We start from the raw sequence: 115,343 nt of genomic DNA on the forward strand, positions 1-115,343 counted from the left end.
ATCACATTCAAGTTCTCCAGTGACATTCCCTTCCCCCATGACTCTAACTTTAGAATAATGTCCACCTGTTGAACGTCCTGACCCTGTCATTTTCAAACGCTTAATGACGTCCATACCCATCCACTCCCCCTTTTTTTGGTATGTTTATAAGATCTTTTTCTCAGTTCTCACCGTACCATCTCCCGAGCGTGTCAATTTCTCCTTATATTCAACGAGATCAATGTGACAGCCTGCACCTATATGAACCGTATTGCCTCGAACTACCTTAGCTGTTGTATTCTCCAAGAAAATCGTATCTCCCTCTATAAGATCTGCTGTGAGTTCCGTTCTCACAAGAGGACTAAAAAGCTTACTGAGCCCAAAGGCCGTTTTTCCGATACGGACCTTAATGGTCTCCCCTCCAATTTCTTTCACACTACTCCGGTGATATAAATGAACATCGACAGTATCAGCATTCAACAATCCACCAATTTTAAATTTACCGTTCATATTAAAAACTTCAGTGGAACAACTTTCATCAATCGTTACCCCGCCCTTGATTTCGATGAACTCAGCCGCTAAGTGCCGTTCAATATGAGCGGAGCCACTAATAGACACTGTTTTCGCTCCAACATGTCCATCAATGTGAACATTTCCACTCACATGGATATCTTCTGAATCTACATTTCCATATATATGTGAAGAACCGCTCACTTTAAACGCATTTGTCGAAATATCCCCATTAACCTTAGAGGAGCCTGATGTCCGAAACTTATGACAGTCGATATTGCCATTGATCTTCCCAGAGCCACTGATATCAACATCCTCAAAGACACCACCAGCAGCACTCCCGCTTCCAGAAATTTTTAAATCACCATTTTTTACCTTATTCATGTTCATCGCTCCTCTAATAGCTTTGTTTTTAATTGTTCAATCATTGTTGCGACGGATAAGCGTAATATCACTTTCGTCTCTTTATCGATATAAAGTTCACTTGGCAATGACCGGAGTAAACAACAGCCCATCCCATATTTGCGAATGAAAATGATTTCAACGTTTTTTCCTTGCATCTCATCATAATAAGTAAAAAGAGTGTCCAAAATCATTTTGGCTTCATCGCTACTGACACGGCCAGTTTCCAACACCTGATCAATGAGATACGTGAATAACAAAGGTTGAAATTCAAAGCTCTCCAACGGCCCCTTCTGTTGTAAATATAAAGATAAAGCGACTTTAGAAACAATGTTGCTGTCGAGTATCTCTTGCTGACTTAGCTGTATTTCTGTTGGGAAAATGGATACTTGACCAGCAATTTCATCTAAAGACATATCGCCCTTCATATTTTTTATTTTTTCAACTCTCTCAAGCATTCTCTCCTTTGGAAAAAAGGTTTCTTGTCCTGTGAACGTTGATTTTCTAATAAACCATTCATCAGGGACTAATTTCTTTCTTTTCCATCTATAGAGTTGCCCATAAGATATCCCTGTCAACTCCAGTAATTGTTTTTTGGAAATCAATTCTTCTTCTGTCAACACGCTCACCTCACTTCACAATATAACATAACACTGTTACGTTATAAAACAGTTAAATCCTCATTGACGTTTCCTTATCCCATAGTTTAAGTGAATGTTTAGCTTCACAAAACACACCTAAGAGGTATTCCCTCTCAGTCTTAGGACTGAATGATGTCATTCAATTCGAATTTATTGTGTATAAGCTTGATTCAGACTACATGAAACTTATGACTTTGGTATACGTTATTAAGAGAGATTTGAATAAGTAAGGGGAAATTTAGCATGAATTATGAAGAGTATGCCAGATATGAATGCCTGAAGTGGCAGCGAAAAGTCCTAAAGCCCTCCTCCTTTTTAGGGAAGAAGGCGAAGGCCATCCAAGATAAAATTAACCAAAAAATCCCTCAATCCATCCATACCATCGTGACAGAGAGTATCAAAAAAATGGTCCAAGGCGTCTTGTATGGCTCTAAATGGACTTCCAAAAAACAACCGTTAACCAATGTTCCTTTTCATGAAAGAGAAGATAGGGTCCGAAAAAAAATAAAAAACTATAAGCGCCTCGCTGCAGCTGAAGGCGCTGGAACAGGAGCCGGGGGTTTTTGGCTAGGTGTCGCTGATTTCCCCGCGCTTCTCTCCATAAAAATTAAATTTCTATTTGAAGTGGCTTCCCTTTACGGGTTCGATGTTAAAGACTATCGTGAACGTCTGTTTATCCTGTATATTTTCCAGGTCGCCTTTTCCAGCGACGCTAGACGCATAGAGGTGTTCAGACAAATGAAGGATTGGGAGAAGACTCTCGAAGCTTTTCCTTCCGAAGCAACCCATCTCAATCAATTGGATTGGCAGGCCCTTCAACAGGAATATCGCGATTACATCGATCTACCTAAATTGTTACAAATGGTGCCGGGCTTTGGCGCTCTCGTTGGCTTTGTTGCCAACTATCGTTTTCTCGATGTGCTTGGAGAAGCGGCTATGAATGCTTATCGCATGCGGATTTTGAAGGTCTAAAGAGTCGGTTTATTAATATAGTCCACAACAGGGAACAGAGCGGGATACTATCCGTTGTCCTTATAACTTCGGATAACGAGCATTAATGAGAACTCATCGTGACCCTTTTCTATTGGAATCCGGATTTCGGGCACTCATGAATTGTAACAATGCCCGATTTCCAAGTGAATCTGGAAATCGGGCACCATTACATTTTCCAAAGCGCATGCAAGCGCGGAGACTTATTTATGTTTATACTTTTTAAGAAAGATATTAAAGGTTGTGCCTTGCCCTGGCTCGCTTTCAACTTCAATTCGACCTTCGTGCGCCTCCGTTAAGTGTTTGACAATCGCGAGGCCTAAGCCTGTTCCACCTGAATTTCGACTGCGCGCTTTATCCACACGATAAAAGCGCTCAAAAACTCTTGGAATTTCACTTTTTTCTATCCCAATACCATTATCACTGACACGAAATAAAACTTCACTCGCTTGTTCCATCACTAAGACTTTGATATGACTTCCTTCCGGAGAGTAAGCTATGGCATTATTAATAATGTTTACAAACATTTGCTTCAGCCTTGTGGGATCTCCTAAGACGACCCCCAGCCCCTGTTTATTATAATCAATGTCTATTTTCTTACGCCGCGCTTTTTCCGCAAGTAAATCAATGGTTTCTTCGGTTATGACTCCGAGATCCGTCTTTTCGACATCTAAACGGAAGTGTTCGTTTTCAATCTTTGAAAGTTCAAGAAGATCTTGAATTAATAATTGCAAGCGATCACTCTCTTTTAAGATAATCGTTAAAAATTTATTTCTTTCGGATTCATCAATGGTCGGATCTTCTAACAAAGTTTCCGCAAATCCCTTTAGAGAGGTCACAGGCGTCCGTAATTCGTGTGAGACGTTCGCCACAAAATCTTTTCTAATTTTCTCAAGTTTTTTTAAACGAGTTATATCATGGAAGATAACAACGAGGCCCTTAGAATGTCCATGGCCTCGCCGAATCGGAATACAGTACACATCATAATGATAGCGTTGTATCCCTATCGGCACGACGAGAGAATGATGAACCTCTGTCTTTAAAGTGAGGGCATCCTTTATCAAGCGAATAAGAATGGGATCCGTCAGATGCTCGTCATATTTTCTTTCCTGTTTTGGATCCACCTTTAATTCAAAGGTCTGCTGAAACAACTCATTAGCGAGACGGATTGTCCCATGACGATCAATAAAGAGAAAAGGACTTCCGAGGTTTTCGATCAAGGCCCCTAATTGATCTTGTTGAAATTCGAAAGAACGCTTCGTATGCTGTAAATACTCAGAAAGCCTATAAAGTTCATCATTTAAAGGATTAGAGCTATTGTTCCAACGTTCTGCTGTATTTAATGTAAAGCGCCCCTCTGTAAACCTTTTAATAGTGGCTAAGGCTTCATCTGTGCTTCTAAACAGCACCGACAAGAAATAATAGCCGATTAGCACCATGAGAAGATAGAGACAGATGGTAGCAACAAGTAAAATACCCCAATGGCCTATTAAAATCCCTAAGACAATCCAAAAAAGTAAACAGCAAACAAATACAGTTACTAAAAGCGGAAGGCCTAACCATTGTTTAAAGGAAGAGTGTTTCACTTTGGTGTCTCCATTTTGTAGCCAAACCCTCGGATGGTTTTGATATAAATGGGCTTTTTCGTATTATCCTCTATCTTTTCCCGTAAATGACTAATATGAACATCAACAATCCGCGTATCACCCGCAAAATCATAATCCCATACAGCACTTAAAAGCTGGTCTCGGGACATCACCCGTTTTTTATTTCGTGACAAGAATAGGAGTAATTCGAATTCCTTAGGTGTGAGCTCCATTTCCTCGCCTCTAAAAAAGGCTTTATACTCTTCTGGAAGGACTTCAAGCTCTCCGATTTTAATGATTTCTTCCTCATCCTCTTGCCCTACTTGTTCATTGGCACCTGTTCGTCTTAAGACAGCTTTCACTCTAGCGACTAGTTCTCTGGGACTAAATGGTTTTGTTAAATAATCGTCTGCCCCTAATTCTAATCCGAGCACTTTATCGAACTCATCATCTTTAGCGGTTAGCATCACAATAGGGATATTCAACTGCTTCTGCCTTAAATGACGGCAAACATCCAGACCATCCATTCCAGGTAACATGAGATCTAAAATGATCAAATCCGGACGCTCCTCTTGTGCTAAATGAAGGGCAATCGTACCATCTGAAGCTGCTAAAACATCAAATCCCTCTTTTTTTAAATGAAACTGAACCAGTGTTACAATTGATTCTTCGTCATCGACGACTAAGATTTTCTTCGCCACAACAAATCCCTCCGCCATTCAATCACTATCTCTTTTGATTTCTATTTTAACAGAATTTCACCCTTCGTCTATTTAATGCATAAAAAAATCTACAGTATATTGAAACTATTAAAGCCATAAGAGGAAGGATTAACCAAATTTCCCCATAATATAATCTTCTGTTCTTTTATCCACTGGCGAGGTAAATACTTGTTCTGTTAAACGATACTCAACAAGCTCACCTTCGAGGAAAAAGGCTGTTCTATCAGAGATTCGTTGGGCTTGCTCCATATTATGAGTCACCATAATAATGCTATACGATTGTTTTAATTCTTCTATCAGCTCTTCTATTTTTAAAGTGGAAATAGGATCAAGAGCGGATGTTGGCTCATCCATGAGAATGACATCAGGCTGAATGGCTAAGCAGCGGGCAATACATAATCGTTGCTGTTGTCCGCCTGAAAGACTCAGGGCCTCTTTATGAAGAATATCCTTCACTTCCTCCCAGAGCGCTGCTTGTTTAAGGCTTTTCTCAACGATTTCATTTAAGACTCTTCTGTTCTTAATGCCACGAAGTCTTGGGCCATAAGCGATGTTATTATAAATTGTTTTTGGAAAGGGATTTGCCTTCTGAAAGACCATCCCCACACTGTCTCTTAATTTTTCGACAGGATAGGTCCTATCGTATATGCCTGTGCCACGATAACGGACACTGCCTTCAATCCTTACTTTCGGCTCCAACTCTACCATTCGATTTAAAGTTTTTAGGAAAGTCGATTTCCCACAGCCAGAGGGACCAATAATGGCTGTGACTTGCTTTTCAAGGAGTGTTAATTGGATGCTTTTAAGTGCCTGCTTTTTGTCATACCAAAGATTTAAATCCTCTATACTATAAACTTCCTTTACTGCTATCGCTTGCTCCAAGGTCATCACTCCTTCAGTAAAATCAGCTGAATTGCCCAGAAATATAGGACGCTGTCCGCTTTTCAGTGGGATGGTTAAACATTTGTTCTGTTTTCCCTTGTTCTACAAGTTCTCCTTGATAGAAAAAGGCAATATGATCAGCGATACGCGCAGCTTGCTGCATATTATGCGTGACCACCACAATGGTATACTCCTTCTTTAATTTCATTAAAAGACTCTCAATCTTGCCCGTTGAAATGGGATCAAGGGCAGAGGTCGGCTCATCTAACAAAATCACTTTTGGCCTTAAGGCTAATGTTCGGGCTAAACACAACCGCTGTTGTTGTCCCCCTGAAAGCGATAAGGCTGAGGCATCTAAGCGATCCGAAACTTCATCCCATAATGCTGCTTGTTGTAAACTTTCTTTCACTCTTTCCTTTAGCCGCTTCTTATTTTTAGTGATCCCATGAAATTTGAGAGCATGCGTAATATTGTCCTTGATCGATTTTGGAAAAGGATTTGGCTTCTGAAACACCATGCCTATTTCTTTCCGTAATGCTGAAATGTCAATCTCCTTATCTAGCAAGGAAACCCCATCATATAGTATACTTCCTTCACATCTTGCTCCCGGAATGCGATCATTCATACGATTGATCGCTCTTAAAAACGTTGACTTTCCACATCCTGATGGCCCAATCAGTGCAGTAATTGCATTTTTTTCAATATCTAGTGAGATATCTTTGACCGCGTGATCGTTTCCATAGTATATATCCAATTGCTTTATATTAAGAATATGTTCCTTAGGTTCTAGTTCCCGAAGTTCCTTCCCCTCTTGTTGTTCTAAAACAAAGACCATAAGATTCCCCTCCTTATCATTTTCCTGTCATCCGCTTCTGAATCAGTGCACCTAAACCACGAGCAGCAAGATTAAATAATAGGATAATGATGACTAGCAATGCTGCTGATCCACTTGCTACCGCAACTTTATCCTTAATGATGCCCACAGAATTCACTGCCCAGATGTGGACTGATAATGTCTCCGCTGAACGGAAAATATTCAGCGGTGAGTTCTCGGAAAAGGGAGACCAATGCGTAAAATCGAGATCAGGTGATGTTAAACCAGCAGTAAATAAGAGTGCTGCTGATTCCCCGAAAACACGTCCCGCCGATAAGATTATGCCTGTTAATATCCCTGGAAATGCTGCAGGTAAAAGCACCTTTTTCATCGTGTACCATTGTCCAACCCCTAAACCCATACTTGCTTCTTTAATTTCCTGAGGCACCGCTCTTAAGGCATCCTCTGTTACACGGACAATGACTGGAAGATTAAAAATTGTTAAAGCAATGGCTCCTGAGAGAATCGAGTAGCCCCAGTGGAACGTATTGACAAACACAAGCATTCCAAAGAGACCTACAACGATAGAGGGCAGAGAAGCTAATATTTCGACACACGAACGAATAAAGGCCGTGATCCGATTATCCGGGGCATATTCTGCTAAATAAACACCGCCAGCTACCCCTAAAGGGATAGTGAACACCATGGTGATCACAAGGAGATAAAATGAGTTCCAAAGCTGATCCTTAATACCACCGCCTACATTAAATGTTGACGCTACAGTCGTAATAAAATGCCAGTCGACAAAGCGAATCCCTTTAAAGAGCACATATCCTAATATAGTCAGCATGATCGTAACCATGATGCCCGCACATAATATGATGATAGAAGTCGCAATGCGATTAACCGTCTGTATTCTCATGATAATGTTCTCCTTCTTGAGAGATAGCGAATGATAAGGATGAAGATATAAGACATAGTGAGTAAAACAAGGCCTAATGCCCATAGCGCGTGATTAAAAGGACTTCCGGTTGTGGTATTCCCCATATGCAAGGTAATAATAGTTGTGAGTGTTGATGCTGGCTCCAGTAAAGAATGGGGAATGGTTGTGACATTCCCAATCACCATTTGTACTGCTAAGGCTTCACCAAAAGCACGCGCCATCCCTAGAACAACAGCAGTTAATAAAGAAGGAAGAGCTGCTGGGAGAATGACTTTGGCTATCGTTTGCCACCGCGTTGCACCTAAAGCGTAAGAAGCATTCTTTAATTCATTGGGGATAGAATGTAATGCATCTGCCGCAATACTCGTAATAGTGGGTAAGATCATCATCCCTACGACAATCATGCCCGGAAGTAACCCATAGCCTATACTGTCGCTATGGTTAGCAATAAAGGGAACAATTAAGGTCAAGCCGATCAATCCATAAACAACAGAGGGAATCCCCACAAGGATCTCGATAACCGGTCTTAACGCCTTGTCTCCCCATTTCTTCGCAATTTCCGTCATAAAGAGCGCTGTTCCTATACTTATCGGTGTCGCAACAATCGCGGCCAAAGCCGTTACTGCAAAGGAACCAAAAATGATAGGAAACGCCCCATAAGTCGGATGCTTGGCATCTCCGGGATTCCAATCGCTACGGAATAAAAAGTGAATCGGATTCACCCCATCAAATAGGAACACTCTTAAGCCTTGCCAGACTAAGAAAAGGGTTAAACTCACTGTGGCTATAATAATAATGAGTGCACCGCAATAAATCAGCCACTTCCCCCGGAGTTCACTCTCTCTCTTAAAAAAACCTTTCACTGAAGGGCTCTTTTTTATCAGTCTTTCACGTGTTGAGGACTGTTCGATGGGCAACGGAGTCATTCCTTCTTTATTGAGTGTCATATCGATAACCTCCACTTGCTCTATTCTCTAAACCATTTTTAAAATAATGACAGTAAACCATCACAGTTTATGATGGTTCACCCTTTGTATAGTGTTAATTGACTTGTTTTTATTTTTGGGTTTCTTTCCCAGAAGCATCCCGCTCGACTTGCATCTCTTTGACCGGAATGTACCCTTGGCTTTCGAGGATCGACCCTTGAACATCATCACTAAGCATGTAATCGATAAAGGCTTTAGCCACACCGTCCGCTTCCCCTTTGGTGTACATGTGCTCATAAGCCCAAACTGGGAATTTTCCTGATTCAACATTTTCTACTGTTGCCTCTACACCATCAATACTTAAAGGAACAACACTTTTATCGGAATCATCAAAGTAGGAAAGCGCGAGATAGCCTATAGCCCCTTTTGTTTTCGAGACAATGTCTTTAACCGTACCACTTGCATCTTGTTCAATGCCCTTTGCCGGAGTGGCACCATCGAGTGCAAACTGGTCAAATGTTGCGCGAGTCCCTGAACCATCTGGACGATTGACTAATGTAATTTTCACATCGTTACCGCCAACGTCTTTCCAATTGGTCACTTTTCCTGTGAACACTTTAATGAGATCTTCTTTTGAAAGATTCGTAACGCCTGCATCTTTATTCACAGCTGCTGTCATTGCAACAACAGCGACTTTATAATCGACAAGTTGATCAGCAGGAATATCAGCACTAGATTCTGCAAATATATCAGACATCCCGATGTTAAAGCTCCCGCTCGCGACTGAACTTAATCCTGTACCACTGCCACCGCCCTGAATCTGAACTTGGGCATCTGGATACTTTTGTTTAAAACCTTCGTTAGCTGCCTCAGCAAGAGGTTGTAATGCGGTAGATCCTCCGACAATAATTTGTCCTGATACATCTTCCGAAGAAGAAGCGCTTTTTGCTGCTTTTGTATTCTCTGAACCACTATTACTGCTTGAACTTGTTTTTTCATTTGAATTTCCACAAGCAGCACTAAAAATAAGTAGAATCGCCATTGCTGTAAATGCTAACCATTTCTTCATTCTTTTCATTGCCCCCTTGTAGGCCTGTTTTTTATTTTCTACATTTACAAGCATAAGGGCACGACATTAATGCGATATAAAGAGAATGTAAAGGGTCCATGAAGAAAATATTAACGATTGTAAAGGAAAAAGAGGATCGAAATAGCACACCAAGGATAGATTGAGAGAAATGGAGGGATAAGAAAAACTGGGCGAAGCATGCCCGTTCCTCAGTCAGTTGGTATTAAAATGTTTTTCACCAGACTGCACCGGCAGCAATAAATGGAGTGGAGATCCGTACCGTCCTAATAAAAAAGATGGGCTTTTAGAAAGACAGCTAAACGCTGACGTAACTAAAAAAAACCTCATCCAATGAGGCTAGAAGGAGAAAGGCCGATCTGATTCACTTCCTCTGCGACTCGAATCCCGGATTCCACTGCACCTTCAATCCAACACGGAAAATGGGAGGTCTGTTCTCCAGCAAAATAGAGTCTTCCTTCAGGGCTGGCTATGGCTGAAGCTAGCTCTGCCTTTTGCCCCGGTTTAAATGCGGCAAAAGCGCCACCGGCGTATGGATCCTGCATCCAGCTATGACTAGACCCAGTCACAAAGGCTTTATAAATGTGTTTGCCATGGAGAATCGCTAGGTTTTCTAAAGCTTCAATCACGCGTTGTTCATTGGAAAACCCTTCCCAAACAAAGGCATCTCTTTCTAATGTATAACTAGCTAAAATGACCGCATGCTGTTGATCGCGCTCAGGATGCGGATAGTAAGTAAAACGGATCGGTAAATCAGTGACTGCCTTACAGCCTGCTAAACCCTCCGCCTCCCAGAATTTATGTTTAAATTCAATTCCTACTTTAACTGCCGCTCCCGAATGAATGGTGCGGATCGATTTCCATTTTTCATAGGACAAGGCGTCATAGGGTGTAATTTTCATAAAACGAAAAAGCGGATAAGGCAATGTTGTAATCACGATATCAGAAGTTAGGTGAATCGACCTTCCTGATTCAGAAGATAAAGCTTCAATCACAACCTTATTGCCTTGGAGATCTATTTTCTTGCATACTTTCTCTAATAATATATCGCCCTGGAGTTCAGAAAGGAAAGCAGTCGGCAACTGATCATTTCCCCCGGCAATTTCATAAAAGTGTTCCCCTTCCAAACAAAGCTCAAGCATATACTGTTTGAGAATTTCAGCAAAGGAAAGCGTCGAAAAGGCCTTAATCCCTAGGAGGACTTCAATCATATCAATAGCCCCTTGGGACAGTTCAAGATTAAAAGGGTTATATTTTAGAAAGTCATTGACTGAATAATGATCATAAAAGGAAAGCTTGTCTTGAAAAGCTTTAGGGTCTTGATTTTGGAGTTGAATCAGTGGCTTTAAGAGTGTATTCAGCAACTCAGTCGCTGTCTTATCTTCTTCCTCAGTATTAAGCGGGAAACGTAAGAGACTCGGGGTGCGTTTATATTTCTTATAATTAGTGAGGATCCCGTTGGTATAAATAAGGTCATCGGTCGTCGCATTATAAAAAGGTCTCACTTTTAATTTGAATTTTTTGATGAGCTGAAGTGTAAGCTTGTGATTCTGAGAAATCCGCATCGCTCCCATGTCTAAGTAAAGACCCTCAGAAAACGGTGAACGCATCGTAAAAACCCTACCTCCAACTCGATTATTAGCCTCAAGTATAGTAACCTCATGACCAGCAGCTTTCAGTAGTGACCCTGCCACTAATCCGGCCATTCCTGCCCCCAAAATAATGACACTTAGCGGCCTTGTTGTGCTTTCGAGTCCCTTATCAAGGATTTCTAGCTGTCTTTTTTGTAACATTGCATCTTGAACAGCTTGCATCTTAAAAAAATCCTCCCTCGTCATTAAATTAAGAGAACTTGAAGGATCTGATGGCTTCAGACAAACACGCTCACAAAGCGCCTCTTTTCTTTAGCCATTTTGGATCAGAAGCTCACAAGTTATCTTTCTAAATATGGAAATTTACCACCTTCCCCATCTTATGCTTTATATTTGTATGGGTAACTAATTAAGGAAATTTTGTTTATGGTAATTGTTCGGCTAACCATTGTTCATTTACAGGTCCCAAGTGTCTCGATTTAATCTGCCCATCGGGATTAAGTACAACCGTTGTAGGTATCGTTGCGATGGCAAATTGCTTTTGAAACGCTTTGGTCTTATCCAGTAAAATGGGGTACGGAATATCATAGGACGCTTGAAAAGCTTGAACGTCACGTTTACCTGAAAACTCATAATAAAAAGCGTCAATGAATAACACCTCCGTATTTTTAGGCGGATGGGCCTTTAAATAACTTAGAATAACAGGGATTTCCTCTTTACATGGTGCACACCAAGATCCAAAGTAATTAAGGAAAACCGTCTTCCCACTAACATCAGACAAATTCACTTTTTTACCTTCTAAAGTTTCCATAACTAAAGGGCTTGTCTTTCCGCTTGTCGCTGAAGTTGCCGAAGCCGCTTGGGTCTCCGCGTTTGATTGATGACTTATGGATTTTTTGTTTAATATCGTATTCTGATCTGAGGCTTGGCTATGTAAGGATTTAAAATCAATAGGGCTACTCGATATCATCTCTTGAAATATAGCCACTTTTAATAATCCAAGCAAGCACAATGCCAAAAGAGAAGCTCCACCTGTTTTTTTTAGCATACTCATCGACCTCCATTCCATTTTCGATATAGTGTACGGCCCCAGCAAATATTCAACTCATTCTAAGGAAAGATTAAGCTAGCTTTCATTGGGATACCGGGACTTCATCTAAATATTCCTCGAGGGTGATGCCTTTGGCTGCGATCTCTTGGGATGCCTTGGTTCCAACATAGCGAAGATGCCAGGGTTCGTATTGGTAACCTGTAATCGCTTCTTTCCCTTTCGGATAGCGAATAATAAACCCATAGTCATCTGCATGCTCTGCTAACCAATTAGCTTCTGGAGTCCCAGCAAAACAATCTTGAGCGGCACATTTTCCAGTACTACTCGATACATCAATCGCCAGACCGGTCTCATGTTCACTTGTGCCTGGAAACGCACTATACATCTTCGCCTTTTCTAAACCATCTTTTCTGACATAGGCTTCAAACAAGGCCTTTTGTGTTTGATAAGAGCGGTAGGCAGACACTCCCGCTATATATATTCCATCCTGTTTTGCCCCCTCTACTAAATGTTTTAATGCCTGAGCAGCCTCTTTTCTCATCATCCTTTTTTCAATTTTTTCATTAAAAATAAACGGCACGTCAGGATAGACGAGATCCTTGGGATCATACTCTTCAGGTAAAGCAAAATATTTATTAACAAGCACATCTGTACTTGTCGGATTAGAAACCACTGTGACGGAGTCCTTTTTCTTTTGTTGTGATGATTGCGAGTGACTTTTTGTTTCTGTTTGGTGCTGCTTATCCATTTCATGAGAATGAGAAGAAGCTTCGTTCATATTCTTATTGACTTCTTGCTGCTCTTGCATGGAATCATGAGAACATCCTGAGATGATGAATCCCAATAAAAGACTGGTAAACATGATGCTTCGGTAATGTTTCAAATGAGTGTCCTCCTTTATCTACTTCTTCAGCACAATGACATTTTATAACAAATCTTTCTGTATAAATAATGAGTGATAAAACATAATAATTGTAGTTTCCCCATAAATGAAGGATGTCAACATGAAAAAAGAGAATGAAAAAAATTTGTCCCATGATGATGGAACTTCTGTCACAGGAAAAGGGGGTCCAAAGGATAACCGTTTAACTGAGAATGAAGCATCTAATACTTTAACCACTCGTCAAGGACATCCCATAAAAAATAATCAAAGCACACGTACTGTAGGAAATCGGGGACCAGCAACCCTCGAAAATTATCAATTCATTGAAAAAGTCTCTCACTTTGATCGTGAGCGTATTCCCGAACGTGTCGTTCATGCTCGTGGTGCTGGTGCTCATGGCTATTTTGAGACTTACGGCAAAGTGGGGGATGAGCCTGTATCCAAATACACCCGCGCAAAGGTTTTTCAAGATGCGGGTAAGAAGACCCCCGTCTTTGTACGTTTTTCAACAGTAATGCATGGTAACCATTCACCAGAGACACTTAGGGATCCTCGTGGCTTCGCAGTAAAGTTCTATACTGAAGAAGGAAACTGGGATTTGGTTGGGAATAACCTTAAAGTCTTTTTTATTCGTGACGCCATCAAGTTCCCGGATTTTGTTCATGCATTTAAACCTGATCCTGTAACAAACATACAAGATAGTGAGCGTCAGTTTGACTTTCTTAGCAACACACCCGAAGCCCTTCACATGATAACACTGACCTGGTCACCTTGGGGCATCCCTGCCAATTATAGACAGATGCAAGGTTCGGGCGTAAATACTTATAAATGGGTCAATAAAGAGGGTAAAGCGGTACTTATCAAATATCATTGGGAACCTAAACAAGGCATTAAAAACCTGACCCAGAAAGAAGCCGATGAAATCCAGAAAGTAAATTTCAATCATGCAACCCAAGATTTATATGAGGCCATTGAACGCGGAGATTATCCTGAATGGGAACTATACGTGCAAATGATGAGTGATGACGAACATCCTGAACTCAACTTTGATCCACTAGATGACACAAAGATCTGGCCAAAAGAACAATTCCCTTGGTTGCCTGTAGGAAAAATGGTGCTTAATAAAAATCCTGAGAATTATTTTGCTGAGGTTGAACAAGCTGCCTTTGGAACGGGTGTGTTAGTTGACGGTCTGGATTTTTCAGATGATAAAATGCTTCAAGGACGTACGTTTTCCTACTCCGATACCCAGCGTTATCGTGTGGGGGCTAACTACTTGCAACTTCCCATTAATGCACCCAAAAAGCATGTAGCCACTAATCAACAAGGTGGGATGATGGAGTATGAGGTGGATACCTCGGGCCAAGAAAACCCTCACATCAATTACGAACCTTCGAACATTGGCGGTCTAAAGGAGTATGCTGATGACGATAAAGCATACACCCCTCATATTGAAGGGAACCTTGTTCGTGAAACCATTGATAGAGAAAATAATTACGAACAAGCGGGCAATGCTTATCGCGAGTTTGATGATGTCGAACGTGATGATTTAATTTCAAACCTCGTGAATGCTTTATCTCACTGTCGCAGTGACATTCAAGAAAAAATGATTGAGCATTTTACAAAATGTGATGAGGACTACGGACGCCGTGTTAAAGAAGGGCTTGAGAAACACAAAAACATGACATCAAAAGGTGACCAAGCAGTTAAGGAAGCTGAACAAAAGGGTCACAAAACTGATTCTTATTAAGACTAAAACTAAAAGAATGAGACAGAAGTCTTTCACTCAAAAAAAATCCGGACATTCATTCACTGAATGACGGATTTTTCTTAATCCTCAGCATAAGACGCATTGTCAAAGCACGGCCTCAGCTGTTTGGAGTAGTCCTTCAGTACTCTAAAGAAAAAGTTTTGAATACCAAAAGACACCGTCCTGATGAACCAGAAATTTTTTGTGAAAAAAAGTGCCGCAAAAGACCTAGTGGCCTTTTGCGACACTTCACTTTCTCTTACTTTATCAATCTATTACGCTTTTACAGCCATACCAAGCGCTTTAGCGACACGCTCGCCATAGTCATGGTCAGCTTTATAGAAATGCCCTATTTGGCGTTGTTGGATTTCTTCTGGCACTTGTTTTAAACCTCCAACAATGTTTTGAACGAGACGTTCTTTTTCATCCTCAGACATCAAGCGGTAAAGAGCCCCTGCTTGTGAATAGTGATCATCTGAATCATAAGGAACACTTGCAGCCACACCTGAAACTTCAAAGGGTGACGGGCTATTTGCTGGAGATTCTTTTGGACCACCAAAGCTATTAGGTTCATAGTTTACTGAGCCACCACCATTGCTGTCAAACCGCATGACGCCATCACGTTGGTAGTTATGAACTTCATTTTTTGCACGATTAATAGGAAGGAGTTGATAATTTCCAGTCAAACGATAACGATGGGCATCATTGTATGCAAACAAACGTCCTTGAAGCATTTTGTCAGGTGATGCTTCTATACCAGGTACAAAGTTACCCGGTGAGAACGCAGCTTGCTCTACTTCTGCAAAATAGTTTTCAGGATTCTTATTAAGTACCATCTTTCCTACTTCAATAAGTGGGTAATCAGCATGTGGCCAAACCTTTGTGACATCAAATGGATCAATATGATAAGAATAGGCTTCTGCTTCAGGCATGATTTGAACATAAAGTGTCCAAGATGGGAAGTCACCATCCTCAATAGCCGCATAAAGATCACGAGTATGGTAATCAGGATCAATACCTGCAATTTTAGCAGCTTCTTCTGAAGTCATGTTTTTAATCCCTTGATCAGTCTTAAAATGATACTTCACAAAAAAGACTTCGCCTTTAGCATTAACCCATTTAAAGGTATGGCTCCCATATCCGTTCATATTTCTCCAAGTCGCTGGAATACCACGGTCACCCATTAAGTAAGTCACTTGGTGTAAGGATTCAGGAGATAAAGACCAGAAATCCCAAACAGCTACTGGATCTTTAAGGTTCGTAGCTGGATTGCGCTTTTGTGTATGAATGAAGTCTGGGAATTTAATTGCATCTCTAATGAAGAAAATAGGTGTATTATTCCCTACGATGTCATAATTCCCTTCTTCAGTATAAAATTTAACAGCAAACCCACGTGGGTCGCGCTCAGTATCAGCGGACCCCTTTTCACCCGCTACCGTTGAGAAACGAATGAATAGCGGAGTGCGAAGACCACGATCTGATAAAAACTTCGCTTTAGTATATTGAGTCATGTCGTTAGTCACTTCAAAGTAACCGTGTGCACCAGAGCCTTTAGCGTGAACCACACGCTCAGGAATACGTTCACGGTTAAAGTGAGCAAGTTTTTCAACCAAATGGATATCTTGTAATAATGTAGGTCCTCTAGAACCAGCAGTCATTGAGTTTTGGTTGTCATGCACTGGAGTACCAGTAGCCGTTGTCAACTTCTTGTTTTCTACCATTATTACATCTCCTCCTTGAAATATTTTCCTTTTTAATAAAGGCTAATATATCATCAACATCCCTCATCCACCCAAACTATGTCACTTTATGGATAAGAGATTATTGATTTTGACAAGTCGGACATACCCCTTTTAAAATCACTTGATGTGACTTTACGGTATAACCTGTTTCTTTATCAATCTCTTCCAGCCATTCTCCGTTAATCTCAGTGAAAACCTCATCTACTCGGCCACAGATTTCACATTGGATATGCTGGTGTTCATCTATATTTCCATCGTAACGACTGGAGCCTTCGCCCAACTTCAGCTCATGAATGAGCCCAGCTTCCGTTAAATAATGAAGTGAATTATACACCGTACCATAGGCAAATCTAAAGCCATTTTCCTTAAGATTTTCGATAATCTCTGCAGCGGTAGGATGATTGTTTGACTCACAAATAACATCATAGATGGCCTTCCGTTGGGGTGTTAAGTTGACTTTACTGTCCAAGAATATTCCCCCTTGCCTATTATTTTAGACTTAGTCTAAATATAGGTCAATTAAGACGCTTTTTACTCCAAATGCATTCTAAAAGATACCCAAAGGGGCATCTATCGCAAACAAAAGAAGGGCCGCCTGAGTATGACCTCATGCATGCCCTTCGTTTCTTAATTAATCTCGTATCTTAGAAAGTACTGTATCAGCAGCAAACGCTTGTTCAAAATCCTTAATCAGGTCCTTGGGATCTTCTAAACCAACAGATAAACGCAAGAGACTATCGGATATGCCCCTTCTCTCACGCTCTTCCTTAGGCATGGCAGCATGCGACATCTTCGCAGGATAAGATAATATCGATTCGACAGCGCCTAGACTAACAGAAAAGACCGGAAGTTGAAGGTTCGCAGTTAAGTGACGAACAGCAGCTTCATCTTTTAATGCAAAGGATAACACCGCACCACCATTTTCTGCCTGGGAAAAATGGTGCTCATAGCCCGGATGAGTTTTGAGTCCTGGATAATAAACAGCCTCAACAGCAGGATGGGACTCAAGGTACTCTGCAATGATTTGGGCTGATTGGGCCGATTGCTTCATACGCACTTGTAAAGTTTTTATCCCTCTTAATACAAGCCAAGCATCCTGTACCCCAAGGATTGCGCCTAGTGCATTCTGTAAAAAGGCAAGTCGGTTGCCTAAAGCCTCACTGTTAACTACAGCTAAACCCGCAACAACATCACTATGACCGCCAATAAATTTTGTCGCACTATGCAGCACGATATCTGCCCCTAATTCAAGTGGCCGTTGCAGGGCTGGGGATAGGAAAGTATTATCCACAAATGTAAGAATCCCATGGGATTTTGCAATCTTGACAATCGCTTTAATGTCAGTAATCTTAAGTAGCGGATTTGACGGTGTTTCAATATAAATCACTTGAGTATTCGGTTGAACGGCTTTCTCAACTTCTTCCAGATTGGCTGTATCCACAAAAGTATGTTCAATACCCAATCGTGTTAAAACCTCGGTCACTACTCTATAAGTCCCACCATAAACATCCTCCGAAATGACAACATGGTCGCCTTGGGAAAGCAACATAAAAGCAGTAGAAATAGCTGCCATACCAGAAGCAAAGGCGAAGCCTCTACTCCCACCTTCAAGATCGGCGATAACTTCCTCTAATGCCTCACGCGTGGGATTGCCTGAACGGCTATAGTCATATTTTCCAAAGTGATCAAAATCTGCTTGATGAAATGTTGAGGCATGATGAATGGGAACACTTACCGCCCCCGTATGCCGATCATACTTGTGATTATTGTGTAGCAATCTCGTTTGAAATCCAAATGTTTCTTCACCCATCTTTAATGACCTCCTAAACCCAAGAGCGAGCGAGAATCCTAGTACGTGAATGTCCAAGCGCGAACTTTTCTAAAAAAGCCAATGAAAAAAATTTGCCGTATGCCCTGCCTTATGAGTCATGGGCCATTGAACAAGAAGTTCAACAAATGCAAAAAATACAGACCTTATGATCAAGTGGCCTGCATTCGTGATTGACTTTCTTATCTATCAAAGCACTCCGCTTTGCAGGATTTGGCACCTTACATTACCATGCAGGTTGCCGGGCGTCACTGGGCCAGTCCCTCAGCCTCTCTTGATAAGTTATACTTTTTAAATTTTTAATGATAGGTTAAAGTTAGCATTTTTCTGAATAAATGTCAACGGAGGGCAACACCCGCTATTCCCTTTTCTGTAAATCTCTATTTTCCTTTAGAGCAGAATTTATAATTAAAATCATGGTGGTAAGGAGTGTCTCAATCCTCCAATTCAGTGTCAACCCTGCTATAAAATGATCAACATCATGAACGATCAATAACATTAAAAGACCGTAAAAAAGGATGCCCGTCCCTCGGCCAATGGGGTTTGTGGCTTTTGTCTTTAAGAACAGTGGCTTTATATATCGCTTAATGAAAAGATTACTGATAAAAATGAAGCTAAAGCATAAAACGATAAACAAAAGAAGTGCTGAGGAGGAGGCATAAGGCACACTTGCAATTGTAAAGAAACCCATTAATCCGAAGAAAAGTCCACTAAAAAGTAAAAGGAGTAAAGAACTGATAATCAGTCCAATGCCAAAAATGATGACTAATTTATCACGAAATCTTAGATTAGCAAACTTTCCGTAATCTTGTCCCATGTCTATTATCTTTTTCCTTTCTCAAAATATAAGAATGTTATAAACTGACGCAGAAATTAAAGGGTGCCATCATCAGACCTTGAATGAGGCTATCTCAAACTATTCAATCATTTCGTGCGTTTTCCACCTTTTTAGTCTGTATCTTGGCGATTCTTTTAAGCTTTTAAGCAAGTAAAATTCTTATCTTTTTTTAGTTGTACCTGAGTTAGAACTCCTAAGCTCATCAATAAATAAAGAGGGTAGCCTTTACCTGATCCCTCATCCACTCTCCTTCTTTAGAAAGAGCTTATGGGGTCAAGCAAGCGTCTACCCTCATGCTTACTGCTTGGTGTTCTCTCCAATATCGTTTAACACGGTTTTTTCAATATGTTGGTCTAATCCCTCATAATCATAGTGCTTGATTGTTTGATAAAGTTCTTCCCTTGTTTGCATATCTTGGAGACACCCTTCTTGTGTATCCCTTTGAAAAATCTCAGTAAACACACGTTCATAAGCTTTGGCTGCGACCCGTAAGGACGTTACCGGATAGATGACCATCTGATAACCAAACGCTTCAAATTCTCGAGCCTTATAATAAGGAGTCTTACCAAACTCTGTCATATTAGCAAGCAATGGAGCCTTAACCTCGCGACGCACTTTTTTAAACTCCTCTTCGGTGATAAAAGCCTCCGGAAAGATGGCATCTGCCCCCGCCTCTACGTACTGATTGACACGTTCGATGGCGCGATCGACACCTTCAATAGCCTTGGCATCTGTCCGGGCAACCACTATTAAAGAAGGAGCGATTTCCTTTATTGTTCTAATTTTTTCCATCATCTCTTGGGCTGGAATAAGCTTTTTTCCGTTAAGATGACCACATTTTTTAGGAAGAGATTGATCTTCAATTTGTACGGCTGCCACCTTCGCCTCGACCATCTCTTTGGCAGCACGAGAGACATTTAATATCCCACCATACCCTGTATCAATATCCACTAGAAGGGGGAGATTGGCTGCTCGAACTAATTCACGCGCTTTCTCAGCCACTTCATTTGAATAAATCATCCCAAGATCAGGTAATCCTTGACTTGCTGTATAAGCAGCACCTGATAAATATAGCGCTTTAAAGCCTACTTTTTTAGCAATCAGTGCCGACATCCCATCATGGGCACCAGGTATTTTTAATATGTCCCTCTCCAACATCAATTGTTTAAATTGCTCAGCAAGTTGTTCTTGGGTTGACTCTTTTTCAACGATCCATGACATAACGTCGCGCCTCCTTTCAAGGGGTAGTGACAAGAGTCATGAAGGTATTCACATCAGTGGAAAGAAGCTCTTGTTTTGATTGGCATAAATTCAAAATTTGCTTAACTTGTTTATTTGGAAAACGCGTTTTTAAATTGGACTCAAATTTCTTAAGTAAAAGTGGAATGCCCTCTTCGCGTCGTCTGCGATGCCCAATGGGATACTCTACCGCCACTTGTTCGGTTTGTGTCCCATCTTTAAAAAAGACTTGAACAGCATTCGCGATGGAGCGTTTATTTTCATCTAGGTAGTCGACGGTGTACTGCGTGTTTTCTACCACTTCCATCTTATCCCGGAGTGCATCGATGAGTGGATTTTCAGCGGCTTCATCTTCATAATCATCGGCCGTTAAGCCTCCTTTAATTAAACCGACTGCCGTAATGTATTGAATACAGTGATCACGATCTGCCGGATTTTCTAGCGGTCCCGTCTTATCAATGATCCGAATAGCCGATTCATGGGTTGTAATTGTTATCTTATCTATATCCTCCCACCTTGAGGCAACTTGGGGATGAAGTTTAATGGCAGCCTCAAGAGCCGTCTGGGCATGAAATTCAGCCGGAAAAGAGATTTTAAAGAGGACATTCTCGATGACATAAGCATCCAGTTCCCGACCCAATGTGAGCGCATTGCCGCCAAATAAAACGTCCTGAAACCCCCATTTAGGTGCACTTAAAGCCGTCTTATAGCCCATTTCACCTTTTAACGTCATCAGGGCCAGTCGCACTGCCCGACTGGCCGCATCCCCTGCAGCCCAGGATTTTCTTGACCCTGTATTCGGTGCATGACGATAGGTGCGCAGACTTGAGTTATCAATCCAAGCCTGAGACACGGCATTAATGACTTCTTCTTTTGTGCCCCCTAACATGGCCGTAACGACAGCTGTTGAAGCGACTTTAACATACAACACATGGTCCAAACCTTGACGATTCAAACTATTTTCAAGCGCTAAAATCCCTTGAATCTCATGAGCCTTCACAATACTTTCCAATACCTTCTCCATTTTTAATGGAGCACGCCCTTCTGAGATGTTCTTTCTACTGATGTAATCTGCCACTGCCAGTATACTTGCTAAATTATCCGATGGATGTCCCCATTCTGCTGCAAGCCAGGTGTCATTATAATCAAGCCACCGAATCATACAGCCAATATTAAAGGCTGCTTGCACGGGATCAAGTTCAAACGCTGTTCCAGGGACACGCACACCATTAGGAACCACTGTCCCAGGAACAATGGGTCCAAGATGCTTAGCACACTCTGGATAACGCAACGCCAGAAAACCACACCCCAAGGTATCCATCAATACATACCTTGCCGTTTCTAGGGCTTCCTCACTTTTAATTTCATAATTGACAACATAGTCTGCAATTTTATCTAATAATTCATCTACCTTTGGTTGATCTGTGACTTCTACCATTTAAAATCAAGCCCTTTCTTTACAATAAGTACATAATTAAAGTGAATCACTTAACCGCACCGCGCGATCAAAAGCGAGAGTTTTAAACTCCCCCTTTCTTCTTGTTTAAAAAGATCGGTTTTCAGCGCCAAGAAGGTTGCATGAAGCTAGAAAATGAAGCGCGGAACGTAGAACCAACCTACGTGAGCACTAGAATTTTCGCTGAATTCAAGATTCGCTGCCGTCATCCTTCTCGAATAGCCGCGCGATCAAAAGCGAGAGTTTTAAACTCCCCCTTTCTCTTAAGGGTGGAGATGACGAGGACCCGTATAATTCACCCTCGGTCTAAACAAACGATTATGACTATGCTGCTCCATCACATGAGCCGCAAGCCCAACCGTTCTTGCCGCAAAAAAGACAGGGGTGAAAAGATCAATTGGAATCCCTAACATATAGTAAACAGGCGCTGCATAATAATCGAGATTGGGATAGAGGCCTTTCTCCTCTTTCATCACTTGTTCTCCAGCTTCACACATATCGTACAAAGTAAAATTGTCTTTCTCTTTTGCAAGTGATCGGAGTGCTTTTTTCATCAAAGTGGCTCTAGGATCCATTTTCTTCATATAAACTCTATGACCAAATCCCATGATTCTTTCTTTGTTTTGTAATTTATCGTAGATCAGTTTCTTAAACCCCTCAATTGTATCCGCTTCCAATAACATGCGCATCACCGCTTCATTCGCCCCGCCATGTAAATGACCTTTAAGAGAAGATACCGCACCTGTAAGTGCACCATAGATGTCAGCATGTGTGGAGGCAATGACTCGAGCAGCGAAAGTGGAATTGGGCATTTCGTGTTCACTATAAGCCACAAGAGATTGATCAAAGACGTCTACCTCTAACGCACTCGCCTCTCGCCCTGTCATCATATATAAAAAGTTGGCACTAAAAGACAATTCCGTTCTTGGATCAATAACATCTTCTTCATTTAAAAGATGATAACTGCTCGCCACAAGCGTTGGAATCTTGCCCAACAAACGCATCGCCTTTTCACGATTACCACTTTCTGTGCGGTCATCAATCGTGTGATCATACCCACTGAGTATAGAAATTCCCGTCCGAAGCGCATCCATAGGATGGGTCTCCTTCGGAAGCAAGCGTAAAATTTCCAGAATTTCATCTTGGAGCTGATATTCCTTCTGTAATATCCACTCTATTTCCTTTTTACGCTGGTTACTAGGGAGTTCACCTTCTAAAAGCAATCCCACTAAATCAAGGTATTGTCTTTTTTCCGCAAGTTCAATAAGATCATAACCTTTAATGACGATTTCTTCAGCCTCAACATCTAAATATGACACCTCTGTTTCAGCCGCTACAACGCCTTCAAGCCCCGGCTTATAAGATCCTTGTGCTTCCATATGTCTTCCTCCCTTTTAGATAGCGCTTACATAATAATTAAAACATGAATACAACTTTTTAAAAGACTATGTTAATTTTAGCACTTTTTATGGAAACTGAACAAGTGCTCAGTTCTTTTTTATCGTTTTCCGCTTAAGTACAGCCTGATGTTCAGGCATACCTTTCACACATTAAGGGTGTCGTCAAGCTTAATGGCGAAAGACTAATTTTCCATTATAGGGTCGGTCCTCCACTACAATAATTTCTGGCATTTTAGGAAAACGAACATCAGAAAGGTGTCTTGGTGACCGTTTTTCATAAAAATATTGAAAACGGGCATCAGAAGGGCCTCTTGGTGACCGTTTTTCATAAAAATATTGAAAACGGGCATCAGCGTGGCCTCTTGGTGACCGTTTTCTATAAGAATCTTGAAAACGGGCATCAGCGTGGCCTCTTGGTGACCGTTTTTCGTAAAAATATTGAAAACGGGCATCAGCGTGGCCTCTTGGTGACCGTTTTCTATAAGAATCTTGAAAACGGGCATCAGCGTGGCCTCTTGGTGACCGTTTTCTATAAGAATCTTGAAAACGGGCATCAGAAGGGCCTCTTGGTGACCGTTTTTCATAAAAATATTGAAAACGGGCATCAGCGTGGCCTCTTGGTGACCGTTTTCTATAAGAATCTTGAAAACGGGCATCAGAAGGGCCTCTTGGTGACCGTTTTTCGTAAGAATCTTGAAAACGGGCATCAGAAGGGTGTCTTGGTGACCGTTTTCTATAAGAATCTTGAAAACGGGCATCAGCAGCTAAGGCAAGTAGCATTAGCAACGAGCGTGACTTCTCGAGTAGACGTAGAAACAGGGGGCTTTTATTCATAAATACTTTGGAACACACATCATCCTTCCCAAGTTAGCTGAGGCCACTAAGGATGATCGGCTAAAAGCGTCACGTCCTGGTGACACCGCCGAAGCTAGCACCTCAACCACCCCAAAAAGTAAAGAACACTTTTCGGGGACCCCGATTACCACCCCAAAAAGTAAAGAATACTTTTTGGGGACCCCGATTACCACCCCAAAAAGTAAAGAACACTTTTCGGGGACCCCGACTACCACCCCAAAAAGCAAAAAGCGCTTTTTGGGGACCCCGATTGTGCGTCGAACACCGATTTTACCCACGTCAAAAATCGTAAAAAACACGATTTTTCTGCAAGGATTATTCTCTTAGTTGCTTTCCTTAGCCTGTGGGTTATAAGGAAAGCAAGCAACCTGGAGTGGAAATAAACAACAGCTACTCATAGGACTTCAACTTAAAAATTCGCTGATATTATAAAAAAAGGGGCCTTTCATAGTTAATATGAAAAGCCCTTTAGCTGAAACGAGATCATTTACTTCACTCGATCGTTAAATAGATATTGCTGGGCCAAAGAATTCAAAATGAATATTGTCTTCTTTAACGCCCCATGTTTGCAAAGCCTTATTTACAGTCTCCATAAAGGGAACTGGTCCACAAAAGTAAAAATCGGATTCTTTATCTTCTATTACGGAGTGTAACCAATCAAGATCAATATGACCTTCTTTATCATAAAGCTGCCTTTTTCGATCTTCCTCCGTTGGAGAATCATAAATGAAGAATGAACGCACATTGTTCTTTTCTTGTGTTAATTTCACGACATGCTCTCTCATAGCATGAATTTGGCTATTTTTAGCCGCCTGAATAAAGGTGACAGGGCGATGTGGATACTGCTCTGAAAGATGATTGAGCATGCTGATCATTGGTGTTAACCCAACACCACCAGCAATGAGTACAACAGGGATATCTTTATTGGTATCAAGAGTAAAATCACCTGCTGGTGCACTTAAAGGTAATAAGTCACCTTCATTTAAAAAGTCATGGAGGTAATTAGAAATAATCCCATCTGGCTTCACTTCTGTTCCGACTTCTTTCTTCACACTCATTCTATAATAGTCTTTATTTGGGCTATCGGACAAACTATATTGACGAATTTGCGTATATTCGGCACCAGGAATCGCGACTTTTACACTAATGTATTGACCGGGTTCGTAAGCAGCAATAGGTTTTCGGTCTTCTGCCTGTAAGTAGAAAGAGGTGATCACATCGCTTTCCTTCACTTTTTTCGCTACAACAAAATTGCGGAACCCTTTCCAACCCCCGGGTTGCTCTTCAGCCGCTTGATACATTTCTTTTTCTACATTAATAAATACATCTGCAATCACACCATAAGCTTCAGCCCATGCTTGAATAATAGGATCATCCGCTTGCAATCCAACAACTTGCTGAATCGCGAGCAATAAATTTTCACCGACTATAGGGTATTGTTCTGGTTTAATACCTAAACTTCTGTGCTTATGAGCAATTTGTTTCACGGCGGGCAAAATGTTCTCTAAATGATCGATATGCTTTGCCGCTTGATAAACAGCATTTGCTAACGCCGTTTGTTGACGGCCTTGCTTTTGGTTGGCATGATTAAATATATTTAAAAGCTCCGGATGGTTTTCAAAAAGAAGTTTGTAAAAACGTTTAGTAATCTCAACACCCTTGTCTTCTAAGACAGGAACAGTGGATTTAATCGTTTCAATGGTTTTAGAATCTAACACGTGTATCAACTCCCCAGTTATTTGCTTCACTTTATATTTTAAAAGGACCCCATTTCTATGAATGTGATATAAATCACATTTTCAGTGACTGTTATGTGACATTTTTCACAAACACTTCACTTTCAAGGCTAAAACAATGCTCGATTATTTTTTATTTCATTAAAGTTTCTGATTGATTTTGCATGTATTTTTTTAAGAAAAGTGGTATTCTATATTATGAAATAGAAGCGGATATTTTAATGAAAGCTTTAATAGCCCTTTGTGCACTTTTTCACTAATCTTTATCATCTTTTTAACAGAACTTATTTGTATTTATGTTATCAAACTCTCCCTTTAGTCCCTTGAAGCAACCCAAGCATAAAATAGGATTGGAGGAGGGTAAAGTAACAAAGAAACATATGGGTGCTATGACGGAGAATAGGAAAAGAAACGGATCATCCAGGGTTGAGCAAAGCGTGTTATAACTTAAGTTTCATTAAAAGTATCCTTTAGATTTTGACCTACATATTAGAGGTCGAGGAATAAGAATGACCCGCCAAACGGGAATCGTTTAAGAAAAGGAGAATCGGCATGTCAGAAATCGAAAACCAAAACGGAACTCCGGCTGCTAAAGCTGAACAGCTCGATGTACTTGAACAACTACTTAAGCCTGAAGTTCAAGAATCATTAACTTCTCTTGTCGAAAGTTTACCTAAATTAACAGAAATGGTGAATGTCATGACAAAGTCTTATGACTTCTTCCAATCTGTTGCAACCGATGAGGTTCTTATTAATGATTTCAGAGGTGGATTCAAAGAGTTCCTAAAGCCTATCGAAGGCAAAGCCAAAGAAGTTGCAGCAACGGCTATGGAAGCCAAAGAACTTGCAGAAAGAAACGAAGAAACCATCGGCCTTTTCGGCTTATTGCGTTTGCTTAAAGATCCCCAAGCACAAAAGCTCTTTCGTTTCGTACAAGCTTATCTAAAACTCACGTCTGAAAACGAAAAAAAGTAAAATAATTTTCAGGTTTCAATTCAAAAAATGGAAAAACAACGCTAACACTCTCTTAACAGCAATGTTTTCCTTATATTTTTGAAGAACTTCTTTAAGAACTATGGATGGAGGATGATTATGTCAAAACATATTGTTATTTTGGGCGCAGGTTATGGCGGCTTATTAAGTGCATTGACTGTCCGCAAATATTTAACAGTTGATGATGCTTATGTCACTGTTATCAATCGTGACTCTACTCACCAAATTATTACCGAACTGCACCGTCTTGCTGCAGGAAATGTTGCAGAAAAGGCTGTTGCTTTACCATTAGAAAAACTTCTTCGTGGTAAAGACATCGAATTAAAAATTGCAACTGTAAATGAAATTTCACCTGATAATAAAGAAGTTTCACTTTCAGATGGCTCTAAGATTACTTACGATGCTCTCGTTGTTGCACTTGGTAGTGAAACAGCTTTCTTCGGCATCCCAGGTCTTCAAGAGAACGGCTTCACATTAAAATCTGTTGATGAAGCGAAACACATTCGTGATTATGTTGAAGCACGTGTGCGTGACTATGCAACAAGTAAAGATAAAGCTGATGCAACCTTCGTTGTTGGTGGCGGTGGTTTGACAGGTATTGAATTAGTTGGTGAATTTGCTGATAGAATGCCTGAACTCACTAAAAAATACGGTGTCGATCCTAAAGACATTTCTCTTTATGTGGCAGAAGCTGCGCCAACGATTCTTCCAGGTTTCCCTGAAGAGCTTATCGAGCGTGCAACAACAAGTCTTGAAAAACGCGGCGTCACTTTTGTAACAGGTGTTCCTGTTTCCAAATACGAAGATAATGTTGTTGAATTAAAGGATGGTCGCAAAATCGAAACCAAAACAATGGTTTGGACAGGTGGCGTACAAGGAAATTCTGTTGTAGCCAATTCAGGTATTGAAGTCAACCGTGGCCGTGCAACGGTTAATGAATATCTACAGTCTACTTCTCATGAAAATATTTTCATTGCGGGTGATAGTGCTGTTGTGTTTGCTCCTGGAGCAGAACGTCCTTATCCACCAACGGCTCAGATCTCATGGCAAATGGGCGAGCAAATTGGTTATAACCTTTTTGCTTATCTTAAAAATGGTGCACTTGAGGCCTTCAACCCTGTATTCTCTGGTACACTTGGAAGCCTTGGACGTAAAGACGCGATTGCGACAATCGGTGGCAATAAAACACAGTTAAAAGGATTACCAGCCTCCTTGATGAAGGAAGCAAGTAACCTTCGTTACCTCGCACATATTAACGGTCTTTTTACTTTAGCTTATTAATTCAACACCAAGCACTGGACATTGCTCGTGCTAAAAAGTGTGGAGAACCTTTAAAGGGTGACCCACACTTTTTTTATTTAAGCGTAGTCATCTATAAGAATTGAGCACAAAACAGGGGACCTGAGAAATTCCCAGGTCCCCTGTTTTTCCTATTTACTTTACAAAATCTTAGCAAGAAAACTTTTGGTCCGTTCTTCTTGTGCATTGGAAAAGATGTCTTGTGGGCTACCTTCTTCAACGATCATCCCATCGTCCATGAAGATAACACGATCTCCGACTTCGCGGGCAAAGCCCATTTCATGGGTGACAACGACCATCGTCATCCCTTCACGTGCTAAGTCCTTCATGACCTGTAAAACCTCACCGACCATTTCTGGGTCTAAAGCTGATGTCGGTTCATCAAAGAGCATGACTTCAGGCTGCATAGCTAAAGCACGGGCAATCGCGACCCTTTGCTGCTGTCCACCTGATAGTTCATCCGGATAGCTATCTTCTTTTCCAGAGAGACCTACCTTTTTTAGTAATTCACGGGCCAGTGCATTACTCTCTTCCTTTGTTCGCTTCAGAACCTTACGTGGACCAATCGTAATATTTTCTAAAATCGTAAGGTGTTTAAAGAGATTAAATTGTTGAAACACCATGCCCACCTTTTGTTGTAGCATATGTAGCTTTGTTTTAGAATGAGTAAGTTCCATTCCGGCTATTTCGATATGACCACTTGTCGCAGTCTCTAGACCATTCAAGCAGCGTAAAAAAGTACTCTTACCACTTCCAGATGGCCCAATGACAACAACGACCTCTTTTTCATCAATATGGTTCGAAATCCCCTTTAAAACCTCAAGCTTACCAAATGACTTATAAAGATCTTTAACGTTTATCAACCTGGAACCTCCTCTCTAAATAAGAAGCGGTTTTTGAAACAGCAAAAATGATAATAAAATAAAGAATGGCACATACCCCGTAAAACTTAAATGAAGCAAACGTTGATGAAACCACAATTTCAGTTTTATAAAGTAATTCAACAACACCTACTGGCGCCAACAGTGATGTATCTTTAATCGTTTGTGCTGCCTGGTTGACCATGGGTGGTATCATGCGCTTAAAGGCTTGGGGTAATACGATATAACGCATCGTTTGAAATTTAGTCATTCCAATACTTGCGGCGGCTTCCTTTTGCCCACGATCAATACCAAGGATTCCTGCGCGAATGATTTCAGTTACATAAGCGCCTTCATTTAAGGCTAAAGTCAAAGCCGTTGCAATCACTGGATAGTTTCTCTGACCAAACCAATCGTTTACCGGTAAAATAGCCGGTAAACCAAGTACAATGAAGAACAATTGAACCAACAGCGGTGTTGAACGGAACAGTTCAACATAAACCGTTGCAATCCAACGAAAAAGAAAAAAATTAGATAATCGCATCAAAGCCGCAATTAACCCAATAATGACCATAAGTATAATAGCAATAATGGAAAATTCCACTGTATATTTAAGACCACTTAACAAAACGTCCATGTTATCCCAAATGATTTGCAGAACCTATCGCTCCCTTCTTAAGTTGCCTTTTAGTCACTTTTCCGCGAATGTAGAAAAAGGGATCAAAGAGGAAAACGATGTAGCATAGCTAAAGATGCTACATCGCCAAATTACAGAGAAGCGTCTTAATCCTCAACCGCGACATCCTCAGGTGACTTCTCATCACTGACAACCCCACTTGTATCGTCACCAAAATACTTTTTGAACAACTTATCATAAGTGCCATCTTCTTTAATCTTAGCTAAACCATCATTAATTTTATCGAGAAGCTCTGGTTTCTTTTTGCTGACAGCAATCCCATAATATTCACCTGTTAGCAACCCACCGACCACTTTCACGTCTTTATGTTCAGATGTAAAGCTTGCATTGACGGGATTATCAAATAAAACCGCATCTACCCCACCTGTCTCTAAGGTTTGGTAAGCTTCATCAATATTTTTGAATTGTTTAATGTCACTGTCCTTTATTCCGTGATCTTTCAAATAATCAACAGAAGACGTTGCTTTTTTCGTGGCGACAAGATGCCCTTTTAAATCATCGACACTTTTGATTTTAGAATCATTCTTAACAAGAATCGATAATCCTGATTTATAGTAGGCATTAGAGAAATCGACACTTTCCATCCGACTCGTTTTAATGGTGATACCTGCAACAGCAGCATCAATCGAATTGGTTGTCAAACTAGGAATAAGACCGTCAAAAGGCATGGTTTTCGTCTCAACCTCTAACCCTTCTTCTTTGGCAATGGCTTTAATCATATCAATATCAAAACCAGTCACCTCACCATTGGTTTCGGTTTCAAATGGTGGAAAAGTCGTGTCTGCTCCAACAAGGATTTTGGTGCTACTATCCCCACTACTGCTAGCTTTGTCAGAGCTGTCTTTCGCCGCAGTGTCCTTATCATTACTCGATCCACATCCGACGAGTAGTAAACTCAAGGCCACTAACATGATCATCGAAAGTAACATTTTTCGCTTCAAAAATGAATCCCCCTTTTTATATTCTTTTTGACCTCATATAAAAAAATAGATCTATAATAATCTATTTTTTACAAATAAACATATGAAGGTAATTATTAAGTCTATTTAAAATATACAAAAATATTGGAAGTTAGTCAACAACTTTGGTATAAAAAGCTAACTTCAAAAGAAAAGGTCTTTAAAGTTTATGAGTGAACTTCCAATAAAGAACCTTTTCTATTCACTAAATCTAATAAACTTCACACATCCTTTTATTTTTTATAGAGAGGTCATAAACGTTGACCTTATAGATCTTCCTTAATGCTATATTCTTATAAGAAAAACCTGGCGTAAAAGCATGCGCGGTCCTCATTCAGTTGGGTATTAAAAAGTTTTTTACCAAAATGCTTCTTCAGTATCAAGTGGATTAGAGCGGAAGGCGCGAGATTCGGAACATTTATACCGAGTGTGTTCCTCAGCGCGCTGACTCACGGATGCCTAAACTAGAGTCCTGCGGGAACGGGGCCAGCGTGACTTTACGAGTAAACGTCGAGTTGATCCGAGAAAGCTGGCGACGAAGCAATACGCGTCGACGCAGGGACAGGGGACTTTTAATCATAAATACTTTGGAACACACAGATTAACCATCCCAAAATGAGCTGAGGCCACTAAGGACGATCCGTTAAAATCGTCGCGTCATCAAGGAACTTCGGCTAAACCCGTCACGCCCGTGTGACACCACCGAAGCTAGCACCTCAACCACCCCAAAAAGTAAAGGGCACTTTTCGGGGACCCCGATTACCACCCCAAAAAGTAAAGGGCACTTTTCGGGGACCCCGATGGCGTCGCACACCGATCCTACCCACATCAAAAAATCGTAAGAACACGATTTTTCTGCGAGGACTAATCTCTTAGACGCTTTCCTCGTTGGCATGAGGAAAGCGAGCGTTCTGAAGCGGAAATCCACACCGTCCACCGTCCTAATGACTAAACTTTTTGCTTGCTTATTCCTCAAAAAAAAAAAAAACGGCAGCAAGTCCGCAAAAGGACTTTGACTGCCGTCCCCTCTCAGAAGCCTATGTATGGAAGCAGGCTCCTACAATTTTAAAACTCTATTTTATTATTCTGGTTTTGCTTCAATTTCAAGAGAAAGTTTCACGTCATCCCCAACGAGAACGCCGCCAGTTTCCAAAGTGGTATTCCAGGTTAATCCAAAGTCACTGCGACTTATTTTTCCTGTCGCGCTAAAGCCTGCCACTTGGTTCCCCCAAGGATCTTGCCCTTGACCTTCAAAAGTAACCGCAAAAGTGACGGGTTTCGTGACGCCATGAAGGGAAACGTCACCTGTAACATCATATTCATCATCAGAAGTCTTTACAATTTTGGTTGACTTGAAGGTAATTTTAGGATACTTTTCAACATCAAAGAAATCAGCAGATTTTAAATGATTATCTCGATCTTGATTACGTGTATCAATACTTTCTAAATCGATGTTAAATGTGATATCAGCGGTCGTAAGATCGGTTGGATCCGCTTCGATAGTTGCATCGAAATTATGGAAAGTTCCTTTGACCTTAGAGACCATCATATGTTTTACTGAAAAATCAACGCTTGAATGTGTTTCATCAATAACCCATTTTGTTTTCGCCATGTTTATTAGCCTCCACAACACTTTATTATTTTATGTCATCTTGTTACTTTTCGTAACTTAATATATAATGATAACAGAAGGATGTCAAGACATTTATTAAAAAGATTTTTATTTGCTCTTATAATGCCTTAAATTCTAAAAAAAGTGTTATAATGAATAGAGATGAGGTGATCATATGAAGCATTCTGAACTTTGTCCGCGTTTTGAAAAAGGCATGGGTCTACTAAGTAAACGTTGGACGGGTTTAATCATTAATCAGCTACTTTTAGGACCTCAGCGATTTTGTGAAATAGAATCGTCTCTCCCTATAAGCGGAAGACTGCTTTCAGAACGGCTGAAGGATTTAGAACGCGAGGGCATCGCAAATAGGGTTGTCTTTCCTGAAACGCCAGTCCGTGTAGAATATTCCTTAACTCAAAAAGGCCAGGCTTTACAGCCGGTAATTGAAAGTATCCAAGAATGGTCACATGATTGGATCGAATTAGAGGATGAAACTCAATCTCATACTGAATCTCTATAACATTCAGAGTATAGAAAAGGCTTACTGTTTACAGATGACAGTAAGCCTTTTTAAGCACCAAAATCGGAAAAAGGCGACTCATAAATTCAATTAATGAATGTCGAGTCGCCTTGTAGAAATCAATGGCTAAGTTTACAGAGACTCCCCATTAAAAGGGGCTTTATCAGTGTTCTCTTTATGATCACACTCTCTACTTCACAATAAGAACAGGACAAGTGGCATGTTGTGCGACATAATGGCTCACGCTACCTAAGAAAACTTCTTGTAGTTTGTTAAGTCCTCTATTTCCTAAAATAATTAAATCAAATTCTTTCTCTTTCGCATACCGAACAATTTCCTCACCAGGATCTCCTTCAAGAAGTAACGTTGTCACTTTATTGGGGAGGCTAATCGTTTTTTTCACTTCATCTAATTGATTCAGCACTTCATTTTTTATGGTCTCATTAAGTTCGGTATAATCGATATACACACTTTCTGGGAAAAAGCGGGGGTGAATCTCCTTCTTATTAACCGACAAGATCTCTAATTCAATGGCTTCATTCAAACGTGCAATAGTTTCCGCCTTTTTGAGCGCATGCTCACTCATTTCGGAACCATCATAAGCGACTAAGATTTTTGTTGCAAGTGGACTCATTGTCATGACTTCCTTTCAATGGACATTCACATTTTTTAAGATCTCACTTCGACCATTCTCCTCTTTCAGGGCGATATCACTCCATACGTGACATCCAAGGGTAGAGAGGGCCTTCTTGTTCTTCCATTTTTATTATAGAACTGGCATTTAAATTTCTTTGTGACTTATATCACATAGAGGATTAAATAAAGTGAAGATCTGACCAATATTTGAGATTTACTGCCCATCATGTAAAATAAGGAAAGACAGGTCTAGTGAATGAAAATCAGGGAGTTTGAACATATGACAGAGGAAAAGCAAAAGCTATCACAAAATGAACAAATTGCCCAGCTTGTTCTGGATAACGTTTTAGATGGGATTATTACGATCAATCATCACGGGATTATCCAATCCTTCAACCCTGCAGCGGAACACATTTTTGGATATAAGGCCTCTGAGGCGATTGGCCAAAACGTGAGTATCCTTATGCCCGAGCCGTATCACAGCCACCATAATCATTATATTGAGAATTATTTACGGACGGGTGAGGCTAAAATCATAGGCATTGGTCGCGAAGTTATGGGCCAGCGCCAGGATGGAAGTCTTTTCCCTATGGATCTCGCTGTGACACAATTTATTGTAAATGGAACCCCTCAATTTGTCGGTATAATCCAAGATATTACCCAGCGAAAAGAAACAGAGGCCGCCCTTAAGAATGCACTACAAAACAGCTTCCGAACCACTGTGAAAAATTTACAGAATATCGTTTTTAAATATGAAAAAAATGATAACAATCAATTCATCTTTACCTTATCAGAGGGAAAATTAGGCCAGGCACTGGGCCTTGTGACTGAGGAAGTCAAAGGGCTGCCTTTGGAGCGTGTTTTCCCAGAAAAACTAGCGGATAAACTGAAGGTCCATTTTCAAAAAGCTCTCGACGGTGAAAATGTTCAATATGAAATGGTCTATAAAAATAAAACAATCCACGTGTCACTGTCACCCATTATTGAGAATGGAAAAGTGAGTGAAGTGGCGGGTTCTGGTACAGATATCACATATTTAAAAAGAATAGAAAGAGAGCTTTCAACTGCCCGGGATCAAGCTCTCGAGGCTTCCGAACTTAAAAGTGAATTTCTTGCCAATATGAGTCATGAAATCCGAACACCAATGAACGGCATTATCGGAGTGACCGACCTCTTATTAGAAACACCACTGAGCGAGGAACAACAGGAGTTTGTTAACATCATTCACCACTCCTCGCAAGCTTTGCTCACCATTATTAATGATATCTTGGATTTTTCAAAAATGGAGGCTGGAAAGCTCAAGATTGAGTCGATTAGCTTTGACCTCCCGGCTATTGTAGAAGGTATTGCCGAAATATTGCTTTCTAAGGCTCACGCAAAAGGACTGACTTTGCTGACATATATTGACCCCAGCATCCCTAAACTCGTCTGTGGTGACGCCATACGTTTACGTCAAATTTTATTAAATTTAGTAGATAATGCCATCAAGTTCACCCCTGAAGGCCAAGTGGTGATCAAAGCACAGTTAAGGGCCACCCAAAAACACCGCATTCATGTTCACTTTACAGTCAGCGATACTGGGATAGGGATCACTGAAGAAGAAAAGGGACGGCTCTTTCATCCTTTTGTCCAAGCTGACGGATCAACGACTCGTAAATATGGGGGGACTGGACTCGGCCTGGCGATCTCTAAACGACTCGTGGAGTTAATGGGTGGAGAAATTGGACTTGATAGCATAAAAGGAAAAGGAACAACCTTTTGGTTCACCCTACCTTTAAAGCTGGATACTCAAACAAGTCCAGTGGATCTCCTAAACTTAGAAAAACAATATCAATCTTTACGGATACTTATTATCGATGACTCTCCAACAGAAGCAACCATCATAAAACAATATTTGGATTCATGGGGCATGACGAGTGAACATGTCGATAATGGCATCGACGCTCTCACATTATTAAAACAAGGGATCACTCATCATCAGCCTTATGACATTGCTATCGTTAATATTAAGGCATCAGGATTGGATAGTTTCTCATTTGCTCATATCGTACAAACAGATCCCTATTTATCTCGAACACGCTTAATTTATTTAAATAAGATTGACGAGAAGAATATTAAACAAGAAGCCTTAAATAATGGTTTTGCAGCGCTCATAAACCAACCCATTAAGCAATCGCAATTATTGGATTGTCTTGTCACATTAGTAAATGAAAAGTCTGTAAACCAGCCAGCCGAGTCGGTGCCGAACCCCGCCAAGGAGCATGAAGCGATAGTAGTGAATAAAGCTGAGATCCTACTTGTTGAGGATCATCCTGTTAACCAAAAGGTGGCTCAATTCCAACTCAAAAAACTTGGGTTTCATGTGGAAACAGCCTCAAATGGAAGAGAAGCTATTCAAAAGCTTGAAGAAAATCATTACGCGATGATCCTTATGGATATCCAAATGCCTGAAATGGATGGTATAGAAGCGACCCAGAAGATACGATCGATGGATCCAAGCATAGCAAAAACCCCTATTATCGCTATGACTGCAAACGCCTTACCTACTGATAAAGAGAAATACCTATTAGCAGGTATGGATGATTATATTAGCAAACCCGTGAAACTCGCGGAGCTTCATGGGGTATTAGAAAAATGGTTAAATCATTCTAAGGCGCGAATCCCTAAAAAGAATAGTGAGGCGACATCTGAAAGCACCGAGGATCAGGTTCCCCCTATTGATCTTGAGCAACTCAAAAACACATATGGTGAGGATCCTGAGATCTTAAAAGAATTTCTAAGTGTCTTTCTGGAATCCACCCCTGACTATTTGGACCAACTCGCTGACGCGATCAGAAACCAGGATGATTCAGCCATTAGAGACATTGCCCATGGCTTAAAAGGATCGGGAAGCGTGATAGAGGCTAAAAAGTTTACAATGCTTTGTGAACGCATTGAAAAAAAGACTATCGCCTTACAATTGGACTCTCTATCACATGATTATCAAGCGCTGTTACAAGCCTTTGATAACATTAAAAAATTTGTAGAGGAAATAAGCCTAAACAAATAAGCAGGCTAAAAAGCCTGCTTCAATCAAGAGCATCAGGGATTTCCCTGATACTCTTCTTATTCATAAGAATCCAATAATCCCCTTTTTAGTGCGAAGTTAACAATTTCATGGCGCTTCGTCAAACCTAACTTTTCCATAATATGCCGTTTATGCGTCTCCACTGTTTTCACACTAATAAACAATTGATCCGCTATTTCTTTGTTCGAAAAGCCTTTGGCAATAAGCACTAAAATTTCTCGTTCTCTTGCTGAAAGCTGCTCTAAAGATTCAAATCCATCCGTTTCATCAGAGGTTTGGATAAGACCTGTGACCAATTGCTTTGCCGCCGTTGGATATAAATACACCTGATCCTTGGCGACGGCCCGAACAGCAGAGATCAATTCTGTATCAAGTGCATTTTTTAAAATGTAACCTGAAGCCCCTATCTTTAAAACACGAAATAAGTACTCCGGCTCATCGTGCATCGTCAAGATAAGCACCTTGACTTCAGGACGCATTTTTTTAATCTCAAGAGTAGCCTCTAAACCGTCTTTTCCCCCGGGCATCGTTAGATCCATAATTACCACATCGGGTTGTAGTGCCATCGTTTTCGTAATGGCTTCGTCCCCGTCACCGGCTTCACCAATGACTTCAATTGCCGCTTCTTTTTTTAATAAAAGTTTAACGCCACTTCTCACAATCGCGTGGTCATCCACGACAATGATGCGTATGGTTTCATTCATATAGGAATTCGCTCCAATAATAACGATAAAAGTCCATCATTATTATAACACTACTACAACAAGGTGTTCAAAAGCATTCCTATATCAATCCCTTATTAAAGCCGGCAAATTCCTAAAGGACAGTCCTCACAATGGCAGATTTTCTTAAGTTCATTTAACTTTAAAATCGTAATGTGACCATTAGAATAATTAATCCAGCCCGCTTTATCAAATTGGATTAACATACGATTTACTGTTTCTCTAGTGGCTCCGATCATATTGGCAATCTCATAATTCGTAAACCGCTTAGAAATAAAGATGGTATCACCTTTGTGAACGCCATAAGTATTGGCGGCCCTGATGATTGTTGAAGCTAATGCCCCATTCTTTCCATAAAATAAAATATCCCGAAGCTTTAATTGCGTGTAGTGCTGCATTTGGCTCATCCAACTTGAGAATTCAACAGCAAAATTTCCGTCGAGCATCAAAAGTGTATTGATTTCACTTTGTTCAATATACGCAATTTTACAATCTGTTACCGCCATAGCACAGAAGTCAGCATGCTTTTTTTCATCCGCCCGATCAAATTCTCCAAATAAGTCTCCTGGATAGAAATATTGCATAATAAAGTCTTTACCGTCTTCACTGAGGCTCGAAAGCTTGACTGTACCTTCAAGAACATAATAGAGATAGTCACAACGATCCCCTTCGCAATAAATGATCTCCTTTTTTGCAAATGTTTTTGTCATACTATTTCTTTCCATTATATTTAAGCTTTTAAAGGCTAGAGTGTTAGACTCCACTGAAAGCTTCCCTTCAAGTTCCATCGTTTGTACCATTGCAACATCCATCCTTCCGTTCGATTGCTTAACTTCATGATAAAGGATGCATGCATCTTTGAATATCGGGGGAATCCCTTATTTTCTCAGAATCCTCTTCAAAATGTTTATTCTATTTGTATTTTTAACTTCCTATTATATTGACAATAGAATAGGAAGAAAGAAGTGATCGATATCACGCCCTCATTTTTTTCCCAATGGGACTTTGGACATTCTCTTTGATAAAGAGGAAGCTTTCATTTATGAGCAAAAGTAAAACAATCCAAGGGAGAACCTTTAAAATAAAAAATTGGACATGAGTGAATACGATCAAGTCAGGTAACTTCAATTTACTCGTAAATGCATAGAACATACCAAAGGTAAAGATTCGAGACCATTGGGAGACATGGTATTTCCCTATTGCTTTTGAAACACCCAATCTCTTAAAACGTAAAACCACTCTCGAAATCTCTAACCCTTCTACAAGACTAAACCAGAACAAGACCCATCCCCACATAAATAAGATAAGGTTAGACGGAATCGCTCCAGTTGTCACAGCTGCCAGTCCAGTAATAGATATGGCTCCATGAATGATACAGTTTGTTGCTGACCAATCTTTCAATAATTCCCATTGGTGAAGATAAAGATAATGACTGAACAATAAAAACAGACTCATCACATAGAATAATATCCCTAAACCAATGAGCGTTGTTTTTACCCATAAAGGCAAAAAATGTCCACCTGATGCATCATAAAAGAGAATGACTATGGATTGTGTACTAACCGTCGGAAGAAGAATGGTACCATTTACACTTTTCTTTAATTGAGTACTAAACCAATACCCATAAGATCTCGTTACATGGAAAATATAGTAGATCCAAAGCAATGCATTGAATCCAACCAAGCCCCACTTCAATACATACCAATCAGAGAAATCACGAGCAATAAGATTTCCGAGTATTGAGGTCCCTGCTATCCAGGTACCTATCGCAAAGATATTTAATGAGTGCTGTTCGACATGTCTCTTTTTAAAGGTATGATCCATGAGGGTCTTGGCAATCGACAGCGCGATGAAAAGCCAAACCACTAATAATTCTAACGTTAACACTCCCCGATGCTTAAAGAGCCAATGGAAAGCATGAAGAGCGGCAAACAAAAAAATTCCAAAAGCCATCACAATTGCCCCCGATGCTGTTGGAACCGCCTCTTTTTTTATAAATACCAGCCAAACTCCCATGCTAATAATCAGTAAAACGAGTAACCATAAAACATTTACCATCGCAGCACCTTCTTCATAACGCGTAAGCTCATCCTTCAAAAGAGAAAGGATAAAAAAATAAGCCTTGGAACCAAGGTTTTAGTTGTACGAATCTCGTACTCAAAACAATTGTATCATATAAAGACATCTAATTAAGAGGGAGATCTAAAGACCCTCGTTTAGATTCCCTCCTAAATTTCGCACATTTTAAGAAACCAACGTGTTTCATGGAGCACTAAAGCACTTGATCCTCTAGCGGTACCCCTCAACAGATATTCTATTTCAGGAAATTAACCTTTATTATAAATTTCTTCATGAGCACTAAAGTGAGATGAGATCCTTTTTAAAACATCCTCTGGTACAGATTCTTGAATGAGCGGAAAAATGACACGCTCCTCTGTCCGAATATGCTTTTTTAACAGTGTGCCCACCGCATGCATCAACGGGATATCCTCTTGTCCTTCATGATTGATCAACTGGGAAAACATCGCGCGTAATTGTACATGTTCAAGAAGGATCTGACTCATTTCCGGTAGCTCCTCTATCCGGGAGTAACGAGAAAAGGTCGGATAGAGGACCTCTTCTTCTTCACGAAAATGCGCGGCTCCACCATTTTCCCAAAACCGCTGAGTATCTTGCTTAATTTCTTCTAGTGTCCAGCGTCCTTTTTCTTTGCTCGCATTTTGCAGCTTTAATGCGATTACCAGTCCATGATAATGGTGATGTGATAAGGGTATAAGTGCCTCATGCCTTCTTTTCATTCTAAATCCCCTTTCTCTGACCGATAGGATCAAATGATCAGACAAATGCCATCCACAATATTAGCTTACCCTATAGTCCTTTAGTGAATGGCTTTAATCATTTTCTTATCTTTTATGTCCATAAAAACACAATGCATCACTCTGCACCTTTCGAATTTCCCACTATATAGGAAGCAAGTTGGAGAACCTCTCTCCTCTTATTGTTCTTTATCCTTGCAGCGTTGGGCATCTTCCGACCGCTTTTCAACACAACAACAGGCTTCTAATCGATAAAGCCTTTCTTCTATTTTATTGAGTTTATCTAGAAGAGGAGTCATCGCTTGTTCAAGCACCATTTGTAATCTTTCTTGACGTTCATCTTGCATGTCAATCTCCCCCTGATATCTTATTTAATTCATTTTCAGTGTAATCCCATTTATTCTTTGGCACTGTGAACTTCATCACTTTTCTCTAAAAAAAATTGAATGAAATGTGAACAGCTTCGGCACGAAAATATGAACGCTCTGTGAACTTACGCCTAACTGTGATTTTCGTCACACGTTTCTTTTGTTGAACTTCTTACAATGGTGTTGGAAATGAAACGGTCGCTCATGTTCAAGGGCTATCGATAAAAAAGTAAATAGAAAGAAAGGGGCGTCAGTGATGAAATCATTGTGGCGTAAAGGATTTTTCATCCTTATTATCGGCCTGCTTTTCTTAACAGGCTGTAGCGATAAGTATCCCGTTTTAAATCCAGTTGGACCAGCAGGGGAAAGAGAAAAAAATCTCATCGTTTTATCCGCTGTCCTCATGGGTATTGTCGTAGCTGTGGTTATAGCACTCTTAGCATTTATTGTCTATCGTTATCGCGACAAGCCAAATAACAAAGCGGCTTATAAACCCAATTGGGATGATAGTAAAATTTTAGAGGTTGTTTGGTGGGCCATTCCCATCATCATTATCGGTGTCTTAAGCTTCTATACCGTTAGAGATACTTTTGCTCTAACTAAACCACCGAAAAACAGTGGTGAGCCGATTACCATTGAAGTCACTTCATTAGATTGGAAATGGATGTTCTTCTATCCAGATCAAGATGTGGCTACAGTCAATTACATTGATGTCCCCGCCGGGCGTCCCATTCAATTTGTTTTAACCTCTGATGCACCGATTAACTCATTTTGGATACCAGCTTTAGGCGGGCAAGAGTATACGATGCCAGGTATGGCGATGCGCTTATGGCTACAAGCCAATGAAGTCGGCACCTACACAGGTAAAGGCGCAAACTTCTCAGGAAAACACTTTGAGGACATGACATTTGATGTCAACGTTGTAAAAGAAACGGACTTTAATAAGTGGGTAGACAAGGTGAAAGATACTTCACATGCACTCACGAAACAGGAATATCAAAAACTAGCAAAACCAGGCGTTATTGGTGAAAAGTCCTTTTCTTCATATCCAAAGAGCATTTTCATGGATACTGTGAATAAAAACGGTGGTCTTTATATGAATAATGACTGGATGATGAAAGACATGAATAAATCAGATGAAATGGAAGGAAAGTAGGTGTTTCTATGTTTGATCGTATAAAATCGTTTGCTTCAGATTTCTTTGTGACTGGCGAACCTATGATTTATGCCTCTGATGTCGCGATTGTCCTTGTGCTTGCTGCCATTATATTCACGCTTACCTTTTTAAAGAAATGGAAATGGCTCTGGCGCGAGTGGATCACTACAGTTGATCATAAAAAAATTGGGATCATGTATCTCGTTTCTGCCTTACTCATGATGTTTAGGGGCGGTGTTGATGCACTATTAATGAGAACTCAACTCGCTTTACCGGATCAAAACCTATTAGATCCCGAACACTATAATCAAATTTTCACGACGCACGGGACCATCATGATTCTTTTCATGGCGATGCCATTCTTATTTGCCATGTTTAACATCGCTGTTCCCCTTCAACTTGGCGCACGTGATGTGGCTTTTCCGTTTTTAAACGCTGTGAGCTTTTGGCTATTCTTCTTCGGCGCGCTATTATTCAACCTTTCCTTTGTCATCGGAGGATCACCTGATGCGGGTTGGACCAGTTACGCACCGCTTACAGAACTCGGTTTCGATAAGGGTCCTGGAGAAAACTTCTATCTCTTAGGTGTGCAAATATCAGGGATTGGCAGTATGGCAACAGGCATCAACTTCTTGGTCACCATTTTAAAAATGCGTGCACCCGGTATGAAAATGATGCGTTTACCACTCTTTTGTTGGTCTGTTGTCGCTTCCTGTGTCGTTATTATTTTTGCTTTTCCCGCTTTAACAGTGGCCTTGGCTCTTCTGATGATTGATAGAATTGCTGGCGCACACTTCTTTACCATGCTGCACGGGGGTAATCCGATGATGTTTCTCAACCTCTTCTGGGTATGGGGACATCCTGAAGTTTATATTGTAGTGCTACCCGCCTACGGGATTTATTCTGAGATCGTCAGTACCTTCTCTAAAAAGAAAATTTTCGGTTATAAAACCATGGTTATCTCACTCATGATTATTAGTGTGGTCAGTTACTTTGTTTGGGCTCACCACTACTTCACAATGGGTGCAAGTGCAGGGGTTAATAGCTTCTTCGCTGTGGCTTCCATGCTTATTGGTATCCCAACCGGCGTTAAAATTTTCAACTGGCTGTTTACGATGTTTCGAGGCCGGATCAGCATGAAGCTACCGATGCTTTGGACCTTAGCCTTCATTCCATGTTTTGCAATGGGTGGAGCAACGGGGATTATGCTAGCCATGGCGCCTGCTGATTATCAATATCACAATAGTTATTTCTTGATTGCTCACTTCCACCAAGTGCTCATCGGTGGCGTAGCCTTTGGATTACTTGCTGGTATGTATTATTGGTGGCCAAAAATGTTTGGTTTCAGACTTAACGAGGCCCTTGGTAAATGGGGATTCTGGTTCTTTAACATTGGCTTCTATGTCTGCTTTATGCCTCAGTATCTACTCGGTTTCATGGGGATGACGCGACGCGTATCCACTTACTCTGCAGATACAGGCTGGACAGATTTCAATTTTATTTCAAGTATCGGGGCCTATCTCATGGGTATCGGATTCTTATTCATCGTCGTTCAGGTTCTCTACAGCATTAAATACGGTGAACGCGATCTTACAGGTGATCCATGGAATGGCCGTACACTTGAATGGGCAATTCCATCTCCAGCTCCACACTACAACTTTGCACACATTCCTGAAGTGAAGGAAGTGGATGCGTGGTGGGGAATGAAGGAACGCGGAGAATCTCTTGTTCAATTAAATCGCAAGAAGAAATTCACGCCGATTCATATGCCTAAGAACTCTGGCATTCCGTTTATTATGGCTGTATTCTTCTTTATCAGTGGTTTCGGTTTTGTCTTTGGTTGGTATTGGATCGCTGCTCTTGGATTACTTGGCGTTGCCATTTGCATGATTGCGCGTTCTAACAACCGTAACACTGATTATCATATTCCAGCAGAAGAAGTTGAAGAGACTGAAGCTGCCTATGGGAGGGTGTAATCATGGCGCTTTCTAATAATGAAGCAAAGCAAAGATCGTCAAAGCATGATACAAGTAGGTTGCTAGAATATCAGCGCCACGATGGACCGTTAAATATCCTCGGCTTCTGGATTTTCCTAGCGACTGACCTTATCCTGTTCGCTTGTTTATTTGCAACATACCTCGTCATCCGCACTCATGTGGATGGCGGGCCTACAGATAAAGATTTGTTTGAAATACCTGGCTTTACCATTGAAACACTCTTACTCTTAACCAGTAGCTTTACAGGTAGCCTTGCCGTCTATGAAATGCGTAACTTTAATAAAAAACGACTCATTGGTTGGTTAATTGTGACTGTTTTATTAGGGATTGGCTTTGTTGGCTTTGAAATTAGTGAGTTTGTTCAATACGTTGGAGATGGCGCGACCATGCAGCGCAGTGCATTTTTATCCGCCTTCTTCACCTTAGTCGGTACCCACGGAGCTCACGTGAGTCTCGGTATTATCTGGATGATTTCCATCATCCGCCAAGTTGTAAAATTTGGAATCGAGCCTATTAATGCACGTAAAGTGTTTATCGTTGGCCTTTATTGGCACTTCTTAGACATTGTTTGGATCTTTATCTTCTCAGTAGTCTATATGACAGGGGTGGTATCATGAGTCAAAGTCATGTAAAAGCAAATGAAAAACATCCATTGTTTCCGATAAAAAATGTGATTGGCTTCGTTCTCTCTCTTATCCTAACTTTTGTAGCACTAGGCTTGGGAGCAGCACACATCTTACCCTTTGGACCGATCATGCTCATCATCATGGGGCTTGCCGTCTTACAAATTGCCGTTCAGCTCTTCTTCTTCATGCACTTTATGGAGTCAGACGGACCGGCCTACCATGTCATCGGTTTAACCATTGGGATTATCAATGCCGTAGCCGTCATCGGCGGAACTATTTGGGTCATGACCTTTAATTCACAGGTGCATTAGAAAATCGCTTATTAAAATCAACATCTATGAGGTGAATGCAGATCGCTTGTATTCACCTCTATTTTTAAAAAGGAGATGTTTTTATGGCCATTACAAACACGAAAACGACAGTATTGTCTAAAACCTCCATTAAGGAGTTTATTAAAAACTATACGATTTTAACAAAGCCGCGCATTAATGCATTACTCTTATTCACAGCTTATGTTGCTGCCATTGTGGCAACAGATGGTTTTCCTGATCCAAAAACGACTTTAGTTCTCATTTTCGGACTTGGACTATCAGCTGCCGGCGCTGCTGTCATTAATATGTGGTATGACCAAGATATTGACGCCATCATGGGTCGCACTCAAGAGCGCCCTCTGCCACAAGGGAACGTCGCGTCTACACATGCGCTTGTTTTTGGTTTACTACTCCAAGCACTCTCTCTCATCATCTTTCTCACTTTAGCCAATCCTATAAGCGCCCTGTTATCCTTTGGTGGCTTTATATATTACGCGGTGATTTATACGATGTGGCTTAAAAGAAGAACCCCACAGAATATCGTCATTGGTGGTGGTGCTGGCGCTATTCCTCCACTTGTGGGCTGGGCCGTTGTTACAGGCAGTGTGAGTTTATCCGCTGTTTTAATGTTTCTGATTATCTTTTTCTGGACCCCCTCTCATTTCTGGGCACTCGCTCTCTATAAAAATGAGGATTATAGACGCGCTAAGGTTCCGATGATGCCTGTTGTAAAAGGCGCAAGAATCACGAAGGTGCAATGCCTGATTTATGCGATAATCTTAGCCGGTGTCTCTATGAGCCTTGCTTTTCTTAATACCTTAGGAAGCTTATACTTTAGCGTCACACTGCTCTTAAACCTGTGGTATATAGGCATCCACATTAAGCTCTTCTTTGAAGCTGATAACCAAATGAAGTGGGCAAAAAAGACCTTTATGGCCTCACTGATTTATCTTCCTGTTTTATTTACTCTCATGGTCGTCTGCGTGCTTATTTAATCGCTCAGCTTTAGTTTAAATAAGGAGATGTTAGAAGTGATTCAAAAACGTCGATCTATCGTGTGGCTAGGCCTTTGTGCCTCTATCGGACTGTTCATTGTCAATACTATGGGATTTATTGATACGTATACGGGCTCTATTCTGGGCTGTGGCCAGCACTGGCCATTATGTAACGGAGAAGTTGTTCCGGGAAAATGGAATGCAGCCACCATTATCGAGTATGTGCATCGTCTCATTTCATTTACAGCAATCATGCTGCTCTTTGTCTTCACAGCACTCGCTGGCTGGCGGCATTATGCCTCTCGAAAGGTGAGAGCCTTGATTAGTTTCTCGATTATTGCCGTCATTATGGAAGCAGGATTAGGCGCTATTAGTGTTTTATTTTCAAGCCCTCCTTGGGTCTTAGCATTTCATATGGGCATTGCCTTTACCTCTTTTAGCGCTTGTATTATGCTCACACTTGCTGTCAAACGGATCGAAAATAAGAAAAGACGGCAAATGTTAAATTTACCAGTGGCTGCTTACAGTGTTAAGAGCTTTTTCGTAAAATCCTGTCTGACCTTTCTCACCGTCTTCTTGGCTATTTATTATGGGGCCTTTGTCACACATTCGGGATATGGAGCAAGCTTCTTTGGCTGGCCTTTTCCTCAAGAGACAGGAACCGGATGGGGTTTTTGGATTGATGCCGTTCACCGACTCGTCGCTCTGCTCCTTCTTATTCTGGATATTTATCTCGTTAAGCATGCTTATCAACTTCGTAAAATTAAACGTGATCTCTTTATCGGTAGTTTGTTCACCTTAGGTTTTACCGTGTTACAAATGTTTAGTGGCGCCTATATGATTCTCTCGCATATGAGTCTCCTTTCCTTTATGATTCATGTGTCCTTTGCCTCATTCCTATTTGCCTCTGCCGCCTTTGTGATGCTACAAGCCTATTCTGTCTTTTATGTCACAAAAAAAGATAAACCCATAAAACCATTTCAAATGAAAGTGACAAGACTCTAAGATCATAAAAAGCATCCATTGATACATGATGGATATGGATTTAGATTGCGACGTAACTGCAAAAAGAGTAATGACGGTTAACAGTATGGATTTCCGCTCCAGGTCGCTCGCTTTCCTCATGCCCACACGATGTGGGTAGGATCGGCGTTCGACGCACAGGATGTGCTAGCTTCGACGCTGTCACACGGATGTGACGGTTTTAGTCGAAGTTCCTTAATGACGTGACGATTTTAGCCGATCGTCCTTAGTGGCCTCAGCTAACTTGGGAATGGACTATTTGTTCCCAAGTATTTATGAATAAAAATCTCCTGTTCCTGCGTCTACTCGTACCGCTTCGCAGTCAGCTTTCTCGGAACAACTCGAAGTTTATTCGAGAAGTAACGCTAGTTGCTGTTCCCGAAGGACTCTAGTTTATGCACCCGTGAGTCAGCGGCGCTGAGGCACACACTTTTCCTGAGGTGTTCCGAATCTCCCGCCTTTCGCTCCAATCCACTTCCATGTTGTCGATGCTTTTTGCAGAAAAAATTAGGCATCTTTGCTTTTTTTAAAGGTAATTTTAACTTTAGGTGCATGAAAATCAGATCAGCTTAACTAGCGGAGGAAATCCACGTAGACTCAAAAAATCGTAAACACCACGATTTTTCTGCGATGATTATTCTCCTAGCAGCCTTCCTTAGTCCTGCGGGAGCAGAGGCCTAGGTGAGACCCCCTAGCTCACCCCAAAAAACATCGGGGACCCCGGTATTTTCCGTAGCATGAGGAGGCTCACCAGCCGCCCGCGGAAAGCGTAGTGTATTTCCGTAGCGGTGATTATCTGTTACGTCGGAATATCCTTCAACTCTATAGTTGCTGACCTTAAGTAAAGGAGCACTCTCTTCTAAAAAGACGTGGCATTTAATAATAGTGCCACTAATATAAGCGTTTGCTTTTTGAAAGCTAAAAAAGCAAAAAAAGACCCTAAGGACAATTTCGTCATCTTAGGGTCTTCTCTTGTCTTATTTCTTATTTAGTTTTTTCCTGTTCCTTCTTCTCATAAATAACTCATAAACAAGTGGAACAATGATTAAGGTTAACAGTGTCGAACTTGTTAAGCCGCCGATAACAGATATTCCTAAATCCTTCGAAATTAATCCTCCACTTCCTTCTAGCCCAATCGCAAGAGGGAGAAGAGCACAGATTGTCGCAATAGCTGTCATCAGAATGGGACGTAGTCGAATGGCACCGGCTTCTAAAATCGCGTCTCTTGTTGATAATCCTTCTTTTTCCTTGCGGATGACGCGGTCAATCAGCACAATCGCATTCGTGATTACAATTCCAATCAGCATGAGCGCACCAATCATAACAGAAATACTAATGGTTTCACCGGTGACAAAGAGTCCAAGGAATGCCCCGATAATCACAAACGGTAGCGAGAATAAGATGGCCAGTGGTGCTAGCGCACTACCAAAGGTGATGACTAAGATCAAGTAGACGATCGCAATAGCGGCTAACATTGCTAGGCCTAGCTGAGTGAAGGAGCTATTAATATCCTCAGTAACACCGCCCATAGAGGCCTTTACGCCACTCGGTAGATCTATTTTATCCAACTGTTTTTGAACAGCTGCACTCACTTTAGACACATCATCAGACGTGATCTCACCACTTACACTTGCGTAAATATCGCCATCCTTACGCGAAATGGAATCAGAGGTTTGCCCCTTTTTCACGTGAGTCACATCAGAGATCTTTACGGCTTGACCTGTTGGTGATTGAATCGTGTTTTTCGTTAAATCATTAATACTATTATAACTTTCATTATCACTTTGAAGATAGACGTTGACATCTTCATTCCCTTTTTTGATCGTCGTTATGACTTTTTGCTGGTTCTTTTGACCAAGCGAAGCTCCAATTTGTGCGGTTGTTAAACCTAACTGCGCTAGCTTTTCTTGATCGACGTCAAGCGTGTATTCAACATAGTTTTTAGATAAAGTGGAATCAACATTTTTCAGATCACTATTGTCCTTCATAATCCCTTGAATTTTATTAATAACAGGCTTAATCTGATCAATGTTATCGCCAAAGACGTTCACAGTCAAGTTGTTGGAGCTTCCCGAAGTTGAAAGGTTAATCGTTCCCCATTCGCCTTTATTCGTCATTTTCTTTAGGTGCGCCATGACTTTATCTTGTTCAGTCGAGAAGTTCGGCGTATCTTCATCATATTGCACATAGAACAGGGCACTGTTGTCCTGGCCTTGGCCCATTGACATCGGGTTTCCCCCACCAACGGAATATTGAATGGTATCCACGTTTTTTCGATGGCTAAAGTAATCTTCTACTTTTGACCCTACCTTTTTGACATCATCAAGGGTCTGGCCTGGATCAGGAGAATAAGTCGCAACGACCATTTTCTGTTCGTCCGAACCAATGAAGCTGACCCCTATGAATGGCACCAAACCTAAGGATCCCACAAGTAAAACGATAGCAATAATAGACGTCATCCATTTATGGTTTAATGTCCAATTCAGAACGGTTTTATAGAAGTTAGCCAATTTTCCTGGCTTATTGTCATTATGCTTTGCTTTTTCTTTTAAGCCCTTCTTAAAAAAGCTATGGGCAAGCATAGGCACAATTGTAATCGCGACGAGTAACGAAGCGAGTAGAGAAAAGACAATGGTTAAAGCAAAAGGTAAGAAAAGCTCACCAATCATCCCTGTGACGAAGCCCATTGGTAAGAAAACAGCAATTGTGACAATGGTTGAACTCATAATCGGCATAAACATTTCTCGAGTCGCCGAAGTGATCAACTCTCGACCGGTTAATTTTTCAGTAGAAAGCGACATCCGCCGGTATATATTCTCGATAACTACAATCGAATCATCGACGACCCGCCCAATCGCAATCGTCATTGCTCCAAGTGTCATAATGTTTAACGTGATATCCATTTCTTTCAAAATGATAATCCCAATTAACAATGACAAAGGAATAGAAACAACAGAAATTAATGTTGATTTGAAGTTCCTTAAGAATAAAAGAATAATGATCATCGCGAAAATGGCACCAAGAACAGCCTTTTCAACCATTGATTTAACCGAATCTTTAATAGGCTGCGCTTGATCTAAGGTTGTGACAGCATGTAAACCCGGTATATCCTTTTTCACCTTATCGATTTCGTCATTAACTGCATCGCCGACTTCCACAGTATTAGCATCTGAGGATTTGACCACTTGAACAGCTATTGAAGGTTCTCCATTGGTACGACTGATGGAATCAGACTTTCCGACCATTTTAATCGTCGCCAAATCCCCAAGTTTCACTATCGAGCCTGTCGCTTGTGAAGGAATAGAGAGTTTCTTTAAATCATCGAGAGAAGTGAATTTCTTTCCTACAACTACAGACTTTTGTGAGTCATTAAAATTATAAAGTCCCAGTGGGTAAGAAACATTATCGCCTTGGATAATATTTTCTACGGTCTGTTCATCAAGCCCATACTTCTTTAATTGATCCTGTTTAAAAGAGAGATCAACTTCATTGACTGTTTGTCCAGAAACATCAACTGAGGAGACGCCGTCAATCCCTTGAAGATTAGGAACCACTTTGTTATTGATTGTGTCTGTAAGCTCAGAAAGGGATTGATCTGGATTTGACAGACTCAGAGTAATGATTGGGAATGCATCTATAGATATCCTGGTGACACTTGGATCCTCTACGTTTTCAGGAAAGCTCACTTTACTAATGGCTTCCTTTATTTTCGTTTCAGCTTTGTCTAAATCTGTTTCATAATTAAATTCAACTTGCACTGAGGAGAAATTCGAATTTGAATTTGACGACACCGTCTTAACACCTTGGATATTTTGAACAGCTTGTTCAATAGGCTGAGTGACCTGCTCGTCCACTTCTTCAGGGGTTGCTCCTGGATCTGTGGTGGAGACTGTCATGACCGGGGTTGTTATATTCGGTAATGTTTCCATTTTCATATTCACGGCTGAATATATACCGGCAACAACAACAATAAGTGTCAAAAGCCATAAGGCAAATTTGTTGTTCAAAGAAAATTGGATAATCCGTCGCATTGTTTTCCACCTTTCAAATAATCTTGTTTCAAAATGATATTGCGATCTCACTGACCCATTGGTCAAAATTTAATTATGGTGATAATGATCAATTAACCTTTTTATCATAACTCTCTTTGTTCAAAAAAGAAAATGAATGAAGTGAATAATTGATGACAATAGAACTGAGTAGTCATCACTCGTAGGGTTCCGTAACAAAGCGAAAAGAAGCAGACCAGTACTTTTCTCATTGTTTCGTTTAATAAAAAGGCTAAAAGTATTCCTTAATAACAATAAATAGGGTCATCCAGGATGGCTCAATTAGCCTATGGATCATCACTTCTGATGATCCTATCGTTTTAACCAAGTCATTCGCTTCTATCACCATTTGTTTAAAGCGCTCTTTCTTTTCTGGCCTCTACTATGGTAAAAATCCCCTCATCACAGTATATCTGACCAGTCAGTCAAACGTCAAATAACTACTTCTGACTTGCCTATTAAACAATAACATAGAAACCATTGTATCTTTAGAAATTTATAAGCTATAATAATACTGACTGGTCATTTTCAATATGCGGGTTGTGAAAGGATTTTGTTTATGAAGGAAAAAAAGAAAAAAATCATTGAATCAGCCATTAAGCTATTCGCCGAACACGGCTTTCATAGTACAAGTGTACAAGAAATTGCCAAACAAGCTGACATGTCTAAGGGATCCGTCTATTTGTATTTTGAATCCAAAGAAGACATTTTATTAAATATTTTCTACTATTATTCTGATAAAATTCGCGACAAAATTTTATCAGCTCAACATTTAAACTTAGAACCTAAGGAAAAACTGATTCGACAACTAAAAATCCAAATGGAAGAACTCTATAAACATCACGATTTCTTTATCATGCTTGTCCGAGAACAAGCGTTGTCCTTTAACACTACCCTTGAAGAATTGGTCAAAAAAATCCGTCTAGAATCCTTTGAATGGTTAAAAGAAAGTATTCTTTCCACTTATGGGGATAGAATCGCGCCTTATATCATCGATCTATGTATCCTATTAGACGGTCTCACTGAGACCTATTTTAAACTGCTCATTATCGATCATATTTATGTCAATATCGATGTTCTATCCCGATACATTATTCTCCGCTTTGATGATATTGTAGAGGGACTCGTCCACTCTGGGGAAACACCTATTTTAACAGAGGAAATGTTTCTAGAAAAAGTCCATCACGTGAATCCCTCTGGTGAAATTACCTTTGATGATGTTACCCAATCCCTTAAAAGGCTAAAAAAAATTGTTCAATTAACAGATGACGAAGAACTGATAGAATCCCTCGAAATTATTGAGAGAGAAGTTAAGAAAGATCAGCCTAAAAGCTTTCTCATTCAAGGCATGCTTGCCAACATCCAAGGGATCCCTTCTGCTCAAAAAGAAAAGAAAGTGATCGCTAATTATTTCAATATTAAGTGCATATAATGCTTTTAGAGGCTTGGTCAAAACAAGATAATGAAAACCAATGCCAAACAATGCAAGTTCAAAGAGTGAGTAGGAAACGGAAGCATAGTCAAAATGCTAAGGCTCCCGCAGGAACAGTAAACAGCGTGACTTAACGAGTCAACTTCGAGTTGTTCCGAGAAAGCGACGTCGAAGCAATCTCCTAGACGCAGGAACAGGGACTCTCTTTCATAAATACGACAGAACACCATATAGCTTACTCCAACGCGAGCTGAAGCCGTGCCCGTGGAAGCGAAGTATTTTGACGGAGTGATTCGCTTGATGCGAAGTATATAGAAAAATCCGTTCATTCCAATAGAATGTTCGGGTTTTTCTGTGAATGAAAGACTTCTGTCCCAACCTTTTTCAATGTCATGCTAAAAAGGAGGAACATCTATGAACATGCTCAAGACATCAGGGCTTTTTTGTGTAGCGCTTGTGTTATTTAGCTTTGCCTTTTTCCTCATTGGGCTCCACTATTATGATCCGCTATTTTTGCACTTTAACGCTGCGATTCAGTCAAGGGTTTATAATGCCCTTGGGAAGGTCGGTTTATATATTTTTACTGTTATTACCTACATAGGTTCAATTGACGTTTCCTTACCACTGACACTCTTATTGAGCTTTTATTATGCACTGCGAAAGCACTATGGAATGATCCTATTACTCTTTTATAATCTTGAAAGTGTTCGTATTGTGAATGGCCTTTTAAAAAACTACTACAAAGTCCCTCGTCCAACGCTGACGCACCTTGTTCATGCTGGATCTTATAGTTTTCCAAGCGGACATTCCATGAATTCGTTGGCCTTCTTTGGCTTTTTAACCTTTCTACTTAGTGTTAATCTTAAAAGAAAAGGGAGAAGAACAGGGGTCATATGGACAAGTAGCTGCCTTCTCATCTTTTTGATCGGTCTTAGTCGCGTTTATTTAGGCGTCCACTTTCCAATGGATATTATTGGCGGCTATCTCGCAGGTCTCGCCTGTCTAATGATGACGCTTCTCCTTTATACTGTTTTCTCTAGTGCAAAGGCTTCGGCGAGCAATTCATAGGAGTGCTGCTTCGCTTTAAAATCATAAAGATTGCTGATCACCATAAATTCATCGGTTCTATAACGTTTTTGCAGGTCGATTAATTGTTCCTTCACTTTTTCCGGGGTACCGATTACCATTCTTTTTCTATTTTCACTGATTTTTTTTAATTCATTCACTGTATAGGTCCTGGCTTTCACCTCTTCCGGCGAAGGGATGCGGGTATCCCCGTTCTTTTTGCCGACATTAAGGAGCCAACCATCCTGACTGAGGGCAAGTCTTTCGGCTTCCCCTTGGGTATCGGCGCACACGACAAAGATACAGGTAATCGCTTGAGGTTCCCTGAGCCATTTTGATGGCCGGAAAGCCTCTCTATAATGTTTTAGCGCTTGTTCGCCATTATGTGGATTAATAAAATGGCCATATATAAAGCCCGTGCCCATCTCCGCGGCGAGTTTTGACCCTTCACTTCTAATCCCTAAAATCCAAGGATCAGGCAAACGCTGAGAAAACGGGGTCGCCTTCACCTCATAAAAGGGTTGGTCCGCTGGTAAATCACCTTGAAGAAAGCCCAATAAATCAAAGACTTGCCTTGGAAAGTCATTTAAGCTTTTCCTCAGATTATCGGTTAAAGCAAGCCGAGTGGCTAAAGAACCACCAGGGGAATTTCCCACACCAAGATCAATGCGCCCAGGATAAAGGGCTGAGAGCACCTTGAAGTTTTCCGCCACTTTATAGGGACTATATTGAGGGAGCAGGACACCTCCTGACCCTACTTTAAGAAATCGCGTTTTTGCGGCAATAGAGGCGATCAACACTTCAGGCGAGGCCCCAGCTAAACCATTAGTATTATGATGCTCAGCAACCCAATATCGGGTATAACCTAAACGATCGGCTAGATCTGCTATTGTGAGTGTATTATTTAAGGCTTCTTCTGGAGTCGCCCCTTTGGCAATCGGTGATTGGTCTAAAATACTGAGTTTCATGCTTACCACTTCTTTCTATATGGAAAAAGGAAGCCCTAATGATCAAAGGGGCTCCCTACCCTGTGCTCTACAACTTGACAAGGGTTCTGCCTTTCACTTGTCCTTGTAAAATTCGATTTGAGACGTTTGATATATTATCCAATGGTATTTCATTGACAATCTCTTCGTTTAAATGTTCTGGTTTGAGATCACCGGCGAGCCGCTGCCATACTTTTTGGCGAATGTCCATGGGACAATGTACAGAGTCTATACCTAACCAATTGATGGCACGAGAGATGAAAGGAAAGACGGTTGTAGCCACTTCGCCGCCTCCAGCCATCCCACTTGTTGCCACAGATCCCCCATACTTGAGGGTCGATAAAATATACTGAAGCGTTTGACCGCCAACGGGATCTATTGCCCCAGCCCAGCGTTCTTCTCGAAAGATTTGTCCCTCTTTATCTAAGAGGTCTTCTCGGTGAATGATGTTCTTAGCACCCAGGTTTTTTAGATAGTGTTCTTGATCACTTTTCCCTGTGCTGGCCACGACTTCGTAGCCCTTTTTCGCTAAACTATCAACGGCAATACTGCCGACACCACCTGTTGCTCCTGCCACTAAAACAGGACCTTTTTCAGGATTGAGCCCGTTCTCTTCTAAACGTTGAATAGATAAGGCCGCTGTAAATCCAGCAGTGCCTAAAATCATGGATTCTCTTAATGTTAATCCTTTAGGTAATGGCACCACCCATTTTGCGGGCACCCGAGCCACTTCACTATATCCCCCATGATGCCCTGTTCCTAACTCATAGCTTGTGACAATAACAGGATCGCCTTCTTTAAAGCGCCCATCCCGCGATTCTATGACTGTCCCTGCCAAATCAATGCCTGGAATTAAGGGAAACTGAGTGGCCATTGCGCCTTTCATGATGACAAAGCCATCCTTATAGTTCACACTGGAATAAGCCACCTTTACAGTCACTTCTCCTTCTGGTAAATCATCAAAGGTCAGCTCTTTGACCTCTCTTATCAGCTGATCATTTCTCTTATCTAAAACAAAGGCTTTGAAGTGTTGCATAAGGTCACCGTCCTTTTCATTATTTATTTCTCCTCAATCAGTCTTAACTTAAAGTTTGAAAATGAATTTTCGTCCGAATAATCCGCTAGAGACGTTGAATATTCATAGATCTTTCCTGAAAACGCCAAATCCATTTCGGGTACACGAACTTCAAAAGCATTTTTATACAAAAAGGATGTGACATCATGATAATGCTGTCCACCTTGAACTTTTAAAGTGAATGAAATACTTTTTCTCCCCCGCTCAAGCTCCTGTTTAAAGTCCGTGACGGAGAAGGCTTTGTTATCCAAAAGGACTTCCTTTACCATACTTCTCACTCCTCATATATCATTTTCCGAGTCATCCCACCATCGACGACAAGATTAATGCCTGTAACAAAGTCATTGTCCGTTAAATAGAGACAGGCACGAGCAATATCTTCCGGTTTACCGACCCGTTTGGAAAAATGCTGTTCATGGTCACTTGGGAGCAGTTTTGAATAATCTCCCGTTTCAATCCAGCCTGGCGAAATCGCATTGACCGTGATGCGATCCTCACTTAAAGAGGCTGCAAGAGCATGTGTTAGTCCGACGATACCTGCTTTTGTCGCTGCATAGCCTTCAGAATGAGGCTCTGACATAATGGCCCGGGTAGAGGCGATATTCACAATCGCTCCACCTTGATCATTTTCACGCATATATTTTGCGGCTTCTCTTGAGCCGAGAAAAACACTTCTTAAGTTGGTATGAATCACATCCTCCCATTCTTCTAGTGTCACTTCATTTAAGGGTTTAAATAACCCTTTTCCAGCATTATTAATCAGAATATCAATCGTTCCATATTGCGCTTTAGCGGTTGCCATTAGCGTACGAATATCAGTTTCACTTCTCACATCTGTTTGAATAAAACAAGCTTTTCCGTTTTGTTCCTGTATGGCTTTAACAGCGGTGTTCCCTGCTTTTTCATCAATATCCGCAAGGACAACCTTCGCTCCTTTTTGGGCATAAAGTGTGGCAACCCCTCGTCCGATGCCATTGGCAGCCCCTGTGACAATAACAGTCTTGTTAAAAACGCTCATATAGCTTAGGCTCCTTTTCAACTCGATTAACGGTCCTCTTGTCGGCGTGGTAAGCTAAACCATAGCTTGTCTAACCACTTTAAATCTTCTTCTGTTAATGGTGGAACATCCGCAGCTTTTAAGCTTGCGTCCAGTTGCTCAGGTCGGCTCGCACCGATAATTGCAGCGTTAATGCCCGGTTGCTGTGTCACCCACCGGACAGCCGTTGTCACCATATCATAGTCATGTTCTTGGCACCATTGACGGTAGCGCTCAACGGCATCAAATGTAGCTTTTTGCCAATAACGGGTCTGATAAAGGTCGCCGGCTTTTGTCACCCCACCTAAGCCAAACCGCGTACCCGCCTTCACTTCATTTCCCCACTTATAGCGGCCGGTCAACATCCCCCCAGCCAGTGGATTATAGGAGAAAATGCCAACGCCCTCACTTTGAGCCATAGGAACAAGCTCCTCTTCAATCATTCTATATAGTAGATTGTAGCGGGGTTGAACACTCTCGATTCTCACAAAGTTTTTTCTTTCTGAAATGCCTAACGCTTTTGCAACTTGCCAGCTTCGCCAATTGGAAACCCCGATGTATCTGACTTTACCCTGTGTGACTAAATCATCGAAGGCACGCAATGTTTCATCAATTGGTGTTGTTGGATCAAATTGATGGGCCTGATAAAGATCGAGATAATCTGTGTTCAATCTTTTTAGGCTCGCTTCGACAGCATCCATAATATGTTTACGACTTAAACCACGATCATTGGCACCGGGTCCCATCGCCCCAAAGCACTTCGAAGCTAAAACGATGTTCCCTCTTCTTCCCTGAAGCCATTCACCAATATAAGCCTCTGTAGCCCCTAATTGTTCATATGATCCCCCAAGTGGATACATATCTGCCGTATCGAAAAAATTCACGCCTGCGTCAAAGGCTTTATCCATAATCTTAAAAGAGGTTGCTTTATCTGCTTGATTACCAAAAGTCATGGTTCCTAAACAAAGTGCTGTTACCTTTAACCCTGAACGTCCTAATGCTCTCGTTTCCATAACGGCCTCCCTAGTTATAGCGCTCTTATTTTCAGCTATTGACTGTTTTCTTAAACTATAAAACATCTTTGCTCATATTTCTCGCAAATTGCTTGTCCTCTGATATGAATGAAACTGTCAAATTCCCCCACTCAATTTGGATGTTGACTCTGTTTTTTGGCAACTCTAAGCAAAGAAGCATTCATGGCTTCTTTTTTATGCGAAAGGAAAGCATACAATTTCAAGTTGGATGGAAGTGAACGGTTGTTGATTTCCGCTTCAGGCTGCTCGCTTTCCACGGGCACGGCCTCAGCTAACTTTGGAGTCGTTTTTTTGGTGCTCCAAAGTGGATCTTCGGACGCGTGCTGTTCCCGTAGGAGCCAGAGCACCTTCCGCTTTATTCAATGTGTTGCCTACCGATGCACTATAGATTAAAACGGTTCCGAAGCCTCTGAGTAAGAATCGGACGTCTTTCTTTTTTAAACGTAATGTAGCTCTGATTTGTTTTTTTGGTTGCCATCAATCATTCTTACTAAATAAACCTACGCATTTACGAGTAAGGAGCTAGTTTCATTCATGATAACTCAATGGCCATCATTGTAGTCAATGCCAATTCCAGTTTTCCATTCTTCCTAACTGAAATTGATAGAAGTTTTTATTGTTTTGAAGCTTTTCGAGTTCCCGCACAGGACCGGTAACGACAGCACCATAGACTTTGACACCGTGTTGCTTTAGATAATCCAAGCGCTTGGCGTCAGCTTTTTGCTCATCATAATCACCATTTTTCTGCAACCATTGGACATCGGTAATCAGCTGCTTAGCGGCTCGCTTCATCGTTTGAGAATCCTCCTCATAATACTCTGAAGACAAACGATTTTTGGAATCGTAGCTGACGATCCATGGTCTTAAGGTCAAATGAGAGACATAATACATCTGATCTGTCCCATCACCACCCGAGCTGAAGGGAACATCTTTAATTGTTTTTAACTCCCCACTATAGACTGGCATCTGTAAGAGCTTCAAGTCATAAGGGGCTAAGGCTTTCCCTAAGGCTTCGGGTGACATCCCTTGTTTCGTAGAAAAGGCTACTTGCGCAACATGACCGTCATCAATTTTATTGAGCGTACTCCAGACACCCTCTGAAACTTTGTCTTTCTGACTGACCTGACCTTTCCCTGATAAATCTGGCGGCAGTGCAAAGTCATAGGTCGATTGTTGATTTAAGTAGTCTTCCTTTAAGTCAAGGTTAAATATCGTGTGCACCATCAAAGAATCGGTGGCCTTTACCTTTCCAATAACGACATCCCGATCTCCAACCGTTTGATAGAGTTTCAGTGACGTTTTCTGAGTGAGAAATGGGCTAAGTATCGCCTCTTGAACTCCAGTTTTTTCGACTTGAAGCCCTGTCTCGTGGGTTTCAATGTAAGTCGTGACATAGCGATCAAATTCCTCACCTTTATGTGCAGAATCATAATAACTAGAAATTACAATTTTATATATGGCATAACCAAAAAATAAAATGAATAAAACCCTTAGAACAGTAAAGATAATAGAAAGTCTTGTTCGCCATACCATTCGCCTTGCTTTTTTCTCATCCCACGCCCTGTTATTTTGATCCTTCCAAGCCTCAAATTTGTTGTCATCTTCTGCCACCCGTTACTCCCCCTGCTCTTTCACGTATTGGTTAAATTTTTCCCGTGCCCGATGAAGCGTGACTTTGACTTGATTCATAGTCAGCTCTAAAGTCGCACACAACTCTTGATAACTAAACCCTTCCACTTCTCTTAAATACAGAAGGGTGCGCATTCGTTCTGGTAATTTTTGCATGAGTTGATGTAATTCCAGTTGCCGTTCTTTTATGTCATAGTCCTTTTCAGGGTTTCCTAAATGGCTCACTATAGGCATGTCCTCTTGCATGTGATGCAACATATGTTGCTCTCTGGCATGCTTGCGAACCCAATCGACGTATAAGTTGCGTGCCACTTTAAAGAGCCAGGCACGTGTCTGATGTAAATTTTTGATTTTCAAAGACAGCATCGCTTTATAAAAGGTTTCTTGAAGTAATTCCTCCGCATCCTCATGAGAGCCTGTCATCCGGTAGAGATAGTGATAGAGGGGAGAATAGAACTGACCAAATAACACTGAAAAAGTTTTCTTGTTCATCCCATTCCCCTCCCCATTTATTAAAACGAATAAAGTCTCCTTTTGTTACAAAAAAGATGAGAAAAACCGGGCGTAAAGCATACCCGGTCCTCATTCAGTTGGGCATTAAAAAGTTTTTTACCAAAATGCTTCGTCAGTATCAAGTGGATTGGAGCGGAAGACGCGAGACTCCTTCGGGAACAGCACGTGTCCGAAGATCCACTTGGGAAACAAAGTATTCAATTCCCAAGTTAGCTGAGGCCGTGCCCGAGGAAAGCGAGCGTTCTGGAGCGGAAATCCACACCATCCAGATGACCAAATTTTATACATTCTTATAATTTGAAAAAAACTCAAAACGTCCCGAGAATAACCCTCCTTTGGATGGAAAGACTAACCAAGAGGAGGTGCTGAAAATGACTGAAGAAAAAGCAACAAATGCTCAGAACAAAAAAATGACAGCCTCAGACATTGAAGCCATGGCAAAAGGTCAAATGAATGAAGGCGGTATCTGGTCAAGCAGCAACAGTAGTGAAACTATTGCTGAACGCCCAACTGATACAACTGAAGAAGACTAAACTTTACTTAAGCAGGCTGCTAGACCTTAGTGTCTGTAGTCTGTTCCTCTAAATGGCGGCATACTGATAAGATCAATTTACTTAGTTACCATTATAAGGTTATTCATCCTTTTTTAACAAAGGAAGGTTTCTCAAATCTCGCATGTTTTTAAAATGATAAAGGCTGATGAGTGTTGAGTGAATTTAGGAAAAGATCCTCTTCATTTCTTTGACGGTTAACTGATTTTAAATTAGAAAAACCGGGCGAAATGCATGCCCGGTCCTCATTCAGTTAGGCATTAAAAAGCTTTTTTACCAAAATGCTTCGTCAGTATCAAGTGGATTGGAGCGGAAGACGCGAGACTCCTTCGGGAACAGCACGTGTCCGAAGATCCACTTGGGAAACTCGATTTTCATCCCAAGTTAGCTGAGGCCGTGCCCGAGGAAAGCGAGCGTTCTGAAGCGTAAATCCACACCTTCCTGATGACCAGAATTTTATACATTCTTATATTTTGAGAAAAACTTGGCTTCCGCCAAGTCCTTATCTGAGAAGACAAATTTTTCTACCGATCTCTTTATTGCTTCGACGGCTTATACTTTCTTTTCTTTTAAAAAAGAACCTACCCATATGGATAAGTTCTTTCGCATGTCATTATTCAATGCCTGCTTTTACCTCTTTGATCATATCTTCCATAGAGAGTAAGCCACCGCCGGATAAGTACCAGATCTCTGGGTCTAAGTAGACGATATGCTTAGATTTTGCAGCTTTTGTTCCGTTCACAAGATCATTATCTAAAACCTTGCTGGCTTTAGTGTCCCCGCCAATAGCCTGGTCGCGATCGACGACAAACAGATAATCAGGGTTTTTCTTCGCGATATATTCGTAAGTGATTTTTTGCCCATGGGTTGAAGCTTTGATTTGGTCATCCACCGGCTTAACCCCGAAAACATCGTAGACAAGACCGTAACGAGAGCCTGGGCCAAACGCACTGAGCTTACCGCCTGTAGAAATTAAAACTAAACCTTTTTTATTATCTTTGGAGGTAATGGCTTTTAAGTCATCAATAGATTGATTGATGCTATCAAGCGCTTTACCTACTTCATCCTCTTTACCAAAAATCTTGCCTAAAGTCTCGGCATTCTTTGTAAATGAATCCATGTAATGTGCATCGTCGATTCCTACATAAATGGTAGGTGCAATTTTACTCAATTCCTTATAAGCACTTGATTGTCTTCCTGAGATAATGATGAGTCCCGGCTTTAAGGCATTAATCTTTTCAAAATCAGGATCCTTTAGCCCGCCGACATTAGCATATTTAGAATCCTTGTACTTGGATAAGTAGCTTGGAAGCGCACTGCCCTTGGCCACACCTTTTACCGGAACGCCCAACTTGTCTAGAGTCTCCAGTGCCCCAAAGTCAAAAACAACCACATTCTTTGGATTCTTAGGGACCTTTGTTGTGCCTAACTCATGCTTTACCGTTATCGTTTCTGATTTTTTCGCTGAACCACTCGCTTTTTCTCCAGAAGCTGTCGAACCACAGGCGGTTAATGCTACTGCCAAAAGACAGACAAGAAAAACGGATAAGACTTTCTTAATCAATACTATCACCTCAAGAAAATATTATAGTAAAACCTTTGACTGGAAGGTTTGTGTATCAGGTTTGTGTATCAGCTTTCTTTATCCCCATTATGTAGATGCCAAGCTATCCTTCCCTCCTTTTGGATGATTCTCTATTATTGAGATTGATTCTCAATCATGACTAAAAAAATAAATAGGGACGTCATCATTCTTATTTATTAATTGATAACGATTATCATTATCAATTATTTTATTTATATCAACTTTAAATAGGGCTGTCAAGTACCTTTATATATAAAAATTTTATTTATTGGTGATCCATCTCGCCCTTTGATTAAGTGTAATAAATACAGATTTTACGATAATTGATGGTTTCGATTTGAATGTCCATATCATAGACTTCTTTCAAAACAGTTGACGTGATAATATCCTCGGTCTGGCCTTCTTTGACGATTTTACCTTCCTTCAAAGCGACAATATAATCGGAATAACAAGAAGCGAAATTAATATCGTGGAGCACGATCACCACTGTTTTCTTTAAATCATCCACCATTCTTCGTAGAGCCTTCATAATTTCTACAGAGTGATTCATATCCAGATTATTTAGTGGCTCATCTAATAAGACATACTCAGTATCTTGAGCAAGGACCATCGCAATATACGCTCTTTGTAGCTGTCCACCACTTAATTGGTCAATGTACTTTTCTTGAATATTTTCTAATCTCATATAATGTAAGGCTTCTTTTACCTTTGCTTCATCCGTTTCTGTTAATCGACCTTGAGAATAGGGAAAACGCCCAAAGCTGACTAAATCTTTGATGGTGATGCGAATATTAATGGCATTCGATTGTTTGAGGATGGCCATTTTTTTTGCCAATTCATTACTTTTACTCTCACTGATTTCTTTTCCATCGATAATAATGTCACCACTATCTTTCCTTACCAATCGGCTGACCATGGCTAAGAGCGTACTCTTTCCAGCACCGTTCGGTCCGATAAAAGAAGTGATTTTACCCTTTTGAATGGTAAGTGAGATATCTTCAACGACCTTTTTTTGTCCATATTGTTTCGTCACATGTTTAACTTCTACCATGATTTATTCTCCTTTAAGAGCAAATAAATGAAATAAATGCCACCCAATAAATTAATAATGACACTCACAGTGGTTGAAAAACTGAGGACATGCTCAACAATGAGTTGACCACCGACTAAAGCAATCACACTGATCAACATGGACCCTAGTATTAAGGGTTTATGTTGATAAGTGCCTAAAAATTGATAAGTAATATTGACCACGAGTAAACCTAAAAATGTAATGGGACCGACAAGCGCGGTAGATACAGAAATCAAAATGGCCACAATAATTAACAGTCTTTTCACAACAGCATTATAAGGGACTCCTAAGTTAATTGCCTGGTCTTTTCCTAATGAAAGGACATCTAAGTATTTGATAAACCGCAGCGCATAAAGGCCGACACCCACAATAGCAATACATGAGATCAATAAGAGGTTGGTGTTCACATTGTTAAAACTGGCAAACATTGAATCTTGCACGACCAAAAATTCATTGGGATCAATAAGCATTTCCATAAATGAGGATACACTTTGAAATAAGGTGCCTAGAATAATCCCGACAAGTAAGAGAAAATAGATATTCTGACCTTCTCTTTTAAATAAGAATTTATAAAGCAATCCTGCAAAAACAATCATTAAGCCAACTGAAATTAAAAAGTGAAGATTGCTATTCATCATTGTCAGCGTGTTCGCACCAAAGACAAAAACAACAAATGTCTGGATCAACATGTACAAGGAATCTAAACCGATGATACTTGGGGTTAGAATTTTATTATTTGTGATCGTTTGAAAGATGAGGGTTGATACTCCTATGGCGCTTCCCGTTAACACCATCGCAAAGAGCTTCTTCCCTCGGCTTTGAAGAACGTAGCCCCAATAGCCACCAATATCAATAAATAAAAAGAATAGAATAAGCGCGATCGTAATGCCTGCGAGAATCATAAGTTTAGTTTTCATAGGCGCCCTCTCCTCATTAATAAATACAGGAAAATAACACTTCCGATAATCCCTATAGTAAGGCTGATGGACACCTCATAGGGGTAGATAATGACCCGACTTAAAATATCACAAAAGAGAACAAAAACAGCGCCTAACAAAGCGGTTGGCAACAGGCTTTTTCTCAAATTGTCACCATAAAAAATGGTGACAATGTTAGGCACAATTAAGCCTAAGAAAGGAAGCGTTCCTACTGTGAGCACGACAACAGAAGACACTAACGCCACAATCACTAATCCTATACCTACAATCGCTTTATAATTCAAACCGAGATTGGTTGAAAAGTCTTCCCCCATCCCTGCCAAAGTAAAGCGATTCGCAAAAATATAGGCAATGATAATCATAGGAATGCTTATGTATAAAAGCTCATACCGCCCTTGAATGACCATTGAAAAATCACCTTGAAGCCATGAGGAAATGCTTTGGACAAGATTATATTTCAAGGCAAAAAAGGTCGTAATCGAACTGACAATATTCCCAAACATCATCCCCACGAGCGGAATAAAGATCGTGTTTTTAAACTTCATGCGCGAGAGAATGTTCATAAAGATAAACGTTCCTAACAAGGCACAAGCAAAAGCGACGCCCATTTTTTCTAACATACCAGCAGAAGGAAACAGTAGCAGCGCCATTAACACGCCAAACCGAGCTGAATCCATCGTTCCTGCTGTTGTAGGGGAGACGAATTTGTTCCTCGTCAATTGCTGCATAATTAAACCACATATGCTAATACTCATCCCCGAGATCAGAATACTCATTAAGCGAGGAAACCGACTAATGAAGAGCACATGCCATTGGACGGGCGTTAAATGAGCAACATCTAAAGGAGAAATTTCCTCTACTCCTACAAATAACGAAACAATTGAAAAGATTACAAGCACACTTATAAGGATCACTTTTTTCATATTTTTCCCTTCCTCTGATCCAGACTATTGCAATTAATGAGAATGAGACTTATTCTCATTAATAGGTAAAAAAATAAACATGCTTGTTCAGCATGAATATTTTATATTGATAATGATTCTCATTATCATAATATATTTTATAACATTCTTTCTTTTTACTTGTCAACCCCGATTGTGCGTCAAACGCCGATTCTACCCACACCAAAAAATCGTAAAAACACGATGTTTCTTGCGAGGATTATCCTCTTAGGAGCTTTCCTGAATCGTGTGGGCATGTGGAAAGCAAGCGCTCTAGAAACCACATCGTCCTGATGACCTGAATGTTATACTTTGATCTTTGAACAAATGAACGGCTTGTTCATCTCCCATTCGGTGGTCCTTTGAGCTTATAGGAGACGCTCACTTTTTACTCCGCACTACTGCTCCTTTGTTATTTTTCATAAACATGTACAATAAGGCTCCAAAAATCACCAAATACCCTATAACGCTAAGCCAATCTGGCCATTGCATAAACAAGAAGATACTCAGTAAAGTCGAGTACAGAACCGTTGAGTAAAAGAATATTGAAATTTCCCGTGCTGGTGCAAATTTGTATGCCAATGTCACCCCAAATTGTCCGATCGTGGCAAATAGTCCTGCAAGTAGAAGATATAGCCACTGCTTGCCAGACATCGGCTCATAAAAGTAGAGCGTGAAGGGAAGCAGAACGACGGTCGCAAAAAAAGAGAAGTAAAATACAACCGTATAATATTTCTCTTTATTACCAAGAACGCGTAAAAAAGTATAAGCGCCTGCCGCAAAAACCGCTGAGAGAAAGCCGGCGAGATAAGGAACCGTAGTCACCGAAAATTCCGGTTTAATAATAAGCAAGGCGCCTAAAAAAGCGACAATCACACTGACTAATTGATAAAGCTTTACCCGTTCTCGTAAGAAAAGGGCCGAGAACACGATCAACAAAAATGGACTGAGTTTATTTAACGTCTCCGCATCAGAGAGAATCATATGATCAATCGCATAAAAATTAAATAAGATACCTATTGTACCAAACGCCGACCTTAAAAGTAATGTCGGTTGATTGGCTTTTTTTCCAAAAAAACGCTCTCGATGATACAGCACAAAACCAAAAGCAATAAACATCGACACTAAGTTTCTAAACATCGTTTTTTGCACAGTGGGTAAATCGCCGGATAGCTTTATAAAAACGCCCATCATAGAAAACCCAAAGGCCGATGCTAACAGCAGTAAAATGCCTTTATTTTTATCACTCATATTCATCCCTCAAGTCTCTTTTCCTAGAGCTCCTTCGCCCTATTTCTCCCATTGACTCATGTTATGTTTCATTCTGTACACGAGGTGTTCTTGGATTCAATACCATCAGCACAATTAAGGACACAATCATAAAACTAATGACATATAGGACAATCAATGCAATATCTTGCCAATATCTATCCCAATCTCCAGTAGTAATCACCATGCGAAAACCGTCCACTGCATAGGTCATCGGTAAAAACCGACCGACAATTTGGAAAAAAGATGGTGTTAAAACCAAAGGAAAAGTTCCTCCTGAAGATGCCAGCTGGAGTACCAAAAACACAATGGCAATAAAACGTCCAAGCGGCCCAAAAATCGAAACCAACATAAAGATCAAGGTCGTGAAAATCAATGAAGCCAATAGACTTAACAATAGAAATCTTGCTACACTCACGACTTCAAGATGGGCAACGAACAACATAATAACATCTATGATCACCGCCTGTAAAATGGATAAAGAAAAATAAAACCCAAGTTTTTCTACAAAATAACTCCACCCTGGAATCCCATGATCAGAAACACGATTAAAAGGGACAACGTTAGCAGCCAGAAGCCCACCTACAAACAAACCAAGCGTGAGAAAATAAGGGGCCATTGCAGTGCCGTAATTCTTAACTGAATTGATCGTAGAGGCCACCAATGTGACAGGACGTGAAAACATATTCACCATCTTGTCCCCATTATGGAGATTAGACATTTGATCAGCACCATCTGAAAGGTTCGTCGCAAGTTCTCCACTCCCTTGCGCCAATTGATCTAGGCTGTTCGAAAAAGTCCCTGCCCCTTCCTTTAATTGTTGCGCGCCATGATTAACAGACTGCACGCCATCTTCAAAAGCTGTAAAACCGCTCTCCCATTTTTTTATTCCCGAAGAAAGTTGGTCTGCTCCCTGGGAAAGTTGTTGGCCACTAGAAATCGCCGTTGATAAATGATTTCCAAATTGTTGAATGCCTGAGTTTAATTGTTCCTGTCCTGTTTGTAAAGCCGTTATCCCTTCGGCATTTTGCTGTTGAATGGCGGACACTTTTCCGACCGTCTGATCTATGGCTTGAACCTGAGTTAAAATCTTTTTTATTGAATCGACCTGCTCAAGATCTGCGTTATCCTTGATCCATTGATTCAGACTTTCTTCTATCTGTGCGGTGCGACTGCTTAACGCCTTGAGCGTTGTTCCCTCTGCGTCAACGCCCGTTTTAAGACCATCGACTCCATCAGTGACTTTATTGGAACCTTGCTCTAACTGTCCCTGCGAGGATTGAAATTGCTTCAGGCCCTCCGCTAAAGACCCTGTTCCTTCACTGAGCTGACTCATCTTATCCACAAGTTCATGAGCACCCGATGCAAGCGGTGAAAAACCACTCGAAAGCTTGGCCGTTCCTTGTGAAAGATCATCGATCCCTGATTGCAAGCCATTGAACCCCGACTGAGTTTGATCTACGCCCTCATTGAGCTTTGATGCCCCATCACTTGCCTTCCCAAGCCCTTTTTCTAAGTCGGCAAGGCTTGAAAACACTGCTTCAGCATAGGACTTTGTAATTTTATCTCCTACTTCATCTTGTAATTGAGCAATCGCCTGTTTCCCGATCTGCCCCGCTATATAGCTGTTCCCTTGATTCGTTACATATTGTAATTGTGCGGGTTGCGGATTTTGGGACGTGAGTGTGGTGATCTTTTGAGAGAAATTTTGGGGAATTTTTATCGTTATGTAATACCGTCCCTCCTTTAACCCTTTATCAGCTCTAGCCTCACTTACAAAATGAAAATCTAAATCCTTACTTTTCTTTAGATTCTCAACCAAATCCTCCCCCACATGAATCGGTTTACCGTCCATTTTTACCGGTTGATCGTTATTGACAACCGCAACAGGTAACTGATCTAATTTGCCATAGGGATTCCAATAACTGGCGATAAACATACCTGCATAGAGAAGTGGCATTAGGAGTAAGATGCATATGGCTATCGTTGCCTTTCTATTTTTTAAGACAAATTTCCAGTCAGTGAATAATAACTTCAATCCTTTCACGGTCGGTTTCGCTCCATTCTACTCTCCGATGCTTTTAGCTAATGTTAGTATGCCTGAAACTAATGGCACTATACTCTTTAAAGGAGAGGACTTTGAAAGAAACTTTCGCGAATGCCCTTTTAAAACCTTCTTTATATAAACTCACATGTCCTATCAATAAAAACTCTAACAAAGATCCCTCATGCTTCATTCACCCTCTCTTTCGGATAGGGTGCTTCCAATTCAAACAAGAGATCACCAAGTTCTATGCTTTAAGAATAAATAACCAATAACAGGAAAATTAGCAAAATATTTTTTTAAAAGTATAAGATTCTTTGGTCATTCTGTGGTAAGATACAGAAAAATAACAAAAAAAGGATTCGGTTAAAGTTGAATAATATTAAACATTTCCTAAAACTAGCCTTTGGACATTCTCCAGAGACTACAAAGTTTATTCACCACCAAAAGGAGATGATCATCGAACGAATAAAACTGGCCTCCATTCTCTTAATCTTTTCGTATCCAGGATTCGCCTATGTCGACTTTTTCTTACTTAAATCAGCAAACAGTGCAGTCTATAAATACAATATCATGGCGATTCACCTTACAGGCTTCATCATGTCTGTTATTTTTTTGGTCATCAAACACTATGCTAAAAAGAGTTTAAAAAACTTTGTCGTCAATAGTTTTATCATTATTTACTTGTTACTCGGCGCTTTCGCATCTATTAATAGCCAAAATCTTACGGGAAATATCTATGCTTATATTATTATTTTATTTGCAGTCGTAATTCTTTTCCCCATTCACCCCAGAACATTGTTTTATATGGTACTGAGTATTCATGTGTTATTTATCCTTGGACTCCAACTCGTCAATCACAACTATTTCTCACACGTTGTCCAACAAATTAATTCAACAGGTGCTGCCGCAATTGCTTATATGATCGCAATCACTTTTTTCACCTTGCAAAAAAGGAATTATATTAATCAATATAAATTAAAGAATAATGAGAAAAGCTTTCGACAACTCTTTAATCTTAATCCTAATCCACTTATTCTTACAAAAGTCACTGATAACACCGTCGTTCTTATCAATGAACAGGCACTACAATATTATCAACTCACTCATGATCAAGAGGCTTCGCCATTAAAGGCTGATTTTCTTTTTAGAGATGTTAATGAGAGAGCAACCATCATCAACCGCTTAATAGAAAAGCAGAGTTTAAGAGATTATATTATGGAGCAATATATTCCCTCACAGCTCTCCCGTTGGGCATTGTTGAATTTTGAGTTAGTAGAGTATTTAGATGAGCCTTGTGTGTTAACCGGAGTCACCGATGTTACCCATTTAAAGCAAACAGAAGCGGAGCTCTATAAACACGCCTCTCTCGATCCGCTGACAGGCGTATTAAATCGGAGAAGTGGCATTGAGCTTCTAAATACCCAACTTAATATTCGGTCTTCCCGCTCAGAATTTATTCTTTGCTTCATCGATGTCAATGACCTTAAAAAGGTAAATGATCAATTTGGTCATACAATGGGTGATGATTTTATCCAAACCATTTGCGAAATCATAAAGAACCACATTATGCCCAATGATGTCTTATTCAGGCTTGCTGGTGATGAATTTATTATTATTTTCTTTCAAAAAACGATAGACAAAGCGCAGCATATTTGGGATACCATCACGCAAGCTTTTGAAGACATGAATCACTTATCAATAAAACCGTACGCCTTATCTGCTAGCCATGGATTTTATCATTATCGTCCTAGCACTCCCATTTCCGTTGAAGAAATTTTAGAGGCTGCTGACAAAGAAATGTATAAAGAAAAATCTATGTATAAACAATTAAATAGCCTTAAGATATAGTAGTCCTCAACCTCCCTAGGATATCTCCGATGGGAGGTTGCGTTTGTCAGGAGCGATTGTCTATACTCATCGTTACACATGGTGAACAGAAAAATAAAGTCATCATAACATATTGTTTCTATCTGAATACTTTATAAAGGAGGAGGATTAAGGTAGGGATCTCTTTATGAACAACACGCTCAGAGCTCTTTTTGGTGCATGGGTACAAGCATTAGGCACTACCTTATCAGCGATTGGCAGTACCCCCTCATTGAAGATAAAGCAAAAAATTCTTGCGGACTTAAATTTATGGGGAAATGTCATGCAGGCAACAGGGAATGCTTTACTGGCAGAAAGTGAGCAGAAGTTAGATTTAGATAAAATCGGTAACGAAGTCCAAGCCTTTGGTAACTCGACAGTCATCGCCAGTATTTTACTCGATATCCAACGTGAATATAAATTGGAACTAGACATAAAAGGCAACTTGCTACAAGCTCTCGGCAGTGGCATGTCCTTTACTGATGTTTTAGAACATGAACCCTCGATCCCCGATCTTTACAGCCTATACGGTAATCTGCTTCAAGCCATTGGAAACTCGCTACAGGCCCTGGCTGGGATAAATAAACTCCAAGTAGGTGAAGGCGAACACATTAATACAATAGGAAGCTGGATTCAAGCAATCGGTGCTATCCTTACCGCTAAAGCTCAAAGCATGGGTTCAGACGTCTTATAAAAATTTACAATAAAATGAGGGGGCTTCTTTGGGGTGAGCGGTACAGTTCCATTCGAAATTCATTCGAGGAAAGATAGACTTTCCGGTCATGAGAAAAACCAGACGTCAAGCACGCCCGGTCCTTATAAAGTTAAAACACGATTTTTCTGCGAGGATTATTCTCTTAGTAGCTTCCCTTAGTCCTGTGGGCATGAGGAAAGCGGCGTTCTTGATCGAAAATCCACATCGTCTTGATGATCAAACTTCCTGATCCATAAGAAAAAGACTTGGCTACTCGCCAAGCTTTTAGTGTTAAAAGTCAGATAAAATTAATGCTCCTGAAGCTTTTGCCCGACCTCTATAACGGCCCCTCCTTCTTCATGAGAACGAATAGCGGCTTCAATGACCTCTTGTGCTGCTAAAGCATCCTGTCCTGACCCTTCAATATTTTCAGGCATAACCTTCTCTTTGATCTGTTGAACAAAAAAATTAATCCTATTTTTCAAAGTATCGTTAAACTCGCCCATTCCCGTTAAAATGGCATTGCGGATGACTTTCAGCTCTGGGGTGTGATGGGGATATAAGGTGACCTGTTCATACACATTATCAATCACAAACCGGCCTTTATTCCCAGCCACTTCACAATATTCAATAGGATGATGATTGGACATATCATAGCTCCCCATTAAGTGACCAACAGCACCAGAAGCGAATTCTAGATTAATTGAAGCGGTCGACCATACCGTTCTCCCTGGTGCCTTTGTCATAAAGGCTTGAACACGTTTGACATCGCCACAAAAATAGCGCATAACATCTATGGAATGAGGGTGTAAAGCTCTTAAATGAAGCCAGGGACTGGATTCATTCGGATTGCCGATGGTCAATTTCATATTTATAAAGAGTAAGGCCCCTAATGCTCCCTCTTGAATCCATTCTTTCGCCTTATAAGCCGTTGGTACAAAACGGTGATTCAAATCACAGCCTAATCGTACGTTCTGTTGTTTTGCAAGGTCAACCAGCTTTCGTGCCTCATCTAAGCGATTGGAAATAGGTTTTTCCACTAACACATCTTTTCCTGCCTTGAGGGCTAACATCGCCGGTTCAAAATGGTGAGAGCCGTTCTCTACACCTCCTGTTGCTATACTGACAACATCGATCTCTTCCTTTTCTATCATCAACTCGACATCTGTATAGGCATGCACACCGAATTCCTTGGCAACTGAATCCGCCAAAGCCTGATCAAGATCACAAATGGCAACAAATTCAACATCCTTATTCTCTCTATAAGTTTGGCAATGCACTCTGCCAATATGATTGACACCCACAACAGCAGCCTTAATCATTTTATTACCTCCTTCAAGAAAAAGTTAGAGATGTAGATTTTAATAAATAAGTTGAACTTCCCGTTTTGCTTTCGGGCCCGAAGGTGCTTTGACTTCGGACTCTAGTCGACTGCTCGCTTTGATTTTTTTGGAAAACTTGGCCTCCAGAGCAAGGAAGACCAGCTTTTCTACTCATACTTTTTATTCCTTCAATGGCCTTTACTTTTTACCCTTTGAAAAAAGAGGGAAGGTCTTGACCTCGCCCTCCCTTAGATGATGCTTTATTTTTTTAATTTGGCCTGAAGCTTTTGGGCATTGTTGATCGACCCAATATACAAGGATTCATAGGCCTGCTCTGAGCTCTTGAATGGACCTACTCCCAGGCCATGCCAATTGAGATTCGTGTATATCGGATTTTTTCGTCCTGTCTCACTTTCGCGTTTAGCGATATGTCTCTCCATTTTCTCCGTTAAGAGTTGAACCACTTCAGGTTCCTCCTCTGCGACATTATGCAGCTCTTGGGGGTCCTTAAACAAATTATAGAGCTCCACTTCCGGTTTGAAATGAAAATCCGGTTCTAACGCTCGAATCAGCTTCCACTCCGGTGTTCTCCAGCCATGTTTCCTCATCCAAGTACATTCTGTGATATAAAATTCAGGTTGTGCGTTGAATAAGTGCTGTTGATCCCTGATCAAAGGCACTAAACTCTGCCCATCATAATGACCATCTTCATTGTCCAATTCTAAAAGATCCATAATGGTAGGCATGACATCTTTTATTTGTGTCATTTCTTTAATCCGCTTACCCTCAGGAAGTTTTCCTGGATAGCGTAAAATAAGCGGTACGACTAAGGTACACTCATATAGCCCATGATGATCATACCAACAGTCATGTTCATTTAAGGTTTCGCCATGGTCCGCGGTCACAATAATCAATGTTTCCTCTTCAATACCAAGATCTTCTACAGCGGTGAAAATATTTTGGATACACGCATCCATATACGCTATTGAACCATCATATTGCGCATCAACATACTGTGAATCGGTAACCCCCTCTGGAATCCAAGAGCTAAGGAAATCAGCGAAGGGTTTAAAATTATACATGCCTTCTAAAGACGTATTGCTTGGATCCTTCTCGTTCTTTCCATAAAACATCCGATCATAAGGCTCAGGGGGGAGATAGGGAGAATGGGGATCCATATGCCTCAGGAATAAGAAAAACGGCTCTTCTTCGTTTGCTAGTCTTTTCAGTTCAGGAATCGCCACTCGATTAATATTTCTGGCTTTTGGCGCTCTCCCTGTCTCATCAGGTGACCACGCCTCGTAATCTAAGTAATTTTGAAAACCTCTTGAAGAAGGATTTCCTGTAAAGCCTATACAGGTCGTATTGTATCCATTTTCTCCTAATTGTTCAGCGAGTGTTTTGACATGTCCCCCTAGTGGTCCCTCGTGCCGCAAAGCCACCACATCCGTTCCAAAACAATCCATCCCAGTCAGCATTGAGGCATACCCAGAGGTGGTAGGAATGCTAGGGCTAAAATGATTTTCAAAAAGGACCCCACCTTCAGCAAACTTACCGATATGTGGTGTTGTTAACCGCTGATACCCATAGGCACTCATATGATCTCTTCTTAAACTGTCAATTCCTAGTAAAAGAACATTTGGTCGTTTTTTCATTATCTTTTAAATCCCTTCGGTTGTGGTTTCTCTAGCATTTAAAGCTTTAAGACAAGCATTTAAATACCCATAGCTTTCTGCGGCAATAATAGAAACTTCTGCTAAAGAATGTTGATTGGCTCCAATGACTTCAAGACAAACCGGTCCTGAATACTGGCCATCGACCATAGCTTTACAATAAGCATATAGATCGATATCGCCTCGGCCACAAGCTTGATCCTGAATGGGTCCAGGACCTTTATTTCGGCCCTTGCAATCTCGAATATGAATATGTTTAACACGACTTAATACTTTTTTGAGGGATTCTTGAGGTTCTTCCATACTGCGATAAATATGGCTTGGATCCATATCAATACCAAAAGCGGGTGAAGAGATGGCCTCCATAGCTCTCAATGTCGTCGGTGTATCATGAATGGCATTACCGAAATGGGCTTTGACACAAAGGGTCACACCATAGGCCTCAGCTTTTTTGGATAAGGCGGCTAAAGTCTCAATGGAAGCCTGTAAGTCCTCCTCAACGCCTTCTTTTCCACCTGGACCCACATTAACCACAGGGATACCAAGCGCTGACGCCGCCTCAAAAGCTTTTGTAAGGCGGGCATCATCGAGAGAAGCCACTTCCATTGACAACAGTTCAAGTCCATTATCGGCTGCCGCCTTTTTGATTTCTTCCGCTTGTTCTTCCCATCTATCCAATTCTAAGTGTTCACACATGCCTTTTATCGCTGCAATTTCCACGCCATCATAACCACTCAAGGCGATCATTTTTGCAGCCGTAGCAAAATCAAAGTCTCTAAACAGTACCGAATTCACACCAAGTTTTATCATTTTTTATTAAACCTCCTGTGATTCAAGCAAGCGTTGTTGTTCAATGGTCACAATTGTTCCTGTTTCCCATGACTTAATCGCGGCTTCAATAATCGTTTGTGCTTTATAAGCATCTGCCCCAGACCCGTTCACTTTGTCATAGGTGACACCCTGTCGGATCTGTTCCACAAAGTCACTAATTCTACTTTTAAAGGTTTCATTAAACGAGCGCATACCGCCTAGATAGCTATAACTCTCGGTTTCAATACTTTTTCTTGGATAATACGTGAGTTGCTCACACGCATCCTCTATAACAAAGCGGCCCTTTGAACCGACAACCTCACATCTTTCTAAACCATAACTTGCCCCCGCATCATAACTGCCGACAAGATTCCCAATGACACCGTTTTCAAATTCAAGCAACACTTGAGTATTGGACCATATCTCCCGTCCCTCACCCTTCATCATAAAAGCCGCAACCCGCTTCACATCTCCACAGAAGTAGCGCATGACATCCAAAGAATGCGGGTGTAGCGCGCGCAGATGGAACCAAGGAGAAGACTCCACCGGATTATTAATCCACATTCTCATATTGATCATATGCAATTGGCCTAACCGGCCCTCATTAACCCAATCTTTGGCTTTTTTAGCTGCCGGTGTAAAACGATGATTCAAATTGATCGCATAAGGGATTTTTTTATTTGCAGCCAGCTCTACCATGCGCTTCCCTTCATCAATGTTGTTAGAAATAGGTTTTTCCCCTAAGACTGGGATCCCCGCTTCAAGCAATTCGATAGTGGGAGCATAGTGTTCACTTCCATTTTCTTCGCCCTTAGTACACACACTGACAAGATCGAGCTGAATGCCACTCCTAAGCAATTCCTCAACACTATAAAATGCCTTGCCGCCAAATTTTTCAGCAGCTGCATCTGCCTTCGCCTTAATAATATCGCAGACAGCCACAAGCTCCACATCCGGATGGTTCTTATATACCGACGCATGGATACTCCCTATATTCCCGACACCAACGACGCCAACATTAACCATATTCTATTTCCCTCCCATAATCTTTCAATAATTCTATTGTACGGACTTCTTGCATGATTTTCATTGTCTATCTCGCCTTAAGTAGTGGGGATTACGCCAAATACAAAGATCGCTATACAGATTCTTTTAACTGGCCTCTATATTGTCCCGGTGAAATCCCCACATAGCGCCGAAAGAGTCTCGAGAAAAAGGCCGGGTCCTCATATCCCACCTTAAAAGCAATCGTAATGACTTTTTCATCTGTATTTTCCAAAAAGTATTTTGCACGCTCGACACGGATTTTGTGGACCATCTCAATGACAGTCAGACCGGTTTCCTGTTTAAATAATCTGTTTAAGTGCCGCTGACTAATATTGAAAAGTTCACTAAGTAAAGGGATGGTAATTTTATCATCATAGTGTCTCTCCAAGTACCCACAAATCCTTAAAATGAGCAATTTTTTCTCATTGCAAAATGGATTGGTCCCGTCTGTTAAACAATGGACCTCATTGTATATGCGAGAAAGTAAAATTAAGAGCTCGACCATTTTTAATCGAATTAAGGTAGGGGAACCCAATTTTAAACTTTCAAATTCACTGAGCATCCCTTCTAAAATAGACTGGACTTGAAGAGAATCATGATTCGATAAATTAAGATGATGATGAAAGCGATCATTACTATCTAAGAAGGGCTGGATATAAAAGAAATCAATGGATTGAGAAATCCCTAACTCCTTCAACAAAGACGGTTCGATTAAGCCTGGTAAAAATAAACAGTTGATAATCTCTATTTGTTTTCCAGGTGGAATGCTAAAGGTATGATCCTCCCCAGGATTAATAATAAAAACATCCTTGGCGTTAAGTTTATAGTGCTTGCCTCTAAAAACATGATTGGCTTCACCATCAACGATATAAATCAACTCAACAAAATCATGGGCATGCACAGGTGGTGAATTCTTAGAGTCATGAATAAAGCGATTAATACAAAAAGGAAAGGTTTCTTCCTTCATAAATTGATCTCTGCTATAAACGATCATTGTTCCCCATCGCTCCTCTCGCTTTTTCATAAAGTGTCTCAAAAATGGACATCTCATAATGACTTCTCCTGATGTCAGCCCTTCCCATTAACCCCCACTTCTTTTTGCCAGACCCTTTTCTGGATGATATGCGAGGGCTAAATATTTTAGCCTCACTGTTTTCAACGCTTTCCATTATCAAGGACTTTCATGAATATATGGTTGACTTGAAAATTTTGATGTCGTCTTTTAGGTTCCTTGTTTTGCTCCTCTTAACCCCATTCTCCAATAATGTTTAAAATCCTTTGAGATTCTTAGATTCATTCCCATTCGTTTTTTACTCGTATGGATCATTTTAAATATGTTTAAAACTTATATCATAGTCATTCCAGACAAAAACAGGGTCGATCCCGCCTTAGAAATCTAATGAAAAGCATACCCATTCCTTATTAGAGCAACTAAGAAAAACCGGGTGAAAAACATCCTCAGTCCTCATTCAGTTGAGCATAAAAGGTTTTTTACCAAAAGGCACCGTCAACACCAAGTGGATGTGAGCGGAAGGCGCGAGATTCGGAACACTTATATAGAATGGTTCCTCAGCGCCGCTGACTTTTCAGAGACCCCGATTGTGCGTTGAACACCGCCTCCGCCCACATCAAAAAATCGTAAATATACGACTTTTCTGCCGAGGCTTTTTCTTCCTATATTGTTAATGTATTATCTCTAAAACACTCTCCTGCCTATTTTTTATAATAGAATTGTTCACCACTACAGTTCAGAGCTGTAGAATACCCTTTTTCCGTAAGATTACCGAGATTTTCATTAACGATTACAGGCTGCTTAACATTCATGAGTGGGCTAAAAAACCAAATATGTTTTTTCACTTCGTCTCTTATCTGTTGATATACTTCAGTCCGTGCCTGCTCAGGGGGCACGAGATACAACTGGTTGATTAAATGATAGAGAGATTTAACGTCTTCAGGTGGCTCTTCTCCCTCTTTTCCATTGGACGTTTCCCATTTGTCCCAAAGGGGATCCCAATTGCCATTATCCCATTCTCCAGTGTACCAGCGATTTAAAGGTGTCCACATCATTGAGGCCTGTAATTGATTGGCTGCTTTCCGCTGTCCCCATAGTGCACCGTCAATCGTTTTCATCGTCACATCTATACCCAGATCTCTCCATTCTTGCACGATGATCTCTGACATGGGAACAAAATCTGGTGATGCTGGCTGGATTTCATACGTAAAGGAAAAATGCGAGCCATCCGGTGCACGTCTCCAGCCATCAGGTCCCTTTTTCATGCCTATCTCGTCTAATAATTTATTTGCTTTTTTTATATTATATTGGTTATCCATCAATGGCGATGGCTCGGCTAGTCCATAGTAAACACTATCAATAATCTCATCCGTGGGAATGGCAAGGCTCAATGCTTCTCTGAACTTTTGATTCCTAACCACTTCCCTCCAAGTGGGATCCTTATAGGTTAGATTAAGAAACAACGTCGTTGGGACCGTCGCCATCTTGGAGATTAAGACTTTAGTCTCTGTATTCTCGGCTCCTTTCTTATACATCGCTGTCTTCGCTAAAGATGCCGATTCACGCGCAAAGTCTACCTTTCCAGAAATGATGTTCAAATTAACCATTTCCATATCCTGCACATAGGTGCTATGGATTTTATCGATATATGGCAATTGATTGCCCGCCGCGTCAACTTTAAAATAATAAGGATTGCGAACATACTCTGTAAAAGTATCTGTGCTTTTCGAAATTTCCCAAGGATATAAGACAGGAAATCCTTTGGCCTCCCTATGATTTAATTCATTATTTAATATGTCTTTTACTCCAAATAATTTAACCCAGCTATCCATATTCGCAGCTTTTAATTCTGCCTTCAATTGCTTTGGACTGGCGTATTTTTGATGATACTCCTTGAGATAATGATAGGGCTTTAATAAATCAGTATACCCGCGCCAACCAACAGCGGACATTTGAATGGGAAAGCCCGGATAAGGTTTGTCAAATGAAATTTGAAAAGTATAAGGGTCAATGACTTTAAACATCATCGGTTTCCCACTTGAGTCATTTCCTGTCTTTAACCAGGCTGGAAAATCAGGTGTGAGCTCTTTATTAAAAAGGACATCGTTAACCGCAAAACTAACATCTTTCATTGTGACTGGATAACCATCCGACCATTTTAGCCCCTTTCGCATATAAAACGTAAACGTTTTGTTATTATGACTCACATCATAGCCCTTTAAAATATTCCCAGTGATTTCTTTGCCCAGATACCCTGGAGTATTCAACAAGGGTTCATTATCCATGACGAACACATCGGCATCCCAATCCACTACTGAAGTAACTGTTTTTAGTGTCCCCCCATATTTTCCTATCGTATAGTGAAGTTCACTTGTGGGCATTTCATTAGTAAGCTTAGGTTCATCCGGTAATCGTTGTCTAACCGGTGGGAGGTCTTGGCTGTCTAACATTGGGCTTTGATAAAACTGTGTGATTTCAGAGACATCACCATGATCCACCTTTGTTTGTTTTTCATGTACCGTTTGGTTCGGATACACTGTCGCTAAGTTAGTGATATCCGGTTCATTACTACAAGCCACCATAGACATTAACACTAATAGGAGCAGCAACATGCCAATGGAGTGAAAACTCTTTTTCCTTTTCATAAAGCCCCTCTCCTTAACTTAAGCTAGACCGTCCTCAGTCTGCTATGACTAGGGCATTATATAAGGCCCCGGAGTGGCCATCCGAGGCTCCTTTTTACAAACACTTTTCTTTTAACCCACTCTCTTAGACTTGAATCTTCTTATCAGCCTCCAGGACTCTATGGCATACGTTTACAAAATTGTCACGATTGACGTATTCCAAAATGAACGGCACATCCTCTGTATATTGATGATACAGCTTTAAAAATTGCGGCCAATCAATGTCTCCATCGCCGACAATCCTTCCTTTAGCATCGTTGACCTTACGATCCTTGCCATGAAAATAACCAATATGGGGTGCTAAATAATGGAACATATCTGCCTCTGAGCTATTTGCTATTAAGTTAGCTGGATCAAGTAAGACGCGAATGCGATCCGATCCGACCTGATCTATAAAGTCAGCCATCCGTTTGGCGCTCGGGACAATATCCAAGACACAAGGCTCCAAAGCAACATAGACATTATGTTTCTCAGCTCTGTTTGCTAACCACTTAAAAGTGTCAACAAATTTTTCAAAGGCAGATTCATAGGTTTCGAGTTGGATCCCACGCTTTCCTGGAATAAAGCCGCATTCAGTTGCCACAAAGGGGACATTGTTATAAGCGGCAATTTCCATTAATCGTTCAAAATAGGCGAGATTCTTTTCAAGTTCCTCTTCATTAGGCTCTAATACATTGGTAAATACGCCGATCGATGTGACAGTGATCCCCTTGTTCCGATAAATATCGACGATCTCCCTGCTTCTCTCATTGGTTAAATCGGAAATATCCGAACGACCATTGTACACCCAATAATTCGAATCGGTTTGTGAAAAGCATAATTCTGTCCACTTCAGACCGCTTTCTGCCATCACTTTTGCGGTTTCTTCATTTGTCAATTCTGGAAAACTTCTTGTCACAACACCAAGGTCCATTACATATCCCTCTTTCAATTTAAAATGTCATTTAATTCTGTGCTCTAAGCGTGTCGAGATCGGTGTTTAGCTATCCCGATCAAGCCGCCCCCAATGATGCATTCAACACAAAAGACAAGGATTGAATCTATATGCCATGCCCTCATTCCAAATAATGCAGGGACAATTTGGCAAGCAGCCAAGAGAAAGATCTGCCCGCTCGTCATGAGGCAAAAATGGTGCATAAGCTTTTTGTGACGCGTCCCTTTCAAATAATAGTACTGGCTAAAAATAACAACAAATAACCAGAGGATGCCGAAGACGACAAAAGTAAAACTATCAACGGCTCGCCACGCTTCTTGTTTAATTGAGCTCGTCGCCATGTAAGTAAGAACGAGGTTCCTTAACATAAACCAGTTCAAAAATCCGATCATACCCGTTATCGCCGCCAATAAATAAGAAACAAGAGTAGACATCGCGGTCTTTTTATTTGAATTGAGATTAGGATTCATTCATTTTCCCTTCTATTTTCTCTTCAAAATTTTGTTGACGAAGTGTTTTCAAACGTGTTAATAAAAGGTTTCGCGTTTTTTCATCCTCTACGAGTCTCGTGGTCTTCGTGTATTTCATAAGATGATCCAACTGACGCGCATATTTCTTTTCCGCTTGCACACGAACTCTTGAAATGTCGTTGTCTCTACCGCCCTTATTTTCCAATGCTTTTATTTTTTTATCAAAAGCTTCCGTCCATTGCTTGGGAATTTGACCTGAATTTAAGATGGCTTCTAAGTCACGATGTTTATTCCCAATATAGTGCCTCGCGATAACATTAACAAACCATGCCGATCCCACCATTATCAAGAACAAGACAACAAGAAACAATACTAGAAGCAAAGCGAGGGTCATTGTCCTGCAGCCCCTGTTAACTGAAGGTCTTTGGCAAAATGACAGGCGGCAAAATGACCCGGTGCGACCTCTTCGAAAGCCGGTGCTTTCTTTCTGCAAATGTCTTTGGCGTATTTACAACGCGGATGGAAGTAACAGCCTGAGGGAGGATTTGCTGGATTAGCCACTTCTCCCTGTAGGACAATGCGTTCTTTTTTTACCCTCGGATCGGGGACGGGTTTGGCTGATAGAAGACTTTCAGTATAGGGATGTTTCGGGTTCTTGAAGACGTCATCCGTCGCTGCCGATTCCACCATTTTCCCGACATACATGACACCGATTTTATCAGAAATATGTTGAATCACTCCGAGATCATGGGAGATAAACAAGTAGCTAAGATTGAACTGTTCCTGAAGGTCCTCTAGTAAATTTAAGATTTGTGCCTGTATTGAGACATCAAGCGCCGATACGGACTCGTCACAAATGAGCAGGCGCGGATTGGTCGCCAAAGCTCTGGCAATTCCGATCCTCTGCCGTTGCCCCCCACTAAAGGCATGAGGGTAACGTTCGAGATGTTTGCTATTCAGACCAACGACCTCCATGAGAGATTTAACCCGCTCACGAAGCTGGTTCCCACTTGCTATTTTGTTACAAATTAAGGGTTCTCCAATAATATTGAGTACAGTCATCCTTGGATTTAGTGAAGAATAGGGATCCTGAAAGATAAGTTGCATATCCCTACGATAGTTTCGCAAGTCTTTAGGGCTCAACTCCGTAATATCGACCACATTTCCTTTTTGATTGCGAAACTTTATCGACCCCTCTGTGGGTTCTATAGCTCGCAAAATACAACGTCCAAGGGTTGATTTTCCACAGCCAGATTCGCCCACCAATCCGAAGGTTTCTCCTTCATTGATGGTTAAATGTACATCATCTACAGCCTTGACATAGCCAACAGTTCGCTTTAAAAACCCTTTTTTAATTGGAAAGTATTTTTTCATTGCATTGACCTCTAAAAGAGTCGCTTCAGTTCCCATTTATCTTCCCCCCCTATTCTTTTCGTCCACGAGCACACACCTGACATAGTGGCCGTCTTCAATCTTAACAAGCGGAATATCCTGGACATTACAAACCCCGTCTTGGGCAAGCTTGCAACGTGAAAAGAATCGACAACCTTTGGGCAAGTTGATCGGTGTGGGCACATTCCCTTCGATGGCCTCCAATCGTTTATTTTCTGCTGCGCCCACAGATGGCATTGATTTCAATAGGGCTAATGTATAAGGATGCTTGGCACCATGAAATAAAGTGTCCACATCGGTATACTCCATCACTTGCCCCAAATACATGACCGCCACATTATCAGACATTTCCGCGATGACACCCAAATCATGCGTAATAAAGATAATCGAGGTCCCGGTTTTTTCTTTCAAATTGTTCATAAGCTCCAAAACCTGTGCTTGTAATGTCACATCAAGCGCCGTTGTTGGCTCATCGGCAATTAAGATGGCTGGATTACTTGCCAAAGCCATCGCAATCATGGCCCGCTGCCTCATACCACCAGAAAGTTGGTGGGGATATTCATCAAATCTCTGTTCTGGATTAGACATGCCCACTTCTCTAAGCGATTGCAAAACGATTTCCTTGGCTTCATTTTTATCTTTGGTCCGATGGAGCAGCACTGTCTCCATCATTTGGTTCCCGATCGTATGCACTGGGGAAAAAGCTTTCATTGGCTCCTGAAATATCATTGAAATTTCCCCGCCTCTAATCTTTCTAATCTCTTTCCCATTCATAGGGAGTGTTGCTAGATTAATATTCTTTCCCGTTTCTTCACTGCGAAGGATAATCTCCCCTTCTAAATGTGCTGTTTGTGGAATGATGCGCAGGATCGACTGAGTGGTCACGCTTTTTCCACTCCCGCTTTCACCGACAATACCGAGTGTCTCTTTTTTTCTTAAAGAGAGATCAACACCGTCTACGGCCTTCAAAAGTCCTTCATGAAGTTTGAAATGGATCTTCAAGTCTTTGACCTCTAAAATGGTTTGCTCATCGGATATCACCTTAGATTCCCCCTTGTCTTTTATGATTTATAAGGATCAGCGGCATCCCGTAATCCATCTCCTAAAAAGTTGAAGATTAAAACGGTGACAATAACAAAGGCTACTGGCCAAAGTAACCATGGATGGAAAGCAATGCTCTCCAAATGCTGAGCATCCTCAAGCAAAACACCCCAACTAATTGCGGGAGCCTGCAAACCCAGACCAAGGAAACTGAGTGAGGTTTCCCCTAGAATCATCGTCGGAATCGTAATTGTCAGATTGACAATCATATAGCTCGTCATTGAGGGTAAAAGGTGTTTAAAGATTATCCGAGAATTACTTGCCCCTGCTAATCTTGCAGCCATTGTAAAATCTTCTTCCCTAAGCGCTAACATTTGCCCACGAACAACTCTGGCTAATCCGGTCCAGCCGATGACCGATAGAATCAATACCATTCCAAAATATGTTTGGGATGTCGACCAACTGCTGGGTAAAGCTGCCGCCAAGGCCATCCAGAGGGGAATCGTCGGCAAACTGAGCAATAAATCAATTAATCTCTGAATAATTGTATCGGCGACACCGCCAAAGTATCCCGAGATGCCTCCAAGAATAATCCCAAAAATAAATGTGAAAAAGATCCCGACAAACGCAAATGAGAGTGAAATACGCGAGCCATATAAAATCCTTGTGAATAAGTCTCGGCCCAAATCATCTGTTCCCATGATGAAAAAGGGTTTTGTTGAATCTTCTAAGCCGATAAAGTGGGTCTTAGTAGGGATAATCCCCAACAGTTTATAAGATCCCCCTTTAACAAAGAAATGCAGATAGTATTTTTTAGATTTATCCTCAACATACGTCCTTCTAAAGGTTTCCTTGTTGACCTTCAGCTGCAAATCATAAACAAAGGGACGACTTATACCGTTCTCATCAGAAAAGTGGACATTGGCAGGCGGTGCATCCTTATAGGTCTTAAATCTTTCATTTGGAAGATGTGGACTCCAAAAGCTACAAAAAATAGCCATTATGATGAGAACAATAAAGAGTACCGCAGCTACAAGTGCCATTTTATTTTTTTTGAAATTCCACCACGTCAGTTTCCACTGCGATGCAACCTCATAGCCCTCTTTTTGCTTTTTTACACTTTTGGGTGTAACAGGGGGCTGATTGTTTGTCTCTATTCCAGTACTCATTCTTCCATCCCTCCAAATCTAATGCGAGGATCAATCCAGGCAAGAAGAATATCCGAGATCAGTGTTCCGATAACAGTGAGTACACTTAAAATGAGTAGAAAACTCCCCGCTAAATACATATCCTGGTTCATGAGCGCGTTCAGCAGGACCGGACCCGTTGTTGGCAAATTAAGGACAATCTCAACAATCGCCGATCCCGAAATCAATGCGGGCAATGTCCAGCCAATGGTACTAACCAAGGGATTTATCGCTAAACGAATAGGGTATTTAAATAAGAGTTTCTTTTCAGCGACACCCTTTGCCCGGGCGGTAATCACATATTGCTTACCGAGCTCATCTAAAAGCATTGCTCGCGTCGTCCGAATCAACCCCGCCGTCCCTGCTGTTCCAACAATCACAACAGGAACCCATATCCGTTCCAGCATACTTACTATTTTCCCCCAGCTCCATGGCTGTCCGACATATTCAGGAGCAAATAAACCCGAAATCGCCAGACCCGTATGATCGAAAACATAGAAGACAATGACCAAAGCAATGAGGAAATTTGGCACCGCCAAACCGATATATCCGATAAAGGTGAAAATATAGTCAAAGATGGAATACTGCCGAACAGCCGAATAGATACCAATGGGAATCGCAATCACCCATGTAAAGATTAGCGAAAAGATGGCGATGAGCATCGTTAGACCAATGCGATCTCCTATCACCTTAGTCACTGGCTCTTGCCATTGGAAGGAGTTCCCAAAGTCCCAATGAAACAAAATATTTTTCATCCAAATAAAATACTGCACATAGACTGGCTGATCCAACCCATATTGGTGTTGTAAATTCAAAACTTCACTCTGATTGACTGCCGTACCCGACAATTCCAATTGTTGAATGTAAGTTGTTAAGTAGTTCCCAGGTGGTAATTGGATGATCACAAAAATAATGATGGAGATAGCAATAAGCAGCGGTATCAATTGAAGTAACCGATGACCAATATAATTCAACATGCCCTTTCCCTCCTTCAAAATGCGTTCTTTATATTCAACCCCCGAAGACATAGATTGCTTTTAACCTATCAGGCTAGTATCATCCTTAGGTCTAAGCCTCATGTCCCTCTCTATTTTTTGTAGTAGAGTTGTTCACCACTAAAGTTCAGGGCAATGGCATACCCCTTACCAGTAACGTTGCCGAGCTTTTTGTTAACAATCACTGGCTGCTGGACATTCTCAATGGGACTAAAAAACCAATTGTGTTTGTTTACCTCATCCTTAATTTGCTGGTATACCTCCGTGCGTGCCTCTTCAGGTGGCACTTGATAAAGCTTATTTACTAAATCGTAAAGATGCTGGACATCCTTAGGCGGTTTCTCACCTTCCTTACCATCTGTCGTATCCCATTTATTCCATAGGACGCCAAATTTATCTTGCCCCCAGCTGCCTTCATACCAACGGTTGACATCGATCCACATCATCGAACATTGAAGACTGTTGGCCGCATTACGCTGACTCCATAACGCCCCATCAATCTGTTTCATCGTGACATCGATACCTAAATTCCGCCATTCTTGAACAATAATTTCTGTCATAGGGACAAAGTCAGGTGAAGCTGGCTGAATTTGAAAGGTAAAAGAAAATTTCGAGCCGTCTGGTGCTCTTCGCATGCCATCCTTACCTTTTTTCATGCCCATTTCATCTAAAAGCTTGTTGGCTTCTTTAGGATCATAATCTGATTTAATTAAAGTTGATGGATCAGCAAGTCCATAATATACCGTGTCAATAATTTCTTGCCGAGGAATGGCGAGGCTTAATGCCTTCCTAAATTTTTCATTTCCTGCAACCTTTCTCCATACCGGATCCTTGTAGGTCAAATTAAGATAAAAGGTCGTGGGGACAAGGTGCATTTTTGCTAAAATTACCTTGAAATTTGAGTTTTTGGACCCTTTCTTGTACATCGCCATTTTCGATAAGGCAGCAGATTCACGTGCAAAATCAGCTTTTCCTGAAACCATGTCCAAGTTGACCATTTCCATATCTTGAACATAGGTGCTATGGATTTTATCAATATAAGGCAACTGATTCCCAGCAGCGTCGACTTTAAAGTAATAAGGATTGCGCGTATATTCCGTGTACGTATCGGTGCTTTTTGAGACCATCCACGGATTTAAGACTGGAAATCCTTGTGCGTCACGATGTGTCAGCTCGGTGTTGATAATATCTTTTTTATTAAAGAGCTGTACCCAGTCCGTGACACCGGCCTTTTTCATCTCAGCTTTCAATTGCTCTTGATCTGCATACTTTTTATGATATTTCTTTAAGTAATGATACGGCTTCAGAAGGTCGTTATACCCACGCCACCCTTTAACAGATAATTGAATCAGAAAACCAGGGTAGGGCTTGTCGAAGGCTATTTTAAAAGTTAAAGGGTCCACCACTTTAAATGTCATCGGCTTGCCTTGAGGATCATTTCCAGACCGTAACCATGCCGGAAATGACGCAGTCAGTTCATTGTTAAAAATGACATCATTAATGGCAAATTCAAAATCCTTCATGGTGACAGGGTAACCATCAGACCATTTCAATCCGTCTCTGAGATGAAACGTGAATGTCTTATGATCCGGACTTTCTTCATAGCCCTCCAGTACATTGCCGGTGAATTTTTCACCGATAATCCCCGGTGTATTAATTAAAGGCTCATTATTCATAACAAACACATCAGCGTCCCAATCAACCACCGATGTCACGGTATTCATTGTGCCCCCATACCTACCAATATGGTAGTCAAGTTCATCCTCAGGCATTTCATTGGTTAACTTAGGCACCTTGGGCAATCTTTTTTCAACTGAAGGTAAATCCTTGTTCTCTAGCATTGGACTCTGGTAATATTTCTTAATTTCCGAAACCTCACCATTGGTGATACTTGTTTGTGCCTTGTGTACCTTTTGATTGGGATAGGAATTTCCAGCACTAGCATTTGATTTAGTACTATAACCACACCCAGCCAATGAAAGAGAAACTATAATGATCAAGGTCAAAATCAGCAACATGTTCTTCCTCATCCGCATAAAACGGTCCTCCTTCTCACAAATTTAATATTAAAAATTTACTTAATTATTAAAAATGTATGCGCATTCACAATAAAATACTGTGAAATGTCTAGGATTATGCCTATTAAGTTTTTTATTTTAATAGTCTAGCGCTAAAAAACATTGCCACTATACCCTATACCAGTTGAATGAATAAATTTATTTAAAACCTCGTTCTCTTAGATGGTTTTTACAATTCAGCACTTCTTCGCTTGAATTCAGTTGGAGTCAGTCCTGTAATTTCTTTGAAGTTACGACAAAAATAATGGGGGCTGGAATACCCCAGGTTAATCGCTACCTCATTCACACCACTCTCTTCAAGGAGAAGAAATTTAGCCTTACGGATCCGTTCCTGCATAAGATAATGCTTCGGCGACTGACCTGTGGCCTCTTTAAAGAGTTGAGCAAAATAAGTAGGGTGATAGCCACATATCGCTGCTAAATCTTCCATCTTCCAATTGAAATTTTCCTCATTACGTATCGCTTCTAAAGCTGGAGCAATTTTCTTTAAGGCAATGGGAGAATGCTGCCCCTTAATCTGTTGGCGTAAAATCGCTGTAAGTAACTGGATGAGTAATCCTCTAAGTACTAATGGATATCCCGGTCCTTCAGAACGATATTCGCGAACAATTTGTAAAAACAAGTCCTCTACTGCTGACGATGTAATGTAGTGGGGAAAAATAAGCTCGCCATATCCATTAACCTCAATACTATAGTTTTCAGGTGGTTGATCTAATGTCCAAGCGCCATGATAGCGAATGCCATAATCAGGATGAATAGGGTCTATAGAGGATTGGTCCCAACTATAATGGACACTGGCAAAAGTCATTGGATCTAATCTTGAAGAGATAAGGTGATGAGGACTATTCGGGCCGTAAAATATTGTGTCACCCGATGATAGATGGAATTGCTGTGACCCTAGATACAGTTCAGCTTTACCAGAAATAACATAAAGCAATTGGCAATCGGGAATCGTTCTTGGTCCCCATTCTTGTCCGGGGAATGTCACCATTTGATTAGCAAAATTGACTGTCGGATGAAGGTTGAACAAAGGACCGATACGGACAGTGGTTTGAGTCATTTTTTGCCACCACCAAAATGGGATGATTGAACAATACTTCTGTAAAAAGTGCAACTATTGTTTGGAAAGTTCTAACGACTTTACCCCTCCTCTCCTTTATCCTTAACTTATAAAAATAAGGAGGCTGACACGATGCTAACTGAAAAACAAATTGAACAGTTTGACGAAAATGGTTTTATCAAAGGCGGTCGTGTAATGAGTGACGAACAAGTGGATCGTCTTCGTGAAGAATTGGATCTAGTGATGTCGGGCAAATCAGTGAAAAAACCCGTCTTAAATCGCAATATGCTTGATGGCAGCGATCAAAGCATGGGTATGGGTATGGAAATGAAACAAAATGAAACGGTGGTACAGATCGTCAATATCTGGATGGCTAGCGATGCCTTTTTACAACATGCTCGTAATGCAAAAATCTGTGAAGAAGTCGCTCAATTATGTCGAACCGACACGTTGCGGATTTGGCATGACCAAATTCAATATAAACCCCCTGTTACCGGTGGCCCTGGTTCTTGGCACCAAGATCATCCGGCGTGGCCGATTATTGAACCTGCAGATCTAGTGAGTGCGTGGGTTGCTCTCGACGACGCCACTATTGATAATGGCGCTATGTGGATGGTTCCCGGCAGCCATAAATGGGGGAATCATGATAAATATATTTCAAGTTCTAGTGATTATAAACCGGTTCACGAAAAGCCTGAGCTCTTACCAGAAGGCGCGAACATTGAGCCTGTTCCTTTCGAAATCAAGAAGGGACACGTCGGCTACCACCATTGCTTGACATGGCATGGAAGCCGTAATAACCCAACAGATAGAAAACGCCGTGCGATCGCTGTTCACTTTATGCCTGGGCACACGCGCTACGTTCCAACTGGTAATCATCCTATGGAACCCTTCATTGATGTGAAGCCCGGTGAAATTCTTACAGGGGCCAATTTCCCGGTTGTCTATTCTAAAAATCAAGCCCATCAAATTTCTTTATAGCTATTGTTTAAAAGATTAAGGGGAGATTGTAAGCAATCTTCCTTTAATCTTTCAATTTCCAAAGGACTATAAGACCATCACTATAAGCTTTTTTATAGGGTGATCTCTGGAGAACAATAGAGTCTCTCACTCTCTATTGGTAAGCGCTTACAATAAAGGGACTCTCTATCCTTCAAAACTTAAATTTCCTACGTTACATTAGCACAGATCCCCCTTAAGCTTTCTTTTTTAACACGATACAAAACCAAAGGATAGGCTAAAGGACCCTTTGCGAAAAACTTGGCTTCCGCCAAGTCCTTATCAAAAGAAGACAAATTTTTCTACCGATCTCTTTAGTGCTTCGACGACTTTCTTATTCTTTAAGAAAAAACGTGCAAAGTCCGGTCCTTATTAAAGCACTGAAAAAGTTTTTAATACCAAAAGGCACCGTTAGCACCAAGTGAATTGGAGCGGAAGACGCGAGACTCCGGCGGGAACAGCGCACGTCCGGAGATCCACTTGGAAAACAAATAGTCAATCCCGATGACCAGAATTTTATATTTTCTCATCCTTTAAAAAACTAACTTACCCATCCCTAGGTATTACTCACTTTACTAGCGTGGCTTTACTTTAGTCGCCACTCCTTTTTCATCTAATCTTGCAGGGTCAGGATTTTCACTCCAGTCTTGCCATGTCAGATTGTATTGTTTCAATATCTGCTCAATACGCCTTTTAAATGGAAGACCTTCTTCCTTAAGCACTTTTAACATCGGATCTTCACGGCCCTTTATTTTCTTCTCGACCCAGTGCTCCAATTGTTTTTCAAAATCCTGAGTCACTTCTGGCAATACCTCAGCTAAATTGTGTTCCTCACTAGGATCCTCTCTAAGGTCATATAACTCGTGGTACGGACGGACAAATGGCCCAGAATCCAGAGTTCTAATATACTTATAGTTTGGTGTTCGAAGCCCTCGACTCGCTTGCCATGCGCATTCACTAAGATAGATTTCTGAGTGAAGCTGCTGGGTTTTCCCTTCAACGACTGGCCATAAGCTTTTGCCGTCAAGCCCCTCTATATTAGCCTCCCCTACCGCCTCCAGAATCGTCGGCATAAGATCAGCATGTTGAACCAGAGCCTTCACCCTTTTGCCGGGCGCTATTTCCTCAGGCCAGCGCATCAACAAAGGCACATGAACAGTAGTATCATAGAGCCCACAATGATCCCAATAAATATCATGCTCTGTTAAACTTTCACCATGATCACCAAACAAAATAAGTAGTGTTTCTTCTTTAATGCCTAAAGTATCTAAGTGGTCATCTAAGTCTTTAAGGAGATCATCTAAATATCTGATCTCTGCATCATAAAGGGCATTCATGTAATCCTTATCTGTAATGCCTCCGAGTAAATCATAATGATGCTGTTTAAAAAAGGGATAGGCGCGGTGGTGAAGCGCTTCGTCCATACTTTTATTGTTTGCATCATAAGGATCTATTTTTTTCAAATAGAATTCAGGAATATAGTTCTTCGGTGGTAGATAAGGCGTATGAGGATCCCAGTAGTGCAAGAACAAGAAAAAGTCATCCTCTTTATGAGCCGTTAACCAAGGTTTTGCATAAGCGTTAATCGTTTGCCCATCAATCCAGCGTTTCTCTCCTTTCGTATTGATATAGTAACGATAACCTCTCGCAAACCATTCTTTTAAATGATATAAATTATCGACCGCGGCTGTGACCAGACCCTTGCGTCTTAGAAGATCAGGCAACCATTCAACACTTTTAGGCAAATAGGAGTGCGTCGATCCATGAGAAACCACCCCTGTCGAGAGCCCTACTTTTCCTGTGAATAAACTTGTATGGGCGACTTCCGTCGGAATATCAGAAGCAAACGCATTTTCAAACAAAACACCCTGTTTTGCAATGTCATCAAGATAGGGACTTGTTTGTAATGGGTATCCATAACTCCCTAGGTGATTCGCTCTTAAGGTGTCCAGTGAGATTAAGATAATTTTCAAAAGGCCTCATCCTCTAATCCTTTTCTGTCTATAACAACTAGTTTAAATATTTTCAAATTTTAAATCATAGTCATTTCAGACAAAAACATGGTGTATTCCGCCGTTCACATTGTTTTTCATAAAAAAACTGCCACACTAACAAAAGAGAGCCCCACGACGAAACAGGAGCAGAACTAACAAAAGAGCGGTGCGTGTGCACATTAGGGACCGCTGACTCTCGAAAGAAGCATCTCACTAACAAATGACAGCTTCAACTTCCAGATCGCACACGAAACAAGAGCAAAAAAACCCAAAGCAGAGGTTAAAACGGCTGCCTTGGGTTAATCAGAACAGGGGGCACTCCCTTAATAGAAAAGTAAAATTACGGCTACATCACAGTGCACAAATTAGCCATTTCAATGGCTGTCACCGCAGCATCCCAACCTTTATTTCCCGCTTTAGTGCCGGCTCTTTCAATCGCTTGCTCAATAGAATCAGTAGTCAAAATCCCAAAGATCACTGGGACACCTGTACTTAAAGACACTGACGAAACACCTTTAGCAGCTTCATTACAGACAACATCATAATGAGAGGTTGAGCCTCTGATCACAGTCCCTAATGTGATCACAGCATCATAGTTATGACTTTCTGCCAACTTTTGAGCAATCAAGGGGATTTCAAAAGCCCCAGGAACCCAAGCCACATCAATATTTTCTTCAGAAACACCGTGTCTTCTTAAAGCATCCTGAGCCCCACTTAATAGTTTACTTGTAATAAATTCGTTGAAACGTCCCACCACAATTCCTATTTTTAAATCATTTCCTATTAAATGTCCTTCATAAAGTTGTCCCATGACAGCTCCTCCTACCGTTATTAATAATGAAAAAGATGACCTAATTTTTGTTCCTTTGTCTTGAGATACTTCTCGTTTTCCTCTCTTGCCTCCATTTGTAAGGGGGCACGCTCTGTCACTTCCACACCATACTGTTGAAGTCCCTCAATCTTTCGCGGATTATTGGTTAAAAGCTTGACTCTACTTACGCCGAGATCTTTAAGAATCTCGGCCCCGATTTTATAATCACGAAGATCGTCAGCAAAGCCTAAATGTTGATTGGCTTGAACCGTATCCAAACCCGCTTCTTGCAGTTTATAGGCCTTCAATTTATTTAATAAACCGATGCCCCGTCCCTCTTGGCGCAGGTACACTAAAACCCCTTTGCCCTCTCTATCAATCTCTCTTAGGGCCGCGTGTAATTGCGGACCACAATCACAGCGATAGGAACCAAAAACATCTCCAGTAAGACACTCTGAATGAAGTCTCACAAGGACAGGCTCACCAGTATCAACAGTCCCTTTGACTAAAGCCATGGGCTCTTTACCCTTTTCAAAGTGTGAATAGCCAATCGCTTTAAAATTACCAAACTCTGTTGGAAGTTGGATGTCCACCTCTCTGGATATGAGCCGCTCTTTTTGTTGCCGGTATTGAATTAAGTCCTTTATCGTGATCATTTTCAAGCCAAACTGATTCGCGATCCTCCGAAGTTCAGGTACCCGCGCCATGGTCCCATCCTCATTCATAATTTCACAGATGACGCCTGCAGGCTTGGCTTCGCATAACTTCGCTAAATCCACAGCAGCTTCTGTATGTCCCTCTCTTTCTAGAACCCCTCCATTTTTAGCGATCAGAGGGAAAATATGTCCTGGACGTTTGAAGCCTCGCGCGCTCTCTTCAGGTTTTAACATATTGAGAATCGTCGCCGAGCGCTCATAAGCTGAGATACCCGTCTCGGTGGATTCGTGATCTATGCTTACTGTAAAAGCAGTGTGATTACGATCACTATTCCAAGCAACCATAGGATGTAATTCAAGACGGGCGGCTAGATCCTCTTCTATCGGGACACAGACAAGTCCTCTTCCATACTGAGTCATAAAGTTGATTGTCTCAGGGGTCGCCTTTTCCGCAAGCACGACGAAATCCCCTTCATTTTCTCTTGTTTCATCATCACATACGATAACGATATGCCCTTGTTTAAGGTCTTCTAATGCTTCCTCTATTGGGTCAAACATGACGCATCCCTCCTTATGCGAAGCCGTTTTGTTTTAAAAACGACTTGGTCATCTGTGAAGACTTTTTGGATGACTCTTGATCTACTAGAAAATGATAAATATATTTGCCCATCATATCGGATTCGATATTCACGACATCATTCACACCTTTTTCTCCTAAAACAGACATCGCCATGGTATGCGGGATTAAAGAAAGGGTAAACGTCTCCTCGTCAATATCAAAAAGCGTGAGACTGGTGCCATCAACAGCGACCGATCCTTTAACGATCATCGTCTTTAATAGTTCCGGGTTTGTCTGGATCTTATAATCACAGGCATTTCCACGTTGTTTTTTACTTTTGATTTTGCCGATGCCATCGACATGACCCGTGACAAAATGACCACCAAATCTCCCCTTCGCTCCCATCGCCTTTTCAAGATTGACCCTTGAACCCCTTTGAAGAGATTGCAAGCTTGTCGCACGAAGCGTTTCATGCATAACATCTGCGGTAAAAGTATATGTAGAAAAGGAGGTGACAGTTAAACACACCCCATTCACCGCTATACTTTCGCCTCGTTTAATATCCTCTAGCATGTTATGTGCCTCAATGGTTAACACAAACGCCTCGGCCTTTTGCGAAATGTCAGAAACACGGCCGATTTCCTCAATAATCCCTGTAAACATTAGATTTCACCTCCCCATTTAGGAATAGATACAATGCGTATATCTGGACCTATTTGGCATACCTCTTCTATTTCCAATGAAAGGGCCTCATCTATATTGGCGATTCCGTCTCCAGCAAATGACGTCGGCGCCCCACTCCCGCCAATCAGTTTCGGGGCAATATAAGTGATCACCCTCTGAAAGTGACGTTCCTTAAGAAAGCTGCCGAGTACTTCAGCGCCACCCTCAACAAAAAGTGAGGTTATGCCTAGCTCGCCAAGGTGACTGAGCATGTCTTGTATAGGAATGTGTTTACTGTTCATTTGGATAATCTTTATTCCGAGATCAGTAAAATGGCGGATCCATTCACTTGTCACCTCTGAACCGACCACAATCCATGTCGGCGCTTCATGATCTTGAATGATTTTAGCCCCAAGCGGTGTTCGGAGTGAGGTATCTAAAATTACTCTAACAGCCGGTTTGACCTCGTCACTTACTCTCACTGTCAAGCGAGGATCATCTTTGATCACCGTATTGACGCCTACTAAAATAGCATCATGGGTGTGACGAAAATGATGAACATCCTGTCTAGAAGCCCGACTCGTGATCCATTGGCTTTCCCCCGTATAGGTAGCGGTTTTCCCATCTAGACTTACAGCCGCTTTTAGCGTGACATAAGGAAGACCTGTTTGGATAAAGTGGAAAAACACTTGATTGAGTTTGCGCGCTTCCTCTTCTAGAAGACCGACCTCGACGTCGATCCCTGCCTGCTTCATCTTTTCAATCCCTTTCCCCGATACAAGGGCATTGGGATCTTGGGTAGCAACATAAACCTTTTGGATGCCAGACTGAATGATTAAATCGCAACAAGGCGGTGTTCTTCCAAAGTGATGACAAGGCTCTAGAGTGACATAAAGCGTCGCGCCTTTGGCCTTTTCACCCGCCATACGAATAGCGTGCACCTCTGCGTGCGGTTCACCCGCTTTTAAATGAGCGCCTAGGCCAATCACTTGATTATTCTTGACTAAAACAGCTCCAACCACGGGATTAGGCGACGTTTGCCCGACCGTTTCTTTTGCAAGAGTCAAGGCGAGCTCCATAAATTGTAGGTCAGACACGTTTTCCCCTCCTCCAAACAAAAATAAGACCCAGAAGTCATCACTCCTGGGTCTTTACTCGCTAAATTCAAATGCAACAAAATAAAAGGTGAAATAAAGGGACACATCCCCCTACTTTTACCTCATTGCTACTCTCCTTCTCCCATCCAGACTTTAACTGTCGGCTCTGGAGTTACACCAGATCCACCGTTTAACACAAAAGTATTAACCGGGTCACGGACTTAGAAGCACTGCTTCATCACCGCCGGTTGGGAATTTCACCCGACCCCGAAGGAATTCTTATTCAATTATTTAATGATCATTATACTTTAAAAAATGCAAAAGGCAAATAAAAAATCTTTAACTCACTATTTACTTAAACTCCTGGATGGCGACATCAAGTCTATCAACAAGTGCCTGTAAATCGGGGCTATAACTCGTCTTTATCCTCTCATAAATGAGTCTAGCATCGGCTTCATCATAAATATGAGATGTTTTATTCCTATCCGTCAACATATCAATCCATCGCTCACCATCATCGATCAAACCATAGGCAAAAGCTTCACGAATAGCATCTCTGGGACTTCTTATTTCACTAATGCCCTTAAATTCCAAAAAGAGTTTTATTGTTTTCCAACACAGTTCAAAAGTGAATTCAAATCTTTGAATGACACCATCATACACAATATCATGAACAAGGTGAATTTTTGTTGCTTCGTTAAGCCTTTCACTTGCACGTTTTAACTCAATGAACCTCTCATAAATCCTTTCCTTGTTCATACATCACCACTCCATCTTTATGTATGTTATCGATTAATTTTTGCTTTGTTAATCGTTCTAAAAAAACAACATCAATTTTTAGTGGTGTCGACATCTCATGAATGGCATCTTCAATAAGATTAGCCTCTGTATGTGTGAGCGCTGCTGTTTCCAAGGCAAGATCAATATCAGAGGACCTTTGATAGTCTCCCCGAGCTCTGGAGCCAAACAGTATGACTTTTTTAATTCGACCATCCCGAGCGCAATACGCCTTTAGTTCATTAACAAACCGTACGGTAATGCCTGTCGCTTGCCATTCATCACACATAACATCACCACCTCGCTCCATCTTCTATATGAGTATAATCTTATCAGCAAATCACTTAAAAATCTAATAGGAGAAACACTACCAAAAACAGCGTCAGCAATCCAGTTGATTGGAACGGATGATTGCGAGATTCAGAACACTTATATAAAGTGTGTTCCTCAGCGCCGCTGACTCACGGATGCCTAAACTAGAGTCCTGCGGGAACAGCACGTGTCCGAAGATCCACTTGGGACCCCCACTATATTATTCCCAAGTTAGCTGAGGCCACTAAGGACGATCGGCTAAAAACGTCACGTCATTAAGGAACTTCGGCTAAGACCGTCACGTCCGTGTGACACCGCCGAAGCTAGCACCTCAACCACCCCAAAAAGTAAAGAACACTTTTCGGGGACCCCGATGGTGCGTCGAACCCTACCCACATCGTGTGGGCATGAGGAAAGCGAGCAATCTGGAGTGGAGCTCAACACCCTGAATCCATCAAGATCCAAATGAATTTATTCAACAAAAAAGGACGCCCATAAGTGTTCAACTTATAAATTATGATCATATAAAAAACATAGGAGAGATGAAATGCTTCCAGTTTTATTAGATCCTTGAACAAAAAATATCGGCCGTAGCCGATAGAATGAACATTATTCTTTTATTCTCGGTTTAGTAGGATCACAATTTGGTTTTTCAGAACTTGTTGATTCGGCTATTTTTGTAAGGTAGTAGCACTCTTCGCGCATCATATGGTCTGCCATCAGCGGGGCAAAAGTTCCAAGTGCCTGGTGACTAAGTTCCAACTCTTCAATCTCATTCAAGAAATTCATAAATAGCTGCATCTCTAAGGAAACATCATCTGTGAATCTCTCTAGCGCAGGGAAGTGCGATAATCTCGTCCTTAGAAATCCTGTCATTTCCACTGCTTTGAGATAAAATGCTTCAAAGTCCTTTGTAAACGCATCACTTTTCTTTTTTATTTTCTTCTCAATACGGTCCATATTAGCGGAAATCGCTCCCGCGTGTCCGGCGGCATCCAAAAGCCATAAAGAATGGTGATGAAGTTCATGAAAAATCGGAGGAACCTCCCCTTTTTTTAAATAGGCGAGAACGCGTAGATATTCCTCCAATTCGTTGACCATATGACTTATGAAGGATGGACTGAGCCCGATTTGAATCTTCCCCACCAATTGCTCTCGAATGATATGAAGCTTGAATTCACGGAGTTTTAGTCCTTCCTCCTCCGCCTTTTTGCTCAGCTCAATAAGATCTGAATCTGCAACCCTTTCTAAAAGATAGTCAAAGCCTTGGATAAAATACGTGGCCTGCTCAATTTCATTTTGGTGCTGTGGCCCCAACGTATCATGAATAAAACGCGCATGATCCCCTAATACTTGGAGCCAAAAGCCGTGTTCAAACGTCGCTGCCGTTGTAAAGCTCATGAGGTCCTCTCCCTTTTTATAGGCTAATAAGATCATATCTTAGAATAATGGAAAGTATGCCAATGGGACATAGGGACTCGCTAGCGTTTGCATAAGATTTCAACCCTAGCCTAAAATAATCTAGGGACCGAACTCAATTGAGATGGAGGGAAATCATAATCACATGAAACTTTTTACGGATATAGATCTTGATGGTTTAGGCTGTGGCGTCATCGCCAAACTTGCCTTTGGAGATGATGCCGATGTTGCTTACTGTTCATACCATGTCTTAAATCAGCGAGTAGAACAAGTCATTGAAGATCCTGAATTTGATGACACTGAACTTTATATTACCGATCTTGCGGTGAATAGCTCTGTCGAGAAGAAGCTTGAGAAACGCTTTAATGCGGGGCAGCCTATACAGGTCATTGACCATCATGTCACAGCCATGCATTTTAATAAATATGATTGGGGCTTAGTTAAACCGGAAGACGAAAATGGAAAAAAGACCTGTGCCACTTCTTTATTTTACGACTATTTAATAGAGCATCATCATTTGGAGGAGAGTAGAGCCCTTGAAGAATTTGTTGATTTAATTCGCCAATATGATACTTGGGAATGGGAAGAGAACCATAACAACGCAGCGAAACGGTTAAATGATTTATTTTACATATTTAATCGCAAACACTTTGAGGAGGAAATGCTCAAAAGACTTCAAGATCATCCAGATGCTTTTTCCTTAAGTGATACGGAAGAATTTCTTCTCGATATTGAAGATCAAAAAATTGACCGTTACATCCATTCAAAAAACAAACAAATTATCCAAACTTTTTTTGATGATTATTGTGTGGGAATTATTCACGCAGAGCAGTACCTTTCTGAATTAGGGAATGCTTTGCACAAACTCAATCCACATCTTGATATGATCATCATGTTGAACATGGCCCGAAAGAAAGTCGGCTTTAGGACGATCCATGATACTGTCGATGTCGCAGCCCTCGCTGCTCGTTTTGGTGGTGGCGGTCATCCCAAGGCTTCAGGTTGTGACCTCAGCCCAGAGTTATTTGAAAAACTTGTTGTCGATGTCTTTCCTTTTTCACCTATCAAGCCTGATCCAGAGCACAATGATATTAACGTCAAGTATGCCTCATACGGGACTTGCTATGAAAACCGAAAAGGAGAAACCACCTATATTCGACCATTACACGATGATCACTGTGAAGTCATTCATAATGGCAAAAGACTTGATAAAACCTTCGAATCCTACGAAAAAGCCGAGTATTATATTAAACGCCATTATGCTTCATGGATACGGTACGATACCGATTACATTCGCCACTTCTCAAAAGTCATCCCTATGACGACGGATGAATTAAAGGCAAATCTTGAGACCATTATGGAGAAAGTCTTAAAAGAAGAACGTTAATCATCAAGCCTCAGCCTGCAAGGACTGGGGCTTAAATGATTGGACTCAATAAACTTCATTTAATCTGCACACTGCCTTTACTTAGCTTTAATATTCAGATGCTATGATTGCCTTACTCACAAAGAAGGAGGCAATAACATGAAAGTACGTGCGATATTTATTGATATGGATGGTACATTACTCAACGCCTCGAATAAGATCTCTCACCGGAATAGGGAAGCCATCTATAGACTGATTAATCAAGGTGTCAAGGTTTTTCTCGCTACGGGGCGACACTATGACGTCACCGCTCCCTACCATAAAGACATTGGATTATGCACACCGATGATCTGTTTAAATGGGGCAGTCATTCACGATGCTATAACCCGGAAGAGCGATGCAAATGAAAACCGTTCAAGTCAATGAAGAACGTTTCCACAACCTGACTGCTGACGGCCCATATAATGTGATTATTCATACAGAAAATGGACTTTACTGCAAAGAAACAAATGAAGAAATCGACGGTTGGACGAAGGTCGGGCACATTCCACCACGCCATATTGGCGACTTAAGACAAGCCGATTATCAAGAGGTTCTAAAATATAGTGTTCAAACAGGTACACCATGTCCAGAACTCTCCTCATTGTTCAGAGAGGAAGCAACAGTCATCGATTGGAACAATGGATTTGAGATCGTTGCACCTGGTGTCTCCAAATGGTCCGCTATCAAAAGCTTGCTCAACGCTTATCGAATAAGTCCCAACGACGTTGTGGCGATCGGAGACGGTCCCAATGATATTGACATGCTTCGCCATGTGGGGACAGGTGTCGCAATGGGCAATGCAAGCACCGATGTTAAAGCTGCCGCCGATTTTGTAACAGGGCATCATGAAGATGATGGACTTGCTGAGTTTATAGAACATTATCTTTGTAACTCCTACGAATCCTCTGTAATTTAACAAAGGGACAGGAACCTTGTCCCACTTTTTTATCAAATTTCAAATCTACTTCCATTAAGCGTGATAAAAGAGCTGGTGCTTAAAGTCACCTCCCAAATAAGAAAAACTTGCCTTTTACCAAGTCCTAATCAGAGAAAATAAAATTTTTCTACCGATTTTTTTAGTGCTTCGACGGCTCTTATTCTTTAAAAAAAGGGCCAACATCCTTTGTAGGGATATTAGCCCAAGCGCTTCAGTCCATCGTCTCATCATAGAAATGAACATTCTGCAGAAAATATAGACTTTCTATCTATATCTAAACGAACATCCCTCTCTTTACCATAAGGGCCTCTTCTCTCTCACTTTTTACATTCCATTTCGCAAAACAGCTTGGATGCTTTTCTCGAGAATAGCCATCCCCTTCTGTATACCGTCTTGATCAATGATAAGCGGAGGTAGTAACTTAATGACTTCATCATGAGGTCCTGACGTCTCAATGATTAACCCTTGGTCAAAGGCGGCTTTGGTTATCGTTTTTGCAATGCCCTCCCTTTTACAAGCAATGCCTTGCATGAGGCCTCTCCCTCTTAATTCCCCATCTAAAAGCGGATACGTTTCAATTATTCTCGTTAATTCCTGCTTGATCATTTCAGCCTTTTCCTGGATTTCAAAGCTAAAGCAATCATCTACCCAATAGTCTAAAGCCTCTGTTGCAGCAACAAACGCAAGGTTGTTCCCCCTGAACGTCCCGTTATGCTCCCCAGGTAACCATTGGTCATATTCCGGCTTTATTAATGTCAGGGCCATAGGTAACCCAATACCTCCAATGGATTTTGATAGGCAAACAATATCAGGTTGAATCTCTGCCGGCTCGAAACTGAAAAAGGTCCCCGTTCGCCCACAGCCTCCCTGAATATCGTCAACAATTAATAGAATTCCATTCTCCCGACATAGCTCTTCAATCGCTTTTAACCAGGAAGCACTGGCAACGTTTAGTCCCCCTTCCCCTTGAACCGTTTCTAAAATAATCGCAGCAGGGAAATCCACACCACTGCCATTATCCAGAAGAAACCTTTTCAAATAATCAATCGTATTTTGTCCGTTGACATAATTATCATAAGGCATGATTGTTACATTGCTTAGAGGAATACCTGCGCCTTTTCTTTTTAATGCGTTGCCAGAAAGAGAAAGAGCGCCAATCGTCATTCCGTGAAAGGCATGACTGAAGCTTATAACATTTGTTCTTCCACTGACCTTGCGCGCAATTTTTAATGCGCTTTCAACTGCGTTCGTTCCTGTTGGCCCTGGAAACATGACTTTGTACTCTAAATGTCTTGGTCTTAGTATAATATCGTTGAACTTTTCCAAAAATTCTCCTCGAGCGACCGTCCCCATGTCCAAACTATGCAAGATACCATCTTTTTGAATGTAATCAATAAGCGATTGTTTCATTTTTTCATTATTATGCCCATAGTTAAGTGCTCCCGCACCAGAGAAAAAGTCAATATACTCTTTTCCCATCGAATCCCATATAGAATAGCCCTTAGCTCTTTCAAATACAGCCGGAAAGCTCCGACTATAGCTCCTCACTTCTGATTCTAATTGGCTAAAGGTTTCCATTGTATATTGTTTGGTTGTCGCCATCTCTTCCACCTCTTAAGTTTTATGATCTATACATACACATCTCGTCAACAACGTCATTTAAAACAAAGGAGTGAGGCTATTGTTCTATAAGAAGAAATTGGAACAAGGGCGAAGAAGGCCACCCTTGTTCGATAAGATCTAAAAGCCAACAACAAAGTGGGACATGTCGCTTTCAAAAAAGGCAATATCTTCAAATGTTAAGTGACTGAAAGTGTAGCAGAGTCTCTTAAATAGGAGACCTATTATCTTTTGATCCTCTGAGATGGAATAGCGTATTTTTCACTTACAAATGACAAATGAACGCTAATTGGAACATATCGTTTTAAATGATATGAGCGACACTCACATTGTACTGATGTCAATAACGAATCGATACTTCACATCGGAAGCTAAAACACGCTCGTAGGCTTCATCAATTTGATCGGCTGAAATCACTTCAATTTTAGGCGCAATATCATGTTGGGAACAGAAATCCAACATTTCCTGAGTTTCACGAATGCCTCCTATTAATGAACCTGCAAACGACCGGCGGTGGCCAATGAGAGAGAACACATTAAGTGACAACGGTTCTCCGGGAGCACCAACGTTAACAAGTGCACCGTCAAGGTTTAGGAGCGAGAAATAAGCATCCATGTTGAGTTTTGCACTGACCGTATTAAGAATGAAATCAAAGGATCCAGCAAGCTTTTCAAAAGTTTTTGGGTCGCTTGTGGCATAATAGTGATCCGCGCCAAAGTGCAATCCATCTTCTTTTTTATTCAATGTTTGTGATAGAACTGTCACTTCCGCCCCCATGGCATGGGCAATCTGAACAGCCATATGGCCAAGACCGCCCATCCCCACTACAGCGACTTTCTTTCCAGGGCCAGCCCCCCAATGATTGAGTGGTGAATAGGTTGTAATCCCGGCGCAAAGTAATGGGGCCGCAACGTCAAGCGCAATGTTATCTGGAATGCTCAACACGAAATCCTCAGTGACAACAATATGAGTAGAATAGCCCCCTTGGGTAGGTTCCCCATATTTATCGACCCCTGCATAGGTCGGGATATTGCCTTCAAGACAATATTGTTCTTCTCCTTTATGACAGTTCTCACATTCTCCGCAGGAATCCACCATGCATCCAACCCCGACCCGGTCACCGACCTTATACTTTTGAACCTGGTCTCCTACTGCTGTGACAATGCCGGCAATCTCGTGACCTGGAACGAGAGGGTAGTTGACCTCCCCCCACTCACCATGGGCCGTGTGAATATCAGAATGACAAATACCTGCGTATTTAATCTCTATGAGAACATCATGGGTATCAAGATCCCGTCTTTTAATTTCAGTAGCATGAAACGATTGGTGTGGGCCATCCACAGCTCTGGCTTTAGCAGTAATCATAAAACAACCTCCTGTATGTCTGTATCATTTGTTGAGAGTATTTAGAGAGGCCTAGGTTTAACACCTTTTCAGCATTTTTCCTCCCTCTATTTCTCTTACAATACAATGTTAATCCCTATAGTCCACTCTAGGTCAAGAGGTTCGTTTCAATTCCTTCTAAAGAAATCTATGTTTAAACCGGCACTTCTATATCTGTTCTTTTGACATAAAAAAAATTCCATGTTAAAATCCTTTCAAATCATAGAGCTAACTCGAAGTCTAGTTTTAAAAGAGAAGGAGATAGCGAATGAAGACTTATTCGATCAGCGAAGTAGCAAAGAAGCTGAATCTGACCGTGTATACTTTGCGTTATTACGATAAGGAAGGGCTTCTGCCTTTTGTTGAACGAAATCCCAACGGCACTCGATTATTTAAGGAATCTGATATTGACGCTCTAAAAATTATTGAATGTCTGAAATCCACGGGGATGCCAATTAAAGGAATTAAGACTTTCATCGATTGGTGCTCTGATGGCGATGATACGTTACAACAAAGATATGATATGTTTATGGAACGCAAAGCGGATGTCGAAGCACAGATGGAAGAATTAAAGAAAACGATGGCTGTCATTGAGCATAAATGCTTATACTACAAGACGGCATTAGAAGCGGGAACCGAAGAGATTCACAAAAGCAATAAAATTTCTATGACTCAATAACAGAACACCACCTGTTTTTCATACGTGTGAAAATCAGGTGGTTTTTTCTATTATGATTGCTGGAATAAAATTTTCGGGGGATTTTTTATTTAAACAATATGATTTTAGTATTAACCTCATAATTTATGCCGCCAGGGTTGAACAAGTGGAGCGTAGGTTTCTCTTTTTCACTTGCAGCTTGCGAAAAGAAGACGAACTTGTAGGCATTAGCAGACACAAAAAGAAAGTATAACGAGCATCTTTTAAAAAGGAAGTTATATTTTGAAGAGCAGTTTTTCCAATTATATAATTTTATTTATAATGTTTAATAGACAGGAAATTCAATAATATTCTTTATTTAAGCAAAATAAAAAACCACCATAATTATGTATGGTGGAGACGGTGGGACGTGCTATTCCATGCTTTCGTTCATGGCACTGACTATATCTTGAACCTGCAATTTCAGGTCCCCCAGCGTGTTATACGAAATATAAATTTACTTTTTGACAAGTAGAATTTCATATCCTAGTACTCCCCACAAGTGGGAGCCTATAAGTCGATACACGGCTGTTGGATTACTCCACATACCGCTCGGCATTGCCTTATCACATAAACATTCATTCAAAAATGCTTTTTGAAATTCCATGAATAAGTGACTTAGGTTTCACCGATAAAGCTGGATTTTCACTTATGTGTTACCACATAAGGCGACTATTGACTAATCGAACCCACGTCCAAAGGCATCGTAATATAAGCATCTACGAGCATAGTCGACACATTTGGTGATTCGCGAGCACATCGGCCTGTCGACGGGCACCCGTGTCGCTAGTCTGATTATTCTCTTCTTCTGCCCTCAGACGGCGAGCCGGAAGCGTATCCCACTAGAGTGAGTTCCGTACCCTACCACGTGGGCGATGGAGGGGGGAACCGCTAAGCTACTTAGGCAGCTAAAGCGAGGTTGTTATTAGTTTTGCCAGTTATTGGCTTTGGCGTTTTAACGAGGCCGACCCCCTCGACTCGCAGCTTATACCCGACCTACCCCTGTCGAATCCGGAACGTCCCCATTATTAGATGCTTAAAAGTTGCGGAAACAAGAACTTCGAACTTCTCTTTCCTGTTTTTCCTCATCTTTAAACATACATTATAAGATGTTCAATCAAAATTGAACAATAATGGTAGAAACGTTATCCCGGAGGATAAGTCATATTGTGAACTACATATAGTAGTATAACATGATATAAACTCTATATCAAGGTGACTGTCAAGAAAACGACTGTCATATCATCCTTACTTTTCCAGTGTCAAATTTCATTATTTTTTTATGAGGATAACGCCACAAAAACCACGCCTAGAAACAAGACCCCGCTGTAGACAATTTGCATTCGTGAGCTCTTTTCTTTCAATATAAAGATACCAAATAAGGTTCCGATGACAATGCTAAGTTCACGTAAAGGCGCGATATAGGTGACTGGCGCCATCGCTAATGCGGTTAAAGCCAAAATATAAGCTAAAGGACTTAAGATCCCCACTCCTGCTGCTTGCCATTTATCGAGACGCCAACTCTTAACCACTTCTGCCTTTCGCTGATAGGCAAAAGGGGAGAGGATTAGGAATTGCCCAACCATCCCAAGATATTCATAAAATAAAGGCATGACCGCCAATTCATCTACCGCATACTTATCCCATGTGGTGTACCAGCCAATCAGTATGGCCACACCTAAGCCAAATAATGGACCTTTCACGCCAATATTGCCTCTGATCATCTTAATGCCACCCGCAATGAAAAAGATGGCCACCACAATAACTCCAGTTCCTACTAATGTCAAAGAGCTGGGGGATTCTGAAAGAAAGAGGACCGCTAAAATCATGGCAAAGACCGGTCCCAAACCTCTCGAGATCGGATAGACAATGGAGAGATCACTCACTTTATAGCCTTTTTGTAACAGCAAAAAATAGCCTACATGAATCAGACTACTCACGGCAATAAAAACAACCCCCAGCCAAGAAAGATGTGGCTGCCAAAAGATCACAACAATGATAATCAAGGGCGTGTAGGCAAGGACACCCATTAAGTTAAATAACCACGAAAAAGCAAGTCCAGATGTCTGGGCTTGCTTTTGTAACAAATTCCATGTGGCATGAATAAACGAGGAAATTAAGACAAGTACTAACGCACTAAATGCCATAAATGAACCCTTCTCCCATTAGTTAAAGTGAGGCTTTGGTCTATTTATCTCTTGCCCTTTGTTTTTTGCAGAAAACTACATGCCTTTTTCAGATTGACGTAGAGCCTTTGCGATTTGACGCTCCGCGGTTTTCTTCTTCAGTGTCTCCCGCTTATCATAATTTTTCTTCCCTTTTCCAACGCCGATAAGCACCTTGGCAAAGCCATTCTTGATATACATTTTTAAAGGCACGATGGTGTAACCCGATTCCTTTGAAATCCCAATGAGTTTATTGATTTCTTTTTTATGTAATAGTAGTTTCCTTGTCCTCAGTGGATCGTGATTGTAGCGATTGCCTTGCTCATAGGGGGCAATATGCATATTGTGCAGGAAGACTTCTCCATTATCCACGCGCGCAAAGGCATCTTTAAAATTGATCGACCCCTTCCGAATGGATTTTATTTCGGTCCCTTGTAAGACTAGACCCGCTTCAAAGGTATCCTCAATAAAATAATCATGACGAGCGCGTTTATTTTCGGCAATCTGTCGTCCCTTTTTATCTGCCATGCAATCCCCTTCTTTCTATTTACGACAAGTTCTTAAGGTAAATTCTATTATAAAGTGAACCATTCCATTAAAGCAACCTTACGCCTTAAATCTCAAAATCGACAGCCAAAGTGTCTACCATGCCAATCTCCTTTAAATAAGAAACAACCGCCTGGTGTGCATCCGAAGGACCATAATGCTCTAAATCTGCTTTAGATTCAAAGCGAACGGTAAGCCCCATCGTATACCCTTTGCCACGATCGCTAAAGTTATGATTCGTTTGAATATCAAGGATACCTGGTAATTGATTTTTAAGCTCGCGAAGCCTTTTCATCGCTTCTTCTTTCTGTCCATTCGTTGTTTGCTCATTAAATTTAAATAACACAATATGCTCGATCATCATTTTCTCTCCTCAGGTTCTAAGTTCTTTTTGGTACCTTTATTGTAGCACTTTTGTAAATGGAGCGTGAAGAGATACAGTTAACCTTAATTAGCAGGAATTTTAAATCCCTTACTCATACAAATCAGGTCGCCGATCTTCATAAATGGGGATGGTCTGACGGATTTCTTTGACACGCTCGGGGTCAATAGTAGCAAAAAGAATCTCTTCCTGATCCCCTGCCTCGGCAAGAATGTCACCCCAAGGATCAATCACCATGGAATGTCCGCCAAAGGCATTCTTCGGGTCAGAGCCCACACGGTTACAAGCGACTACAAAGGCCTGATTCTCGATGGCCCGACTTAGTAATAAGGTGCGCCAATGTTCAATCCTTGGCGTCGGCCATTCAGCAGGCACAAATAAACAATGGGCTCCCGCAAGCATATGGGTGCGAATCCATTCTGGGAAGCGAATATCATAACAAATGACGGTTGCCGATGGCATGGCTTCGAGCGTGAACACCTCTTTTTGATCACCGGCGTGTAAAAATTTTTCTTCATCCATGAGACGAAATAAATGTACCTTCTGATACTCGCTAATACACTTGCCCTCTCGATTGAAAGCAAAAGAGGTGTTATAAACCTTTCCCTGACTCTGCTGGGCAATGGAGCCTGCTACAATATGAACAGAATAATGGTGAGCAAGGGCGGCCATCTGTTTTTTTGTCTCCATTCCTTCTTTATCGGCAATCGCGTCTAAACGTGAGAGATCATAACCCGTCGTCCACATCTCAGGTAATACAATCACGTCTGGCTGTTCAATCATCGCTTTCTCAATAAGGTGTTCAACTTTTGAATAATTGTCCTTTGGCTTTCCGAACACAATGTCAAATTGTATTAAGGCAAGCTTCATTGCTATCACCGGTCCTCTCCCAACATTTAAATCCCTTATCGATTGTCATTTAATACGCGATTCTTCGATGCTTCCACTCTTTTGAGTTTCATTATGGCTTCGGTCCAACATTTTTGTCAACTTAAACTGCAAACGCTTAAACCCTTTACTGAAAACGCCTTTACAAAAAGGAGGACTCAGGCTAGTATTAAAAATTAGAATTCTCTTTACAGATTGGAGCGGAAATCATTGATTGAATTTGAGTCTTCAGAAGCTCTTAAGAGGCTTCCTCAGCAATTTTTCTCATCGCTTGTGCAAAAGGTCAACGCGCTCGTAGCATCTGGTGCAGATGTCATTAATCTTGGACAAGGTAATCCGGATCAACCCACACCCCTACATATTGTAAAGTCCCTGCAAGACGCGGCTGAAAATCCTTTATATCATAAATATCCCCCGTTTTCTGGACACCATTTTCTAAAAGAAGCGATCGCTGAATTTTATAAACGGGAATACCATGTAAGTCTAGATCCTTCGACAGAGGTGGCTATCTTATTTGGAGGCAAAACAGGGCTTGTAGAAATGAGTCAATGTTTACTCAATCCTGGAGATACCGCACTTGTTCCTGATCCTGGCTATCCTGACTATTGGTCTGGTATCGCGATGGCTGGAGCGAAAATGACTTTGATGCCTTTACTTGAAGAAAATGGTTTTTTACCCGATTACACGCAAATCGATCCAGATAGACTTGAACAAGCCAAGCTTCTATTTCTTAACTATCCTAATAATCCTACAGGAGCCATTGCCACGCCGAGCTTTTTTAAAGATACCGTGCGTTTAGCGAATCGTCATAAGATAGCTGTCATGCATGATTTTGCCTATGGGGCCATAGGGTTTGATGGAAAAAAACCGATGAGCTTTTTAGAAACGCCTGGGGCAAAAGATGTGGGCATAGAAATTTACACGATGTCTAAAACCTATAATATGGCGGGGTGGCGCATTGGCTTTGCTTTAGGAAATGCGAGTATTATTCGTATGATCAATTTAATTCAGGACCACTTTTATGTCAGCTTGTTTGGTGGCATACAGGAGGCCGCCGCTACAGCGCTCCTTGGCACTCAGGAAAATGTGAAACAACTTGTTCAGCTTTACGAATCCAGACGGAATACATTGATTCAGGGCCTTCAGCAGATCGGATGGACTGTGGATGCTCCTCAAGGTTCATTCTTTGCCTGGCTCAAAGTCCCTGAAGGCTTTACGTCAGAATCTTTCTCTGAGCTTTTACTCAAAAAGGCCCACATCGCTGTAGCACCAGGTATAGGATTTGGGACCACAGGCAATCCCTATGTTCGTGTCGGCTTATTAGATCGGGAAGAACGCCTTCTAGAAGCGGTCGATCGTATTGATCGCTTGAATTTATTCTAGATAAAGTGGGAGCCCGAGACAGACGTTTTTCAGTTTCAGAAAAACCCGGACTATTCATAAATACTATTCGAATAGTCCGGGTTTTGTTTATGCATGAAATGCTTCGTCAAAATACTTCGCTTTCCTCATGCCCACACGATGTGGGTAGGGTCGGCGTTCGACGCACCATCGGGGTCCCCGAAAAGTGTTCTTTACTTTTTGGGGTGGTTGAGGTGCTAGCTTCGGCGGTGTCACACGGACGTGACGGTCTTAGCCGAAGTTCCTTAATGACGTGACGCTTTTAGCCGATCGTCCTTAGTGGCCTCAGCTAACTAGGAAATGAACTATTTGTTTCCCAAGTGGAGCTTCGGACACGTGCAGTTCCCGTCGGATTATCTATATTTTGACTACGCTTCCTATTTATTCTTTTACTTTTGATTTTTAACGTTCGGGAGTTGGGTTCACTATTTTTTGCCCCAACCCCTTTTGTCTTGAATCTTAACCTTTTCCGCGAGATGGGCGTTTTTTTCCTTTTTTCTTGCCACCGGGGCTTCGACTTCCTTTTTGCGCGCCGCTATTACGGTAACCACCGGTATTGCCCTTTTTCCTACGTTGCTTTTTTCTATCTTCGTCTGTTCGTGTAGAAGGTCGACCTTTTCCACCTGTAATGACAGTCGGACGATCTTTACGACGTCGCGGTTTATTTTCCTTCATTCCCACGATTTCGAAGTCGATAGAACGTTCGTCAACATTCACATTGATCACTCGGACTGTGACTTCATCACCGATTCTGAAAACATGTCCCGTCCGTTCACCAATCAACGCCATATGATCCTGATTGTAATGGTAATAGTCATCGACAAGATAGCTAATGTGAACAAGACCCTCAATCGTATTTGGTAATTCGACAAACAGTCCAAAGCTCGTGACACTACTCACGACCCCTTCATAGGTTTCGCCAATCTTATCCTGCATGAATTCTGCTTTCTTCAAATCATCCGTTTCCCGCTCAGCGTCGACGGCCCGACGCTCCATTTCCGAAGCATGTTTGGCAATATCAAATACCTTACCGTCCCAGTGCTGTTTTGTCTTTTGATCGACTTGTTTTTCAATCAAGTACTTGCGTATTAAGCGATGGACAATCAGGTCAGGATAACGCCTGATCGGTGAAGTGAAATGCGTATAGAAATCCGTAGATAATCCAAAGTGACCAAGACTTTGATCACTGTACTTCGCTTGCTGCATCGAGCGTAGCATCATGGTACTAATAACGGCTTCCTCAGGTTCACCCTTCACCTCTTCAAGTAATGACTGCAGAGTATTCGGATGAATCTCCTCGACACTGCCTTTCAAGACATAACCAAAATTCACAGCAAAATTGTAGAAGCGCATTAATTTATCAGGATCTGGATCCTCATGAATCCTGTAGATGAAAGGTAAGTCCATCCAGTGGAAGTGTTCGGCGATGGTTTCATTGGCAGCCAGCATAAATTCTTCAATCAACCGCTCGGCAACTGAGCGCTCTCGAATCACAACATCGGTAGGATGACCTTCTTCATCCACTAAAATTTTGGCTTCAGTGAAATCAAAATCAATCGCACCACGCTCACGACGTTTTTCTGTTAAGATGTTTGCTAGCTCTCCCATCAATTCAAAAAACGGAATCAAATCCTTATAACGCTCGAGAACTTCCTCATCTTCCTTAAGTAAAATTTTCCGGACATTCGTATAGGTCATGCGTTCAGTTGTGTTAATCACACTTGGGAAGATCTCATGGGCTACTACTTTCCCTTTAGGGGTAATTTCCATTTCACAGGACAAAGTCAGCCGATCCACTTGGGGATTCAAACTACAAATGCCATTAGACAATCTATGCGGAAGCATCGGGATGACACGATCCACTAAATAGACACTTGTGCCGCGATTGAAGGCTTCTTTATCGAGTTCGGAGTCTTCTTTTACATAGTAACTAACATCGGCAATATGAACACCTAACTTATAATTGCCATTATCTAGTTTCGTGACAGCGACCGCATCATCGAGATCCTTAGCATCCTCACCATCAATCGTGACAATCGTTTCATTCCGAAGATCACGTCTACCCGAAATTTCTTCAGGGGAAATCTCCTCTGGAGCCGCTTTAGCCTCGGCAATCACTTCATCCGGGAATTCAGTAGGAATATTAAACTTGTGGATAATCGAAAGAATGTCTACTCCAGGATCATTTTTGTGACCTAGAATGGCGATGACTTGTCCTTCAGCACTTTTGCGGTCTTCGGGGTATTTGGTGATTTTAACAACGACCTTATGCCCTTCAGCTGCGCCTCCTGTTGCTTCTTTTGGAATGAAAATATCGTTAGGGACACGTTTATCATCGGGAACAACAAAACCAAAATGACGACTATCCTGGTAGGTTCCCACAACGGTTTTTGTTCCGCGTTCAACGATTCGCACGACAACGCCTTCTGGACGCTCCCCTGATGATTTTTCAGAAACACGCACGAGCACAATATCAGAATTCATCGCCCCATTAAGATCCCCTTGGGCCACATAAACATCCTTGGCATTCGCGTCATCAGGTATAATGAAAGCAAACCCTTTGGCATGCCCTTGAACTTTTCCCCGTAAAAGATTCATCTTTTCTGGGAGACCGTAACGGTTACTTCTTGTCCTTACAATTAACCCCTGCTCTTCCATTTCGTTTAAAGTCTTAACGAGATCTTTAAAGTCATCCGATGCTGTTATATTGAATATCTCTTCTAAATCGGTGAGGGTCAATGGCTTACTGACGACTTCATCCATATACTTAATAATTTTTTCTTTTAACTGTTCATTCAAAATGCATTCTCCTTCATTGGTTTAGGAGACCGACCAATCCAAGCCTTCAAGAAAATCATAAATATCTTGGTGCAATTGTGCTTTCTCGTCCCCTAATGTGATTACGTGCTTGGAATGTTCATACCACTTAATGTATTTTTCATCTGATTCCACATTTTCGTAAATAATGTTTGCACTGTTTGTATCGATCATTTCGTCCAGTCGGGCTTGGACCACAAACGTTGGTGCATAAATAAGGTCAATATGAGCCCGAACATCCTCAATAAGATCACTCAGCCTTGCTAATGTTGTCATAGGTGCCTCTACAAAAGGCTTCATTTCTTCCTCAATTTGTTCTGGTGATTTGCCTTCGAGTTGCTTCCATTCTCTAGCATAAGCAATAACACCTTCACGAATATTTTCTTCTGTTTTCGTCGTCATTGGGGCGCACATAGGCACAACCCCTTTTACTGGGAAAGTGTATCCAACTTTCAAGGAAAATACGCCTCCCAATGACAATCCGACAACAGCAATCTCATCATAGCCCAAATCTTTAAGGTGCTGATAAGCCCCCGTCACATCCTCCCACCAATCGTCTGGATTGGTTTTTAACAGTTCTTCAGGTGGAACCCCATGGCCTTTGTAATGGGGCGCATGTGAGCTATACCCTTTATCTTGTAAAAAACGTCCAAGCATACGAACGTCTGCTGAATTTCCTGTAAACCCGTGTAGTAATAAAACCGCCCTTTTCCCTGCTTCAAAAGTAAATGGCTTAGGTGGTAAAACTTTCATGATGTCTGACACTCCTTAATTTAAATAAATAATGAAATGATAATAAAATGAACAGGTTAGAGCGTCGATTGCTTCCATCTAACCTTATTCTTCCCTGTTTTTTCAGGATAAAAACCCACCATATAATCCATAAATTCCCACATCAATAATATAAAATAAAACAGCACCTATATCTGGTGCTGGGGACATTTTTTTCTATAAGTGGTTTTGTTCATTTCTTAATAATAAAAAGCAAGAACAAAAGCAACAACAAAGAACACAATCGCACAAATCATAGTAGTACGATGAAGGACTTTGTCCAAACCACGTGACTTTTGCTTACCAAACAGCTGCTCAGCCCCACCAGTGATCGAACCTGAAAGGCCTTCACTTTTACCCGGCTGCAAAAGAACAATAGCAATAATACCAATAGCTGCAATAACCAATACAGTAATTAATAGAGTATGCATACGACTCCTCCTCGGACACAATCAAACCTAATTTTAATGTAACACAATTTTATACAAAAGGAAAGTGGGACATGGGGACAGGTTTATTGTCCCAGCATTAGCATGAGATGGGTTGAAAGCGGGACAGATGAAGCGGGACAGAGGGACAGGTTTATTGTCCCTACACCTGGGCCAGGAATTTAGCGCGCACGGTCAATCACACTCTTGGATAGGCCAGTTATTCTTGATAACTGGCGAATCGATACGCCATTTAATCCCTTAAGCCTGCGGAGGAGGACATCACGTTTTGCCTTTTCAAGTTGCTGCAGAACGCTCATATTTGTAATGCCTAGTGTATTAAGTATGTTTTTAACCTCGGTATCTGATACTTTAGTTTTCACATGTGCCTCAAGGCAAGTATCATCATTTAGTAGCGACATAAAGTCAATAAATCGTTTAAGCGCCTCCCTTTGATCGAGAGCAAACAGCTTTAAGCCCAAATCAATATCAACTAAGTCCGCCTTACTCATATACTCATTTATACTCGTCCACCCGCAGTCAAAAACATTAGTAGATAGACCCGCTTTTATAGGATTTTGATGGATGTAACGCAGGACTGTTAAAAAGTAACGCGCGGTCTCTACATTTTCACTTTTAAACCTCTCCTGAAATAAATGGCCGTAGCGTTCGTATTTATGATTGTACCAATAAACATAACTAGCACTCAATCTTTGAATGACCTTTGAAACGGATTCATTTGTTTCCTTTAAAAGCAAATGGACATGATTATCCATTAGACAGTATCCATATAAAAAGTACTTACACGTCTTTTTGTACCTTCTCACCGTATCCAGAAACCTTATCTTATCCTCATCGTCTTCAAATATCGTTTGTTTATTAACACCTCGCAATACAATATGATAAATACCATTTCTACTCTTTCTTCTAGGTTTTCTTGGCATGTGCGGATCACCTCGGGGGAAATGTAGGATGGAAATGAAGTAAAAAATTGAATGTGGCTGAAGGGGAAATGAGCCCAATTATTCATGACGAGGGCTCTCCCTTTTTGTATTCCATATGGTAAAGAGATTTCCTGCAAAAGCCTTAAAAATAATGAAGTGGGACAAGGTTCCTGTCCCCACGTCCCACCAAAAAAAGCTACCGAGAATGTTCTCGGTAGCTTTTTAGGATAGTGTTCTATCCTATTAGATATTTTTCAAGTTGTAAAATGCGGTTTTACCTGCATAGTGTCCTTGTTCTTCGAGTTCATCTGAGATGCGAAGAAGTTGGTTGTATTTTGCCACACGGTCGGTACGTGATGGTGCACCTGTTTTGATCTGACCAACGTTGGTAGCCACAGCGATGTCTGCAATAGTCACATCTTCTGTTTCACCAGAACGGTGAGAAATAATGGCGGTGTAACCGGCACGTTTAGCCATTTCAATAGCTTCAAATGTTTCGGTTAATGTACCGATTTGGTTCACTTTAATTAAGATCGCATTCCCGATACCTTTTTCAATACCTTCGGAAAGCTTTTTAGTATTAGTAACAAAAAGATCGTCACCAACAAGTTGTACACGATCGCCAAGTTCAGCGGTAAGTTTCTTCCAGCCGTCCCAGTCGTTTTCGTCTAAACCGTCTTCGATAGAAACAATTGGATATTTATCAAGAAGATCACGATAAAGTTCGATCATTTCTTCAGATGTTTTCGTCACACCTTCGCCCTTAAGGACATATTTACCATCTTCATAGAGTTCTGATGAAGCCACGTCCATAGCAATCATCACTTGCTCGCCTGGCTTGTAGCCTGCTTTTTCAATCGCTTCGATTATAGTTTGGATCGCTTCTTCGTTAGAAGAAAGGTTTGGGGCAAAGCCACCTTCATCACCAACAGCTGTATTTAGACCTTTAGCTGCCAATACCTTTTTCAAGTTATGGAAGATTTCTGCGCCCATACGAAGCGCTTCTGGGAAGCTTTCTGCGCCTACAGGCATGATCATAAATTCTTGGAAGTCCACGTTGTTATCGGCATGCTCACCACCATTAATGATGTTCATCATTGGGGTTGGAAGGGTTGTTCCACTAAAGCCACCAAGATAACGATACAATGGAATTTCAAGGTAGGACGCAGCAGCATGTGCCACAGCCATAGAAACACCAAGAATGGCGTTTGCCCCTAATTTTCCTTTGTTTTCAGTACCATCGAGGGCGATTAATGCACGGTCAATAGCGACTTGATCTAAAGCATCTAAACCAGCAATAGCAGGGGCAATCACAGTGTTTACGTTTTCGACTGCTTTAAGAACCCCTTTGCCAAGATAACGATTGCTATCGCCATCACGAAGTTCGACAGCTTCATATTCACCAGTGGAAGCGCCACTTGGAACAAGAGCACGGCCAACAGCGCCAGATTCTAAAATAACTTCTACTTCTACAGTTGGGTTTCCGCGAGAGTCTAGGACTTCACGGCCATATACGTCAACGATCATTGACATGTCAATCACTCCAATTCATCTAAAATTATTCGTTTGATATTGCTTTCGAAATAGGGACAACGTTCCTGTCCCCCTGTCCCAGCCGTGGGCCCACAAAGGTGGGACGGGGTTCCTGTCCCTATTTTTTGATTAAGGTTTGA

General features: G+C 41.2%; 104 protein-coding genes, 1 other RNA gene and 2 riboswitches (2 of these 107 only partly in view). Of the genes, 24 read left to right on the forward strand and 81 right to left on the reverse strand.

The window, feature by feature from the left end:
- The 3 genes in view from IEV91_RS02365 to IEV91_RS02375 are tightly spaced (at most 30 nt apart) and all read right to left on the reverse strand, a layout consistent with a single transcriptional unit that may run on beyond the window.
- Positions 1–114 carry the 5' end (the start) of a hypothetical protein gene (locus tag IEV91_RS02365; RefSeq protein ID WP_188495694.1) on the reverse strand. It extends 591 nt beyond the left edge of the window, so the window shows 114 of its 705 coding nt (coding positions 1–114); the start codon lies at positions 112–114; its stop codon lies off the left edge, out of view.
- 30 nt (positions 115–144) lie between these two features.
- A complete protein-coding gene (locus IEV91_RS02370; protein ID WP_188495696.1) occupies positions 145–873 on the reverse strand; it encodes a polymer-forming cytoskeletal protein in 729 nt (242 codons plus the stop codon).
- A gap of 2 nt (positions 874–875) precedes the next feature.
- On the reverse strand, positions 876–1,511 hold the full coding sequence (locus IEV91_RS02375) for a YhbD family protein (RefSeq protein ID WP_188495698.1): 636 nt from the start codon (positions 1,509–1,511) through the stop codon (positions 876–878).
- A gap of 264 nt (positions 1,512–1,775) precedes the next feature.
- Here IEV91_RS02375 and IEV91_RS02380 point away from each other — a divergent pair, with 264 nt between their 5' ends.
- The gene (locus IEV91_RS02380; protein WP_188495700.1) at positions 1,776–2,504 is read left to right on the forward strand and encodes an EcsC family protein; all 729 of its coding nucleotides are present in this window, start codon (positions 1,776–1,778) and stop codon (positions 2,502–2,504) included.
- Between the two features lie 221 nt (positions 2,505–2,725).
- Here the strand turns inward: IEV91_RS02380 and pnpS are convergent, their stop codons facing one another.
- From pnpS to IEV91_RS02430, 10 genes are all read right to left on the reverse strand, one after another.
- A complete protein-coding gene (gene pnpS, locus IEV91_RS02385; RefSeq protein WP_188495702.1) occupies positions 2,726–4,108 on the reverse strand; it encodes a two-component system histidine kinase PnpS in 1,383 nt (460 codons plus the stop codon).
- Positions 4,105–4,809 carry a response regulator transcription factor gene (locus tag IEV91_RS02390; protein WP_188495705.1) on the reverse strand — a complete coding sequence of 235 codons (705 nt, stop codon included), beginning with the start codon at positions 4,807–4,809 and terminating at the stop codon, positions 4,105–4,107. The genes pnpS and IEV91_RS02390 overlap by 4 nt, the downstream gene beginning before the upstream one ends.
- A gap of 129 nt (positions 4,810–4,938) precedes the next feature.
- Positions 4,939–5,718, reverse strand: coding sequence for a phosphate ABC transporter ATP-binding protein PstB (gene pstB / locus IEV91_RS02395; RefSeq protein ID WP_188495707.1), 780 nt, complete (start codon positions 5,716–5,718; stop codon positions 4,939–4,941).
- Positions 5,719–5,734: 16 nt separating this feature from the next.
- The gene (gene pstB, locus IEV91_RS02400) at positions 5,735–6,547 is read right to left on the reverse strand and encodes a phosphate ABC transporter ATP-binding protein PstB (RefSeq protein ID WP_188495709.1); all 813 of its coding nucleotides are present in this window, start codon (positions 6,545–6,547) and stop codon (positions 5,735–5,737) included.
- A gap of 16 nt (positions 6,548–6,563) precedes the next feature.
- Complete coding sequence (gene pstA, locus IEV91_RS02405; RefSeq protein WP_188495711.1) at positions 6,564–7,448, reverse strand: phosphate ABC transporter permease PstA; 885 nt, start codon at positions 7,446–7,448, stop codon at positions 6,564–6,566.
- On the reverse strand, positions 7,445–8,416 hold the full coding sequence (gene pstC, locus IEV91_RS02410; RefSeq protein WP_229745368.1) for a phosphate ABC transporter permease subunit PstC: 972 nt from the start codon (positions 8,414–8,416) through the stop codon (positions 7,445–7,447). Before pstC ends, pstA begins: the two co-directional genes overlap by 4 nt.
- A gap of 109 nt (positions 8,417–8,525) precedes the next feature.
- Positions 8,526–9,473 (reverse strand): phosphate ABC transporter substrate-binding protein, encoded by a 948-nt coding sequence (locus IEV91_RS02415; RefSeq protein WP_188495713.1) that lies wholly within the window; start codon positions 9,471–9,473, stop codon positions 8,526–8,528.
- Between the two features lie 335 nt (positions 9,474–9,808).
- Complete coding sequence (locus IEV91_RS02420) at positions 9,809–11,296, reverse strand: flavin monoamine oxidase family protein (RefSeq protein WP_188495715.1); 1,488 nt, start codon at positions 11,294–11,296, stop codon at positions 9,809–9,811.
- 202 nt (positions 11,297–11,498) lie between these two features.
- Positions 11,499–12,122, reverse strand: a complete 624-nt coding sequence (locus IEV91_RS02425; protein WP_188495717.1) for a TlpA family protein disulfide reductase — start codon at positions 12,120–12,122, stop codon at positions 11,499–11,501.
- Positions 12,123–12,207: 85 nt separating this feature from the next.
- A complete protein-coding gene (locus IEV91_RS02430; protein ID WP_229745369.1) occupies positions 12,208–13,008 on the reverse strand; it encodes a M15 family metallopeptidase in 801 nt (266 codons plus the stop codon).
- Between the two features lie 121 nt (positions 13,009–13,129).
- On the opposite strand from IEV91_RS02430, the gene IEV91_RS02435 reads away from it, so the two are divergent.
- Positions 13,130–14,758: a catalase gene (locus tag IEV91_RS02435; protein WP_373284388.1), complete on the forward strand. Its 1,629-nt coding sequence runs from the start codon at positions 13,130–13,132 to the stop codon at positions 14,756–14,758.
- Between the two features lie 275 nt (positions 14,759–15,033).
- Here IEV91_RS02435 and IEV91_RS02440 read toward each other — a convergent pair whose 3' ends face one another.
- The 7 genes from IEV91_RS02440 to mmgD all read right to left on the reverse strand — a co-directional run bounded on the left by IEV91_RS02440 (position 15,034) and on the right by mmgD (position 23,240).
- Positions 15,034–16,479, reverse strand: coding sequence for a catalase (locus IEV91_RS02440; protein ID WP_188495728.1), 1,446 nt, complete (start codon positions 16,477–16,479; stop codon positions 15,034–15,036).
- 100 nt (positions 16,480–16,579) lie between these two features.
- Positions 16,580–16,969: a Fur family transcriptional regulator gene (locus tag IEV91_RS02445; protein ID WP_188495729.1), complete on the reverse strand. Its 390-nt coding sequence runs from the start codon at positions 16,967–16,969 to the stop codon at positions 16,580–16,582.
- A 162-nt stretch (positions 16,970–17,131) separates the two neighbouring features.
- A complete protein-coding gene (metC, locus tag IEV91_RS02450; protein WP_188495730.1) occupies positions 17,132–18,310 on the reverse strand; it encodes a cystathionine beta-lyase in 1,179 nt (392 codons plus the stop codon).
- A 197-nt stretch (positions 18,311–18,507) separates the two neighbouring features.
- A riboswitch (SAM riboswitch) is annotated at positions 18,508–18,612 on the reverse strand.
- A gap of 74 nt (positions 18,613–18,686) precedes the next feature.
- A complete protein-coding gene (locus tag IEV91_RS02455) occupies positions 18,687–19,145 on the reverse strand; it encodes a YrvL family regulatory protein (RefSeq protein ID WP_188495731.1) in 459 nt (152 codons plus the stop codon).
- Between the two features lie 318 nt (positions 19,146–19,463).
- The gene (gene prpB, locus IEV91_RS02460; protein WP_188495732.1) at positions 19,464–20,387 is read right to left on the reverse strand and encodes a methylisocitrate lyase; all 924 of its coding nucleotides are present in this window, start codon (positions 20,385–20,387) and stop codon (positions 19,464–19,466) included.
- Positions 20,388–20,403: 16 nt separating this feature from the next.
- Positions 20,404–21,843 (reverse strand): bifunctional 2-methylcitrate dehydratase/aconitate hydratase, encoded by a 1,440-nt coding sequence (locus tag IEV91_RS02465; RefSeq protein WP_188495733.1) that lies wholly within the window; start codon positions 21,841–21,843, stop codon positions 20,404–20,406.
- Positions 21,844–22,124: 281 nt separating this feature from the next.
- Complete coding sequence (gene mmgD / locus IEV91_RS02470) at positions 22,125–23,240, reverse strand: citrate synthase (RefSeq protein WP_188495735.1); 1,116 nt, start codon at positions 23,238–23,240, stop codon at positions 22,125–22,127.
- A gap of 284 nt (positions 23,241–23,524) precedes the next feature.
- Here mmgD and IEV91_RS02475 point away from each other — a divergent pair, with 284 nt between their 5' ends.
- A complete protein-coding gene (locus tag IEV91_RS02475; protein WP_188495737.1) occupies positions 23,525–24,097 on the forward strand; it encodes a hypothetical protein in 573 nt (190 codons plus the stop codon).
- 522 nt (positions 24,098–24,619) lie between these two features.
- On the opposite strand, the gene hmpA is transcribed toward IEV91_RS02475, so the two are convergent.
- Positions 24,620–25,834 (reverse strand): NO-inducible flavohemoprotein, encoded by a 1,215-nt coding sequence (gene hmpA, locus IEV91_RS02480; RefSeq protein WP_188495739.1) that lies wholly within the window; start codon positions 25,832–25,834, stop codon positions 24,620–24,622.
- 570 nt (positions 25,835–26,404) lie between these two features.
- Between hmpA and IEV91_RS02485 the strand changes: the two genes are divergently transcribed.
- Positions 26,405–26,827: a DUF1641 domain-containing protein gene (locus IEV91_RS02485; RefSeq protein ID WP_188495741.1), complete on the forward strand. Its 423-nt coding sequence runs from the start codon at positions 26,405–26,407 to the stop codon at positions 26,825–26,827.
- Between the two features lie 117 nt (positions 26,828–26,944).
- Positions 26,945–28,126 (forward strand): NAD(P)/FAD-dependent oxidoreductase, encoded by a 1,182-nt coding sequence (locus IEV91_RS02490; RefSeq protein WP_188495743.1) that lies wholly within the window; start codon positions 26,945–26,947, stop codon positions 28,124–28,126.
- 158 nt (positions 28,127–28,284) lie between these two features.
- On the opposite strand, the gene IEV91_RS02495 is transcribed toward IEV91_RS02490, so the two are convergent.
- From IEV91_RS02495 to IEV91_RS02510, 4 genes are all read right to left on the reverse strand, one after another.
- On the reverse strand, positions 28,285–29,007 hold the full coding sequence (locus IEV91_RS02495; protein ID WP_188495745.1) for an amino acid ABC transporter ATP-binding protein: 723 nt from the start codon (positions 29,005–29,007) through the stop codon (positions 28,285–28,287).
- A complete protein-coding gene (locus tag IEV91_RS02500) occupies positions 28,994–29,641 on the reverse strand; it encodes an amino acid ABC transporter permease (RefSeq protein ID WP_204871244.1) in 648 nt (215 codons plus the stop codon). Before IEV91_RS02500 ends, IEV91_RS02495 begins: the two co-directional genes overlap by 14 nt.
- Before the next feature lie 146 nt (positions 29,642–29,787).
- Positions 29,788–30,642 (reverse strand): basic amino acid ABC transporter substrate-binding protein, encoded by an 855-nt coding sequence (locus IEV91_RS02505; RefSeq protein ID WP_204871242.1) that lies wholly within the window; start codon positions 30,640–30,642, stop codon positions 29,788–29,790.
- Between the two features lie 1,099 nt (positions 30,643–31,741).
- A complete protein-coding gene (locus tag IEV91_RS02510) occupies positions 31,742–32,272 on the reverse strand; it encodes a YceI family protein (protein WP_188495747.1) in 531 nt (176 codons plus the stop codon).
- Positions 32,273–32,447: 175 nt separating this feature from the next.
- Between IEV91_RS02510 and IEV91_RS02515 the strand changes: the two genes are divergently transcribed.
- The gene (locus IEV91_RS02515; RefSeq protein ID WP_188495749.1) at positions 32,448–32,792 is read left to right on the forward strand and encodes a winged helix-turn-helix transcriptional regulator; all 345 of its coding nucleotides are present in this window, start codon (positions 32,448–32,450) and stop codon (positions 32,790–32,792) included.
- A 190-nt stretch (positions 32,793–32,982) separates the two neighbouring features.
- Here IEV91_RS02515 and IEV91_RS02520 read toward each other — a convergent pair whose 3' ends face one another.
- A complete protein-coding gene (locus IEV91_RS02520) occupies positions 32,983–33,426 on the reverse strand; it encodes a universal stress protein (protein WP_188495751.1) in 444 nt (147 codons plus the stop codon).
- Between the two features lie 282 nt (positions 33,427–33,708).
- Here IEV91_RS02520 and IEV91_RS02525 point away from each other — a divergent pair, with 282 nt between their 5' ends.
- On the forward strand, positions 33,709–36,477 hold the full coding sequence (locus IEV91_RS02525) for a response regulator (protein WP_188495752.1): 2,769 nt from the start codon (positions 33,709–33,711) through the stop codon (positions 36,475–36,477).
- Between the two features lie 56 nt (positions 36,478–36,533).
- Here IEV91_RS02525 and IEV91_RS02530 read toward each other — a convergent pair whose 3' ends face one another.
- The 5 genes from IEV91_RS02530 to IEV91_RS02550 all read right to left on the reverse strand — a co-directional run bounded on the left by IEV91_RS02530 (position 36,534) and on the right by IEV91_RS02550 (position 40,380).
- Entirely contained in the window at positions 36,534–37,199 is a 666-nt protein-coding gene (locus tag IEV91_RS02530; protein ID WP_188495755.1) for a response regulator, read from the reverse strand.
- A gap of 95 nt (positions 37,200–37,294) precedes the next feature.
- Positions 37,295–38,017: a Crp/Fnr family transcriptional regulator gene (locus tag IEV91_RS02535; RefSeq protein WP_188495757.1), complete on the reverse strand. Its 723-nt coding sequence runs from the start codon at positions 38,015–38,017 to the stop codon at positions 37,295–37,297.
- Positions 38,018–38,192: 175 nt separating this feature from the next.
- A complete protein-coding gene (locus IEV91_RS02540) occupies positions 38,193–39,275 on the reverse strand; it encodes a TDT family transporter (RefSeq protein ID WP_188495759.1) in 1,083 nt (360 codons plus the stop codon).
- A 269-nt stretch (positions 39,276–39,544) separates the two neighbouring features.
- Positions 39,545–40,015, reverse strand: coding sequence for a hemerythrin domain-containing protein (locus tag IEV91_RS02545; RefSeq protein ID WP_188495761.1), 471 nt, complete (start codon positions 40,013–40,015; stop codon positions 39,545–39,547).
- Between the two features lie 197 nt (positions 40,016–40,212).
- The gene (locus tag IEV91_RS02550; protein ID WP_188495763.1) at positions 40,213–40,380 is read right to left on the reverse strand and encodes a hypothetical protein; all 168 of its coding nucleotides are present in this window, start codon (positions 40,378–40,380) and stop codon (positions 40,213–40,215) included.
- A 277-nt stretch (positions 40,381–40,657) separates the two neighbouring features.
- Between IEV91_RS02550 and qoxA the strand changes: the two genes are divergently transcribed.
- From qoxA to IEV91_RS02580, 6 genes are all read left to right on the forward strand, one after another.
- Positions 40,658–41,557, forward strand: coding sequence for a cytochrome aa3 quinol oxidase subunit II (gene qoxA, locus IEV91_RS02555; RefSeq protein WP_188495765.1), 900 nt, complete (start codon positions 40,658–40,660; stop codon positions 41,555–41,557).
- 8 nt (positions 41,558–41,565) lie between these two features.
- The gene (locus IEV91_RS02560; RefSeq protein ID WP_188495767.1) at positions 41,566–43,533 is read left to right on the forward strand and encodes a cbb3-type cytochrome c oxidase subunit I; all 1,968 of its coding nucleotides are present in this window, start codon (positions 41,566–41,568) and stop codon (positions 43,531–43,533) included.
- 2 nt (positions 43,534–43,535) lie between these two features.
- The gene (gene qoxC, locus IEV91_RS02565) at positions 43,536–44,171 is read left to right on the forward strand and encodes a cytochrome aa3 quinol oxidase subunit III (RefSeq protein ID WP_188495769.1); all 636 of its coding nucleotides are present in this window, start codon (positions 43,536–43,538) and stop codon (positions 44,169–44,171) included.
- Positions 44,168–44,491 carry a cytochrome o ubiquinol oxidase subunit IV gene (locus tag IEV91_RS02570; protein ID WP_188495771.1) on the forward strand — a complete coding sequence of 108 codons (324 nt, stop codon included), beginning with the start codon at positions 44,168–44,170 and terminating at the stop codon, positions 44,489–44,491. Before qoxC ends, IEV91_RS02570 begins: the two co-directional genes overlap by 4 nt.
- 83 nt (positions 44,492–44,574) lie before the next feature.
- Entirely contained in the window at positions 44,575–45,486 is a 912-nt protein-coding gene (locus IEV91_RS02575) for a heme o synthase (protein WP_188495773.1), read from the forward strand.
- Positions 45,487–45,522: 36 nt separating this feature from the next.
- Positions 45,523–46,491, forward strand: coding sequence for a COX15/CtaA family protein (locus IEV91_RS02580; protein ID WP_188495775.1), 969 nt, complete (start codon positions 45,523–45,525; stop codon positions 46,489–46,491).
- A gap of 995 nt (positions 46,492–47,486) precedes the next feature.
- Here IEV91_RS02580 and IEV91_RS02585 read toward each other — a convergent pair.
- The gene (locus tag IEV91_RS02585) at positions 47,487–50,540 is read right to left on the reverse strand and encodes an efflux RND transporter permease subunit (RefSeq protein ID WP_188495777.1); all 3,054 of its coding nucleotides are present in this window, start codon (positions 50,538–50,540) and stop codon (positions 47,487–47,489) included.
- 577 nt (positions 50,541–51,117) lie between these two features.
- Here IEV91_RS02585 and IEV91_RS02590 point away from each other — a divergent pair.
- Together IEV91_RS02590 and IEV91_RS02595 are read left to right on the forward strand one after the other, a co-directional pair.
- Complete coding sequence (locus IEV91_RS02590; RefSeq protein WP_188495786.1) at positions 51,118–51,990, forward strand: TetR/AcrR family transcriptional regulator; 873 nt, start codon at positions 51,118–51,120, stop codon at positions 51,988–51,990.
- A 414-nt stretch (positions 51,991–52,404) separates the two neighbouring features.
- On the forward strand, positions 52,405–53,058 hold the full coding sequence (locus IEV91_RS02595; protein ID WP_188495788.1) for a phosphatase PAP2 family protein: 654 nt from the start codon (positions 52,405–52,407) through the stop codon (positions 53,056–53,058).
- On the opposite strand, the gene IEV91_RS02600 is transcribed toward IEV91_RS02595, so the two are convergent.
- The 7 genes from IEV91_RS02600 to IEV91_RS02630 all read right to left on the reverse strand — a co-directional run bounded on the left by IEV91_RS02600 (position 53,013) and on the right by IEV91_RS02630 (position 59,307).
- Positions 53,013–54,023, reverse strand: coding sequence for an LLM class flavin-dependent oxidoreductase (locus IEV91_RS02600; protein ID WP_188495790.1), 1,011 nt, complete (start codon positions 54,021–54,023; stop codon positions 53,013–53,015). The two genes, IEV91_RS02595 and IEV91_RS02600, sit on opposite strands and share 46 nt — an antisense overlap.
- 67 nt (positions 54,024–54,090) lie before the next feature.
- On the reverse strand, positions 54,091–55,077 hold the full coding sequence (locus IEV91_RS02605; RefSeq protein ID WP_188495799.1) for an acrylyl-CoA reductase family protein: 987 nt from the start codon (positions 55,075–55,077) through the stop codon (positions 54,091–54,093).
- A 23-nt stretch (positions 55,078–55,100) separates the two neighbouring features.
- Complete coding sequence (locus IEV91_RS02610) at positions 55,101–55,385, reverse strand: DUF3219 family protein (RefSeq protein ID WP_188495801.1); 285 nt, start codon at positions 55,383–55,385, stop codon at positions 55,101–55,103.
- 5 nt (positions 55,386–55,390) lie between these two features.
- The gene (locus IEV91_RS02615; RefSeq protein ID WP_188495803.1) at positions 55,391–56,134 is read right to left on the reverse strand and encodes an SDR family NAD(P)-dependent oxidoreductase; all 744 of its coding nucleotides are present in this window, start codon (positions 56,132–56,134) and stop codon (positions 55,391–55,393) included.
- Between the two features lie 26 nt (positions 56,135–56,160).
- Complete coding sequence (locus IEV91_RS02620; protein WP_188495805.1) at positions 56,161–57,165, reverse strand: aldo/keto reductase; 1,005 nt, start codon at positions 57,163–57,165, stop codon at positions 56,161–56,163.
- A 582-nt stretch (positions 57,166–57,747) separates the two neighbouring features.
- Positions 57,748–58,797, reverse strand: coding sequence for an anti sigma factor C-terminal domain-containing protein (locus IEV91_RS02625; RefSeq protein ID WP_188495807.1), 1,050 nt, complete (start codon positions 58,795–58,797; stop codon positions 57,748–57,750).
- A 3-nt stretch (positions 58,798–58,800) separates the two neighbouring features.
- Complete coding sequence (locus tag IEV91_RS02630) at positions 58,801–59,307, reverse strand: RNA polymerase sigma factor (protein WP_188495809.1); 507 nt, start codon at positions 59,305–59,307, stop codon at positions 58,801–58,803.
- A 392-nt stretch (positions 59,308–59,699) separates the two neighbouring features.
- Between IEV91_RS02630 and IEV91_RS02635 the strand changes: the two genes are divergently transcribed.
- Complete coding sequence (locus tag IEV91_RS02635; protein ID WP_188495811.1) at positions 59,700–59,861, forward strand: hypothetical protein; 162 nt, start codon at positions 59,700–59,702, stop codon at positions 59,859–59,861.
- A 631-nt stretch (positions 59,862–60,492) separates the two neighbouring features.
- Here the strand turns inward: IEV91_RS02635 and IEV91_RS02640 are convergent.
- The 6 genes from IEV91_RS02640 to IEV91_RS02665 all read right to left on the reverse strand — a co-directional run bounded on the left by IEV91_RS02640 (position 60,493) and on the right by IEV91_RS02665 (position 67,731).
- The gene (locus IEV91_RS02640; protein ID WP_188495919.1) at positions 60,493–61,440 is read right to left on the reverse strand and encodes a siderophore ABC transporter substrate-binding protein; all 948 of its coding nucleotides are present in this window, start codon (positions 61,438–61,440) and stop codon (positions 60,493–60,495) included.
- 316 nt (positions 61,441–61,756) lie between these two features.
- On the reverse strand, positions 61,757–62,515 hold the full coding sequence (locus tag IEV91_RS02645) for an iron ABC transporter ATP-binding protein (protein ID WP_188495813.1): 759 nt from the start codon (positions 62,513–62,515) through the stop codon (positions 61,757–61,759).
- Positions 62,509–63,453 (reverse strand): iron chelate uptake ABC transporter family permease subunit, encoded by a 945-nt coding sequence (locus tag IEV91_RS02650; RefSeq protein ID WP_188495815.1) that lies wholly within the window; start codon positions 63,451–63,453, stop codon positions 62,509–62,511. The genes IEV91_RS02645 and IEV91_RS02650 overlap by 7 nt, the downstream gene beginning before the upstream one ends.
- Positions 63,450–64,397, reverse strand: coding sequence for an ABC transporter permease (locus IEV91_RS02655; RefSeq protein WP_188495817.1), 948 nt, complete (start codon positions 64,395–64,397; stop codon positions 63,450–63,452). Before IEV91_RS02655 ends, IEV91_RS02650 begins: the two co-directional genes overlap by 4 nt.
- Before the next feature lie 399 nt (positions 64,398–64,796).
- Positions 64,797–65,666 (reverse strand): DMT family transporter, encoded by an 870-nt coding sequence (locus IEV91_RS02660; protein ID WP_188495820.1) that lies wholly within the window; start codon positions 65,664–65,666, stop codon positions 64,797–64,799.
- A gap of 61 nt (positions 65,667–65,727) precedes the next feature.
- The gene (locus IEV91_RS02665) at positions 65,728–67,731 is read right to left on the reverse strand and encodes a YhgE/Pip domain-containing protein (RefSeq protein WP_188495822.1); all 2,004 of its coding nucleotides are present in this window, start codon (positions 67,729–67,731) and stop codon (positions 65,728–65,730) included.
- A gap of 369 nt (positions 67,732–68,100) precedes the next feature.
- Between IEV91_RS02665 and IEV91_RS02670 the strand changes: the two genes are divergently transcribed.
- Positions 68,101–69,579, forward strand: coding sequence for a GGDEF domain-containing protein (locus IEV91_RS02670; RefSeq protein WP_188495824.1), 1,479 nt, complete (start codon positions 68,101–68,103; stop codon positions 69,577–69,579).
- A 166-nt stretch (positions 69,580–69,745) separates the two neighbouring features.
- Positions 69,746–70,291: a DUF6944 family repetitive protein gene (locus IEV91_RS02675; RefSeq protein ID WP_188495826.1), complete on the forward strand. Its 546-nt coding sequence runs from the start codon at positions 69,746–69,748 to the stop codon at positions 70,289–70,291.
- 308 nt (positions 70,292–70,599) lie between these two features.
- Here the strand turns inward: IEV91_RS02675 and IEV91_RS02680 are convergent, their stop codons facing one another.
- The 15 genes from IEV91_RS02680 to IEV91_RS02750 all read right to left on the reverse strand — a co-directional run bounded on the left by IEV91_RS02680 (position 70,600) and on the right by IEV91_RS02750 (position 87,996).
- Complete coding sequence (locus tag IEV91_RS02680) at positions 70,600–71,613, reverse strand: Gfo/Idh/MocA family protein (RefSeq protein WP_188495828.1); 1,014 nt, start codon at positions 71,611–71,613, stop codon at positions 70,600–70,602.
- A gap of 260 nt (positions 71,614–71,873) precedes the next feature.
- Entirely contained in the window at positions 71,874–73,268 is a 1,395-nt protein-coding gene (locus tag IEV91_RS02685; RefSeq protein ID WP_188495830.1) for a sulfatase family protein, read from the reverse strand.
- Positions 73,269–73,274: 6 nt separating this feature from the next.
- Positions 73,275–74,096 carry a sugar phosphate isomerase/epimerase family protein gene (locus tag IEV91_RS02690; protein WP_188495832.1) on the reverse strand — a complete coding sequence of 274 codons (822 nt, stop codon included), beginning with the start codon at positions 74,094–74,096 and terminating at the stop codon, positions 73,275–73,277.
- 6 nt (positions 74,097–74,102) lie between these two features.
- Positions 74,103–75,122, reverse strand: a complete 1,020-nt coding sequence (locus tag IEV91_RS02695) for a Gfo/Idh/MocA family protein (protein WP_188495834.1) — start codon at positions 75,120–75,122, stop codon at positions 74,103–74,105.
- 112 nt (positions 75,123–75,234) lie between these two features.
- On the reverse strand, positions 75,235–76,194 hold the full coding sequence (locus IEV91_RS02700; RefSeq protein WP_188495836.1) for an AraC family transcriptional regulator: 960 nt from the start codon (positions 76,192–76,194) through the stop codon (positions 75,235–75,237).
- A 662-nt stretch (positions 76,195–76,856) separates the two neighbouring features.
- Positions 76,857–78,800, reverse strand: a complete 1,944-nt coding sequence (locus tag IEV91_RS02705) for an ABC transporter substrate-binding protein (RefSeq protein ID WP_188495838.1) — start codon at positions 78,798–78,800, stop codon at positions 76,857–76,859.
- 124 nt (positions 78,801–78,924) lie between these two features.
- Positions 78,925–79,752 carry a sugar phosphate isomerase/epimerase family protein gene (locus IEV91_RS02710; protein ID WP_188495840.1) on the reverse strand — a complete coding sequence of 276 codons (828 nt, stop codon included), beginning with the start codon at positions 79,750–79,752 and terminating at the stop codon, positions 78,925–78,927.
- Positions 79,753–79,796: 44 nt separating this feature from the next.
- Positions 79,797–80,243: a hypothetical protein gene (locus IEV91_RS02715; protein ID WP_188495842.1), complete on the reverse strand. Its 447-nt coding sequence runs from the start codon at positions 80,241–80,243 to the stop codon at positions 79,797–79,799.
- Positions 80,233–80,637, reverse strand: a complete 405-nt coding sequence (locus IEV91_RS02720; RefSeq protein ID WP_188495845.1) for a hypothetical protein — start codon at positions 80,635–80,637, stop codon at positions 80,233–80,235. Before IEV91_RS02720 ends, IEV91_RS02715 begins: the two co-directional genes overlap by 11 nt.
- Positions 80,634–81,653, reverse strand: a complete 1,020-nt coding sequence (locus IEV91_RS02725; RefSeq protein ID WP_188495847.1) for an ABC transporter ATP-binding protein — start codon at positions 81,651–81,653, stop codon at positions 80,634–80,636. Before IEV91_RS02725 ends, IEV91_RS02720 begins: the two co-directional genes overlap by 4 nt.
- Entirely contained in the window at positions 81,654–82,676 is a 1,023-nt protein-coding gene (locus tag IEV91_RS02730; protein WP_308419998.1) for an ABC transporter ATP-binding protein, read from the reverse strand.
- Positions 82,677–82,696: 20 nt separating this feature from the next.
- Positions 82,697–83,845: an ABC transporter permease gene (locus IEV91_RS02735; protein ID WP_188495849.1), complete on the reverse strand. Its 1,149-nt coding sequence runs from the start codon at positions 83,843–83,845 to the stop codon at positions 82,697–82,699.
- Positions 83,842–84,840 carry an ABC transporter permease gene (locus IEV91_RS02740; protein ID WP_188495852.1) on the reverse strand — a complete coding sequence of 333 codons (999 nt, stop codon included), beginning with the start codon at positions 84,838–84,840 and terminating at the stop codon, positions 83,842–83,844. The genes IEV91_RS02735 and IEV91_RS02740 overlap by 4 nt, the downstream gene beginning before the upstream one ends.
- A 110-nt stretch (positions 84,841–84,950) precedes the next feature.
- The gene (locus IEV91_RS02745; RefSeq protein ID WP_204871240.1) at positions 84,951–86,894 is read right to left on the reverse strand and encodes an ABC transporter substrate-binding protein; all 1,944 of its coding nucleotides are present in this window, start codon (positions 86,892–86,894) and stop codon (positions 84,951–84,953) included.
- A 211-nt stretch (positions 86,895–87,105) separates the two neighbouring features.
- On the reverse strand, positions 87,106–87,996 hold the full coding sequence (locus IEV91_RS02750) for a helix-turn-helix transcriptional regulator (RefSeq protein ID WP_188495854.1): 891 nt from the start codon (positions 87,994–87,996) through the stop codon (positions 87,106–87,108).
- 132 nt (positions 87,997–88,128) lie between these two features.
- On the opposite strand from IEV91_RS02750, the gene IEV91_RS02755 reads away from it, so the two are divergent.
- Positions 88,129–88,977 (forward strand): phytanoyl-CoA dioxygenase family protein, encoded by an 849-nt coding sequence (locus tag IEV91_RS02755; RefSeq protein ID WP_188495856.1) that lies wholly within the window; start codon positions 88,129–88,131, stop codon positions 88,975–88,977.
- Between the two features lie 593 nt (positions 88,978–89,570).
- Here IEV91_RS02755 and IEV91_RS02760 read toward each other — a convergent pair.
- The 8 genes from IEV91_RS02760 to IEV91_RS02795 all read right to left on the reverse strand — a co-directional run bounded on the left by IEV91_RS02760 (position 89,571) and on the right by IEV91_RS02795 (position 97,265).
- Positions 89,571–90,968, reverse strand: a complete 1,398-nt coding sequence (locus IEV91_RS02760; protein ID WP_188495858.1) for a sulfatase family protein — start codon at positions 90,966–90,968, stop codon at positions 89,571–89,573.
- A gap of 367 nt (positions 90,969–91,335) precedes the next feature.
- On the reverse strand, positions 91,336–91,800 hold the full coding sequence (ribH, locus tag IEV91_RS02765) for a 6,7-dimethyl-8-ribityllumazine synthase (protein ID WP_188495860.1): 465 nt from the start codon (positions 91,798–91,800) through the stop codon (positions 91,336–91,338).
- Positions 91,801–91,820: 20 nt separating this feature from the next.
- Positions 91,821–93,014, reverse strand: a complete 1,194-nt coding sequence (locus IEV91_RS02770; RefSeq protein WP_188495862.1) for a bifunctional 3,4-dihydroxy-2-butanone-4-phosphate synthase/GTP cyclohydrolase II — start codon at positions 93,012–93,014, stop codon at positions 91,821–91,823.
- 13 nt (positions 93,015–93,027) lie between these two features.
- The gene (gene ribE, locus IEV91_RS02775; RefSeq protein WP_188495865.1) at positions 93,028–93,678 is read right to left on the reverse strand and encodes a riboflavin synthase; all 651 of its coding nucleotides are present in this window, start codon (positions 93,676–93,678) and stop codon (positions 93,028–93,030) included.
- Positions 93,678–94,757: a bifunctional diaminohydroxyphosphoribosylaminopyrimidine deaminase/5-amino-6-(5-phosphoribosylamino)uracil reductase RibD gene (ribD, locus tag IEV91_RS02780; RefSeq protein WP_188495922.1), complete on the reverse strand. Its 1,080-nt coding sequence runs from the start codon at positions 94,755–94,757 to the stop codon at positions 93,678–93,680. Before ribD ends, ribE begins: the two co-directional genes overlap by 1 nt.
- Positions 94,758–94,905: 148 nt before the next feature.
- Positions 94,906–95,054: riboswitch (FMN riboswitch) on the reverse strand.
- Between the two features lie 72 nt (positions 95,055–95,126).
- The gene (locus IEV91_RS02785; RefSeq protein WP_188495867.1) at positions 95,127–95,534 is read right to left on the reverse strand and encodes a nucleotidyltransferase substrate binding protein; all 408 of its coding nucleotides are present in this window, start codon (positions 95,532–95,534) and stop codon (positions 95,127–95,129) included.
- Complete coding sequence (locus IEV91_RS02790; protein ID WP_188495869.1) at positions 95,512–95,841, reverse strand: nucleotidyltransferase domain-containing protein; 330 nt, start codon at positions 95,839–95,841, stop codon at positions 95,512–95,514. Before IEV91_RS02790 ends, IEV91_RS02785 begins: the two co-directional genes overlap by 23 nt.
- 632 nt (positions 95,842–96,473) lie before the next feature.
- Positions 96,474–97,265, reverse strand: a complete 792-nt coding sequence (locus tag IEV91_RS02795; RefSeq protein WP_188495871.1) for a DUF2935 domain-containing protein — start codon at positions 97,263–97,265, stop codon at positions 96,474–96,476.
- Between the two features lie 163 nt (positions 97,266–97,428).
- Here IEV91_RS02795 and IEV91_RS02800 point away from each other — a divergent pair, with 163 nt between their 5' ends.
- From IEV91_RS02800 to IEV91_RS02805, 3 genes are all read left to right on the forward strand, one after another.
- Complete coding sequence (locus IEV91_RS02800; protein ID WP_188495873.1) at positions 97,429–98,670, forward strand: DHH family phosphoesterase; 1,242 nt, start codon at positions 97,429–97,431, stop codon at positions 98,668–98,670.
- Between the two features lie 138 nt (positions 98,671–98,808).
- Entirely contained in the window at positions 98,809–99,075 is a 267-nt protein-coding gene (locus tag IEV91_RS21595; protein WP_229745370.1) for an HAD family hydrolase, read from the forward strand.
- Positions 99,053–99,607, forward strand: coding sequence for an HAD family hydrolase (locus IEV91_RS02805; protein WP_229745371.1), 555 nt, complete (start codon positions 99,053–99,055; stop codon positions 99,605–99,607). The genes IEV91_RS21595 and IEV91_RS02805 overlap by 23 nt, the downstream gene beginning before the upstream one ends.
- Before the next feature lie 345 nt (positions 99,608–99,952).
- Here the strand turns inward: IEV91_RS02805 and ectB are convergent, their stop codons facing one another.
- On the reverse strand, positions 99,953–101,230 hold the full coding sequence (gene ectB / locus IEV91_RS02810) for a diaminobutyrate--2-oxoglutarate transaminase (protein WP_188495876.1): 1,278 nt from the start codon (positions 101,228–101,230) through the stop codon (positions 99,953–99,955).
- Positions 101,231–101,572: 342 nt separating this feature from the next.
- Positions 101,573–102,613 carry an NAD(P)-dependent alcohol dehydrogenase gene (locus tag IEV91_RS02815; protein ID WP_188495878.1) on the reverse strand — a complete coding sequence of 347 codons (1,041 nt, stop codon included), beginning with the start codon at positions 102,611–102,613 and terminating at the stop codon, positions 101,573–101,575.
- A 286-nt stretch (positions 102,614–102,899) separates the two neighbouring features.
- On the opposite strand from IEV91_RS02815, the gene IEV91_RS02820 reads away from it, so the two are divergent.
- Positions 102,900–103,310, forward strand: coding sequence for a MerR family transcriptional regulator (locus tag IEV91_RS02820; RefSeq protein ID WP_188495880.1), 411 nt, complete (start codon positions 102,900–102,902; stop codon positions 103,308–103,310).
- Positions 103,311–104,008: 698 nt separating this feature from the next.
- Here IEV91_RS02820 and ssrA read toward each other — a convergent pair.
- The 5 genes from ssrA to IEV91_RS02845 all read right to left on the reverse strand — a co-directional run bounded on the left by ssrA (position 104,009) and on the right by IEV91_RS02845 (position 107,291).
- Positions 104,009–104,344, reverse strand: a transfer-messenger RNA (tmRNA) gene (ssrA, locus tag IEV91_RS02825).
- Between the two features lie 264 nt (positions 104,345–104,608).
- The gene (locus IEV91_RS02830) at positions 104,609–105,475 is read right to left on the reverse strand and encodes an EamA family transporter (protein WP_188495882.1); all 867 of its coding nucleotides are present in this window, start codon (positions 105,473–105,475) and stop codon (positions 104,609–104,611) included.
- A 75-nt stretch (positions 105,476–105,550) separates the two neighbouring features.
- Positions 105,551–106,021 carry an SsrA-binding protein SmpB gene (gene smpB, locus IEV91_RS02835; RefSeq protein WP_188495885.1) on the reverse strand — a complete coding sequence of 157 codons (471 nt, stop codon included), beginning with the start codon at positions 106,019–106,021 and terminating at the stop codon, positions 105,551–105,553.
- Between the two features lie 85 nt (positions 106,022–106,106).
- Entirely contained in the window at positions 106,107–106,400 is a 294-nt protein-coding gene (locus IEV91_RS02840) for a Dabb family protein (protein WP_188495886.1), read from the reverse strand.
- Between the two features lie 111 nt (positions 106,401–106,511).
- Positions 106,512–107,291, reverse strand: coding sequence for a carbon-nitrogen family hydrolase (locus IEV91_RS02845; protein ID WP_188495923.1), 780 nt, complete (start codon positions 107,289–107,291; stop codon positions 106,512–106,514).
- A gap of 228 nt (positions 107,292–107,519) precedes the next feature.
- Between IEV91_RS02845 and IEV91_RS02850 the strand changes: the two genes are divergently transcribed.
- Positions 107,520–108,692 carry a pyridoxal phosphate-dependent aminotransferase gene (locus IEV91_RS02850; protein ID WP_239540907.1) on the forward strand — a complete coding sequence of 391 codons (1,173 nt, stop codon included), beginning with the start codon at positions 107,520–107,522 and terminating at the stop codon, positions 108,690–108,692.
- Between the two features lie 477 nt (positions 108,693–109,169).
- Here IEV91_RS02850 and rnr read toward each other — a convergent pair whose 3' ends face one another.
- From rnr to gpmI, 6 genes are all read right to left on the reverse strand, one after another.
- Positions 109,170–111,509, reverse strand: coding sequence for a ribonuclease R (gene rnr / locus IEV91_RS02855; protein WP_188495887.1), 2,340 nt, complete (start codon positions 111,507–111,509; stop codon positions 109,170–109,172).
- A gap of 21 nt (positions 111,510–111,530) precedes the next feature.
- Positions 111,531–112,280, reverse strand: coding sequence for an alpha/beta hydrolase (locus IEV91_RS02860; protein ID WP_188495888.1), 750 nt, complete (start codon positions 112,278–112,280; stop codon positions 111,531–111,533).
- 218 nt (positions 112,281–112,498) lie between these two features.
- Complete coding sequence (gene secG, locus IEV91_RS02865) at positions 112,499–112,729, reverse strand: preprotein translocase subunit SecG (RefSeq protein ID WP_188495889.1); 231 nt, start codon at positions 112,727–112,729, stop codon at positions 112,499–112,501.
- Between the two features lie 179 nt (positions 112,730–112,908).
- Positions 112,909–113,670, reverse strand: coding sequence for a transposase (locus tag IEV91_RS02870; RefSeq protein WP_188495890.1), 762 nt, complete (start codon positions 113,668–113,670; stop codon positions 112,909–112,911).
- Positions 113,671–113,913: 243 nt separating this feature from the next.
- On the reverse strand, positions 113,914–115,203 hold the full coding sequence (gene eno / locus IEV91_RS02875; protein ID WP_188495891.1) for a phosphopyruvate hydratase: 1,290 nt from the start codon (positions 115,201–115,203) through the stop codon (positions 113,914–113,916).
- A gap of 118 nt (positions 115,204–115,321) precedes the next feature.
- Positions 115,322–115,343: the final stretch of a 2,3-bisphosphoglycerate-independent phosphoglycerate mutase gene (gene gpmI / locus IEV91_RS02880; RefSeq protein ID WP_188495892.1), read on the reverse strand. Its footprint extends 1,514 nt past the window's final position; the window shows 22 of its 1,536 coding nt (coding positions 1,515–1,536); its start codon lies beyond the right edge, outside the window; it ends in the stop codon at positions 115,322–115,324.

The sequence above is a fragment of the Pullulanibacillus pueri genome (assembly GCF_014639255.1).
Lineage (GTDB): Bacteria > Bacillota > Bacilli > Bacillales > Sporolactobacillaceae > Pullulanibacillus > Pullulanibacillus pueri.

Coding starts and splice junctions, on each gene's coding strand:
- IEV91_RS02370 (WP_188495696.1), bottom strand. CDS start 873: ATGAATAAGGTAAAAAATGGTGATTTAAAAATTTCTGGAAGCGGGAGT.
- IEV91_RS02380 (WP_188495700.1), top strand. CDS start 1,776: ATGAATTATGAAGAGTATGCCAGATATGAATGCCTGAAGTGGCAGCGA.
- pstB (WP_188495707.1), bottom strand. CDS start 5,718: ATGACCTTGGAGCAAGCGATAGCAGTAAAGGAAGTTTATAGTATAGAG.
- pstB (WP_188495709.1), bottom strand. CDS start 6,547: ATGGTCTTTGTTTTAGAACAACAAGAGGGGAAGGAACTTCGGGAACTA.
- pstA (WP_188495711.1), bottom strand. CDS start 7,448: ATGAGAATACAGACGGTTAATCGCATTGCGACTTCTATCATCATATTA.
- pstC (WP_229745368.1), bottom strand. CDS start 8,416: ATGACACTCAATAAAGAAGGAATGACTCCGTTGCCCATCGAACAGTCC.
- IEV91_RS02415 (WP_188495713.1), bottom strand. CDS start 9,473: ATGAAAAGAATGAAGAAATGGTTAGCATTTACAGCAATGGCGATTCTA.
- IEV91_RS02420 (WP_188495715.1), bottom strand. CDS start 11,296: ATGCAAGCTGTTCAAGATGCAATGTTACAAAAAAGACAGCTAGAAATC.
- IEV91_RS02425 (WP_188495717.1), bottom strand. CDS start 12,122: ATGCTAAAAAAAACAGGTGGAGCTTCTCTTTTGGCATTGTGCTTGCTT.
- IEV91_RS02435 (WP_373284388.1), top strand. CDS start 13,130: ATGAAAAAAGAGAATGAAAAAAATTTGTCCCATGATGATGGAACTTCT.
- IEV91_RS02440 (WP_188495728.1), bottom strand. CDS start 16,479: ATGGTAGAAAACAAGAAGTTGACAACGGCTACTGGTACTCCAGTGCAT.
- metC (WP_188495730.1), bottom strand. CDS start 18,310: ATGGGTGAAGAAACATTTGGATTTCAAACGAGATTGCTACACAATAAT.
- IEV91_RS02455 (WP_188495731.1), bottom strand. CDS start 19,145: ATGGGACAAGATTACGGAAAGTTTGCTAATCTAAGATTTCGTGATAAA.
- prpB (WP_188495732.1), bottom strand. CDS start 20,387: ATGTCATGGATCGTTGAAAAAGAGTCAACCCAAGAACAACTTGCTGAG.
- IEV91_RS02465 (WP_188495733.1), bottom strand. CDS start 21,843: ATGGTAGAAGTCACAGATCAACCAAAGGTAGATGAATTATTAGATAAA.
- mmgD (WP_188495735.1), bottom strand. CDS start 23,240: ATGGAAGCACAAGGATCTTATAAGCCGGGGCTTGAAGGCGTTGTAGCG.
- IEV91_RS02485 (WP_188495741.1), top strand. CDS start 26,405: ATGTCAGAAATCGAAAACCAAAACGGAACTCCGGCTGCTAAAGCTGAA.
- IEV91_RS02490 (WP_188495743.1), top strand. CDS start 26,945: ATGTCAAAACATATTGTTATTTTGGGCGCAGGTTATGGCGGCTTATTA.
- IEV91_RS02500 (WP_204871244.1), bottom strand. CDS start 29,641: ATGGACGTTTTGTTAAGTGGTCTTAAATATACAGTGGAATTTTCCATT.
- IEV91_RS02510 (WP_188495747.1), bottom strand. CDS start 32,272: ATGGCGAAAACAAAATGGGTTATTGATGAAACACATTCAAGCGTTGAT.
- IEV91_RS02515 (WP_188495749.1), top strand. CDS start 32,448: ATGAAGCATTCTGAACTTTGTCCGCGTTTTGAAAAAGGCATGGGTCTA.
- IEV91_RS02520 (WP_188495751.1), bottom strand. CDS start 33,426: ATGAGTCCACTTGCAACAAAAATCTTAGTCGCTTATGATGGTTCCGAA.
- IEV91_RS02525 (WP_188495752.1), top strand. CDS start 33,709: ATGACAGAGGAAAAGCAAAAGCTATCACAAAATGAACAAATTGCCCAG.
- IEV91_RS02530 (WP_188495755.1), bottom strand. CDS start 37,199: ATGAATGAAACCATACGCATCATTGTCGTGGATGACCACGCGATTGTG.
- IEV91_RS02535 (WP_188495757.1), bottom strand. CDS start 38,017: ATGGTACAAACGATGGAACTTGAAGGGAAGCTTTCAGTGGAGTCTAAC.
- IEV91_RS02540 (WP_188495759.1), bottom strand. CDS start 39,275: ATGGTAAATGTTTTATGGTTACTCGTTTTACTGATTATTAGCATGGGA.
- IEV91_RS02545 (WP_188495761.1), bottom strand. CDS start 40,015: ATGAAAAGAAGGCATGAGGCACTTATACCCTTATCACATCACCATTAT.
- IEV91_RS02550 (WP_188495763.1), bottom strand. CDS start 40,380: ATGCAAGATGAACGTCAAGAAAGATTACAAATGGTGCTTGAACAAGCG.
- qoxA (WP_188495765.1), top strand. CDS start 40,658: ATGAAATCATTGTGGCGTAAAGGATTTTTCATCCTTATTATCGGCCTG.
- IEV91_RS02560 (WP_188495767.1), top strand. CDS start 41,566: ATGTTTGATCGTATAAAATCGTTTGCTTCAGATTTCTTTGTGACTGGC.
- qoxC (WP_188495769.1), top strand. CDS start 43,536: ATGGCGCTTTCTAATAATGAAGCAAAGCAAAGATCGTCAAAGCATGAT.
- IEV91_RS02570 (WP_188495771.1), top strand. CDS start 44,168: ATGAGTCAAAGTCATGTAAAAGCAAATGAAAAACATCCATTGTTTCCG.
- IEV91_RS02575 (WP_188495773.1), top strand. CDS start 44,575: ATGGCCATTACAAACACGAAAACGACAGTATTGTCTAAAACCTCCATT.
- IEV91_RS02585 (WP_188495777.1), bottom strand. CDS start 50,540: ATGCGACGGATTATCCAATTTTCTTTGAACAACAAATTTGCCTTATGG.
- IEV91_RS02590 (WP_188495786.1), top strand. CDS start 51,118: ATGAAGGAAAAAAAGAAAAAAATCATTGAATCAGCCATTAAGCTATTC.
- IEV91_RS02595 (WP_188495788.1), top strand. CDS start 52,405: ATGAACATGCTCAAGACATCAGGGCTTTTTTGTGTAGCGCTTGTGTTA.
- IEV91_RS02600 (WP_188495790.1), bottom strand. CDS start 54,023: ATGAAACTCAGTATTTTAGACCAATCACCGATTGCCAAAGGGGCGACT.
- IEV91_RS02605 (WP_188495799.1), bottom strand. CDS start 55,077: ATGCAACACTTCAAAGCCTTTGTTTTAGATAAGAGAAATGATCAGCTG.
- IEV91_RS02610 (WP_188495801.1), bottom strand. CDS start 55,385: ATGGTAAAGGAAGTCCTTTTGGATAACAAAGCCTTCTCCGTCACGGAC.
- IEV91_RS02615 (WP_188495803.1), bottom strand. CDS start 56,134: ATGAGCGTTTTTAACAAGACTGTTATTGTCACAGGGGCTGCCAATGGC.
- IEV91_RS02620 (WP_188495805.1), bottom strand. CDS start 57,165: ATGGAAACGAGAGCATTAGGACGTTCAGGGTTAAAGGTAACAGCACTT.
- IEV91_RS02630 (WP_188495809.1), bottom strand. CDS start 59,307: ATGAACAAGAAAACTTTTTCAGTGTTATTTGGTCAGTTCTATTCTCCC.
- IEV91_RS02635 (WP_188495811.1), top strand. CDS start 59,700: ATGACTGAAGAAAAAGCAACAAATGCTCAGAACAAAAAAATGACAGCC.
- IEV91_RS02645 (WP_188495813.1), bottom strand. CDS start 62,515: ATGGTAGAAGTTAAACATGTGACGAAACAATATGGACAAAAAAAGGTC.
- IEV91_RS02650 (WP_188495815.1), bottom strand. CDS start 63,453: ATGAAAACTAAACTTATGATTCTCGCAGGCATTACGATCGCGCTTATT.
- IEV91_RS02655 (WP_188495817.1), bottom strand. CDS start 64,397: ATGAAAAAAGTGATCCTTATAAGTGTGCTTGTAATCTTTTCAATTGTT.
- IEV91_RS02660 (WP_188495820.1), bottom strand. CDS start 65,666: ATGAGTGATAAAAATAAAGGCATTTTACTGCTGTTAGCATCGGCCTTT.
- IEV91_RS02675 (WP_188495826.1), top strand. CDS start 69,746: ATGAACAACACGCTCAGAGCTCTTTTTGGTGCATGGGTACAAGCATTA.
- IEV91_RS02680 (WP_188495828.1), bottom strand. CDS start 71,613: ATGATTAAGGCTGCTGTTGTGGGTGTCAATCATATTGGCAGAGTGCAT.
- IEV91_RS02685 (WP_188495830.1), bottom strand. CDS start 73,268: ATGAAAAAACGACCAAATGTTCTTTTACTAGGAATTGACAGTTTAAGA.
- IEV91_RS02690 (WP_188495832.1), bottom strand. CDS start 74,096: ATGATAAAACTTGGTGTGAATTCGGTACTGTTTAGAGACTTTGATTTT.
- IEV91_RS02695 (WP_188495834.1), bottom strand. CDS start 75,122: ATGGTTAATGTTGGCGTCGTTGGTGTCGGGAATATAGGGAGTATCCAT.
- IEV91_RS02700 (WP_188495836.1), bottom strand. CDS start 76,194: ATGAGATGTCCATTTTTGAGACACTTTATGAAAAAGCGAGAGGAGCGA.
- IEV91_RS02705 (WP_188495838.1), bottom strand. CDS start 78,800: ATGAAAAGGAAAAAGAGTTTTCACTCCATTGGCATGTTGCTGCTCCTA.
- IEV91_RS02710 (WP_188495840.1), bottom strand. CDS start 79,752: ATGGACCTTGGTGTTGTGACAAGAAGTTTTCCAGAATTGACAAATGAA.
- IEV91_RS02715 (WP_188495842.1), bottom strand. CDS start 80,243: ATGAATCCTAATCTCAATTCAAATAAAAAGACCGCGATGTCTACTCTT.
- IEV91_RS02720 (WP_188495845.1), bottom strand. CDS start 80,637: ATGACCCTCGCTTTGCTTCTAGTATTGTTTCTTGTTGTCTTGTTCTTG.
- IEV91_RS02725 (WP_188495847.1), bottom strand. CDS start 81,653: ATGGGAACTGAAGCGACTCTTTTAGAGGTCAATGCAATGAAAAAATAC.
- IEV91_RS02735 (WP_188495849.1), bottom strand. CDS start 83,845: ATGAGTACTGGAATAGAGACAAACAATCAGCCCCCTGTTACACCCAAA.
- IEV91_RS02740 (WP_188495852.1), bottom strand. CDS start 84,840: ATGTTGAATTATATTGGTCATCGGTTACTTCAATTGATACCGCTGCTT.
- IEV91_RS02745 (WP_204871240.1), bottom strand. CDS start 86,894: ATGCGGATGAGGAAGAACATGTTGCTGATTTTGACCTTGATCATTATA.
- IEV91_RS02750 (WP_188495854.1), bottom strand. CDS start 87,996: ATGACTCAAACCACTGTCCGTATCGGTCCTTTGTTCAACCTTCATCCG.
- IEV91_RS02755 (WP_188495856.1), top strand. CDS start 88,129: ATGCTAACTGAAAAACAAATTGAACAGTTTGACGAAAATGGTTTTATC.
- ribH (WP_188495860.1), bottom strand. CDS start 91,800: ATGGGACAACTTTATGAAGGACATTTAATAGGAAATGATTTAAAAATA.
- IEV91_RS02770 (WP_188495862.1), bottom strand. CDS start 93,014: ATGTTTGACCCAATAGAGGAAGCATTAGAAGACCTTAAACAAGGGCAT.
- ribE (WP_188495865.1), bottom strand. CDS start 93,678: ATGTTTACAGGGATTATTGAGGAAATCGGCCGTGTTTCTGACATTTCG.
- ribD (WP_188495922.1), bottom strand. CDS start 94,757: ATGGAGCTCGCCTTGACTCTTGCAAAAGAAACGGTCGGGCAAACGTCG.
- IEV91_RS02785 (WP_188495867.1), bottom strand. CDS start 95,534: ATGAACAAGGAAAGGATTTATGAGAGGTTCATTGAGTTAAAACGTGCA.
- IEV91_RS02790 (WP_188495869.1), bottom strand. CDS start 95,841: ATGTGTGATGAATGGCAAGCGACAGGCATTACCGTACGGTTTGTTAAT.
- IEV91_RS02795 (WP_188495871.1), bottom strand. CDS start 97,265: ATGAGCTTTACAACGGCAGCGACGTTTGAACACGGCTTTTGGCTCCAA.
- IEV91_RS02800 (WP_188495873.1), top strand. CDS start 97,429: ATGAAACTTTTTACGGATATAGATCTTGATGGTTTAGGCTGTGGCGTC.
- IEV91_RS21595 (WP_229745370.1), top strand. CDS start 98,809: ATGAAAGTACGTGCGATATTTATTGATATGGATGGTACATTACTCAAC.
- IEV91_RS02805 (WP_229745371.1), top strand. CDS start 99,053: ATGAAAACCGTTCAAGTCAATGAAGAACGTTTCCACAACCTGACTGCT.
- ectB (WP_188495876.1), bottom strand. CDS start 101,230: ATGGCGACAACCAAACAATATACAATGGAAACCTTTAGCCAATTAGAA.
- IEV91_RS02815 (WP_188495878.1), bottom strand. CDS start 102,613: ATGATTACTGCTAAAGCCAGAGCTGTGGATGGCCCACACCAATCGTTT.
- IEV91_RS02820 (WP_188495880.1), top strand. CDS start 102,900: ATGAAGACTTATTCGATCAGCGAAGTAGCAAAGAAGCTGAATCTGACC.
- IEV91_RS02830 (WP_188495882.1), bottom strand. CDS start 105,475: ATGGCATTTAGTGCGTTAGTACTTGTCTTAATTTCCTCGTTTATTCAT.
- smpB (WP_188495885.1), bottom strand. CDS start 106,021: ATGGCAGATAAAAAGGGACGACAGATTGCCGAAAATAAACGCGCTCGT.
- IEV91_RS02840 (WP_188495886.1), bottom strand. CDS start 106,400: ATGATCGAGCATATTGTGTTATTTAAATTTAATGAGCAAACAACGAAT.
- IEV91_RS02845 (WP_188495923.1), bottom strand. CDS start 107,291: ATGAAGCTTGCCTTAATACAATTTGACATTGTGTTCGGAAAGCCAAAG.
- IEV91_RS02860 (WP_188495888.1), bottom strand. CDS start 112,280: ATGAAAGTTTTACCACCTAAGCCATTTACTTTTGAAGCAGGGAAAAGG.
- secG (WP_188495889.1), bottom strand. CDS start 112,729: ATGCATACTCTATTAATTACTGTATTGGTTATTGCAGCTATTGGTATT.
- IEV91_RS02870 (WP_188495890.1), bottom strand. CDS start 113,670: ATGCCAAGAAAACCTAGAAGAAAGAGTAGAAATGGTATTTATCATATT.
- eno (WP_188495891.1), bottom strand. CDS start 115,203: ATGTCAATGATCGTTGACGTATATGGCCGTGAAGTCCTAGACTCTCGC.